The 111012-nt window shown below is 69.6% G+C and carries 112 protein-coding genes, 1 tRNA gene, 2 pseudogenes and 1 riboswitch (2 of these 116 cut by a window edge); of the genes and pseudogenes, 74 read left to right on the top strand and 41 right to left on the bottom strand.

Annotated elements, in window-relative coordinates; all coding sequences use genetic code 11:
- Window positions 1-1900: the 5' portion of a transketolase gene (gene tkt, locus ACZ5J1_RS07660; protein WP_464564740.1), read on the bottom strand. The gene continues 161 nt to the left of window position 1, outside the view; 1900 of the gene's 2061 nt are visible here — the first part of the coding sequence; its start codon is at window positions 1898-1900; its stop codon lies beyond the left edge, outside the window.
- A 169-nt stretch (window positions 1901-2069) separates the two neighbouring features.
- Here tkt and ACZ5J1_RS07655 point away from each other — a divergent pair, with 169 nt between their 5' ends.
- On the top strand, window positions 2070-3029 hold the full coding sequence (locus ACZ5J1_RS07655) for a heme o synthase (RefSeq protein ID WP_464564025.1): 960 nt from the start codon (window positions 2070-2072) through the stop codon (window positions 3027-3029).
- Window positions 3030-3154: 125 nt separating this feature from the next.
- Here the strand turns inward: ACZ5J1_RS07655 and ACZ5J1_RS07650 are convergent, their stop codons facing one another.
- Genes ACZ5J1_RS07650 through ACZ5J1_RS07640 form a run of 3 tightly spaced genes read right to left on the bottom strand, consistent with a single transcriptional unit; the run spans window position 3155 to window position 5644 of the window.
- The gene (locus ACZ5J1_RS07650; RefSeq protein WP_464564023.1) at window positions 3155-4015 is read right to left on the bottom strand and encodes a COX15/CtaA family protein; all 861 of its coding nucleotides are present in this window, start codon (window positions 4013-4015) and stop codon (window positions 3155-3157) included.
- Window positions 4012-4779: an ABC transporter permease gene (locus tag ACZ5J1_RS07645; protein WP_464564021.1), complete on the bottom strand. Its 768-nt coding sequence runs from the start codon at window positions 4777-4779 to the stop codon at window positions 4012-4014. The genes ACZ5J1_RS07650 and ACZ5J1_RS07645 overlap by 4 nt, the downstream gene beginning before the upstream one ends.
- Before the next feature lie 10 nt (window positions 4780-4789).
- A complete protein-coding gene (locus ACZ5J1_RS07640; protein ID WP_464564019.1) occupies window positions 4790-5644 on the bottom strand; it encodes an ABC transporter ATP-binding protein in 855 nt (284 codons plus the stop codon).
- 121 nt (window positions 5645-5765) lie between these two features.
- Between ACZ5J1_RS07640 and ACZ5J1_RS07635 the strand changes: the two genes are divergently transcribed.
- The 10 genes and pseudogenes from ACZ5J1_RS07635 (at window position 5766) to ACZ5J1_RS07590 (ending at window position 14916) form a co-directional block, all read left to right on the top strand.
- Window positions 5766-6386, top strand: coding sequence for a helix-turn-helix transcriptional regulator (locus ACZ5J1_RS07635; protein WP_464564018.1), 621 nt, complete (start codon window positions 5766-5768; stop codon window positions 6384-6386).
- A 35-nt stretch (window positions 6387-6421) separates the two neighbouring features.
- Window positions 6422-7801: a Fe-S cluster assembly protein SufB gene (sufB, locus tag ACZ5J1_RS07630; RefSeq protein ID WP_464564738.1), complete on the top strand. Its 1380-nt coding sequence runs from the start codon at window positions 6422-6424 to the stop codon at window positions 7799-7801.
- Between the two features lies 1 nt (window position 7802).
- Window positions 7803-8996: a Fe-S cluster assembly protein SufD gene (gene sufD / locus ACZ5J1_RS07625; RefSeq protein WP_464564016.1), complete on the top strand. Its 1194-nt coding sequence runs from the start codon at window positions 7803-7805 to the stop codon at window positions 8994-8996.
- A complete protein-coding gene (gene sufC / locus ACZ5J1_RS07620; protein ID WP_464564014.1) occupies window positions 8993-9760 on the top strand; it encodes a Fe-S cluster assembly ATPase SufC in 768 nt (255 codons plus the stop codon). Before sufD ends, sufC begins: the two co-directional genes overlap by 4 nt.
- A 2-nt stretch (window positions 9761-9762) precedes the next feature.
- Complete coding sequence (locus ACZ5J1_RS07615) at window positions 9763-11052, top strand: cysteine desulfurase (RefSeq protein WP_464564012.1); 1290 nt, start codon at window positions 9763-9765, stop codon at window positions 11050-11052.
- Window positions 11053-11075: 23 nt separating this feature from the next.
- Window positions 11076-11534, top strand: a complete 459-nt coding sequence (gene sufU, locus ACZ5J1_RS07610; protein ID WP_464564737.1) for a Fe-S cluster assembly sulfur transfer protein SufU — start codon at window positions 11076-11078, stop codon at window positions 11532-11534.
- Window positions 11531-11839, top strand: a complete 309-nt coding sequence (locus ACZ5J1_RS07605; protein ID WP_464564010.1) for a metal-sulfur cluster assembly factor — start codon at window positions 11531-11533, stop codon at window positions 11837-11839. The genes sufU and ACZ5J1_RS07605 overlap by 4 nt, the downstream gene beginning before the upstream one ends.
- A 43-nt stretch (window positions 11840-11882) precedes the next feature.
- On the top strand, window positions 11883-12584 hold the full coding sequence (locus tag ACZ5J1_RS07600) for an RDD family protein (protein WP_464564008.1): 702 nt from the start codon (window positions 11883-11885) through the stop codon (window positions 12582-12584).
- A 16-nt stretch (window positions 12585-12600) separates the two neighbouring features.
- Window positions 12601-13260 (top strand): annotated as a pseudogene (locus ACZ5J1_RS07595) (ABC transporter ATP-binding protein); the annotation flags it as partial.
- Window positions 13261-13344: 84 nt separating this feature from the next.
- Window positions 13345-14916: an ABC transporter permease gene (locus tag ACZ5J1_RS07590; RefSeq protein ID WP_464564006.1), complete on the top strand. Its 1572-nt coding sequence runs from the start codon at window positions 13345-13347 to the stop codon at window positions 14914-14916.
- A gap of 7 nt (window positions 14917-14923) precedes the next feature.
- Here the strand turns inward: ACZ5J1_RS07590 and ACZ5J1_RS07585 are convergent, their stop codons facing one another.
- A complete protein-coding gene (locus ACZ5J1_RS07585; RefSeq protein ID WP_464564004.1) occupies window positions 14924-16084 on the bottom strand; it encodes a glycoside hydrolase family 6 protein in 1161 nt (386 codons plus the stop codon).
- 79 nt (window positions 16085-16163) lie between these two features.
- On the opposite strand from ACZ5J1_RS07585, the gene ACZ5J1_RS07580 reads away from it, so the two are divergent.
- Together ACZ5J1_RS07580 and ACZ5J1_RS07575 are read left to right on the top strand one after the other, a co-directional pair.
- A complete protein-coding gene (locus tag ACZ5J1_RS07580) occupies window positions 16164-17069 on the top strand; it encodes a phosphotransferase (RefSeq protein WP_464564002.1) in 906 nt (301 codons plus the stop codon).
- 51 nt (window positions 17070-17120) lie between these two features.
- The gene (locus ACZ5J1_RS07575) at window positions 17121-18719 is read left to right on the top strand and encodes an ABC-F family ATP-binding cassette domain-containing protein (RefSeq protein WP_464564000.1); all 1599 of its coding nucleotides are present in this window, start codon (window positions 17121-17123) and stop codon (window positions 18717-18719) included.
- A 9-nt stretch (window positions 18720-18728) separates the two neighbouring features.
- On the opposite strand, the gene ACZ5J1_RS07570 is transcribed toward ACZ5J1_RS07575, so the two are convergent.
- Genes ACZ5J1_RS07570 through ACZ5J1_RS07560 form a run of 3 tightly spaced genes read right to left on the bottom strand, consistent with a single transcriptional unit; the run spans window position 18729 to window position 20150 of the window.
- Window positions 18729-19628: an SURF1 family cytochrome oxidase biogenesis protein gene (locus ACZ5J1_RS07570; protein ID WP_464563999.1), complete on the bottom strand. Its 900-nt coding sequence runs from the start codon at window positions 19626-19628 to the stop codon at window positions 18729-18731.
- On the bottom strand, window positions 19621-19827 hold the full coding sequence (locus tag ACZ5J1_RS07565; RefSeq protein ID WP_464563997.1) for an acetone carboxylase: 207 nt from the start codon (window positions 19825-19827) through the stop codon (window positions 19621-19623). Before ACZ5J1_RS07565 ends, ACZ5J1_RS07570 begins: the two co-directional genes overlap by 8 nt.
- Entirely contained in the window at window positions 19824-20150 is a 327-nt protein-coding gene (locus ACZ5J1_RS07560; RefSeq protein ID WP_464563995.1) for a DUF3099 domain-containing protein, read from the bottom strand. Before ACZ5J1_RS07560 ends, ACZ5J1_RS07565 begins: the two co-directional genes overlap by 4 nt.
- Before the next feature lie 83 nt (window positions 20151-20233).
- On the opposite strand from ACZ5J1_RS07560, the gene fabG reads away from it, so the two are divergent.
- The 3 genes from fabG to ACZ5J1_RS07545 are packed head-to-tail and all read left to right on the top strand — an operon-like array spanning window position 20234 to window position 22243.
- The gene (gene fabG / locus ACZ5J1_RS07555; protein WP_464563993.1) at window positions 20234-20962 is read left to right on the top strand and encodes a 3-oxoacyl-ACP reductase FabG; all 729 of its coding nucleotides are present in this window, start codon (window positions 20234-20236) and stop codon (window positions 20960-20962) included.
- Between the two features lie 2 nt (window positions 20963-20964).
- Window positions 20965-21744, top strand: a complete 780-nt coding sequence (gene fabI, locus ACZ5J1_RS07550; protein ID WP_464563991.1) for an enoyl-ACP reductase FabI — start codon at window positions 20965-20967, stop codon at window positions 21742-21744.
- 10 nt (window positions 21745-21754) lie between these two features.
- Window positions 21755-22243, top strand: coding sequence for a SixA phosphatase family protein (locus ACZ5J1_RS07545; protein WP_464563990.1), 489 nt, complete (start codon window positions 21755-21757; stop codon window positions 22241-22243).
- Window positions 22244-22262: 19 nt separating this feature from the next.
- Here ACZ5J1_RS07545 and serB read toward each other — a convergent pair whose 3' ends face one another.
- The gene (gene serB, locus ACZ5J1_RS07540; protein WP_464563988.1) at window positions 22263-23471 is read right to left on the bottom strand and encodes a phosphoserine phosphatase SerB; all 1209 of its coding nucleotides are present in this window, start codon (window positions 23469-23471) and stop codon (window positions 22263-22265) included.
- Between the two features lie 12 nt (window positions 23472-23483).
- Window positions 23484-24209, bottom strand: a complete 726-nt coding sequence (locus ACZ5J1_RS07535) for a hypothetical protein (protein ID WP_464563986.1) — start codon at window positions 24207-24209, stop codon at window positions 23484-23486.
- A 38-nt stretch (window positions 24210-24247) separates the two neighbouring features.
- On the opposite strand from ACZ5J1_RS07535, the gene ACZ5J1_RS07530 reads away from it, so the two are divergent.
- From ACZ5J1_RS07530 to ACZ5J1_RS07520, 3 genes and pseudogenes are all read left to right on the top strand, one after another.
- Window positions 24248-25045 carry an ABC transporter ATP-binding protein gene (locus tag ACZ5J1_RS07530; RefSeq protein WP_464563984.1) on the top strand — a complete coding sequence of 266 codons (798 nt, stop codon included), beginning with the start codon at window positions 24248-24250 and terminating at the stop codon, window positions 25043-25045.
- A gap of 40 nt (window positions 25046-25085) precedes the next feature.
- Window positions 25086-25544 (top strand): NfeD family protein, encoded by a 459-nt coding sequence (locus ACZ5J1_RS07525; protein ID WP_464563983.1) that lies wholly within the window; start codon window positions 25086-25088, stop codon window positions 25542-25544.
- 2 nt (window positions 25545-25546) lie between these two features.
- Window positions 25547-26440, top strand: a pseudogene (locus ACZ5J1_RS07520) (SPFH domain-containing protein); the annotation flags it as partial.
- A 10-nt stretch (window positions 26441-26450) separates the two neighbouring features.
- Here ACZ5J1_RS07520 and ACZ5J1_RS07515 read toward each other — a convergent pair.
- Window positions 26451-27434, bottom strand: coding sequence for an alpha/beta hydrolase (locus tag ACZ5J1_RS07515; protein WP_464563981.1), 984 nt, complete (start codon window positions 27432-27434; stop codon window positions 26451-26453).
- Window positions 27435-27549: 115 nt separating this feature from the next.
- Between ACZ5J1_RS07515 and ACZ5J1_RS07510 the strand changes: the two genes are divergently transcribed.
- Together ACZ5J1_RS07510 and ACZ5J1_RS07505 are read left to right on the top strand one after the other, a co-directional pair.
- Entirely contained in the window at window positions 27550-28692 is a 1143-nt protein-coding gene (locus tag ACZ5J1_RS07510; RefSeq protein ID WP_464563979.1) for an LLM class flavin-dependent oxidoreductase, read from the top strand.
- Window positions 28689-29321, top strand: a complete 633-nt coding sequence (locus tag ACZ5J1_RS07505; RefSeq protein ID WP_464563977.1) for an FMN reductase — start codon at window positions 28689-28691, stop codon at window positions 29319-29321. The genes ACZ5J1_RS07510 and ACZ5J1_RS07505 overlap by 4 nt, the downstream gene beginning before the upstream one ends.
- A gap of 2 nt (window positions 29322-29323) precedes the next feature.
- Here the strand turns inward: ACZ5J1_RS07505 and ACZ5J1_RS07500 are convergent, their stop codons facing one another.
- Window positions 29324-31549: an EAL domain-containing protein gene (locus ACZ5J1_RS07500; protein ID WP_464563975.1), complete on the bottom strand. Its 2226-nt coding sequence runs from the start codon at window positions 31547-31549 to the stop codon at window positions 29324-29326.
- A 29-nt stretch (window positions 31550-31578) separates the two neighbouring features.
- The gene (locus ACZ5J1_RS07495) at window positions 31579-32106 is read right to left on the bottom strand and encodes a YbhB/YbcL family Raf kinase inhibitor-like protein (protein WP_464563973.1); all 528 of its coding nucleotides are present in this window, start codon (window positions 32104-32106) and stop codon (window positions 31579-31581) included.
- 39 nt (window positions 32107-32145) lie between these two features.
- On the opposite strand from ACZ5J1_RS07495, the gene cobA reads away from it, so the two are divergent.
- Window positions 32146-33360 carry a uroporphyrinogen-III C-methyltransferase gene (gene cobA, locus ACZ5J1_RS07490; RefSeq protein ID WP_464563971.1) on the top strand — a complete coding sequence of 405 codons (1215 nt, stop codon included), beginning with the start codon at window positions 32146-32148 and terminating at the stop codon, window positions 33358-33360.
- The gene (locus ACZ5J1_RS07485) at window positions 33360-34169 is read left to right on the top strand and encodes a TrmH family RNA methyltransferase (RefSeq protein ID WP_464563970.1); all 810 of its coding nucleotides are present in this window, start codon (window positions 33360-33362) and stop codon (window positions 34167-34169) included. Before cobA ends, ACZ5J1_RS07485 begins: the two co-directional genes overlap by 1 nt.
- Here ACZ5J1_RS07485 and def read toward each other — a convergent pair.
- Entirely contained in the window at window positions 34147-34746 is a 600-nt protein-coding gene (def, locus tag ACZ5J1_RS07480; RefSeq protein ID WP_464563968.1) for a peptide deformylase, read from the bottom strand. The two genes, ACZ5J1_RS07485 and def, sit on opposite strands and share 23 nt — an antisense overlap.
- Window positions 34747-34823: 77 nt before the next feature.
- Between def and ACZ5J1_RS07475 the strand changes: the two genes are divergently transcribed.
- Together ACZ5J1_RS07475 and ACZ5J1_RS07470 are read left to right on the top strand one after the other, a co-directional pair.
- Window positions 34824-36188 carry an acyl-CoA dehydrogenase family protein gene (locus ACZ5J1_RS07475; protein WP_464563966.1) on the top strand — a complete coding sequence of 455 codons (1365 nt, stop codon included), beginning with the start codon at window positions 34824-34826 and terminating at the stop codon, window positions 36186-36188.
- Complete coding sequence (locus tag ACZ5J1_RS07470) at window positions 36188-37402, top strand: acyl-CoA dehydrogenase family protein (RefSeq protein ID WP_464563964.1); 1215 nt, start codon at window positions 36188-36190, stop codon at window positions 37400-37402. The genes ACZ5J1_RS07475 and ACZ5J1_RS07470 overlap by 1 nt, the downstream gene beginning before the upstream one ends.
- A 1-nt stretch (window position 37403) precedes the next feature.
- On the opposite strand, the gene ACZ5J1_RS07465 is transcribed toward ACZ5J1_RS07470, so the two are convergent.
- Complete coding sequence (locus tag ACZ5J1_RS07465; protein ID WP_464563963.1) at window positions 37404-37988, bottom strand: LysR substrate-binding domain-containing protein; 585 nt, start codon at window positions 37986-37988, stop codon at window positions 37404-37406.
- A gap of 78 nt (window positions 37989-38066) precedes the next feature.
- Here ACZ5J1_RS07465 and ACZ5J1_RS07460 point away from each other — a divergent pair, with 78 nt between their 5' ends.
- The 7 genes from ACZ5J1_RS07460 (at window position 38067) to ACZ5J1_RS07430 (ending at window position 45295) form a co-directional block, all read left to right on the top strand.
- A complete protein-coding gene (locus ACZ5J1_RS07460) occupies window positions 38067-38357 on the top strand; it encodes a hypothetical protein (protein WP_464563962.1) in 291 nt (96 codons plus the stop codon).
- Window positions 38358-38450: 93 nt separating this feature from the next.
- Window positions 38451-39347: a hypothetical protein gene (locus tag ACZ5J1_RS07455; RefSeq protein ID WP_464563960.1), complete on the top strand. Its 897-nt coding sequence runs from the start codon at window positions 38451-38453 to the stop codon at window positions 39345-39347.
- Window positions 39348-39453: 106 nt separating this feature from the next.
- Complete coding sequence (locus ACZ5J1_RS07450; protein WP_464563959.1) at window positions 39454-40380, top strand: transporter substrate-binding domain-containing protein; 927 nt, start codon at window positions 39454-39456, stop codon at window positions 40378-40380.
- Window positions 40374-42035 (top strand): sensor histidine kinase, encoded by a 1662-nt coding sequence (locus ACZ5J1_RS07445; protein ID WP_464563957.1) that lies wholly within the window; start codon window positions 40374-40376, stop codon window positions 42033-42035. Before ACZ5J1_RS07450 ends, ACZ5J1_RS07445 begins: the two co-directional genes overlap by 7 nt.
- Complete coding sequence (locus ACZ5J1_RS07440; protein WP_464563955.1) at window positions 42032-43150, top strand: GGDEF domain-containing protein; 1119 nt, start codon at window positions 42032-42034, stop codon at window positions 43148-43150. The genes ACZ5J1_RS07445 and ACZ5J1_RS07440 overlap by 4 nt, the downstream gene beginning before the upstream one ends.
- 4 nt (window positions 43151-43154) lie before the next feature.
- Window positions 43155-44564 carry a glycosyltransferase family 2 protein gene (locus tag ACZ5J1_RS07435; RefSeq protein WP_464563953.1) on the top strand — a complete coding sequence of 470 codons (1410 nt, stop codon included), beginning with the start codon at window positions 43155-43157 and terminating at the stop codon, window positions 44562-44564.
- Entirely contained in the window at window positions 44564-45295 is a 732-nt protein-coding gene (locus ACZ5J1_RS07430) for a hypothetical protein (RefSeq protein ID WP_464563951.1), read from the top strand. The genes ACZ5J1_RS07435 and ACZ5J1_RS07430 overlap by 1 nt, the downstream gene beginning before the upstream one ends.
- A gap of 66 nt (window positions 45296-45361) precedes the next feature.
- Here the strand turns inward: ACZ5J1_RS07430 and ACZ5J1_RS07425 are convergent, their stop codons facing one another.
- Together ACZ5J1_RS07425 and ACZ5J1_RS07420 are read right to left on the bottom strand one after the other, a co-directional pair.
- A complete protein-coding gene (locus ACZ5J1_RS07425; protein WP_464563949.1) occupies window positions 45362-46414 on the bottom strand; it encodes a response regulator transcription factor in 1053 nt (350 codons plus the stop codon).
- Window positions 46415-46480: 66 nt separating this feature from the next.
- On the bottom strand, window positions 46481-47491 hold the full coding sequence (locus ACZ5J1_RS07420) for a glycoside hydrolase family 6 protein (protein WP_464563947.1): 1011 nt from the start codon (window positions 47489-47491) through the stop codon (window positions 46481-46483).
- A gap of 164 nt (window positions 47492-47655) precedes the next feature.
- On the opposite strand from ACZ5J1_RS07420, the gene ACZ5J1_RS07415 reads away from it, so the two are divergent.
- Window positions 47656-48921 carry a hypothetical protein gene (locus ACZ5J1_RS07415; RefSeq protein ID WP_464563946.1) on the top strand — a complete coding sequence of 422 codons (1266 nt, stop codon included), beginning with the start codon at window positions 47656-47658 and terminating at the stop codon, window positions 48919-48921.
- Between the two features lie 10 nt (window positions 48922-48931).
- Here the strand turns inward: ACZ5J1_RS07415 and ACZ5J1_RS07410 are convergent, their stop codons facing one another.
- From ACZ5J1_RS07410 to ACZ5J1_RS07400, 3 genes are all read right to left on the bottom strand, one after another.
- Entirely contained in the window at window positions 48932-49486 is a 555-nt protein-coding gene (locus ACZ5J1_RS07410; RefSeq protein WP_464563945.1) for an HAD family acid phosphatase, read from the bottom strand.
- Window positions 49487-49562: 76 nt separating this feature from the next.
- Complete coding sequence (locus tag ACZ5J1_RS07405; protein WP_464563943.1) at window positions 49563-49907, bottom strand: hypothetical protein; 345 nt, start codon at window positions 49905-49907, stop codon at window positions 49563-49565.
- A gap of 106 nt (window positions 49908-50013) precedes the next feature.
- Window positions 50014-50098 (bottom strand) — tRNA-Leu (locus ACZ5J1_RS07400).
- A 65-nt stretch (window positions 50099-50163) separates the two neighbouring features.
- On the opposite strand from ACZ5J1_RS07400, the gene ACZ5J1_RS07395 reads away from it, so the two are divergent.
- A complete protein-coding gene (locus ACZ5J1_RS07395) occupies window positions 50164-51480 on the top strand; it encodes a M20/M25/M40 family metallo-hydrolase (RefSeq protein ID WP_464563941.1) in 1317 nt (438 codons plus the stop codon).
- Window position 51481: 1 nt separating this feature from the next.
- On the opposite strand, the gene ACZ5J1_RS07390 is transcribed toward ACZ5J1_RS07395, so the two are convergent.
- Window positions 51482-51700, bottom strand: a complete 219-nt coding sequence (locus tag ACZ5J1_RS07390) for a DUF5703 family protein (protein WP_464563939.1) — start codon at window positions 51698-51700, stop codon at window positions 51482-51484.
- 4 nt (window positions 51701-51704) lie between these two features.
- Window positions 51705-52649: an aldo/keto reductase gene (locus ACZ5J1_RS07385; RefSeq protein ID WP_464563937.1), complete on the bottom strand. Its 945-nt coding sequence runs from the start codon at window positions 52647-52649 to the stop codon at window positions 51705-51707.
- 61 nt (window positions 52650-52710) lie between these two features.
- Between ACZ5J1_RS07385 and ACZ5J1_RS07380 the strand changes: the two genes are divergently transcribed.
- On the top strand, window positions 52711-53538 hold the full coding sequence (locus ACZ5J1_RS07380) for an undecaprenyl-diphosphate phosphatase (RefSeq protein WP_464563935.1): 828 nt from the start codon (window positions 52711-52713) through the stop codon (window positions 53536-53538).
- A gap of 15 nt (window positions 53539-53553) precedes the next feature.
- Here the strand turns inward: ACZ5J1_RS07380 and ACZ5J1_RS07375 are convergent, their stop codons facing one another.
- Window positions 53554-54534, bottom strand: a complete 981-nt coding sequence (locus ACZ5J1_RS07375) for a magnesium and cobalt transport protein CorA (protein WP_464563933.1) — start codon at window positions 54532-54534, stop codon at window positions 53554-53556.
- Window positions 54535-54608: 74 nt separating this feature from the next.
- Here ACZ5J1_RS07375 and ACZ5J1_RS07370 point away from each other — a divergent pair, with 74 nt between their 5' ends.
- Genes ACZ5J1_RS07370 through mshC form a run of 4 tightly spaced genes read left to right on the top strand, consistent with a single transcriptional unit; the run spans window position 54609 to window position 57918 of the window.
- Window positions 54609-55337 (top strand): MSMEG_4193 family putative phosphomutase, encoded by a 729-nt coding sequence (locus ACZ5J1_RS07370; protein WP_464563932.1) that lies wholly within the window; start codon window positions 54609-54611, stop codon window positions 55335-55337.
- Window positions 55334-55897: a DUF3090 family protein gene (locus ACZ5J1_RS07365; protein WP_464563930.1), complete on the top strand. Its 564-nt coding sequence runs from the start codon at window positions 55334-55336 to the stop codon at window positions 55895-55897. The genes ACZ5J1_RS07370 and ACZ5J1_RS07365 overlap by 4 nt, the downstream gene beginning before the upstream one ends.
- Complete coding sequence (locus ACZ5J1_RS07360; RefSeq protein WP_464563929.1) at window positions 55887-56645, top strand: SCO1664 family protein; 759 nt, start codon at window positions 55887-55889, stop codon at window positions 56643-56645. The genes ACZ5J1_RS07365 and ACZ5J1_RS07360 overlap by 11 nt, the downstream gene beginning before the upstream one ends.
- Before the next feature lie 28 nt (window positions 56646-56673).
- Complete coding sequence (gene mshC, locus ACZ5J1_RS07355) at window positions 56674-57918, top strand: cysteine--1-D-myo-inosityl 2-amino-2-deoxy-alpha-D-glucopyranoside ligase (RefSeq protein WP_464563928.1); 1245 nt, start codon at window positions 56674-56676, stop codon at window positions 57916-57918.
- 48 nt (window positions 57919-57966) lie between these two features.
- On the opposite strand, the gene ACZ5J1_RS07350 is transcribed toward mshC, so the two are convergent.
- Window positions 57967-58827, bottom strand: coding sequence for a PAC2 family protein (locus ACZ5J1_RS07350; protein WP_464563926.1), 861 nt, complete (start codon window positions 58825-58827; stop codon window positions 57967-57969).
- Window positions 58828-58903: 76 nt separating this feature from the next.
- Window positions 58904-58962, top strand: a riboswitch (S-adenosyl-L-homocysteine riboswitch).
- Between the two features lie 37 nt (window positions 58963-58999).
- Here ACZ5J1_RS07350 and metH point away from each other — a divergent pair.
- Entirely contained in the window at window positions 59000-62746 is a 3747-nt protein-coding gene (gene metH / locus ACZ5J1_RS07345; protein ID WP_464563924.1) for a methionine synthase, read from the top strand.
- A gap of 24 nt (window positions 62747-62770) precedes the next feature.
- On the opposite strand, the gene ACZ5J1_RS07340 is transcribed toward metH, so the two are convergent.
- Window positions 62771-64354, bottom strand: coding sequence for a GMC family oxidoreductase (locus ACZ5J1_RS07340; protein ID WP_464564736.1), 1584 nt, complete (start codon window positions 64352-64354; stop codon window positions 62771-62773).
- A gap of 106 nt (window positions 64355-64460) precedes the next feature.
- On the opposite strand from ACZ5J1_RS07340, the gene ACZ5J1_RS07335 reads away from it, so the two are divergent.
- The gene (locus ACZ5J1_RS07335; protein WP_464563922.1) at window positions 64461-65120 is read left to right on the top strand and encodes an HAD family hydrolase; all 660 of its coding nucleotides are present in this window, start codon (window positions 64461-64463) and stop codon (window positions 65118-65120) included.
- 74 nt (window positions 65121-65194) lie between these two features.
- Window positions 65195-67327, top strand: a complete 2133-nt coding sequence (locus ACZ5J1_RS07330) for a DEAD/DEAH box helicase (RefSeq protein ID WP_464563920.1) — start codon at window positions 65195-65197, stop codon at window positions 67325-67327.
- Here ACZ5J1_RS07330 and ACZ5J1_RS07325 read toward each other — a convergent pair.
- Window positions 67315-68166, bottom strand: coding sequence for a RecB family exonuclease (locus ACZ5J1_RS07325; RefSeq protein ID WP_464563918.1), 852 nt, complete (start codon window positions 68164-68166; stop codon window positions 67315-67317). The two genes, ACZ5J1_RS07330 and ACZ5J1_RS07325, sit on opposite strands and share 13 nt — an antisense overlap.
- 48 nt (window positions 68167-68214) lie before the next feature.
- Between ACZ5J1_RS07325 and ACZ5J1_RS07320 the strand changes: the two genes are divergently transcribed.
- The 16 genes from ACZ5J1_RS07320 (at window position 68215) to ACZ5J1_RS07245 (ending at window position 84980) form a co-directional block, all read left to right on the top strand.
- Window positions 68215-69357: a site-2 protease family protein gene (locus tag ACZ5J1_RS07320; RefSeq protein ID WP_464563916.1), complete on the top strand. Its 1143-nt coding sequence runs from the start codon at window positions 68215-68217 to the stop codon at window positions 69355-69357.
- A gap of 12 nt (window positions 69358-69369) precedes the next feature.
- Window positions 69370-70347, top strand: a complete 978-nt coding sequence (locus ACZ5J1_RS07315) for a tRNA (adenine-N1)-methyltransferase (RefSeq protein WP_464563914.1) — start codon at window positions 69370-69372, stop codon at window positions 70345-70347.
- 119 nt (window positions 70348-70466) lie between these two features.
- Window positions 70467-72158 (top strand): proteasome ATPase, encoded by a 1692-nt coding sequence (gene arc, locus ACZ5J1_RS07310; RefSeq protein ID WP_464563913.1) that lies wholly within the window; start codon window positions 70467-70469, stop codon window positions 72156-72158.
- Window positions 72159-72172: 14 nt separating this feature from the next.
- On the top strand, window positions 72173-72364 hold the full coding sequence (locus ACZ5J1_RS07305) for a hypothetical protein (RefSeq protein ID WP_464563911.1): 192 nt from the start codon (window positions 72173-72175) through the stop codon (window positions 72362-72364).
- The gene (gene dop / locus ACZ5J1_RS07300; protein WP_464563909.1) at window positions 72361-73878 is read left to right on the top strand and encodes a depupylase/deamidase Dop; all 1518 of its coding nucleotides are present in this window, start codon (window positions 72361-72363) and stop codon (window positions 73876-73878) included. Before ACZ5J1_RS07305 ends, dop begins: the two co-directional genes overlap by 4 nt.
- Window positions 73879-73887: 9 nt before the next feature.
- Window positions 73888-74085 carry a ubiquitin-like protein Pup gene (locus ACZ5J1_RS07295; RefSeq protein WP_464563907.1) on the top strand — a complete coding sequence of 66 codons (198 nt, stop codon included), beginning with the start codon at window positions 73888-73890 and terminating at the stop codon, window positions 74083-74085.
- Between the two features lie 3 nt (window positions 74086-74088).
- Window positions 74089-74928 carry a proteasome subunit beta gene (gene prcB / locus ACZ5J1_RS07290; protein ID WP_464563905.1) on the top strand — a complete coding sequence of 280 codons (840 nt, stop codon included), beginning with the start codon at window positions 74089-74091 and terminating at the stop codon, window positions 74926-74928.
- Window positions 74928-75635, top strand: a complete 708-nt coding sequence (gene prcA, locus ACZ5J1_RS07285) for a proteasome subunit alpha (RefSeq protein WP_464563903.1) — start codon at window positions 74928-74930, stop codon at window positions 75633-75635. The genes prcB and prcA overlap by 1 nt, the downstream gene beginning before the upstream one ends.
- A 9-nt stretch (window positions 75636-75644) precedes the next feature.
- Window positions 75645-77006, top strand: a complete 1362-nt coding sequence (pafA, locus tag ACZ5J1_RS07280) for a Pup--protein ligase (RefSeq protein WP_464563902.1) — start codon at window positions 75645-75647, stop codon at window positions 77004-77006.
- A gap of 54 nt (window positions 77007-77060) precedes the next feature.
- Window positions 77061-78050: an FKBP-type peptidyl-prolyl cis-trans isomerase gene (locus tag ACZ5J1_RS07275; protein ID WP_464563900.1), complete on the top strand. Its 990-nt coding sequence runs from the start codon at window positions 77061-77063 to the stop codon at window positions 78048-78050.
- Window positions 78051-78082: 32 nt separating this feature from the next.
- Window positions 78083-79054 (top strand): helix-turn-helix transcriptional regulator, encoded by a 972-nt coding sequence (locus ACZ5J1_RS07270; RefSeq protein WP_464563898.1) that lies wholly within the window; start codon window positions 78083-78085, stop codon window positions 79052-79054.
- Window positions 79051-80052 carry a helix-turn-helix transcriptional regulator gene (locus ACZ5J1_RS07265; protein ID WP_464563896.1) on the top strand — a complete coding sequence of 334 codons (1002 nt, stop codon included), beginning with the start codon at window positions 79051-79053 and terminating at the stop codon, window positions 80050-80052. The genes ACZ5J1_RS07270 and ACZ5J1_RS07265 overlap by 4 nt, the downstream gene beginning before the upstream one ends.
- A 31-nt stretch (window positions 80053-80083) precedes the next feature.
- Window positions 80084-80374 (top strand): Sec-independent protein translocase subunit TatA, encoded by a 291-nt coding sequence (gene tatA / locus ACZ5J1_RS07260; RefSeq protein WP_464563894.1) that lies wholly within the window; start codon window positions 80084-80086, stop codon window positions 80372-80374.
- A gap of 93 nt (window positions 80375-80467) precedes the next feature.
- A complete protein-coding gene (gene tatC / locus ACZ5J1_RS07255; protein WP_464563893.1) occupies window positions 80468-81235 on the top strand; it encodes a twin-arginine translocase subunit TatC in 768 nt (255 codons plus the stop codon).
- 22 nt (window positions 81236-81257) lie between these two features.
- Window positions 81258-82148 (top strand): YegS/Rv2252/BmrU family lipid kinase, encoded by an 891-nt coding sequence (locus tag ACZ5J1_RS07250; RefSeq protein WP_464563891.1) that lies wholly within the window; start codon window positions 81258-81260, stop codon window positions 82146-82148.
- A gap of 39 nt (window positions 82149-82187) precedes the next feature.
- A complete protein-coding gene (locus ACZ5J1_RS07245; RefSeq protein WP_464563889.1) occupies window positions 82188-84980 on the top strand; it encodes a DEAD/DEAH box helicase in 2793 nt (930 codons plus the stop codon).
- Window positions 84981-85010: 30 nt separating this feature from the next.
- On the opposite strand, the gene ACZ5J1_RS07240 is transcribed toward ACZ5J1_RS07245, so the two are convergent.
- Window positions 85011-85766: an SDR family NAD(P)-dependent oxidoreductase gene (locus tag ACZ5J1_RS07240; protein WP_464563887.1), complete on the bottom strand. Its 756-nt coding sequence runs from the start codon at window positions 85764-85766 to the stop codon at window positions 85011-85013.
- Window positions 85767-85878: 112 nt separating this feature from the next.
- Between ACZ5J1_RS07240 and ACZ5J1_RS07235 the strand changes: the two genes are divergently transcribed.
- Window positions 85879-86454 (top strand): TetR/AcrR family transcriptional regulator, encoded by a 576-nt coding sequence (locus ACZ5J1_RS07235; protein WP_464563885.1) that lies wholly within the window; start codon window positions 85879-85881, stop codon window positions 86452-86454.
- On the opposite strand, the gene ACZ5J1_RS07230 is transcribed toward ACZ5J1_RS07235, so the two are convergent.
- A complete protein-coding gene (locus tag ACZ5J1_RS07230; RefSeq protein WP_464564735.1) occupies window positions 86405-87334 on the bottom strand; it encodes a 5'-3' exonuclease in 930 nt (309 codons plus the stop codon). The genes ACZ5J1_RS07235 and ACZ5J1_RS07230 overlap by 50 nt on opposite strands.
- Window positions 87335-87390: 56 nt before the next feature.
- Between ACZ5J1_RS07230 and lnt the strand changes: the two genes are divergently transcribed.
- The gene (lnt, locus tag ACZ5J1_RS07225; RefSeq protein WP_464563883.1) at window positions 87391-88941 is read left to right on the top strand and encodes an apolipoprotein N-acyltransferase; all 1551 of its coding nucleotides are present in this window, start codon (window positions 87391-87393) and stop codon (window positions 88939-88941) included.
- The gene (locus ACZ5J1_RS07220; protein WP_464563881.1) at window positions 88934-89719 is read left to right on the top strand and encodes a polyprenol monophosphomannose synthase; all 786 of its coding nucleotides are present in this window, start codon (window positions 88934-88936) and stop codon (window positions 89717-89719) included. The genes lnt and ACZ5J1_RS07220 overlap by 8 nt, the downstream gene beginning before the upstream one ends.
- Window positions 89720-89745: 26 nt before the next feature.
- On the opposite strand, the gene ACZ5J1_RS07215 is transcribed toward ACZ5J1_RS07220, so the two are convergent.
- The 5 genes from ACZ5J1_RS07215 to ACZ5J1_RS07195 form a co-directional block, all read right to left on the bottom strand.
- The gene (locus ACZ5J1_RS07215) at window positions 89746-90135 is read right to left on the bottom strand and encodes an RNA polymerase-binding protein RbpA (RefSeq protein WP_464563879.1); all 390 of its coding nucleotides are present in this window, start codon (window positions 90133-90135) and stop codon (window positions 89746-89748) included.
- A gap of 105 nt (window positions 90136-90240) precedes the next feature.
- Window positions 90241-90444: a hypothetical protein gene (locus ACZ5J1_RS07210; RefSeq protein WP_464563877.1), complete on the bottom strand. Its 204-nt coding sequence runs from the start codon at window positions 90442-90444 to the stop codon at window positions 90241-90243.
- Window positions 90445-91143: 699 nt separating this feature from the next.
- Entirely contained in the window at window positions 91144-91593 is a 450-nt protein-coding gene (locus tag ACZ5J1_RS07205; protein ID WP_464563875.1) for a hypothetical protein, read from the bottom strand.
- 81 nt (window positions 91594-91674) lie between these two features.
- Window positions 91675-92205, bottom strand: a complete 531-nt coding sequence (locus ACZ5J1_RS07200) for an RNA polymerase sigma factor (protein WP_464563873.1) — start codon at window positions 92203-92205, stop codon at window positions 91675-91677.
- Window positions 92206-92227: 22 nt separating this feature from the next.
- On the bottom strand, window positions 92228-93058 hold the full coding sequence (locus ACZ5J1_RS07195; protein ID WP_464563871.1) for a hypothetical protein: 831 nt from the start codon (window positions 93056-93058) through the stop codon (window positions 92228-92230).
- Window positions 93059-93327: 269 nt separating this feature from the next.
- On the opposite strand from ACZ5J1_RS07195, the gene ACZ5J1_RS07190 reads away from it, so the two are divergent.
- Window positions 93328-93678, top strand: coding sequence for an Imm8 family immunity protein (locus tag ACZ5J1_RS07190; RefSeq protein ID WP_464563869.1), 351 nt, complete (start codon window positions 93328-93330; stop codon window positions 93676-93678).
- Between the two features lie 436 nt (window positions 93679-94114).
- On the opposite strand, the gene ACZ5J1_RS07185 is transcribed toward ACZ5J1_RS07190, so the two are convergent.
- From ACZ5J1_RS07185 to ACZ5J1_RS07175, 3 genes are read right to left on the bottom strand one after another with little or no spacing between them, the layout of a single operon-like run.
- A complete protein-coding gene (locus ACZ5J1_RS07185) occupies window positions 94115-95488 on the bottom strand; it encodes an MFS transporter (protein WP_464563867.1) in 1374 nt (457 codons plus the stop codon).
- Window positions 95485-96228 carry a glycerophosphodiester phosphodiesterase gene (locus ACZ5J1_RS07180; protein ID WP_464563865.1) on the bottom strand — a complete coding sequence of 248 codons (744 nt, stop codon included), beginning with the start codon at window positions 96226-96228 and terminating at the stop codon, window positions 95485-95487. Before ACZ5J1_RS07180 ends, ACZ5J1_RS07185 begins: the two co-directional genes overlap by 4 nt.
- 23 nt (window positions 96229-96251) lie before the next feature.
- Window positions 96252-97733 carry a helix-turn-helix domain-containing protein gene (locus ACZ5J1_RS07175; RefSeq protein WP_464564733.1) on the bottom strand — a complete coding sequence of 494 codons (1482 nt, stop codon included), beginning with the start codon at window positions 97731-97733 and terminating at the stop codon, window positions 96252-96254.
- Window positions 97734-97836: 103 nt separating this feature from the next.
- Between ACZ5J1_RS07175 and ACZ5J1_RS07170 the strand changes: the two genes are divergently transcribed.
- From ACZ5J1_RS07170 to ACZ5J1_RS07150, 5 genes are all read left to right on the top strand, one after another.
- Window positions 97837-98853 carry a zinc-dependent alcohol dehydrogenase family protein gene (locus ACZ5J1_RS07170; RefSeq protein WP_464563863.1) on the top strand — a complete coding sequence of 339 codons (1017 nt, stop codon included), beginning with the start codon at window positions 97837-97839 and terminating at the stop codon, window positions 98851-98853.
- 221 nt (window positions 98854-99074) lie between these two features.
- On the top strand, window positions 99075-99494 hold the full coding sequence (locus ACZ5J1_RS07165) for a helix-turn-helix transcriptional regulator (RefSeq protein WP_464563861.1): 420 nt from the start codon (window positions 99075-99077) through the stop codon (window positions 99492-99494).
- 10 nt (window positions 99495-99504) lie between these two features.
- On the top strand, window positions 99505-99912 hold the full coding sequence (locus ACZ5J1_RS07160; RefSeq protein WP_464563859.1) for a VOC family protein: 408 nt from the start codon (window positions 99505-99507) through the stop codon (window positions 99910-99912).
- 70 nt (window positions 99913-99982) lie between these two features.
- Window positions 99983-102295 (top strand): ATP-binding cassette domain-containing protein, encoded by a 2313-nt coding sequence (locus tag ACZ5J1_RS07155; RefSeq protein ID WP_464563857.1) that lies wholly within the window; start codon window positions 99983-99985, stop codon window positions 102293-102295.
- On the top strand, window positions 102288-102677 hold the full coding sequence (locus tag ACZ5J1_RS07150; RefSeq protein WP_464563856.1) for a hypothetical protein: 390 nt from the start codon (window positions 102288-102290) through the stop codon (window positions 102675-102677). The genes ACZ5J1_RS07155 and ACZ5J1_RS07150 overlap by 8 nt, the downstream gene beginning before the upstream one ends.
- Here ACZ5J1_RS07150 and ACZ5J1_RS07145 read toward each other — a convergent pair whose 3' ends face one another.
- Both ACZ5J1_RS07145 and ACZ5J1_RS07140 read right to left on the bottom strand, forming a co-directional pair.
- Window positions 102678-103127, bottom strand: a complete 450-nt coding sequence (locus ACZ5J1_RS07145; protein ID WP_464563854.1) for a nitroreductase family deazaflavin-dependent oxidoreductase — start codon at window positions 103125-103127, stop codon at window positions 102678-102680.
- Window positions 103128-103167: 40 nt separating this feature from the next.
- Window positions 103168-103869, bottom strand: a complete 702-nt coding sequence (locus tag ACZ5J1_RS07140; protein ID WP_464563852.1) for an SDR family oxidoreductase — start codon at window positions 103867-103869, stop codon at window positions 103168-103170.
- Window positions 103870-104013: 144 nt separating this feature from the next.
- Between ACZ5J1_RS07140 and ACZ5J1_RS07135 the strand changes: the two genes are divergently transcribed.
- The 5 genes from ACZ5J1_RS07135 (at window position 104014) to ACZ5J1_RS07115 (ending at window position 106423) form a co-directional block, all read left to right on the top strand.
- Window positions 104014-104226, top strand: a complete 213-nt coding sequence (locus tag ACZ5J1_RS07135; RefSeq protein ID WP_464563850.1) for a hypothetical protein — start codon at window positions 104014-104016, stop codon at window positions 104224-104226.
- 110 nt (window positions 104227-104336) lie between these two features.
- Complete coding sequence (locus ACZ5J1_RS07130) at window positions 104337-104966, top strand: matrixin family metalloprotease (protein ID WP_464563849.1); 630 nt, start codon at window positions 104337-104339, stop codon at window positions 104964-104966.
- A gap of 29 nt (window positions 104967-104995) precedes the next feature.
- Window positions 104996-105547, top strand: coding sequence for a hypothetical protein (locus ACZ5J1_RS07125; protein WP_464563848.1), 552 nt, complete (start codon window positions 104996-104998; stop codon window positions 105545-105547).
- 46 nt (window positions 105548-105593) lie between these two features.
- On the top strand, window positions 105594-105932 hold the full coding sequence (locus ACZ5J1_RS07120; protein ID WP_464563846.1) for an ArsR/SmtB family transcription factor: 339 nt from the start codon (window positions 105594-105596) through the stop codon (window positions 105930-105932).
- Window positions 105929-106423 (top strand): SRPBCC family protein, encoded by a 495-nt coding sequence (locus tag ACZ5J1_RS07115; protein WP_464563845.1) that lies wholly within the window; start codon window positions 105929-105931, stop codon window positions 106421-106423. Before ACZ5J1_RS07120 ends, ACZ5J1_RS07115 begins: the two co-directional genes overlap by 4 nt.
- Window position 106424: 1 nt before the next feature.
- Here ACZ5J1_RS07115 and ACZ5J1_RS07110 read toward each other — a convergent pair whose 3' ends face one another.
- On the bottom strand, window positions 106425-106997 hold the full coding sequence (locus ACZ5J1_RS07110; protein WP_464563843.1) for a DNA-3-methyladenine glycosylase I: 573 nt from the start codon (window positions 106995-106997) through the stop codon (window positions 106425-106427).
- A 61-nt stretch (window positions 106998-107058) separates the two neighbouring features.
- Here ACZ5J1_RS07110 and ACZ5J1_RS07105 point away from each other — a divergent pair, with 61 nt between their 5' ends.
- A complete protein-coding gene (locus ACZ5J1_RS07105; protein WP_464563841.1) occupies window positions 107059-109158 on the top strand; it encodes a CocE/NonD family hydrolase in 2100 nt (699 codons plus the stop codon).
- Between the two features lie 10 nt (window positions 109159-109168).
- On the opposite strand, the gene ACZ5J1_RS07100 is transcribed toward ACZ5J1_RS07105, so the two are convergent.
- Complete coding sequence (locus tag ACZ5J1_RS07100) at window positions 109169-110047, bottom strand: LLM class F420-dependent oxidoreductase (RefSeq protein WP_464563839.1); 879 nt, start codon at window positions 110045-110047, stop codon at window positions 109169-109171.
- Between the two features lie 57 nt (window positions 110048-110104).
- Here ACZ5J1_RS07100 and ACZ5J1_RS07095 point away from each other — a divergent pair, with 57 nt between their 5' ends.
- Window positions 110105-110779, top strand: coding sequence for a peptidylprolyl isomerase (locus tag ACZ5J1_RS07095; RefSeq protein WP_464563837.1), 675 nt, complete (start codon window positions 110105-110107; stop codon window positions 110777-110779).
- On the opposite strand, the gene ACZ5J1_RS07090 is transcribed toward ACZ5J1_RS07095, so the two are convergent.
- Window positions 110772-111012, bottom strand: the 3' portion of a protein-coding gene (locus tag ACZ5J1_RS07090; protein ID WP_464563835.1) for an OsmC family protein. Its footprint extends 203 nt past the window's final position; the window shows 241 of its 444 coding nt (coding positions 204-444); the start codon falls outside the window, past its right edge — the gene reads right to left on this strand; it ends in the stop codon at window positions 110772-110774. The two genes, ACZ5J1_RS07095 and ACZ5J1_RS07090, sit on opposite strands and share 8 nt — an antisense overlap.

Raw genomic sequence — 111012 nt, 5'->3', positions numbered from 1 at the left:
CGCGCCAGCCCTGCTTCACGCCGGCCTCGATCGAGACGCGGGCCTTGACCGTCGGCGGGATGACCTCGTCGCGGTAGGACTGCGGCTGCTCCTCGAACCACTCCACGCAGGGCAGCGACACCACGCGGGCGCCGACGCCCTGGGCCGCCAACGTCTCACGGGCGGTGACGGCGTACTGGACCTCTGAGCCGGTCGCGAGCAGGACGACGTCGACGGTGCCGGTGGGGGAGTCGAGCAGGACGTACCCGCCCTTGGCGACGCCCTCGGTCGTGGCCCACAGCACACCAGATGCGTCGTCCTCACCGCGCGGGAAGATCGGCAGGTTCTGGCGACTGAGGACGAGGCCGGCCGGACGGTCGGTGTTCTTGAGGACCTGCAGCCAGGCCGCAGCGGTCTCGTTGGCGTCGGCCGGGCGGACGATGTCGATACCCGGCATCGCCCGCAGCGAGGCGAGGTGCTCGATCGACTGGTGGGTCGGACCGTCCTCGCCCAGACCGATCGAGTCGTGGGTCCACACGTAGATGACCGGGATCTTGGACAGTGCGGCAACGCGTACGGCGCCGCGCATGTAGTCGCTGAACGTGAAGAACGTGCCACCGAAGACACGCGTGTGCCCGTGCACCTGGATGCCGTTCATGATCGCGCCCATGCCGTGCTCACGGATGCCGAAGTGCAGCACGCGGCCCGCCAGCGGGTCACCGTTCCACTCGTGCGTCGAGCGCTCGAACGGCACGAAGCTCCGGGCACCGGAGATGGTGGTGTTGTTCGAGCCGGCGAGGTCGGCCGAGCCACCCCACAGCTCGGGCAGCAGCGGCGCCAGGGCGTTGATCACCTTGCCGCTGGCGGCCCGGGTGGCGATCCCCTTGGCGTCGGGCTCGAAGGTCGGCAGCGCGTCCTCGACACCCTCGGGCAGGGCCAGCGTCCGGGTGCGCTGCAGCAGGACGTCGGCGTCCGGGTTGTGGGACTTCCACGCGTCGTACTGCTCGTCCCAGGCCGCGCCGTAAGCGGCCCCTCGCTCGAGGAGCTTGCGGGTGTGAGCGAGGACGTCGGCGGGGACCTCGAAGGTCTGGTCGGGGTCGAAGCCGAGCACCTTCTTGGTGAGCGCGATCTCGGCTGCGCCGAGCGCGGAACCGTGGGCTGCCTCGGTGCCCTGGGCGTTCGGCGCGGGCCAGGCGATGATCGTCTTGAGCACGATCAGGCTCGGCTTGTCGCCGACGGCGTTCGCGGCGACGATCGCGTCGTACAGCGCCGGAACGTCCTCCTCGTAGTGGGTGCCGTTGTTGGTCCAGTCGACCTCGTGGACGTCCCAGCCGTAGGCGGCGTAGCGCGCGGCGACGTCCTCGGTGAAGGCGATGTTGGTGTCGCCCTCGATCGAGATCCGGTTGCTGTCGTAGATGACGGTCAGGTTGCCGAGGTTCTGCGTTCCGGCGATCGAGGAGGCCTCACCGCTGACACCTTCCTGCAGGTCGCCGTCACCGGCGAGGCAGTAGATGTGGTGGTCGAACGGGCTCTGGCCCTGAGGCGCGGTGGCGTCGAACATGCCGCGCTGGCGGCGAGCGGCCATCGCCATGCCGACCGCGTTGGCGACGCCCTGGCCGAGCGGGCCGGTGGTGACCTCGACGCCCTTGGTGTGGCCGAGCTCGGGGTGACCGGGGGTGAGGCTGCCCCAGGTGCGGAGCGCCTTGATGTCGTCGAGCTCGAGGCCGAAGCCGCCGAGGAAGAGCTGGTTGTACAGGGTGATCGAGCTGTGACCGATCGAGAGCACGAACCGGTCGCGGTTGATCCACTGCGGGTCCGCCGGGTCATGCCGCATGACCTTCTGGAAGAGCAGGTACGCGGCGGGAGCGAGGCTCATCGCGGTGCCCGGGTGGCCGTTGCCGACCTGCTGCACTGCGTCCATCGCGAGCACGCGGACGGTGTCGACCGCCTTGTCGTCGAGCTCGGTCCACTCCAGCGGTGGGATCGTCGTCACAGGTTTCGTCTCCTCGTCGAGGCCGGGCGGGCCGATCTTTCGGCCGGGGTACGGCGGCAACTCTGAGCCTACCCACCTCCGGGTCTAGACTCACCCCGTGACCTATGTCGACGAAGGGGTGAGTGAGGGTTTGGCCGTCGCTCCAACCGCCGACGAGGTTGAATCCGCCACCTGGCGCGATGTCGTGGCGGCGTACGTCGGGCTCACGAAGCCGCGGGTGATCGAGCTCCTGCTGCTCACCACGGTGCCCGTGATGTTCTTCGCCGCCGGTGGTGTCCCGAGCCTCGGCCTGGTCGTCGCCACCGTGATCGGCGGGACCCTGTCGGCCGGCTCGGCGTCGGTGTTCAACTGCGTCTACGACCGTGACATCGACGAGCAGATGCGGCGCACTCGCCGCCGCGCGTTGCCCCGTCACATCGTCTCCCCGCGGGCCGCGCTGATCTTCGGGTTCGTGCTCGGGATCGTCTCGACCGTCATCCTCTGGTTCTTCGTGAACCCGTTGTCGGCCGTGCTGTCGGTGACCGCGAACGCGTTCTACGTCTTCATCTACACCATGCTGCTCAAGCGTCGGACCACCCAGAACATCGTCTGGGGCGGGATCGCCGGCTGCTTCCCGACCCTGATCGGGTGGACCGCCGTCACCAACGACCTCGCCTGGGCGCCGATCGTGCTGTTCGGTGTGGTCTTCTTCTGGACCCCGCCGCACACCTGGGCGCTCGCGCTCCGGTACCGCGAGGACTACGCCAACGTCGACGTCCCGATGCTGCCGGTGGTCAAGCCAGCCCGCGCCGTGGCTCGTCAGATCGTCGCGTACTCCTGGGTGATGGTGGCGACCTCGCTGCTGTTCTGGCCGGTCGCTGACACCGGTCTGTTCTACGTCGGCGCCGCCGTCGTGCTCGGTGCGGTCTTCCTGGTCGAGGCGCACAAGCTCGCCCGCCGGGCCCGGGACACCGAGGACCTGAGCCTGATCAAGCCGATGCGGCTCTTCCACAGCTCGAACCTCTACCTGTCGCTGCTGTTCGTCGCGGTCGCTCTCGACCCGCTGATCACCCGCTGATTCCGCACTGAGTCGCTGCCGGACGAGCACCGGCGTTGCTCCAACCCCACCACTGCGGGGTTGCGACACCTCAGGACGGCATCGGACCCGTTCCAACCCCGCACTGGCGGGGTTGGAACAGCCGATCAGCTCTCGCTGGCGCGGAGGGTGCGGGCTGCCAGCAGCGCCCAGGTGACCGCGGCGGTGACCAGGGCTGCACCGAGCATGTGGAACCCGACCAGGACGGCGGGCACGTCGGTGAAGTACTGGATCCAGCCGATCGCGCCCTGCGAGCACTCGACCACGAACAGCGTCAGGACCGCCGTCCGCGCGGGCGTGCGCCAGGTGATCAGCAGGAGAGCGAGGCTCAGACCGATCAGGAGGCAGACCAGGTCGGCGTGGACCTGGCTCAGCTCGAGCGTGGAGAGCCCGTTGCGGGGCGCGTCCTTGTCCCCGGCGTGCGGGCCTGCGCCCGTCACGACGGTGCCGGCGTAGAGCACCAGCCACGCGACGACGTACGTCGCCCAGCCGAGCTTGGCCACCGCGCGCTCGTTGCTGCCCGCGGGGCGGTCGTACACCCGCCACAGCAGCAGCACCGCGAGCGAGATGATCGCCATCGACACCAGCAGGTGGAACGAGACCACCCACGGGTTGAGGTCGGTGAGCACCGTGATGCCGCCAATGACCGCCTGCGCCGGGATGCCGAGCGCGATCCAGACCGTGAGCGAACGGTGGGCGGTGCGCCAGGCGGCGACGACCGTCGCGACGGCCACGGCGACCAGCACGTAGGTCAGCATCCGGTTGCCGAACTCGATCGCGGAGTGGATCGTCAGCGCCTGGTGCGGGGTGAAGGACTCCTCGGTGCACCGCGGCCAGGTCGGGCATCCCAGTCCGGAGCCGGTCAGGCGGACGACGCCACCGGTGACGACGATCAGGATGTTCGACACGAGCGTCGCCCAGGCGAGGGGACGCAGGCGTGCCTGCAGATATGCGGTGATGGTGCTCACTCCCAGCGGAAGGTCTTGGCGGTCAACGCGGTCCCGGCGACGGTCCACAGGAGGAGGACGCCGAGGTCGCGCCATGCGACGGCATTGTCGATCAGCGCGGCCCGGATCGCCGAACCGAGCGCGCCCGAGGGCAGCAGGTGGGTGAACTCGCCGAAGCTCCCGTAGACGTGCGACGGCAGGACGACGGCGCCGCCGGCGAGCAGCAGGAGGTAGATCAGGTTGGCGGCCGCGAGCGTCGCCTCGGCACGCAGGACTCCCGCGACGAAGAGCCCGAGCGAGGCGAAGGCGGCGGTGCCGAGTCCGATGGCGAGGACGAACCCGACCACGCCCGGCTTCGGCGTCCAGCCGAGCAGCTGGCCGACGCCACCGATGATGAAGAGCTGCACCACCTCGACGGCGACGAGGGCGAGGATCTTGCCCGACAGCAGGCCGAGCCGGGGCAGCGGCGAGGCACCGAGGCGCTTGATCACCCCGTAGCGGCGCTCGAAGCCGGTCGCGATCGCGAGCGAGGTGAACGAGGTGGACATGATCGCCAGCGCCAGCACGCCCGGGACGAAGGTGTCGACGAGGGGGCGGGTCTCGTTGAGGTTGAGATGCTGGCCACCCTTGACCCCGCCGATCAGGACGATCACCGGCACCACGAGGGCGAGCAGGAGCTGCTCGCCGTTGCGGAGCATCAGCCGGGCCTCCATCGAGGCCTGCGCGATCACCTGGCGAACGACGGGGGCGCTGCCAGGACGGGGCGTGAAGGTTCCGGTGCTCATCGGTTCTGCCTCACTGGTCCGCTTCGTTCAGGCCGCGACCGGTGATCTCGAGGAACACGTCCTCCAGCGTCCGGGAGCCGTGGGTCACCGACTCGATGCCGATGTCGTGCGCGGCGCCCCACCCGTCGAGACGGGTGCGGAGATCGGCCTGCGCCGCCTCGTCCAGCTCCCGGTCGACGACCAGGCGCACGGTGGCGGACGAGCCGCGGGTGAGCTCCTCCGGCGACCCCGAGGCGATCAGCCGGCCGTGGTCGATGATGTGGACCTGGTCGGCCAGCTGCTCGGCCTCGTCCAGGTAGTGCGTGGTCAGGACCACCGTGACGCCGTCGGCGCGCAGCTCTCGGAGCAGCTCCCAGGTGGTCCGGCGGGCCGCCGGGTCCATGCCGGCGGTCGGTTCGTCGACGAAGACGAGCTCGGGGCGGCCCACGATCGCCATCGCGAGACCGAGGCGCTGCTGCTGGCCCCCCGACAGCCGGCGGTACGGCGTCGACCCGCACTCGTGCAGCCCCAGCCGCTCCGACAGCATGTCGATGTCGAGCGGGTCGGCATGCAGCCGGGAGATGTGACGCAACATCTCCATCGCCTTCGCGCCCGACCAGGCGCCCTGGCCCTGGAGCATCACACCGATCCGGGGGAGCAGCTCGCGCCGCTGCGTGGTCGGATCCAGACCCAGGACACGCACGGAGCCGCGCTGAGGTTTGCGATATCCCTCACACGTCTCGAGGGTGGTGGTCTTGCCGGCCCCGTTCGGACCGAGCACCGCGGTGATCGTCCCGGTCTCCACGGTCAGGCTCAGGCCCTGCACCGCCCGCTTGTCGCCGTACGTCATCTCGAGCGCGTCGACGACGACTGCAGGGCCAGGCACGGCCACACTCTAGGGCGGCGGACCCAGCGCGAGGGAGGTTAGGTGAACCTTCGTTGAACGGGCGCCCGAATATCGTCACACTTGTGTTGTGAAAATAGACGAAGCAGGAACGGGACGCCGCGTGGCGCGTTCGCTGCTCGTCGACGGCCCCTCGACGGCAGCGGCCCTTGCTGAGCGTCTGGAGCTGACTCCGGCAGCGGTGCGCCGCCACCTCGACCAGCTGGTCGCCGACGGTGCCGCCGAAGCCCGGGAGCCGCGTGCCACCCAGCTGCGCGGACGCGGCCGTCCGGCCAAGGAGTTCGTTCTCACCGACACCGGTCGTGAGGACTTCGAGCAGACGTACGACGACCTGGCGGCCCATGCCCTGCGTTGGATCCGGCAGACCGCCGGTGAGGACGGGGTCAAGGCCTTCGCCCAGCAGCGCGTGTCGTTCATCGCGGAGCGTTTCGCCGTCATCTCCGGCGCCGCCCCGCACCTGAGCCCGGCGCAGGTGCTGGCCCAGGTCTTCACCGAGGAGGGCTACGCCGCCTCGGTTCGGGAATTACCGGTCATCGGTGAACAGTTGTGTCAACAGCACTGTCCGGTGTCTCACGTGGCGCACGAGTTCCCGCAGTTGTGTGAAGCAGAGACCGAGGCGATCAGCGCGGTTCTCGGCACCCATGTGCAGCGACTCGCCACGATCGCGCACGGCGACGGGGTGTGCACCACGTGCATCCCTCAGATGAAGGAGAAGGTCTCGTGACCACCATTGAAGAGCTCAACCCCGAGCTCCAGGGCATCGGACGCTACGAGTTCGGTTGGGCCGACAAGAACGACGTCGGCGCCAACGCCAAGCGTGGACTCAACGAGGACGTCGTCCGCAACATCTCCTCGCTGAAGTCCGAGCCGCAGTGGATGCTCGACCTGCGCCTGAAGGGCCTCTCGCTCTTCGGCCGCAAGCCCATGCCCACCTGGGGCTCGGACCTGTCGGGGATCGACTTCGACAACATCAAGTACTTCGTCCGCTCGACCGAGAAGCAGGCGGCGAGCTGGGACGACCTCCCCGAGGACATCAAGAACACCTACGACAAGCTCGGCATCCCGGAGGCGGAGAAGCAGCGCCTCGTCGCCGGTGTCGCGGCCCAGTACGAGTCCGAGGTCGTCTACCACCAGATCCGCGAGGACCTCGAGGAGCAGGGCGTCCTGTTCCTCGACACCGACACGGCGCTCAAGGAGCACCCGGAGATCTTCCAGGAGTACTTCGGCACCGTGATCCCGGTCGGCGACAACAAGTTCGCCGCGCTGAACACGGCCGTCTGGTCCGGTGGATCGTTCGTCTACGTGCCCAAGGGCGTCCATGTCGAGATCCCGCTGCAGGCCTACTTCCGGATCAACACCGAGAACATGGGCCAGTTCGAGCGGACGCTGATCATCGCCGACGAGGACTCCTACGTTCACTACGTCGAGGGTTGTACCGCGCCGATCTACTCCTCGGACTCGCTGCACTCCGCCGTGGTCGAGATCATCGTGAAGAAGAACGCCCGCGTTCGCTACACGACGATCCAGAACTGGTCGAACAACGTCTACAACCTGGTCACCAAGCGTGCCTTCTGCGAGGCCGGCGCGACCATGGAGTGGGTCGACGGCAACATCGGTTCCAAGGTCACCATGAAGTACCCGGCGGTCTACCTGATGGGTGAGCACGCCAAGGGCGAGACCCTGTCGATCGCCTTCGCCGGCGAGGGCCAGCACCAGGACGCCGGGGCCAAGATGGTCCACGCCGCGCCGAACACCTCCAGCTCGATCCTGAGCAAGTCCGTCGCGCGTGGCGGTGGCCGGACGTCGTACCGCGGTCTGATCCAGATCAACGAGGGCGCCCACGGCTCCAAGTCCAACGTGCTCTGCGACGCCCTCCTGGTCGACCAGATCTCGCGCTCGGACACCTACCCGTACGTCGACATCCGCGAGGACGACGTCTCCATGGGCCACGAGGCCAGCGTCTCGAAGGTCTCCGACGACCAGCTCTTCTACCTGATGCAGCGCGGCATGAGCCAGGACGAGGCGATGGCGATGATCGTGCGCGGCTTCGTCGAGCCGATCGCGAAGGAGCTGCCGATGGAGTACGCGCTCGAACTGAACCGCCTGATCGAACTGCAGATGGAAGGAGCGGTCGGCTGATATGACCGCCACTCAGCTGGGCCAGTCCTTGGACTCGGTCCTCTCGTCCCTTGAACTCGAGCCGGTGGAGTCGCACCTCCACCCCGAAGGTTCCTTCGACGTCGGCACGCACCCGGTCCCGACCGGCCGCGAGGAGATCTGGCGCTTCACGCCGCTCAAGCGGCTCCGGGGCCTGCACCAGGACGTCGCCTTCACGGGCGCGCTCGCTGTCGCCAGCACCGGCGGAACGGGCATCACGGTCGAGACCGTCGCCGTGGACTCCGTCCGTGGTGTCAGCGGATTCGTCCCGACCGACCGGATCGCCGCGCGCTCGCTCGCCGCGGCGGGGGAGACCACCCTGGTCACCGTTCCGGTCGAGGCCGAGATCACCGACCCGCTGATCATCACGATCACCGGCACCGGGGTCGACCCGGTCGCCGAGCACGTCGTGATCCGCGCCGGTCGACACTCCAAGGCGACGATCGTCTTCCGCTTCGTCGGGACGGCCACGCTGGCCGACAACGTGGAGATCGTGGTCGAGGACGGGGCGCAGCTCAACGTCGTCTCGATCGACGACTGGGACGACGACGCCGTTCGCGCCGGGCACCGCCATGTCGCTGTCGGCCGTGACGCCGAGTTCAAGCACATCGACGTCACCTTCGGTGGCGACGTGGTGCGCAACGACACCACGGTGCAGTACTCCGGTCCGGGAGGCTCGGCCGAGCTCCTCGGTCTGTACTTCGCCGACGCCGGTCAGCACATCGAGCACCGTCTCTTCGTCGACCACACCGCGCCGAAGACCAAGTCGCACGTCGTCTACAAGGGTGCGCTCCAGGGCGACGGCGCCCACACCGTCTGGATCGGCAACGTCCTGATCCGCAAGGTCGCCGAGGGCATCGAGACCTACGAGGAGAACCGCAACCTGGTCCTCACCGACGGTGCCCACGCCGACTCGGTGCCCAACCTGGAGATCGAGACCGGCGAGATCGCCGGTGCCGGGCACGCCTCGGCCACCGGCCGGTTCGACGACGAGCAGCTGTTCTACCTGCGCTCGCGCGGGATCTCGGAGTCCGAGGCGCGCCGCCTGGTCGTGCACGGCTTCTTCAACGACCTCATCCGCCAGATCGGTGTGCCCGAGCTCGAAGAGCAGCTCGCCGCCACCGTCGAGGCGGAGCTTTCCAAGAACGTTTCACACATCACCGGAGAAATCGCATGAGCACGCTTGAGATCAAGGACCTGCACGTCACCGTCGAGGACGAGAACGCCGAGGGCGGGATCAAGGAGATCCTCAAGGGCGTCACCCTCACGATCAAGCCCGGTGAGACGCACGCGATCATGGGCCCGAACGGCTCCGGGAAGTCGACCACGGCCTACTCGATCGCCGGCCACCCGAAGTACACGATCACCGGCGGCGAGGTCCTCCTCGACGGCGAGAACCTGCTCGACATGACCGTGGACGAGCGGGCGCGCGCCGGTCTCTTCCTGGCCATGCAGTACCCGGTCGAGGTCCCCGGCGTGAGCATGTCCAACTTCTTGCGCACCGCCAAGACCGCGCTCGACGGCGAGGCCCCGAAGCTGCGCACCTGGGTCAAGGACGTCAACGGCGCCCTGGACGAGATGAACCTTGACCCGGCCTTCAGCCAGCGCTCGGTCAACGAGGGCTTCTCCGGCGGTGAGAAGAAGCGCGCCGAGATCGCGCAGCTCAACCTGCTCGACCCCAAGGTCGCGATCCTCGACGAGATCGACTCGGGTCTCGACATCGACGCGCTCAAGGTCGTCTCCGAGGGCATCAACCGCTTCCGCGGCCAGTCCGAGAAGGGCGTTCTGCTGATCACGCACTACACCCGCATCCTGCGGTACGTGCAGCCCGACTACATCCACGTCTTCGTCGACGGCCGGATCGCCGAGACCGGCGGCTCGGAGCTCGGCGAGGAGCTCGAGGCGAACGGCTACGACCGCTTCCTCAAGGCCTCGGTCTGACGATGTCCACCACCCACGACCTGCCCGGTCTGCTCCCGGAGCTGGAGGTCGTCCGCAAGGACTTCCCCATCCTCGAGCGGACCGTGCAGGACGGCCGGGCGCTGATCTACCTCGACAGCGCCAACACGTCGCAGAAGCCGCAGATCGTGATCGACGCGATGGTCGACCACCTGGAGCGGCACAACGCGAACGTGGCCCGCGCCATGCACACGCTCGGCGCGGAGTCGACCGAGGCGTTCGAGGGAGCCCGCGACGTGGTCGCGTCCTTCCTCGGCGCGCCCTCGCGCGACGAGGTGATCTTCACCAAGAATGCCTCCGAGGCGCTCAACCTGGTCGCCAACTCCCTCGCCTGGGCGACCGGCGACCTGGCGATCGGCCCCGGTGACGTGGTCGTCACGACCGAGATGGAGCACCACTCCAACATCGTGCCGTGGCAGCTCCTCACCGAGCGGAAGGGTGCCGAGCTGCGCTGGTTCGGCCTGACCGACGACGGCGAGCTGGACCTCTCGAACATCGACGAGCTGATCACCGAGCGGACCAAGGTCGTCGCGTTCACCTGGGTCTCGAACATGCTCGGCACGATCAACCCGGTCGCCGAGCTCACCCGCCGCGCCCACGAGGTCGGCGCGATCGTCGTCGTCGACGCCTCCCAGGCCGCGCCCGTGCTGCCGATCGACCTGGCGTCGATGCCGGTCTCGGACCGCCCCGACGTCGTCGTCTTCACCGGTCACAAGGTCGTCGGACCGACGGGCATCGGCGTGCTCTGGGGCCGTCGTGGCCTGCTCGAGGCGCTGCCGCCGTTCCTCGGCGGCGGCGAGATGATCGAGACCGTGACCATGGCCCGGTCGACCTACGCCGGCATCCCGCACAAGTTCGAGGCCGGCACCCCGCCGATCGTCGAGGCCGTCGGTCTCGGCGCGGCGCTGACCTACCTCTCGCACCTCGGGATGGACGCGGTGCACGCCCACGAGCAGGCCATCACCGGCTATGCCCTCGAGCGGCTGACGTCGATCAAGGGCCTGCAGATCCTCGGACCGCGTGACGCCACGCGTCGAGGTGGGGCGATCTCGTTCCAGCTCGACGGCGTGCACCCGCACGACATCGCCCAGCTGGTCGACAGCCGGGGCGTCGCCGTGCGCGCGGGCCACCACTGCGCCAAGCCGGCGCACCAGCGGTTCGGCGTCCAGGCCTCGACCCGGATGTCGTCCTACATCTACACGGCACCGGAGGAGATCGACGCCCTCGTCGACGCCCTCGAGTACACCCGCTCCTACTTCAAGGTGGATCAGTGAGCGCGCAGGCTGACCTGGACGCGATGTACCAGGAGATCATCCTCGACCACTACAAGCACCCGCACGGCAAGGGCCTGCGCGATGACTTCGAGGCCGAGGTGCACCACGTCAACCCGACGTGTGGCGACGAGATCACGCTGCGCGTCCACCTCAGCGAGGTCGACGGCGTCCCCACGGTCAGCGACGTCTCCTACGACAGCCTCGGCTGCTCGATCTCCCAGGCGTCGGCCTCCGTGCTATACGACCTGGTCGTCGGCAAGCCGGTCGACGAGGCCTTCGCCATCCAGGAGGAGTTCCTCCACCTGATGCAGGGCAAGGGTGCCGTCGTGCCCGACGAGGACGTCCTCGAGGACGCGATCGCCTTCGCCGGCGTCGCCAAGTTCCCCGCGCGCGTCAAGTGCGCACTCCTGAGCTGGATGGCTTGGAAAGACGCCACCGCCCGCACGCTCACCACCGCTGAATCCGAGGAGAACCAGGCATGAGCCTCACCGTTGAAGACGTCACCGAGGCGATGAAGGACGTCGTCGACCCCGAGCTCGGGATCAACGTCGTCGACCTCGGCCTGATCTACGACGTGCACCTGGCCGACAACGACGTCACGATCGACATGACGCTCACCTCCGCGGCCTGCCCGCTGACGGACATGATCCAGGACCAGACCAACGCCGCCCTCGACTCGATGGCGAGCACGGTCACGATCAACTGGGTCTGGATGCCGCCGTGGGGTCCGGACAAGATCAGCCCCGACGGGCGCGAGCAGCTCCGCGCCCTCGGCTTCAACGTCTGACCCTTCCGCATCCGTGCGGCCCCCTGGCCGCTAGTTTGTGCGCGTGACTCAGGCACCTGCCGGTTGGTACGCCGACCCCGCATCTCCCGTCCGTCTCCGTTACTGGGACGGCGCCGCGTGGACCGAGCACATCAGTGCAGCCCCGCAGCCGCAGCCTGCTCGCGGGAAGTACCTCGACGGTGTCCGGCTCGCCGGCTGGTGGGCGCGTGGCCTGGCGCTGGTGATCGACAGCTTCATCGTCGGCTTCATCAGCCTCACGGTCGGGCTTCCAGGGCAGATCCAGATCCAGCGCGAGCTGGACCGGGCGATGGAGGATCTGGAGCGCTCCATCGATGCGGGTGGCACGGTCGACTTCTCGCCTCTGGTCTCGGCCTACGCCGACGCGTTCCGTGACGCGGCGCCGTGGCTGATCCTCGGCGCGGTCGCCGGCGCCGCCTACTACGTGGTGATGGTCCGCTGGCGCGGTGCCACGCTGGGCAAGATGGCGCTCGGTCTCCGGATCCGTCCCGCACGCGCCGACGGACCCGTCTCGTGGGGACGCTCGATCGCTCGTGCTGTCGCGGTGATGGTGCCCAACCTCCTGATGCTCGGTGCCTATGCATCAGGGTCGCTCGTGATCGCGATCTCCGTCGTCGTGCTGGCGGCGGCGTACGGCCCGCTGGACCTGCTCTGGGCCTCGTGGGACCGACGGAGCCAGACCCTGCACGACAAGATCGCCGGCACCATCGTCATCAGGACCCGCTGAGCTTTATCGTCGGACCGTGACCGGCCCGGTGATCGAGGCGCTCAGCCTCACCAAGACCTTCGGCAGGGTGCGTGCGCTCGACGGCTTCGACCTCGCGGTCCAGCCCGGAGAGGTGCACGGCTTCCTCGGCCCCAACGGGGCAGGGAAGTCGACGACGATCAGGATCCTGCTGGGCCTGATGCGTGCATCGTGCGGTGAGGTCCGCCTGTTCGGGGACGACCCGTGGTCGCACGCGCCCGCGCTGCACCGCAGGCTGGCCTACGTGCCGGGCGACGTCAGCCTGTGGCCCAACCTGTCGGGCGGCGAGGCGGTCGACCTGCTGCTCCGGATGCGTGGGCTGGACCCGGCGACCACGCGGCGCGACGAGATGGTGGAGCGGTTCAAGCTCGATCCGACCAAGAAGGGTCGCGCCTACTCGAAGGGGAACCGACAGAAGGTGGCCCTGGTGGCGGCCTTCGCCGCGGAGGTCGACCTGCTGATCTGCGACGAGCCCACGAGCGGGCTCGACCCGCTGATGGAGCGCACCTTCAACGAGTGCATCGGGGAGCACCGGGATCGGGGAGCGACGGTCCTGCTCTCCAGCCACATCCTGAGCGAGGTGGAGCGTCTCGCGGATCGCGTGACCATCATCCGCGAGGGTCGCACCGTCGAGACCGGTTCGCTGGACGAGCTCCGGCTGGTGCGAGCCAAGGAGCACTCCGGGGAAGCGACCGACGCCTCCCTCGAAGAGCTCTTCCTCGGTGCCTACGAGGACTGACTCGTGTCGACGTACACCGGCTTCGGAGCGCTGCTCCGTCAGGACCTGCGCCGCGACCGGCTGATCGCCCCGATCTGGATCCTCGTGATGGCCGTGACGACCTACGCCTCGGCGGCGGCGACGTCGAGTCTCTTCTCCACCCGGGAGGAGCAGGTCCGGCTGGCCGAGGAGATCAACGCGCAGGGCGCGCTGCGTGCGCTGTACGGGCCGATCCTGGATCCGTCGGCACCGGGTGAGCTGGCGATGAGCAAGATGACGGTCCTCTACGCGTTGATCTCGACCGTTCCGTTCGTGATCCTCGTGCGGCGCCACACCCGGGTCGAGGAGGAGAGCGGGCGGGCCGAGCTGATCGGGGCCACGGTGGTCGGCAGGAACGCCGCCCTCGGTGCCGCCATCGCCGAGTCGGCGGCATGGGCGCTCCTCCTCGGGGCGTCCGTCGCCGTCGCTGACATCGCCGGCGGCCTCCCGGTCGGCGGCTCCGTCTGGTTCGGGGTGACCTGGGCGGGCACGGGTCTGGTCGCCACCGCGACTGCGGCGCTCGCCTGCCAGGTCAGCACGAGTGCCCGCACCTGCGCCGCCTGGGCGGCGGTCCTCCTCGGCGGCGCATACGTCACCCGGGCGCTCGGCGACGCCGGGAACGACGACTGGGCCTGGCTGTCCTGGCTCTCACCGCTCGGGTGGAACACGCAGCTCCGGGCGTGGAGCGATCCCCGTCCCTGGGTCGGCCTGCTCTACCTGCTGTGCAGCGCCGCCCTGGTCGGCGGCGCCTTCGTGCTCCGTGCCCACCGCGACCTCGGCGGCGGACTGATCTCACCACGCCCCGGCTCGCGGGAGGGCCGAGCGTGGGTCGCGGGGCCGGTCGGCGTCCAGCTCCGACTCCACCTCACGACCCTCGCCGCCTGGACCGTCGCCGTCTCCGCTCTCGGGCTCGTCTTCGGGGCGATGGCGCCAGGACTGGACGACCTGCTGGCTTCCTCGGCCGGAGGGGAGGAGCTCGTCGATCGCCTCGGGGGCGCGATGATCTCCGCCATCCTCAGCGTCGTCGCGATGGTGATCACCGCCTTTCCGATCACCGTGGCGGCACGGGCCGCAGCCGACGAGGAGGAGGGTCGGTCGGAGCTCGTCCTCGCCACGGCCGTCCCGCGGGTGCGGTGGTGGGCGGCCGTCGCGGTCGTCGCCGCCGTGGGCTCGGGCTGGCTCCTGCTCTGCACGGGTTCCGGCCTCGCGCTCGGCTACGGGCTGGCGGGTGGCTCCGATCCGGCGACCAGCGTTGCGGCCGCGGTCGCCTGGGCCCCGGCGGTCGTGCTGGTGGGTGGGACCGCACTGCTCGCCTGGTCGTGGCGACCGGACTGGGTCTGGGTGGGGTGGGTGGCCCTCGGTGCCGGTGTCACGTTGACCCTGATCGGCGAGCTCGTCCAGCTGCCCTCCTGGGTCATCGAGCTGTCGCCGTACTCAGCCGTGCCGCAGTATCCCGCCGAACCGTGGGACTGGACGCCGCTCGTGGTCCTGAGCCTGGTTGCCGTCGGCGTCCTCGTCGCGGGGTTCGGCCTCTACCGCCGGCGCGACGTCGCCTGAGGCGGCGTCAGTACAGCGCCGCGAACGGGGTCGACGCGGCAGCCGCCCACGACTTCGCGTGGTTGTACGGCGACGCCTGGTTCACCATCCAGGGCCGGGTCAGCCACACGTACCCGTCGACGCTGGCCCGCGCGGTCCTCACCTGGGCCGCGGTGAGCTTCAGCGCGTCCACGTAACCGGGTTCTGCGACCCGCCACGTCGGCGGAACGCCGAGCGCGTTGCACGGCGAGGTCACCTTCACCGAGCAGTTCCGCGAGTTGTCGAAGGTGTCGGCGCCGAACCTCTTGCTCCACTGGGCATGCGTGTAGCCGCGGCCGCTGTCCGCCGTGTCGATCACGAAGTGCTTGCCGGTCAGGCCCTTCCGGGCGAGGGCCGTCACCACCGCGGCTCCGTGGGTGAGGTTGTCCGCCGCCTTCGTGTAGTGCGTGATGTCGAGGCTGAAGCCGCGGGTCCACTGCACCCCGGCCCGCTGGAGCAGCGTCGCCGCCTTGGCGGGGGAGAGCCAGTCCGAGGCGCCGGCGTCGAGGTAGACCGCCGCGTGGGGGTTGTGGTCGTGCAGGTACTTCGCGGCGTACCGGGCCAGACCCTGCCGGACCTTCGGGTCCTTCACGCCGTCGGACTTCGGGTTCGCGGTGATGGCCAGGTCGGGTTCGAGGGCGATCAGCACGCGCGCGCTCCCGATGCCGGCGGAGACGCGCTGGATCCACGTCCTGTAGGTGGCCTGCTCGGCCTGGGTCAACGGCACCTTCCGCTTGCCCTCACCGCGCGGCCACAGACCGAACACGGCCAGCTGCACGAGCTTGGAGGGATCGGCCGTGGGGTTCACGGTCGCGAGGTAGTCCGACACCTTGGTCGGTGCCCAGGAGTTCTTGCTGGTCAGCCAGAGCGCGGACGGCTGCAGCGCGGCACGGGCCAGGATCGGCCGGTCCGCGGCCGCAGCACCGAGGTAGTCGTTGTAGAGCCCGCGGCCCTTCTCCCAGAAGCCGTTGTTGACCGCCCAGGTCCCCCCAGCGAGCGGGTTGCCCGGGTTGGCGGGCAGCGCCGCGCCGGTGAACGCCTTCGGTGGGGGCAACGGCAGCGACGAACCGTCGGCCGCGGCTGATCGCTGAAGTCCTGCGAGGCCGAGCACGAGGAGCAGGGTGAGGCCGAGACGGGTCAGAGCAGGCACGCCGTCATTATCGGCAGCCCGCACGGTGGATGTGTGTGGTTCCACGATCCGACGCTCTCCATCGGTTAGCGTGCTGGACATGTGGCAGCCCGAGCCAGGGTGGCACCCCCTGCGCGGCGGATCCGCCACGTCCACGGTCGGGGTCTGGCGGACCGATATCGCCGGTCGCGCGGTCGTGGTCAAGCGCCTCGCCCGTCCGGTGCCGGAGGACCCGAGCGAGCTCAGCGACCCGCACCACTTCGCCTGGTGGCGTCGCGAGGCCGACGTCGCCTCGGTCGGCCTCTTCGATGCGACCCCCGGGCTGCGGGCACCGGTCGCCGCGATCGAGGAGGACGAGGACGGGATCACGCTCACCCAGGACTGGGTCGAGGACTCGGCCAACAGCGGGCTGTTCGCGGCGGTCTCCCTCGGACGATTCGCCGGCGCCGGCGTGCCACGAACACCGTGGCTCGCTCAGGACCAGCTGCGCACCCGACTGGCTCGGGTGGAGCACCGCGGTGGCTGGCAGACCCTTGGGCGGACCACGGCCAGCGACATCGCGTTCGCGCTGTGGACCCGGCGGGAGCGGCTGCTGGCCGAGCTGGACGCGATGGAGCAGGTCGTGCAGCACGGCGACCCGACCGGAGCCAACCTGCTCGGCCGGGACGGCGACGACCTGATCGCGGTGGACTGGGGGACCGCTGGCATCGCGCCGGTCGGCGCCGACCTGGGCTTCTACGCGCTCGGCGCCCGGGAGGCGTTCGACCCGTTGCTGGACGCGTACCTGCTCGGCCTGCCCGACGGCATCACCGACCCGGACGCGGTCCGGCTGGCCGCGCAGGTCACCGTGGTCTACACCGCCTTCACCCGAGCCGAGTGGGCGCTGGCCCGGGTGGCCGGCGGTGAGGGTGCCCTGGCCGGTAAGTTCCGGCACCCCTCGGTCGCACCGCACCTGCGAGCACTGCAGCGCCAGCACGAAGCGGTCGAGGCCGTGCTCGCCCTCTGAGCGTCGTCGGTTCGGAGGTCGATGGGCTGCGCCCCTAAACTTCGGACTGCCATGATCACCGCCCAGAACCTCTCCGTCCGCGTCGGTGCACGTCTCCTCATGGAGGAGGTCACCTTCCGCGTCGGACCGGGCGACAAGGTCGGGCTCGTCGGCCGCAACGGCGCCGGAAAGACCACCCTGACCAAGGTGCTCGCCGGTGACCACCCGGCCTCCGAGGGCTCGGTCAACAACTCGGGCGACATCGGCTACCTGCCCCAGGACCCCCGGGTCGGGGACCCCGAGGTCCTGGTCCGCGACCGGATCCTCTCCGCCCGCGGCCTCGACGACGCGATCCGGCGGATGCGGTCGGCCGAGGCCGACCTGGCCAGCACCGACGCGAAGGTGCAGGAGAAGGGCATGCGCCGGTTCCAACGCGCCCTGGACGAGTTCGAGGCCGGTGGCGGGTACGCCGCTGAGTCCGAGGCGCAGCAGATCGCCAACGCGCTGGGTCTGGCCGATCGGCTCTGGGAGCAGCAGCTCAAGACCCTCTCGGGTGGTCAGCGTCGCCGTGTCGAGCTGGTCCGCATCCTCTTCTCCGGCGCCGACGTGCTGATCCTCGACGAGCCGACCAACCACCTCGACGCTGACTCGATCATCTGGCTGCGCGACTGGATGAAGTCGTTCAAGGGCGGCTTCATCGTGATCAGCCACGACAACGACCTGCTCGAGCAGACCGTGAACAAGGTCTTCCACCTCGACGGCAACCGGGCCGCGATCGACGTCTACAACATGGGGTGGAAGAACTACCTCACCCAGCGCGAGACCGATGAGGCCCGCCGCAAGCGCGAGATGATGAGCGCGCAGAACAAGGCCAAGACCCTCACCGACCAGGCCAACAAGATGAAGGCCCGCGCCTCGGGCGCCTCGGCCGCGCAGTCGATGCTCAAGCGCGCGGCCAAGCTCACCGTCGGGCTCGAGGCCGTCCGTCAGGCCGACAAGGTCGCCTCGATCAAGTTCCCCTCTCCGGCTCCGTGCGGCAAGACGCCGCTGATGGCCCAGGACCTGTCGAAGTGCTACGGCGCTCTCGAGGTCTTCACGGCGGTGGACCTGGCGATCGACAAGGGCTCCCGGGTCGTCATCCTCGGCCTCAACGGCGCAGGGAAGACCACGATGCTGCGGATCCTGGCCGGGGTCGACCAGCCGGACACCGGCGAGGTCCTTCCCGGATACGGCGCCAAGGTCGGGTACTACGCCCAGGAGCACGAGACGCTCGACGTGAAGCGGTCGGTGCTGGAGAACATGCAGTCCTCGGCCCCGGACCTCACCGACGTCGAGGCCCGGACCGTGCTCGGCGCGTTCCTCTTCCAGGGCGACGACGTGCACAAGCCCGCGGGGGTGCTCTCCGGCGGGGAGAAGACTCGGTTGGCCCTGGCCTCCCTGGTGGTGAGCGCCGCCAACGTGCTCCTGCTCGACGAGCCGACGAACAACCTCGACCCCGCCTCCCGCGAAGAGGTGCTCAACGCGATCCGCGCCTACGAGGGTGCGATCATCCTGGTCACCCACGACGAGGGTGCCGTGCACGCGCTCGAGCCCGACCGGGTGCTGATCCTGCCGGACGGCGTCGAGGACCTCTGGAACGACTCCTACGCCGACCTGATCAGTCTCGCCTGACTCAGCGGTTCACTTCCGCTCGGCGCGGGCCTCCTGCTCCTTGGCGTAGGCGGCCTCGTAGGCCGCCTTCAGGGCCTTCTTCTTCTCCGCCTTCGCGTTCGACCTCTGCTTCTTCGGCGTCGTCGGCGGCAGGACCGGGTCGCCGTCCTCGTTGACCCCGATCACCTCCGGCTGCTTCCGGCCGGTCAGGGCGTACTCGTCCCACACCAGGTAGCCGAACCCGACGATGGCGAGCAGGCCGAAGAACCACCACTGGATCCCGTAGAAGAAGTGCGGGCCGTTGCCGAGATCGGGCAGCGGGTAGGTCTCCGGCGCGTCCGCCGGGGCGGGGTCCTCGCTCTTGAGCTGCATCCAGCCGCCGTACGTCGGCAGGCCGGTCGCCTCGCCCGCGGTGACCGAGGAGAGCGCGCGGGTGTTGAGCGCCTCATCCACCGACGTCGACCGGCCGGTCCCGTCGAGGCGGACGTACCCCTCGACGGTGACGGTCCCCGTCGGAGGCGCCGGAATCGTGAGATCGGTGTCGTTCCCGTTGGTCGGGATGAAGCCCCGGTCGACCATCACCGCGGTTCCGTCCGGCGTGACCAGGGGGACGACCACGTCCACCCCTGCGACGTCCTGGGCGCCGGTGCGGTACCGCCAGGTCACGGTGTGCTCGGGTGCGTAGGTTCCGGTCGCGGAGACCAGCAGCCACTCGTTCTGCTTCGTCGCGGGACGCCCCTCGGCGAGCACGTCGGTCAGGGGGACAGCCGCGTGCTGCTCGTTGGCCCGGACGATCGCGTTGTCGGCCTTGCGGTCGGCCAAGCGCCCGAACTGCCACTGGCCCAACCACCAGGTCCCGCAGGCGACCACGACGATGGCGAGGAAGAACAGCACCCACCGACGGGTGAACAGGAAGCCGAAGCTAGACATGGGCGACCGTCTCGCGCAGGAAGCCCCGCATGCTGAGGAAGGAGCTCAGCGACTCCTGGTGGTCGTCACAGGCGAGCCAGATCTTGCGCCGCTCGGGCTGGTGGATCTTGGGGTTGTTCCACCGGAGCTCCCACGTGCCGGGCGCCCGGCACCCCTTCGCCGAGCACAGGTCGAGCTCGGACTTGTCGTCCAGGGTCACGGTCGGTTGCCACCCTGGTCGGGTCGGGAGCCGAGCTCGCGACGGTCGTGCTGGATCATCCCGAACGGTGAGGCCTCGACCGACGTGGGCGTCGCACCGTTGGCCATCACCACGGCGACGTAGGGCAGGACGATCGCGGCGAGGACGAAGATCAGCGCCAACCAGAGGATGCCCATGATCCCGGTGATGCCCGCCAGGATGAAGAAGACGGTGCGGGCGAGCATCGCGATCAGGTAGCGCCTCTGTCGGGCCGAGATGTCGGCCGAGAGCGGCTCAGGTGCATCAGTGATTCGGACCGCGTCGGTCCTGCGTGCCCGTGCCATGTAGACATTCTACGAAGCCCTGGGTGATTCCTTGTCGTCGGCGTCGACGGGTTCGGGCCCCGGTGTTCCCTAGCGTCGGGGGCATGACTGATCCGGACTCCTCCACGACCCCCGAGCCGCGCTCGGTGCTCGTCACGGGCGGCAACCGTGGCATCGGCCGCGCCATCGCCGAAGCCTTCATCGCCAACGGTGACAAGGTCGCGGTGACGACCCGGAGCGGGGGAGCCCCGGCGGGTGCCCTCGAGGTGAAGTGCGACGTCACCGACACCGCCCAGATCGACGCGGCGTTCGCCGAGATCGAGGCGGCGCACGGCCCGGTCGAGGTGCTGGTGGCCAACGCCGGCATCACCAAGGACACGCTGATGCTCCGGATGTCGGAGGAGGACTGGTCGTCGGTGATCGACACCAACCTGACCTCGGCGTTCCGACTCTCCAAGCGGGCCTCGAAGGGGATGCTCCGCTCGCGGCGCGGGAGCCTGATCTTCGTGTCCAGCGTCGTCGGGCTGCTCGGAAGCGCCGGCCAGGTCAACTACGCCGCCTCGAAGTCAGGCCTGATCGGTCTGGCCCGGTCCCTGGCGCGCGAGCTCGGCCCGCGCGGGATCACCGCGAACGTGATCGCGCCGGGGTTCATCGACACCGACATGACGCAGGCGCTGACCGAGGAGCAGCGGGCGGCGATCACGGCCCAGGTGCCGCTCGGCCGCTACGGATCCACCACTGACATCGCCGAAGCGGCCCTCTGGCTGGCCGGCGCCGGATACGTCTCCGGGGCCGTGATCCCCGTCGACGGCGCACTGGGAATGGGGCACTGACCATGGGACTTCTTGACGGCAAGACGATCCTCGTCGCGGGCGTGACGATGGACAGCTCGATCGGGTTCGCCACCGCACGCGTGGCGCAGGAGCAGGGCGCCACGGTGCTGATCTCCAACTTCGGTCGCGCGCTCGGCATCACCAAGCGGATCGCCGGGCGGCTTCCCGCGCCGGCTCCGGTGCTCGAGCTCGACGTGACCGACCCGGAGCACCTCGCCGGTCTGGTCGACCAGGTGCGCAGCCACCTCGGCCCGGACGCCACCCTCGACGGTGTCGTGCACTCGATCGCCTTCGGCAACCCGGAGACCGTCCTCGGAGGCAAGTTCCTCGGCGCCCCGTGGGCCGACGTCTCGCAGGCGATCCAGATCTCCGCATACTCGCTGATGAGCCTCACCGAGGCGGTCCGGCCGATCCTCTCGCCCGGCGCGGGCGTGGTCGGCCTGACCTTCGACGCGACGGTCGCGTGGCCGGCGTACGACTGGATGGGCGTGGCCAAGGCCGGCCTCGAGTCGTGCGCCCGGTACCTGGCCCGCGATCTGGGGCCGCACGGCATCCGGGTCAACCTGGTCAGCGCCGGCCCGCTCAAGACCCTCGCAGCCAAGGCGATCCCCGGCTTCGAGGAGATCGACACCGTCTGGGCCGAGCGGGCACCGCTCGGGTGGGACAACACCGACCAGGAGCCGACCGCGCGGACCGTGTGTGCACTGCTGTCGGACTTCTTCCCCGCCACAACTGGGGAAATCGTCCACGTGGACGGCGGCTACCACGCGATGGGACTTTAAACTCCCGGGCATGTCCCGACGGCTCGTCCTCATCCGCCACGCCAAAGCTGAGACGTTCGGTCCGACCGACCATGAACGGCCCCTGGCCCCGCGTGGGCACGACGACGCGCGAGCCGTCGGGGAGTGGCTCGGTTCGGCCGGCGTCGACCCCGACGTCGTGCTGGTCTCCTCGTCGCTCCGCACCCGCGAGACGTACGCCGACATCGCCGGTGCGGCCGGCTGGACGCTGGATCCCTGGGTGGACTCGACGCTCTACGAGGCCGGCCTGGACACGGCGTACGAGCTGCTGCACGCGCAGCTGCCGGAGGTGACCACGCTGGTCGTGGTCGGGCACAACCCGACCATCGCCCAGCTCGCCTTCGACCTGGATGACGGCACCGGTGAGACGCTGGGCGACTTCGCCACGGCCGGACTCGCGGTGCTGGAGTTCGACGCCGCCTGGACACACCTGGAAGCCGGCGGGGCGACCGTGGTCGACTACACCGCTCCGCGCGGCTGAGCCTGCGCCGTCCCGCCGGTCAGATCGGGGGAGCGGGCGTGGTCAGGCCCTCGGCGGCGTCGGCGGCCTCGATCTCCTCACGCTTGATCCCGAGCAGGTACAGGATCGTGTCGAGGTAGGGCACGTTGATCGCGGTTCCGGCCTGCGACCGCACCACGGGCTTCGCGTTGTAGGCGATCCCGAGGCCCGCGGCCGACAGCATGTCCAGGTCGTTCGCGCCGTCGCCGATCGCGACGGTCGCCTCCTCCGGGATGCCGATCTCGGCCGCGATCTCTCGCAGCGCGCGGGCCTTGCCCGCCCGGTCGACGACGTCGCCGACGATGCCGCCGGTGACCAGCCCGTCGACGATCTCGAGCTCGTTGGCGCGGGAGTAGTGGATCCCCAGGTCGCTCGCGAGCCGATCGGTGATCTGGCTGAAGCCGCCGGAGACCACCGCGAACCGGTAGCCCAGCCGGCGCAGCGTGCGGACCAGCGTCCGGGCGCCGGGGTTGAGCTGGATCTGCCGGTAGACGTCCTCGATGGCGGACTCGGGCACGCCCTTGAGCAGGGCCACCCGGGCACGGAGCGACTCCTCGAAGTCGAGCTCCCCGCGCATCGCCTGTTCGGTGACGGCTGCCACCTCGGCCTCGCAGCCGGCGTGCGCGGCGAGCATCTCGATCACCTCGCCGTCGATCAGGGTCGAGTCGACGTCCATCACGATCAGGCGCATGCCGTGCCGCAGCAGGCTGGCCGGCTGGACGGCGATGTCGACGCCGCTCTCGGCGGCCTCGGTGGCCAGGTCGGTGCGCAGGCGGTCCACGTCTGCGCCGGAGAGCGCCAGCTCGAAGGCGGTCACGGGATAGCGGGCCATCCGCTCGATCCGGTCGATGTTCGCGCCCGCCTCGCGGATCCGCCCGGTGACCTGCGCCAGGGCGGCGGCCGTCAGCGGCGAACCGATCACGGTCACGTGGCAGCGACCCTCGCGCTCGCGCTGGGAGTCGCCGGTGCCGCGCTCGATCTCGATGTTCATCCCGAGCTCGGCGGCCGCAGCGGCCATCGCGCCCTGCGCGCCGGCGAAGTCGTCGGGCACCGAGGTGAGCACACCCAGGATCAGTCGACCGCGCAGCACGATCTGCTCGAGGTCGAGCACCGCGACGCCGTACGACGCCAGGGTCGTGAAGACTCGGGAACTGACGCCGGGGCGGTCACGGCCGGTCAGGGTGAACAGCAGGGTGTCTGGGCGATCCATGGCGGAGCGAGTCTAGTCGGGCCAGCCGTCGGGCGAGCCGGCAGCGACCACAGCGTGGCGGGCCGCCCGACTCAGGGGCGCCAGGGCGGCCCGACGAGCCTCGATCTCGGCCGCACTGACGGCGCCACCGTCGTCGGCCAGGGCGAGGTCGACGATCAGGGACGCCTGGTCGGCCCGAGCGAGCAGGTCGATGCACCGCGTCGGGGTGCCGTCCGGGGCGACCGGGATGTCCCGGTGGCGCAGGTTGAGCAGCTCGTCGGCGACCTCCGGGCGCCACCGGGCGACGTCGAGGGCGGCGAGGCTGTTAGCGGCGTCGGTGACGGCACGCCGGAGTCCGCGGTCGGCCTCGCCCAGGTCGGGGGTCGGCCGACGGGCGGCGTCGTACGTCCGCCAGATCACGGCGGCACCGGTCCGTTCGGGCACGAGCGCCACCCCCGAGCCGAGGGCGAGCACCGCCTCGCCGGCATCGACGGCGGCGGCATTGAGCCCGGCGGGGCCACCCAGTCCGGCCAGGTCACCGGGGACGGGGCAGGCCAGACCGAACGCCTGCGTGCCCGCCGCGCGCAGCCGGCCCAGGCCGATCGCGAGGCCGTCGGGTGCAGCGTCCCCGAGGGCGATGAGGTGCTGGGCGTCGTCGCCGCGCACCGCGTCGAGCAGGTCGTCGGCGCTGACCGAACCGCGCAACCACGCGGTTCCCCACCAGGCCAGGCGTAAACCGGGCGACTCCTCCAGATGCACCCGAGGAGTCTAGGGAGGCGGTCGATAGCATCGCTCCCATGGCTGCCGTGCTCGACTTCGTCGATGTGACTGTCCGACGAGGTCGGTCCGTCCTGCTGGACTCGCTGACCTGGCAGGTCGAGGAGGACGAGCGCTGGGTCGTGCTCGGCCCGAACGGTGCCGGCAAGACCACGTTGATGCAGCTCGCGGCGACGCAGATGCACCCGTCGTCGGGCAGGGTCTCGATCCTCGGGCACCAGCTGGGCGGCGTGGACGTCTTCGAGCTGCGTCCCCGGATCGGGCTGACCAGCGCGGCCCTGGCCGAACGGATCCCCGGCAGCGAGACGGTGCACGACGTCGTCGTCTCGGCGGCGTACGGCGTCCTCGGCCGGTGGCGGGAGCACTACGACGAGGTCGACCACAGCCGGGCGCAGGAGCTGATCCGCGAGATGGGGATCGCACCGCTGGCCGATCGCGTGTTCGGCACCCTCTCGGAGGGGGAGAAGAAGCGGGTCCAGATCGCCCGGTCGCTGATGGTCGACCCCGAGCTGCTGCTGCTCGACGAGCCGGCCGCCGGACTGGACCTCGGCGGCCGCGAGGACCTGGTCTCGACCTTGTCGATGCTCGCCTACGACCCGGACTCCCCGGCCACCGTGCTGGTCTCCCACCACGTCGAGGAGATCCCGCCCGGTTTCAGCCACGTCCTGATGCTCCGAGCGGGCCGTGCGGTCGCCGCCGGACTGATCGAGGAGAACCTCACGGAGGCGAACCTGTCGGCCACCTTCGGGCTGCCGCTCGTCGTCGAACGCGCCGACGGTCGGTACTGGGCGCGACGTCGGACGCGCGCCGCTCGCTAAAGCCCCACGAGCGCAGGGCCCACCGCGCTAGGGTCGAAGCATGGATTGGCTGGGGGACAACCTGTGGGCGATGTGGCTCGGTTTCGCCGCTCTGCTTCTGATCGGTGAGATGGCCAGCCTCGACCTGGTCATGCTGATGATGGCCGTCGGCGGCGTCGCCGCAGCCATCTCCACGATCTGGGTCGAGGCGTGGCAGTTCCAGCTCCTGATCGCGATCGTCGTCTCGGTCGCCTGCATCGGACTCGTCCGGCCGGGGATCCTGCGGCGACTCCATTCCAGTCCAGGCGTCCTGGTCGGCCCGGAACGCATGGTCGGCGTGACCCTGACGACCCCCGTGGCGTTGAACGCGCACACGACCACCCAGGTCAAGTTCGACGGCGAGTGGTGGGCCACCAGGCTTCCCGCCGGTCAGCCTGACGTCGAGCCCGGCACCCGGGTCGTCGTCACCGAGATCTCGGGAGCGACAGCGATCGTCGCCCCGAGCCCCGAGAAGGAGTAGTCATGGACAACCTGGTCGTGCTGATCATCCTGGCCGTCGTGGCGTTGCTGGCGATCACGTTCATCGCCAAGACGATCCGGATCATCCCGCAGGCCTCGGCCGGCATCGTGGAGCGGTTCGGCAAGTACCACCGCACTCTTCTTCCCGGACTGAACATCGTGGTGCCGTTCATCGACAACGTCCGGTACCACCTCGACATGCGCGAGCAGGTGGTCACCTTCCCGCCGCAGCCGGTGATCACCGAGGACAACCTGACCGTCTCGATCGACACGGTCGTCTACTTCCAGATCACCGACGCCGTCGCGGCCACCTACGAGATCGCGAACTACATCCAGGCCGTCGAGCAGCTCACCATGACGACCCTGCGCAACATCGCCGGCTCGATGGATCTCGAGGAGACCCTGACCAGCCGTGAGCGGATCAACTCCGGTCTCTCCGTCGTGCTCGACGAAGCGACCGGTCGGTGGGGGATCAAGGTCAAGCGCGTCGAGGTCAAGAGCATCGACCCGCCGGCATCCATCAAGGACGCGATGGAGAAGCAGATGCGCGCCGACCGGGACAAGCGCGCCACCATCCTGGTCGCCGAAGGTGATCGGCAGTCGGCGATCCTGACCGCTGAGGGCAACAAGCAGTCAGCGATCCTCAACGCCGAGGGTGCCAAGGAGGCCATCATCCTCGCCGCCGAGGCGGACCGGCAGGCCCAGGTCCTGCGGGCCGAGGGTGAAGGTCAGGCGATCGCCACCGTCTTCGGCGCGATCCACGAGGGCAACCCGGACCAGGCGCTGCTCGCCTACCAGTACCTGCAGATGCTTCCGACGATCGCTCGCGGTGACTCGAACAAGCTCTGGATCATCCCGTCGGAGGTGGGCGAGGCGCTCAAGGGCCTCGGTTCCGTGATCCAGAACGTCAGTCCACCCAAGCCTTCAGCCACCGAGTGATCGTCTCGTAGGCCTCGGCCCGGACGGCGGGCAGCGACAGGATCACGTCGTGCCGGGCGCCCGCGACCGCCTTGTAGGTGACGTCGGGTCCCACGGCGGTCGCCCACCGCCGGATCTGGCCCACGTCGAGCACCAGGTCCGCCGTGTGGGCAGCCTCGTTCATGTGGGCGGTCCATCGGGTCTGGTCCGAGGAGAGCACCAGCACCGGAGCGGGCACCTGCAGTCCGGCGTGGAGCCGGGCGTGGCCGTCCCGGATCGCCTTCAACCACCCGGCGTAGACCGGGAAGGAGCTGAGCGGCTTCAGGTCGAGGTCGAAGTCCCACTCGCCCTCGTGGTCGCGGTGCAGGCTGCGGGCGTAGACGCCCGAGACCTGCCGCTTGACGTGGAGCTTGGGACGCCGCGATCCGATCTGCTTGATCACCGGCGTGCCGACGACCCGCAGGAGCGGTGATCCCTGGAGGTCGAACCACGGGGAGTTCAGCACCATCGCGTGCAGCGCGGCCGGTTGCCGGTCGTGCGCCCACAAGGGCGCGATCAGGCCTCCGGTCGAGTGCGCGCTGATCGTCACCTCGGTGTGGTCGTCGCGCTCGGTGATCCGTTGCCAGGCGGCGTCGATCTCCTCGTAGTACGTCGCCAGGTCGGTGACGAAGTTCGGGGTCTGGTGGGGGAGCAGCGAGCGGCCGTACTTGCGCAGGTCGAGCGCGTAGAAGTCGTAGCCCTTCCGCGTCCACCACTCGGCGTACTCCGTCTGGAAGAAGTAGTCGGAGAAGCCGTGCACGTGCAGCACGGCGCGGGTGGTGACCTTGCCGGCTCGGGCGGGTCGCTTCACCAGGGTGGCGATCACCTCGCCCTCCTCATCGGGGGCGAGCGACAGGATCTCCGAGGTGTACGGCGCCCCCAGCCGGTCGACCGTCGGCTCGACGGCGGGGTCGGTGCGCTGGTCGGTCGACATACCGACAGTCTGCCAGTCAGGCCGAGGTGATCGCCTGGAATAGATTGAGGGCCGCAGCCCTTGTACTGGTTGCTTGATCATTCAAGTCAATCGATACCAGGAGGATGGCATGGGCATGCAGTTCGGAATCTTCACCGTCGGGGACGTCACGACGGATCCCACCACCGGAAAGACGCCGACTGAGCACGAGCGGATCAAGGCGACGGTCGCGATCGCGAAGAAGGCCGAGGAGATCGGTCTCGACGTCTTCGCCACCGGCGAGCACCACAACCCGCCGTTCATCGCCTCCAACCCGACCGCGACGCTGGCCTACATCGGCGCCCAGACCGAGAACATCATCCTGTCGACGGCGACCACGCTGATCACCACGACGGACCCGGTCCTGATCGCGGAGGACTACGCCAAGCTGCAGCACCTGACCGACGGTCGGGTCGACCTGATGATGGGCCGCGGCAACACCGGCCCCGTCTACCCCTGGTTCGGCAAGGACATCCGGCAGGGCATCAACCTCGCGATCGAGAACTACGCGCTGCTGCGTCGACTCTGGTCCGAGGACGTCGTCGACTGGGAGGGCCGCTTCCGGACGCCGCTGCAGGGCTACACCTCGACCCCGCGCCCCCTCGACGGCGTCGCGCCGTTCGTGTGGCACGGCTCGATCCGCAGCCCCGAGATCGCCGAGCAGGCCGCGTACTACGGCGACGGTTTCTTCCACAACCACATCTTCTGGCCGGCCTCGCACACCGAGCAGATGGTGCGGCTCTACCGCCAGCGGTTCGAGCACTACGGCCACGGCACCGCGGACCAGGCCATCGTCGGTCTGGGTGGTCAGTTCTTCATGCGGAAGAACAGCCAGGACGCGGTCAACGAGTTCCGGCCGTACTTCGACAAGGCGCCGGTCTACGGCAACGGCCCGTCCCTGGAGGACTTCTCCGAGGCGACCCCGCTGACCGTGGGTTCCCCGCAGCAGGTCCTCGAGCGCACCCTCAGCTTCCGCGAGTACGTCGGCGACTACCAGCGCCAGCTGTTCCTCGTCGACCACGCCGGACTGCCGCTGAAGACCGTGCTGGAGCAGCTCGACCTGCTCGGTGAGCTGCTGCCGACGATGCGGGAGGAGTTCGCCAAGGTCCGCAAGCCCGGGACCCCGGACGCTCCGACGCACGCCACCCGGGTCGCCGCAGCCGGTGGACCCCACGAGCACACCGTCACCGCGGTCGACGACGCCACGGGGACCTCCGACCGGGAAGGACTGCTCCGATGACGACCCGTCACGTGGTGGTGGTCAGCGCCGGACTGTCCAACCCGTCCTCGACCCGACTGTTGGCCGATCTGGTCGCCGACGCCTCGGAGAGTGCGCTCGGCGCGCGCGGCCTCGAGGTCGAGGTGACCCGGATCGAGCTGCGCGAGCTGGCCCACGATCTCACCGACCACCTGCTGACCGGGTTCCCGAGCACCCGGTTGGCCGAGGCCATCGCCCGGGTCACGCGCGCTGACGCTCTGATCGCGGTGACCCCGGTCTTCTCGGCGTCGTACTCGGGTCTGTTCAAGACGTTCTTCGACGTCCTGGAGCTCGGCGCGCTGGACGGGACGCCGGTGCTGATCGCCGCAACCGGTGGCAGCGCCCGGCACAGCCTGGTGCTGGACCACGCGTTGCGTCCGCTCTTCTCCTACCTGCACGCCGTCGTCCTGCCGACGGGCGTGTTCGCCGCCACCGAGGACTTCGCGGGCGGCTCCGGGCTGGCCAAGCGGGTGGACCGTGCTGCCGAGGAGCTCGCGACCGCGGCGGGCGGTCGCGCCCCCGGGACGGCAGTCCGGCCGGTGCTCGTGGACCAGTTCGCCGCACCGACCCCGTTCGAGGAGCTGCTCCGCCGCGCCAGCGCGGGGGAGTGAGCTCAGGGCGTCCGGGGCTCCTGGTGGGTGATGAAGTCCAGGAGCTGCGGGCCGGACATCGCAGGAGCGAACAGGTGACCCTGGACGGCGTCCACGCGGAGGCGGTGGATCAGGGCCAGCTGCTCGGTGGTCTCGACCCCCTCCATGACGACGCGCATCCCGAGCTCGTGCAACATCGACACGGTCCGAGCGAGCAGCACCTCCCCGCGTGATCCACCGAGGAGGAAGGAGCGGTCGAGCTTGACCGCGTGCCACTCGGTACGCAGCAGGAGCGGGAGCCGCGTCGAACCGGCGCCCAGGTCGTCGAGGGCGATCCCGATGCCCTCCTCCCCGAGGTGGCGGGCGAGATCGTCCTCGACGTCGCCCCACTCACCGAACGCGCCGCGCTCGGTGAGCTCGAGGACGAGCGTCAGCTCCTCGCGCCGCGACTCCTCGATCAGCCACTTCAGCAGCGAGCTGTCGGCGTGGAACTGCTCCAGCTCCAGGTTGATGTTGAGCACGACCGGGCGGCCCAGCTTCGCGGCGGCCTGGAGCGAGACGGCGATGGCCTGGGTGGCGACCTGGCGCGTGACCAGGTCCATCACCCCGACGCGCACGGCCGTCCCGACCAGCCGCTCGGGACTGAGGTCGCCGACGAGCGGCAGGTTGCCGCGCAGCAGCGCCTCCCACCCGATCACCGCACGCGTGTTCATGTCGACGATCGGCTGGTAGGCCACCTCGACGCCCTGGTCGAGCAGCCGCGTGAGGATGTCCTCCTCGGGGACCTCGACGACCGGCTCGGCCGGTGCGGTGCGCGCAGCCTTGAGCGCGCGCAGGTCCTGCTCGGCGCGCGCGAGGATCACGTCGGCGCTCTCGCCGCGGTTGACCGAGACCACGCGTCCGATCGACGCGGTCACGGCGATCACCTGGTCGCCGGTGTCGACGGGCTCACGGATCACCCCCGCCAGCCGACGGCAGAGCTCGTCGAGATGGGCCTCGTCGCGGATGTTGCGGGCGATGCCGACGAACTCGTCGCCGCCGAAGCGACCGAACCGCCACCTGGTCTCGGCGAGCAGACGATGGCCGACCGTGGTCAGGAGCACGTCTGCCCGGAGGTGCCCGTAGTCGCTGTTGACCTGCTTGAAGTGGTCGAGGTCGAGGAAGACCACGCCGATCTTCTCCCCGCCGGCACGGTTCTTGGACTGCTCACGGAGGTGGGAGCGCCAGTGGTCGTACTCCCACAACCCGGTGAGCTCATCGGTGACCGCTGCGGTCCACAGCTTGTTCTCCCGGGCCGACTGGGCGTGCGAGGCGCGGGCCATCGCCGCGAGCCCGGCGACCAGGCGAGCGTCGTACCGGGAGAAGCCGAAGTCTCCCGGCTCGCGCCGCACGACCAGGACCGAGCCTGGCTGGATCTGCTCGGTCAAGGTCGCCGGCCCACCCCACTCGGTGCCGACGGTGATGCTCGCGGCCCGGACATGGCTGTCGACCAGCCGGATCAGGGTGCCGTCGATCTGGTCGGCCGGCCAGGGGGTGGTCGTCGCGGCCTCCGTCAGGGCGCGGGTCATCCGCTGCAGGACGGTGATCCGGGCGTACTGGACCACGGCCAGACCCCCGAGGCCGACGAGCGCGCCGACAGCGATGGCGCGCCACGGATGGTCGTCGGCGCCGAGCAGCTGCTGCTGGACGAGGACGAGACCGGCCGCGTAGATGATCCCGACGCTGGCGAGGAACCAGGTCCGGGGCCCGAAGATCCGGCGTTCGCCGGTCCGGGCGAGCCACTCCAGGCACGCCTGGGTGAAGACGAAGGCGGTCAGTCCGACCAGGACGCGGTCGTACGGCGAGCGGTCCAGGTCGACGTACGGCGTCACGAGCGCGAGGACGCCGCCGCTCACGATCACCTGGCACGCCCGGGGGAGGCTCGCCGAGAACGGTCCGGCCAGCAGTCGGTAGGCGACGACGACGCCGGCCGCCCAGAACGGGACCACGCTGGCGACGTGGTCGGGATTGTCGATCCCGAGGATCGCCAGGGTGATGCCCGCCATCAACGGCATCGCGGAGCGCGTCGTCTCGTCACGGACGAAGGCGCCGCCCACCAGGGCGAAGCCGAAGGCTCCCGCGAGCGTGAGCGCCACCGAGGGGGAGATCTGCGGGGAGTTCTGCCGCCAGGCGAGGAGCCCCAGGACCACGACAGCGGCGGCGGCGACCATGGTCGCCGCGACGACCGTCGTGCGCCGACCCTGAGACATGGCGCTCAGGCTACTGCCGACAGCGCCCGTCAGTGGCGGTATGTGCCGACCAGGATCGCGCGCGCCGTTGTCTTGAAGGCGAGGTTGAAACCGACCACGGCCGGGGTGACCTCGGCGTCGACCCCCAGCGCCGGCTCCCCGACGGCGTGCACGACGAAGTAGTAGCGGTGGACCTGGTCCCCGGCAGGGGGAGCCGCACCACCGAAGTCGCGGGTGCCGAAGTCGTTGCGGACGTGGAAGGCACCGCCGGGCAGAGTCGCGTCGCTCTCGCCCGCTCCGGCCGGGAGGCTGAGGACGTCGGCCGGGATGTCGCACACCACCCAGTGCCAGAACCCGCTGACCACCGGTGCGTCCGGGTCGAAGCAGGTGACCGTGTAGGAGCGGGTCCCGTCAGGTCCCGGTTCCCAGGTCAGGTCCGGCGAGGTGTTCCCCGCGTCGTGGACCTGGGCGAGCCCGAGGGGTCCGCCCGGGGTGACGGCCGAGCTCGTCACGGAGAACGACGGAACCGCCGGGAGGAGGTCGTAGGGATCGGGGTGGACCGGCCGCGCGAGACTCATGTCATCGACACTAACGGGATCGGGAATGATGGGGCCATCATGGAATTTCCTCCTTATCCCTCGGGCCTGATCCTCGCCGGTCGACGTGTCGTCGTGGTCGGGGGTGGGCAGGTCGCCCAACGTCGCGTTCCCGCGCTGCTGGCAGCCGGAGCCCGCGTCGAGATCGTCTCGCCCCACCTCACGCCGGCCCTGGAGGGCATCGTCAGCGCCGGCGAGGCGACCTGGCGGGAGGGTCGGTTCTCACCTGCTGACCTCGACGACGCCTGGTACGTCGTGGCGGCCACCCAGGTCCCCGAGGTCAACGAGGCGGTCAGCTCGGCCGCGGAGGAGCGTCGGATCTTCTGCGTCCGCTCCGACGACGCGACCCGGGCCTCGGCCTGGACTCCGGCCGTCGGCCGCGAAGTGGGACTGACCGTCGCCGTCCTCGCCAACCGGGATCCCCGGCGTTCGGCCGCCGTGCGCGACGAGATCGTCGAGGGTCTGCACAGCGGCACCCTCGTGGCCCGGCACCACCGCGACCGCGTCCCCGGGGTGACGCTGGTCGGAGGCGGTCCCGGCGACCCGGACCTGATCACGGTCGCCGGCCGCAAGGCGCTGATGGAGGCCGACGTCGTGGTCGCGGATCGGCTCGCGCCGCGCGAGCTCCTCTCCGAGCTGCCCGCCGACGTCGAGCTGGTCGACGTGGCGAAGCTGCCCCGTGGTCGGGCAGCGAGCCAGGAGGCGATCAACGAGGTGATCGTCGCCCGTGCCCTGGAGGGCAAGGTCGTCGTCCGGTTCAAGGGCGGCGACAACTTCGTCTTCGGCCGTGGCTACGAGGAGATCCTGGCCTGTCAGGAGGCGGGGGTTCCGGTGCGGGTCATCCCCGGTCTGACCTCGCCCGTCTCGGTGCCGGGCCTGGCCGGCATCCCCGTCACCCACCGCGGTGTCACGCACGAGTTCACCGTGATCTCCGGGCACCTGCCGCCGGGACACCCGGAGTCGCTGACGGACTGGGACGCGGTCGCCCGGATGCGCGGCACCGTCGTCCTGATGATGGCCGTGGAGAACGCGGTCGCGATCGCCGCAGCCCTGGTGAGCGGCGGGCGCCCGGCCACGACCCCGGTCGCGGTGATCTGCGACGGATCGATGCCGACCCAGCGCACGGTCCTGGCCACGCTCGAGACCCTCGCCACGGTGATGGCCGCCGAGGAGGTGCGCCCGCCGGCGATCCTCGTCGTCGGCGACGTCGTCGAGGTCGCCCGTCCGAGGACCTGATGGCGACCTTCATCGAGGTGAGCGATCCCGGCGACCCTCGCCTGGCCGACTACCGGGACCTGCGCGACGTCCAGCTGCGTTCCCACCTCGAGGTCGAGCACGGGCTGTTCCTGGCCGAGGGGGAGAAGGTCGTCCGGCGCGCGATCGAGGCCGGGCACCGACCCCGGTCCTTCCTGATGGCCCCGAAGTGGCTCGACGGACTCGCGGACGTGCTCGGTCGGACCGACGCCCCCTGCTACGTGATGTCGGAGCGCCAGGCCGAGGAGGTCACGGGCTTCCATGTCCACCGGGGCGCGCTCGCCTCGCTCGAGCGTCAGCCGCTGCAGTCGCTCGAGGAGGTCCTGGCCGGCGCACGATCGATCGTCGTGCTGGAGGACGTCGCCGACCACACCAACATCGGCGCCATCTTCAGGTGTGCCGCCGCCCTCGGCTTCGACGCGGTGCTGCTCTCACCGCGCTGCGCCGACCCGCTCTACCGCCGCTCGATCAAGGTCGGCATGGGCGCCGTCTTCTCGCTGCCCTGGACCCGGATGACGGAGTGGTACGACGGCCTCGGGCTGCTGCACGAAGCGGGCTTCACCACGATCGCCCTCACCCTGGCCGACGATGCGCGTCCGATCGAGGACAGCGTGGCGGGGCTGGACAAGGTGGCGCTCGTGATGGGTTCCGAGGGCCACGGCCTCTCGCCGCGCTGGGAACGTTCGGCGGACCGGCGCGCGATCATCCCGATGAGTGCCGGGATCGACAGCCTCAACGTCGCTGCCGCCACGGCCGTCGCCTGCTACGTCACCGCTCGACGCGGGGGCTGACCGGCCAGTCGGCGGGGAACTCGTCGTCGACCTTCTCCTGGGCCTTGCGCAGCTTCTTCCGGGCGCGGTCGGCCAGGGCGTCGGCGAAGACACGACCCTCGAGGTGGTCCGTCTCGTGCTGGAGGCAGCGGGCCAGCAGTCCGTCACCCTCGAACGTGATCGGGGTGCCGTCCAGACCGACTCCGTCGACCCGGGCGTGGTCCGGTCGCGAGCGGTCGACGAAGGCGCCGGGGAACGAGAGACATCCCTCGTCGTCGGTGTCGATGCTGCGTCGTCCTCCCTCGGGGACGGTGACCACGGGGTTGCAGACCACGCCGGCCCAGCGTTCGCCGTCGGCGTCTGGGCAGTCGAAGACGAAGACCGCTCGATCGACGCCGATCTGGTTCGCCGCGAGGCCCACGCCGTCGGCGGCGTACATGGTGGCGACCATGTCGGCCACCAGGCTGGCGAGCTCGTCGTCGAAGACCTCGACCCGCTCGAGACGCCGGTGCATCACCGGCGTGCCCCAGCGGGTGATCGGGCGCACGGTCCCACCCGTCGGCAGGGGTCCGTACGGCTCGTGATCCGGTGCGTTCATGGCGACGAGGATAGGACGTTCATCACGGGTAGCCCGAATCTGTAGCGGCTGGTGTAACTCTGAGTTACATTTCTTCCATGTCGTTCCTCACCACCCTCAAGGGCGGCGGTCAGCACGGACTGGCCTCGACCGAGACACGCGACCCCATCGGCTACGCCGTGGCGGCGCTCAACCGCTTGGCCCAGAGCCCGGTCCTGGACCGGCTCGGCGTGCGCAAGCAGGTCGAGCAGACCGTCTACACAGCGACCCGGAGCGGCTTCAAGGCGGCCACCAGTGCCGGCCGGACGTTCGCGAAGGCCGGGTCTCGCGGGCGACCCGGCGCGCGTCCGTCCACGGCGACGCGTCGCGGTGTCTTCGACCTCACTCCGAACGAGGACGAGCAGATGCTCGTCGACGTGGTCACGGAGTTCGCTGCCGAGGTGCTCCGCCCGGCAGCGTCCGTGGCGAACGAGGAGTGCGCCGCCCCGGCGGAGGTGCTCGAGGCGTCCCTTGAGATCGGCCTGCCCCTGCTCGGCGTGCCCGAAGCCCTGGGGGGTGTGTACGAGGAGCGCTCCGCGACCTCGGGCGTGCTCGTCGCCGAGGCGTTGGCCCACGGCGACATGGGACTGGCTGTGGCGACCCTCGCACCGGGCGCGGTCTCCACCGCGCTGAGCCTGTGGGGCAACGACGAGCAGCAGCAGACCTACCTGCCGGCCTTCACCGGGTCCGACGTTCCGGCGGCCGCCCTGGCACTGACCGAGCCGAGCGTGCTCTTCGACGTCCTCGCACCCGCGACGACGGCGACCCGCGACGCCGACAGCCTCGTCCTCGATGGCGTGAAGTCCCTCGTCGTCCGGGGCGCCGAGGCCGAGCTCTTCGTGGTGGGCGCGGTCCTCGACGGGGCGCCGGTCCTGGTCCTCGTCGAGTCGGACACCCCGGGCCTGCGGGTCGAGGGCGACCCGGCGATGGGCGTGCGCGCCGCGGGGTTCGCGACGCTCACGCTCGAGGGGGCACGGGTGCCGGAGTCGAACGTGCTCGGCGCCGTCGACGGGTCGACCTACACCGAGTGCGTGCGGCTGTCCCGGTTGGCCTGGTGCGCCCTGGCCGTCGGCACGGGCCAAGCCGTGCTCGACTACGTCACTCCCTACGTGAAGACCCGCGAAGCGTTCGGCGAGCCGATCGCTCACCGGCAGGCGGTGGCGTTCTCCGTGGCCGACATGGCGATCGAGCTGCAGGGCATGCGGCTCCTGACCTGGAAGGCCGCCGCTCGGATCGACCAAGGCATCGACGCGAGCCGCGAGGTCGCCCTGGCCCGTCGGCTCTGCAGCGACAAGGGCATGCGCATCGGCCTCGACGGAGTCCAGCTCCTCGGCGGCCACGGATTCGTGAAGGAACACCCCGTCGAGCGCTGGTACCGCGACCTGCGGGCCATCGGCGTCATGGAAGGAACGGTGCTGGTCTGATGGCCATCAACTTGGAGGACCCCAAGCGACTTCGTCCGCTGCGCGACCAGGTGCACCAGGTCGCGATGAACATGCTGCGCCCGATCTCGCGGAAGTACGACCGCGCCGAGCACGCCTACCCGGCCGAGCTCGACATGCTCGCCGCGATGGCCGACGGCCTGGCCGAGTCCGGCGCCGGCGAGGGTGCGGGTGCCGCGGGCGTCCGGCGCGGCGACGAGGCTCCGGACCAGGGTGTCAAGAACGGCTCGAACATGGCCTCGGTGCTGACCATCACCGAGATGTGCTGGGGCGACACCGGCCTGCTGCTCTCGATGCCGCGCCAGGGGCTCGGGAACTCGGCGATCGCCTCGGTGGCGAACGACGAGCAGCTCGCGCGCTTCGACGGCACCTGGGCCTCGATGGCGATCACCGAGCCGTCGTTCGGCTCCGACTCGGCGCAGGTCTCGACCACCGCCACCCAGGACGGCGACCACTACGTGCTCAACGGCGAGAAGATCTTCGTCACCGCCGGTGAGCGCTCGGACTCCGTCGTGGTGTGGGCGACCCTCGACAAGAGCCTGGGCCGCGCCGCGATGAAGTCCTTCGTCGTGCCGAAGGGAACGCCTGGCCTCAAGGTCGAGCGCCTCGAGCACAAGCTGGGCATCCGCGCCTCCGACACCGCGGTGATCACCTTCACCGACTGCCGGGTGCCGGCGGAGAACCTGCTCGGTTCCCCGGAGATCAACACCGCCGAGGGCTTCGCGGGCGCGATGGCGACCTTCGACAACACCCGCCCCCTGGTGGCCGCGATGGCGGTCGGCTGTGCGCGCGCCTCGCTCGACCTCACCCGGGAGCTGCTCGAGAAGGCGGGCGTCAGCATCGACTACGACCGCCCTGCCACCGTGCAGAGCGCGGCGGCGGCGAAGTTCCTCCAGATGGAGGCCGACTGGGAGGCCGCCTACCTGTTGACCCTGCAGGCGGCCTGGATGGCGGACAACCGGCAGCCGAACTCCCTCGAGGCGTCCATGGCGAAGGCCAAGGCAGGGCGGGTCGGTTCCGACATCACGCTGTCCTGCGTGGAGCTGTGCGGCTCGGTCGGCTACGAGGAGAACGAGCTGCTGGAGAAGTGGGCTCGGGACTCCAAGATCCTCGACATCTTCGAAGGCACCCAGCAGATCCAGCAGCTGATCGTGGCTCGGCGGGTGCTCGGCCTGTCCAGCGCCGACCTGAAGTGAGTCAGCCTCGGGAGGAGTTGGCCGTCCGCCCGCGCACGATGCCGACCATCGCCTGAGTCCGGTCGTCGTCGTTCGCACGCGGCCAGACCAGGGCGACGGCGGTCGGGTCGAGCCCGGCCACCACGCGGTGGACGACGTCCTTGCGCTGCAGCAGACGGGCGACCGACATCGGCACCAGCACGACGCCGGTGCCGGCCGCCACCGTCTCGATCGCATCCTTGGTCGACATCGGCGGCCAGGAGAGCTGGTCCGCCTGGGGCGTCCACCCCGAGCGGTGCGGGGCGACCAGCTGCTCGTCGGCCAGGTCACCGAGCTCGATGGTGTCCGTGGCGTCGGTGGAGGCGATGAAGTGCTCGCGTCCCGCGACCACGACCGGGAGCTCCTCGTACAGCCGGATCGCATGCAGGTCGTCGACGTCGACGGGAAGTCGGGCGATCAGCATGTCGACCGCTCCGGAGCGGAGCGACTCAGCCTGATCGGCCTCGTCGAGCGGGATCAGCTCGAGACCTTCACGGAACCGCTCGCGCCAGGCTCGTGCCCACTTGTCCGGCGTGGATCCGGTGACGAAACCGAGGCGCATGGTCATGGCCTCACGCTATCGGTCGCCCCGCACGAGGGACTAAAGTCCCCGTAGCGCAGTGGTGCATCGGCGCGTTGGAGGGACATGAACGGCGAGACGCTCTCGAGCAACGGGGCCACCCCCACGGCGACGCTGCTCGAGCACGCTCGGATCGGCGCCGCTCAGCGGCTGGCCTGGACGATGGCGCACCAGTCGGCCGCCACCACGCTCCGTCGGACCGACCGGCGGGTCACCTCGGCGATCTCGGTCGGAGCCGCCCGCCGTGACCGGGCCCGCGCAGCGCTGCTGCGCCTCGCCCACGACCCCGCCGCGACCCACGCCGAGCGCGAGCTCGCACTGACCCGCGCTCAGCAGCTGGACGGCCAGCTCCTCTGACGCGACCGCTCAGATCCGACCAGGTCCGGCCGATGGCAGAGCGTGACCGAGGCCCCCGACGCCGTTCCTGAACCGGGTGCACCGGTCCGGGAAGTGCTTCGAGCCCACAGCTGGGTGGTGCCGACCGCGCGTCGCGAGGAGCCATTTCCCGAGGCAGCGCCCGAGAGCGAGGCGCTCGGCGGCAGCCTGACGGAGGCCGAGCCTGAGGGTGACCCGGACCAGGCCGTCAGGCTCGAGTTCGACCGCCGCGTAGACGAGCGGGTCCGGGTCGCCCGCTATCCCCACTCCCTGAGGCGGGTGACGATGTCGCCCCAGGAGAACACCGACATCCGCGAGCTCGACCAGCAAGCAGCGGTCTGGGTGCCCATCATCACCTTCACCGTGACCGCCGTCAGCGCCGTCCTCGTCGTGCTGCTCGCGACCAAGATCGCCGAGGACCCGACGCACGGCCGGGTCTCCGACGCGGTCGTCGTCCTCCTCACCCTCTGTTTCCTCGGTTCGGGCTTCGGTGCTCTGGTCCGCTCCCAGGCCCACTTCGACCACCGCCGCCCCGAGGGACGTCTGATCCGCAACGACGTCGCCGACGCCTACGAGACGGTCAGGGACGGCGCGCCCGTGCTCCTCGAGCTCGGCGTGGCGCCGACCGCGTTGAGCCGGGTCGCGGACCTGCTGCCCCAGGCCGAGCGCCTGCTCGACTTCCTCGTGCTGCACGACGAGCGCGGCGGTGCCGTGAAGGGACACCCCGCGTACGAGCAGATCATCCGGATGGGCGCCGAGGTGACGGTGCTGACCGACATGGCCGAGGAGCACCTCGGCCGACGTTCGACGCGACGTCGAGATCGACTGCCCGAAGCCGAGCGTGCCGAGCCTGCGACGGACCCCTCCACGCTGACGCCGTTCGACACGCTGGCCGACCTGGTCCAGATGATGGGAATCGACATTCCCACCCAGCGTGAGCAACACGACGCGACAACAGATCAGACAGTCTGACAATCGACCACGTCCCCGACTACTCTGAGCGCGGGGTGATCGGGCCCTCGCTTGTATTGGGTACGCAGAGGGCGTTCCCAGGGGAGGGGGCGTTCGAGTGCGACGCATGTATCCGTTGGCGGTTGTTCCACTGATCTTCGCCCTGAGCGGCTGCATGGGGATCGGTGACAACGGCGCTGCATCGTCGTCATCCTCACCGTCGGCCTCCGACGGACGCGGCCAGGTCAAGGAGCTCGACGGCCTGTCCGGCTACGCCCAGCAGCTCGCTCAGACCGGTCACATCCGGATCGGCGTAAAGTACGACTCGCCCGGACTGGGCTTCCTCGCCGCCGGCGAGTCGACGCCGTCCGGGTTCGACATCGAGGTCGGCAAGATCCTGGCCGGTGGGCTCGGCATCGAGGCCAGCGACATCCAGTGGGTCCAGACCCTGGCGTCGAACCGCGAGCAGATCCTCCAGACCAACGCCGTCGACCTGGTCGTGGCCAGCTACACGATGACCGATGCCCGCGAGGAGCAGGTCGGGATGGCAGGGCCCTACTACATCACCGGCGGCCAGCTGCTCGTCCGCTCGTCGGACCAGGCCATGTTCAGCAACCTCAACCCCGGCCCGAACGGGAACCCGCGACTGCGGGGCCTCCCGGCGACGCTGAACAACAAGGTCTGCACGAACACCGGCTCGACCACCGCCTCCGTGGTGCAGAACGAGTTCAAGGTGGCGCCCGTCCTCAAGGCCTCGGTCGCCGACTGCGTCTCGCTGCTGCAGCAGGGCGCCGTGTCGGCCGTCGCCACGGACGGCGCGATGGCGATCGGCTACGCGCACACCTCCGCGGGCGCGCTCTCGGTGGTCACCGATCCGTTCACGGAGGAGCGGTACGCCGTCGGGTACCAGAAGGGCATGGCCGGGATGTGTGACTACATCCAGAAGACCCTGCTGCGGGCCTACAAGGACGGCAGCTGGCTCGACGCATTCACCGACACGCTGGGCCAGTCCGGCGTCGACTCGCCGGAGCCCCCTGCCTTCGAGCCATGCTGACGTCGGACGATCCGAGAGTCAGGGCGTCGGTCTTCCCGATCGCCCCGCTCCAGCTCCAGTTCACCAGCGCCGTCGGGCTGGTGACCGCGATGCTGCTCGTCCTCGGCGACCTCACCGTGCAGGAGCGGATCGGGATCGTCCTGGGCGCGACGCTGGTGGCCCTCGCGGCGGTGATCGGATTCGCGTTCGCCGACGAGCGGACCTCGGCCAACCGTCTCCTCCTGGTCCCCGGCCTGGACGTGCTCGGGCTGATGCTGATGATCCGCGAGCTCCCGACCGCCGGCCTGGGGACGCTGTTGGCATTCCCGCTGATCTGGCTCGCGTCGACCTACTCCTCCCGGATCGTCTGGATCGGCTCGCTGATCGTGATGACGGCGGTCTGGATCCCGCGGATCGACCTGATCTCCGGGCACCCCATGTCGCGCGACGCGTTCCTGGTCGGCGTCGTGACCACGTGCGCCCTGGCCGTGGTCTCGGCCATGACCTGGTGGACGCGACGTCGTTCCGACGCGCAGCACGTCCTGCTGCAGCGCCAGACCGTGATGCTCGAGGGCGCCTACGACCGGACGAGCGCGGGGGAGGAGACCCTCCGCCAGGTGCTCGATGCGGTCCAGTTCGCTGTCCTCGCCTTCGACCCGAACGGTCGACTCACCATCGCCAACCGGGCGAGCAACCAGCTGGTCCGGTCCCTCAATCTCGCTCCGTCGGACGAGCTGACCGCGTTGCCGTTCTACCACGAGGACGGCTTCACCCCGGTCCGCCCCGAGGAGAGCCCGATCCTCCGGGCGATCGCTCACGACGACATCCACGACGAGCGCTACTGGCTCGGACACCCCGGCGAGGCGCGGGCGGCGCTCGCGGTGTCGACCCGCGTCCTGCGGGACCGGACCGGTCGGCTGACCCGCGTCGTGCTGGTCGCCCAGGACATCACCGCCGAGTTCGAGGCGGTCCAGGCCCGCGACGACCTCTTCGCCTCCGTCTCGCACGAGCTCCGCACGCCGTTGAGCTCGATCATCGGGTACGTCGACCTGGCGCTGGAGTCGCCCGAGCTCCCCGAGGAGGCGACCGAGCACCTGGAGGTGGTCGCCAAGAACGCCGACCGGATGCTGCTGCTGGTCAACGACCTGCTGGCGCACCGCGAGCGCGAGGCGGCCGGAACCCTCACCGTGACCAAGGTGCCGATGGACCTCGGACCGGTCGTGATGGACTCGGTCGCGGCCGTGATGCCGATGGCCAACGACCGCCTCATCTCGGTGCACGTCGACCTTCCCGGTCGACTCCCGGTGCTCGGCGACGCACTGCGCCTGCGACAGGTCATCGACAACCTGCTCTCGAACGCGATCAAGTACAACCGCGACGGCGGGGACGTCGACGTGATCGGCACCACCCGTGAGGACACCGTCCAGGGCCCCCTGGTCGAGCTCGCGGTGCGCGACACGGGCCGCGGGATGACCCACGAGGAGACTCGGCGTCTGTTCGAACGGTTCTACCGGGCTCCTTCGGTCCGGCAGAGCGCCGTCCGCGGATCCGGCCTGGGCCTCAACATCTCGCGCGAGCTCGTCGACCTGCACTTCGGCACGATCAAGGTCGTCAGCGCTCCCGATGTCGGTACGACGATGACGGTCACCCTGCCGTCCCACGTGGAGGCAGCATGACCCTCGAGCCGTTCACCCTGATCGCGACCGCCGCCGGCGCCGTCGCCGTGGTCGCGTGCGTCTTCGGCATCACGACGCTGCACCGCCACGACGACCAGCCCAACCGGCTGGTCGCGGCAGCCCTGCTCGCCCAGTTCGTCGGCCTGATGGTCGTCCCGGCGATCGGCAAGGTCGGGTTGACCTCCGCGACGACCGATCTCGCCAAGCCCGCCGTCGCCGCGCTCGTGGTCGGCACCCTCGGCGCCTCGGCCTCGGCGGCGCTGGTCTGGAACGGTCTGCAGGGACTCGCGGGCCGCGTGCCGCTGCTCGGGTTCAGTATCGGGGGGATCCTCCTGGCCGCCGGAGCGTCGGTCCTCACCGGGGCGACCGTGCCGGCCTGGCAGCTGTTGCCGGCTGCCGTCCTGGTCGCGCTCGGCTCGGCGTTCGGCGGCGTCGAGCTGCGGAACGCCTCGATGGCGACCAACCTCAACTCGATCATCCTCGAGGTCGTGCTGTGGGCCCAGGCCGTCGCCGTCGTCGTGCTCGCGGTCCTCGGCGGCTTCGGACGGATCAACCACGACGACGCCTGGGCCGGTTTCGCGGCCACGATCGCGGCAGGTTCGATCGTCACCGCCATGACGATGATGGCACTGCGCGTCGAGCGGTACGGGAACTGGTGGGCGCTCGGCGAGGCGCAGGACCGGGCCGAGCTCGGCCTGCACGAGTCCAGCGGGTTCGCGGCCGAAGCCACCGATCGGTTGGACCGGTGCCGCCTCGCCAGCCAGCCCACCCACGTGATCGTGGCGGCGCTGCCCGGTCTGGACGAGCTCAACCTCGCCTACGGCCACCTCGCAGGCGACGCCGCGCTTCGCTGGGTGGCGGAGCTGTTGCGCCGGCAGGCGCCGTCGTCGGCGATCCTCGGTCACCTGGGTGCCGGTCGGTTCGCGATCGTCACCTCACGCGATCCCGAGCTCGTCGCCACCGCGATCCAGAACGGCATGATGCGGGTGCCGCCTCCGGCAACGCTGCCGGTCCGCCTGACTCCGGTCTTCGCCTGGGCCTCGACCGACGAGGCCACCTACGACTTCCATCTGCTTCGGCAGACCGCAGAAGAGAGGCTGAGCTATGTCTCATGACCCGATGACCAGTCTTTCGACCCGGACCGACGGGGCCGGCACGAGCTACGACGCGATGCCGAACCGGCGCTCCACGGTCGGGTGCATCGTGCCGGCCTACAACGAAGCGATGTCGATCGCGGGCGTGCTCGACTCGATGTTGTCGCAGACCCGACGTCCCGATGCGATCCACGTGATCGTGAACAACACGACCGACGACACCGCGCAGATCGCCGCCTGGTACGCCGGCGCGCACGAGATGGTCGTGAACGGCGAGCGGATCATCACCGAGATCCACGTGCACGATCTGGGCACCATGGACGACAAGAAGGTCGGGGCGCTCAACTACGGCTTCCGGCTCGTTGACGGGATGGACTACCTGCTCGGCATCGACGGCGACACCTCCGCGGACCCCCGGGCGGTCGAGTACCTCCTCGCCGAGATGGAGTCCGATCGCACGATCGGCGGCATCTCGGCGATCTACAGCATCGACGACACCGCCATCGACGGCCTGATGGCCAAGTTCCTGATCTGTGGCCAGCGAGCCCAGTTCTCGGCGTTCAACATGCGGAACCTGCTCAACGACCGCCAGATGGCGGTGCTCGGCGGCCAGCTCTCGATCTTCTCGATGGAGGCGCTGCACGCCGTCGTGGAGGAGGGCCACCAGATCCAGCCGTGGCTGACGGTGAGCGAGGTCGAGGACTCGCTGCTGTCCCTGCAGGTGCAGAGCGCCGGCTACAAGACGATGATCAGCAAGGACGCCCGCGCGAACGTCGGCGGCATGCTGAAGCTCAAGTCCCTCGACGCCCAGCAGGTGAAGTGGAACTACGGCTGTATCGACCTGATGTGGCCGGGCGTCCGCGGCGGCTACCGCGGCCAACCACTGCACCCGAACCTCCGGATCCGATGGTTCGACAACTTCTCGATGCTGCTCAACGGCTTCACCCGGATCGGCTTCGCGATCCTGCTGACCACCTCGTTGATCTTCCACGCCTTCGTCTTCAGCTGGTGGTGGCTCCTGCCGCCGGTCGCCGGCTGGCTGCTGAACATGCGGATCGCCTACAACATGGGCAAGACCCACACCAGCGACTACCTCTTCGCGGCGCTCTTCTTCCCCGCCGAGTTCTACACCTGGGTCAGGTTGGGGCACTTCGTCCGCGCCTGGTCGAAGTTCTTCTTCGCCCGGGCCCAGGACAACTGGGAGCTCCAGGCCCGCGCGGAGTCCGGCCGGGGCCGGAACACGTACCTGATGCCGTTCGTGATCGCCACCGCGGCCTACGTGCTGCTCGTGGCGGGCTTCGACCAGCTGCTGAGCGTTCAGGCGAAGTCCGACGTGCTGTTCGTCGGCTGGCGCGTGCTCGGCGCGATCACGCTGCTCCAGACCTTCTCGATGTTGATCCAGCTCCTACGTCCACACAAGGGATTGAAGGCATGATGACTGCACGACGTACCATGGCCGCCGCCGCGCTGAGCCTGGTACTGCCCCTCTCCGCCTGCTCGTTCGGCGACTCGCGTCCCGACACCGGGAGCGCCGGGACCGGCGCCGGAGACGAGGTCACGACCGCGGCCGACCCGTACAAGACGCACTCCAAGATCGAAGAGGTCTACTCCGCCTTCACCCGGGACGGGACCTTCCAGTCCCACACCTCCCCGACGGGGATGGACTTCGTGCTCACGGTGTACCCGACCAAGGCCACCCCGCGCACCCACGAGTGGTACCCGCAGGGAAACAAGTACTTCACCTTCACGTTCCAGGCCTACGACCTGAACCGGGCACTGCGCGATCCGTTCAGCACCAAGCGGAAGGCCTACCTCGAGCGCGTCGAGGTGACCTCGACCTCGAACTCGGGCAGCGGCCTGTCGCCGTACACGCTGGATGCCGACCCGCTCGACATCACGCTGGACCCGACGCCGCTGCAGTCCAAGAAGTACGGCCAGATGATCCTCTCGCCCAAGGGGTCCCTCGAGGTCCGCAACCAGGCGATCGGTGACCTCCCCGACGACACCACCCAGGTGACGCTCGACTTCTCGTTCACCGTCTGGGTCGAGTCGAAGGCCGGGAGCGGTTCGTTCGCGAAGCGGGTCGTCGAGCAGCGGATGCCGATCTTCATCTACAAGAGCGACACTCCGACGCGAGTGCTCCCGATCGCGATCGACGCGAACTGACGATCAGAACGACGGAGGGGCTGAGCCAGTCGGCTCAGCCCCTCCCTTCGTTCGTGCGGCGCTCCGTCAGGGAGCCATCCGGTAGCCGACGCCGGCGACGGTCTCGATCCAGCGGCCGGGCTCGACCTCGTCGTGCAGCTTGCGTCGCACGGAGGCGACCTGCTGGTCGATGACGCGCTTGTCGTGCTCGGTGACGAAGTACGACGTCACGTAGGACTCACCGCGAGCAGCGAGCACCAGGTCGGCCTTGGAACGGACCCGACGCCCGGTCGCCATCAAGGAGCGCAACAGGTCGAACTCCTCGGGTGCCAGATCGATCCGGTTGCCCTCCGCGGTGACCTGGCGGCTCGCCGAGTCGAGGGTCAGGCCGTTGTGGCTGAACAGCCCCTCGCCCGAGGCGAGCGACTGGCCCGCAGCGGGGGAGACGGAGGGCGCGTTGGCGCTGAAGGCGTGGCCCGTGCTGTGGGCCTGACCGACGGGCGGGTGGGTCACCGCCTGGGGAACGGGCTGCTGGACGGGCTGCTGGACGGGCTCGGCGTACTGCACGGGCTGGAACTGAGCCGCCGGCGCCTCGGCGTACTGAACGGGCTGCGGGGCCTGGACGGGCTCGGGCGCGGCCGGCGGCTGGTACTGGACCGCCTGCGGTGCCGGCGCCTGGGCGACACCGGGTGCGGGGGTCGCACCCTCGGCCGGACGGCGCCAGAGACCGTCGTCGTGACCGCCTTCGTCCTCGGCGGCGATCGGGCCGCGGGGTCGACGGAGCAGGCTGGCGATCCGGGCCCGCAGCTCCCGCGGCCGGAAGGGCTTGGCGAGGTACTCGTCGGCGCCGGCGTTCAGGCCGGAGATGACGTCGATCTCCTCGTCCTGCGCGGTGATCATGATGATGTAGGTGTCGCTGAACTGACGGATGGCGGCAGCCGCAGCCACGCCGTCCATGCCCGGCATCGAGACGTCCAACGTCGTCAGCACCGGGTTGTGCATGCGCACGGCAGCGACCCCGTCCTCCCCGTTGGAAGTGAGGATCGTCTCGAATCCGCTTTGCGTCAGGACCGTGCGCAGCAGGTTCCGAACGTCCGGATCGTCCTCGACGATCACTGCCAGCTTGTGTCCCGGCTCCATGGGTTGAAGCCTAGGCCAGAAGTCCTGTGCCCCGCGCATATTCGGCACCCGATTCGGCGTTTGTGGTCAGTGCCACCCTGCGTTGCGCGCCAACTCGACCGCCCGCTCCGGCCAGAACGTTCCAGCAGGTGGACCGCCGTTGCAGGTCCCGTCACTCTCGCCCGGCGGTTTGATCCACAGATGCCCGTCGAGCGGCGTCCCGTCGGTGGTGCCGGCTGGCGGAAGACCGAGTGCCTGCCCTGGCGGGTTGCACCACTCGGTGGTCCCGCCAGCACCGTTGCGACTGGAGTCGATCACGAAGTGCGCGCCCCCGAGGAGCGCAGCGACCTGCTCGCCGTACTGCTGCTCGCCGGCATCGGGGCCGTAGGCCGAGACGTTGACCGAGAAGCCCCGCGCCCGTTCCACACCGACGGCTGCGAGCATTGCGGCCATCTTGTCGGCCGGCACCCAGTTGGCGTGCCCGGCATCGACGTAGACCGAGGCGACCGGGGCGAGCGCGTCGACGACGACGGAGAGCAGCTCCTCCCGTTCGGTCACGAGTCCGCAGTCGGGGGCCGAGGCGAGAGCGTCGGGCTCGACCACCACGATCGGGGAGCCGCTCATCCCGTCAGCGATCGCCCGGACCCAGGCCAGGTAGTCGCTGGTCGCCAGGCCTCCCGAGGAGTGCCCGCCGGTGCAGTCGCGGTTCGGGAGTCCGTAGATCACGAACACGGGCAGCGCCCCGCCCGCGGTGCTGATCACGCTGCCGACGAAGTCACCCACGGTCGCAGCCGGCTGCCCTTCGGGTGTGAGCCAGATCGCAGTCGGCGTGCCCGCGATCCGAGACACCAGGTCGGCATCGGACCCGGTCAGGGTCGGGGCGGCCTGCGCAGCCTTGGAATCGGGCCACACGTAGAGCTGCCGCGAACCCAACGGGTTGCCATGCGGCGGAGCCGCCGAGGTGGGGGATGCCGGCGTGCCGGAGGGCGAGTCCGAGCTCGCTCGATCGGGCGCTTCGCTCGAACCGCACGCGGCCGCGATCAGGAGGAGGGGGACCACGGTCAGCCCGATCATGACGAGCTGCCGAGTCCGTTCCATCGGGCCATCCTAGGGGCCCGACCCCCAGCGACCTGGTCCGAAAGTCCCGGTTCGGGCGGCGCGGCCCGTAAGGTATGGCACTGCCAAGGGAGAGCATCGCCGCACGTGATGGGGGCACCATGAGTTCTGAGTCCGATCGTCGTCTTGTCCGCACGGTTCGCCGTGTGACTGCGGCGTGCGTTCTGACCCTGCTCGCCGCCCTGCTTCCGGTGGCGCTGCCGCAGTCGGGTGTCTCGCCGGCAGGCGCCGCCGCCTCGAACTCCACTCTCTTCGGTGTGGCCGTCGGGCCCAGCAGTGCTCCCGTCTCCGTGACGGTCGAGCTGTTCTCCAGCAACTGGACCTACCTCACCCGCACCCGGTCCACCTCGGGCGGCGTGTTCCGCTTCTCCCGCCTCCCTGCGGGCACGTATCACCTCCAGGCGTCGGACAACCGGCAGCCGTGGGACATCAAGCGGCTCGCACGGACCGACGCCACCGTCTCGGTCGGCGCGGGCCAGAGCGCCCAGCGCGACATCGTGATGGGGCGCGGCGCGTTCGTGACGGGCGTCGTCACGGTCGGGAAGACGAAGAAGCGGGCGGGCCGTGCCACGGTCCGGGTCGCGAGCCAGTACGGCGCCTCCTACACGACGACCGCCGACAACAAGGGCCGGTTCGCGCTCGGCGGTCTTCCCGGCGGACAGAAGTACTCGGTCTTCGGCTGGGACCGGAAGAAGGCGTACGCGGGCAAGAGCATCTGGCTCGGCACGCTCAAGGCTGCCAAGGGCCGCAACGTCACCCTGCGCCTGCGCACCAAGTCGTCGGCGTACGCCGGCATTCTGCTGGTCAACGGAATGCCGACCACGGGGACCTTCTACGCCACCGTGGTGAGCCGAGCGACGGGCCAGTGGTGGACCGCACCCATCCGGAACGGTGACCTGTCGGGCTTCAAGGGCCTGTTCCCGGGCTCGTACGTCCTGCAGCTCCCCGAGACCGCGACGTTCCTGGCGCAGAACATCGCGATGCCGGCGGTCGCCGCCGGACGAACCAAGCTCGTCTCGCTGAGCGCGCGCCCCATCCCGCCCTGCCCGGCCCCGACCGCGACGGCCACCGTCACCAGGACGGCGACCGCCACCGCGACCGTGACCGACACGATCGTGCTGCCCAGTCGGCGGGTTCCCTGCCCCACCACGGCGACGAAGACGGTGTCCGAGACCGTGACCGCCACGGCGACCGCGACCCAGACGATCTGCCCCTCGCCGTCCACGACCGTCACCGCGACGGCGAAGGCGACGGTGACGGCGACGGCCACCACCACGGTCACGGCGACCTTGATCCCGCACGCTCAGTCAGCGGCCGCTGCGTGTCCTGCTACGGCCACCGCGACGGTGACGGCGACGACGACCGCCACGGCACGGGCGACCAAGACGGTGACCGTCACCGCGGCACCCTGACGGCGCCGGGTCAGCTCAGCCGACGCCCGTAGTCCGGGAGGTCGAACTTCCGTTCGTAGAGGCCGCCCCTGAAGTCACTGGGCAGGTTCCCGACCGACGCGATGATCGCGTACCCGCGGTCGACGATCGCCTGCCGGCACCGGGTCTTGCTGTGCACCAGACCCTCGCCGGCCCGACGCCCGCAGATCCCGTCGACGCGGTAGCCCGCTGCCCGCAGGGTCGGCCGTTGCCGCTGGGCGTCACGGGAGCGCCGGCCGGTGACGAAGAAGACCTTGACGCCGAGCTCACTGGCGCGACGGGCGAACGCCCGCGTGGGCCGCACGGGGCGCGGCCACGCGTACTCGGTGGCCAACGACGTGTTGTCGATGTCCAGGACGATCGCCAGCGGCGCTCCGCCGCGCCGGACCCGCGCCTCCAGGTAGGGGATGGCCGGCCGCATCACTGCCGCGACGTCGCGCCGCCAGGTCTGCTTGGACGGGAGTCCGGCCGCTTCGGCTCCCGTCGGTTGCAGGAGGACCAGGACGAGGCCGAGGACCGAGACTGCGAAGAACCGAGATCGCATCATGACCCCCACGGTAGGGCAACGTGGGGACTGGGCAGATGAGTCCCGGTCGCGGCGTCGCAGCCACCACGAAATGGCCCTAGGGCTCCGGGTCCAAGTCCTCCCAGTCATCTCGCCGCCTCGGATGTGAAGGCGCGGCGTTGCCGCTCGTACTGATCCGGAACGGGCCTTCTTCAGGGCGATATGTCCCCACATCGCTTCGAATGTTCCACGCAACGTGCTCAAGGGCACCCCGGCGACTGAGTTCTGGGAACGCATCCCTCACATGGTCGATCGTGGCACCGAGCGCGCCTTCGTCCATGGTGATGGGCCATGCATCGAGCAACGGTCGAGCATCAACCTTGACCACGTCGATCGTCTTGTACTTCCGGTTCACGTTGCAGAGCAGGCCCACCTGCCGCAGCTCGTCCAGGAACTCACTCATCAGAGTCTTCATGGACACCGCCGTTCGAGCACAACGGAATCTTAGGCGGGGCTGGGCGCCGGAAATGCGAAAGGCCCCGGACCGAGATCCGGGGCCTGCATTCGCGTGCGCGAGGGGGGACTTGAACCCCCACCCACTATACGTGGACTAGCACCTCAAGCTAGCGCGTCTGCCTATTCCGCCACCCGCGCGAGTGCGAGTAGAACGTTAGCAGTGCGACACCTGGGACACGAATCGGGGCCGCTACCGTGGGGCCATGGAGTCCTCCACCGTGCCGGATCCGGCCCTCGAAGTCGTTGATCTGTGCCGCGACCTGATCCGGATCGACACCAGCAACTACGGCGACGGCTCCGGTCCGGGGGAGCGTCCGGCGGCCGAGCTCGTGGCGGCCCAGCTGGCCGAGGTCGGGATCGACTGCGAGCTCTACGAGTCGGCGCCCGGGCGGACGAACGTGGTGGCGCGATGGGGCGGCGACGGATCCCGGGATGACGCCCTGCTGATCCACGGGCACCTGGACGTGGTTCCGGCTGAGGCGGCGGACTGGCGGGTCGACCCGTTCAGCGGGGAGCTGCAGGACGGCTACGTCTGGGGCCGTGGCGCCGTGGACATGAAGGACTTCGACGCGATGGTGCTCAGCGTGGTCCGCGCCCGGCAGCGTGCCGGACGGCTCCCGGCACGCCCGGTCGTGCTGGCCTTCACCGCCGACGAGGAGGCTGGGGGACACCAGGGAGCCGAGCCACTGGTGCGCGCGCACCGTGAGTACTTCGACGGCGTCACCGAAGCGATCGGGGAGGTCGGTGGATTCAGCACCACGATCCGCGGTCGGCGGCTCTACCTGATCGAAGCCGCCGAGAAGGGGATGGCCTGGATGCGACTCACGGCCCGCGGCACGGCCGGCCACGGGTCGATGATCCATCCCGACAACGCGGTCGCCCGGCTGGCTGCTGCCGTGGCGAGGATCGGGGCGCACGAGTGGCCGATCCAGCTGACCCCGGCCGTCCGGACCCTGCTGGCCGCCGTGGGAGAGATCGCTGGGGTCGAGGCGACCCCGGAGAACGCCGAGTCACTCGTGGAGGAGTTCGGACCGGCGGCACGGATGATCGGCGCCACCCTGCGCCACGTCACCAACCCGACGATGCTGAACGCCGGCTACAAGGTCAACGTCATCCCCAGCGAGGCCGTCGCCCACGTCGACGGACGCTTCCTCCCCGGTCTGGAGGACGACTTCTTCACCACGCTGCAGACCTTGGTGGGCGACGACGTCGAGCTCGAGTACGTCTCGCGGCAACGGCCCTGGGAGTCGCCGTACGCCGGCGTCCCGCTGCAGGACGCGATGGCCTCGGCGCTGCTGGCCCACGACCCCGACGCTGCCGTGGCGCCCTACCTGCTCTCGGCCGGCACCGATGCGAAGCACTTCGGCACCCTCGGCATCCGCACGTACGGGTTCGCCCCGCTCCGGTTGCCGGCCGACCTCGACTTCACCGGCCTCTTCCACGGCGTGGACGAGCGCGTGCCGGTCGACGGCCTGGAGTTCGGCGCGCGGGTGCTCGACGACTTCCTGGACCGCTGCTGAGTCAGGCCGTGCGGACGGCGCGGATGATCTTGCGCCGCAGGATCACGCTGCGGCGCCCGTCGGGAGCGACGCGGGAGCGGTCGAGGACCCAGCCACCGAGCTCGGCCCGCTCGACCAGCAGCCGCGTCACGACGTGGCGACTGATCTCTCTGCCGAAGCTGACCGCATCGAATTCCCACTCGACCCCGGGCTGGGGCGGGCGCCTGTCGACTGCGGCCATCGGATCACTCTCCTGATACGTCGTCGAGAGCTGCTGCGAGCTCCGGGGGGAGTGCCAGACCCTCGACGCTGAGGGCCGGAACGAGCTGGGCGGCCGTGCGGGCACCGAGGATCGGTGCGCACACGCCGGGACGATCACGCAGCCAGGTCAGCGCGACCTGCAACGAGCTCCACCCGAGACCGTCGGCGGCTCGGGAGACCGCTTCGACGATGCCGCGGCCCCGATCGTCCAGGTAGGAGTCGATCCGGGGCCCGAGCTCGCGGTCCGCGCCGCGCGAGTCCGACGGCGTCCCCGTCCGGTACTTCCCGGTCAGGACGCCGCCGGCCAGGGGCGACCAGGCGAGCAGCCCCATGCCGTTGGCGGTGGCGGCCGGAAGGATGTCGTACTCAGCCTCGCGGGCGAGCAGGGAGTACTGGACCTGGGTGGAGATCAGCGGCGTAGCACCGGTGGCGCGCTGCCAGGTCGCGGCCTGGGCCGTCTGCCAGCCGGTGAAGTTCGAGATCCCCACGTACGTCGCGCGACCGGTGGCCACCGCGTGGTCGAGCGCACCGAGCGTCTCCTCCAACGGAGTGTCGTCGGACCACATGTGCACCTGCCACAGGTCCACGTGGTCGGTGCCCAGCCGCTTCAGCGATGCGTCGAGCGAGGCGAGCAGGGACCGGCGAGAGCTGTCGACGACACGGCGCCCGTTCCTGCGAGCGATCCCTGCCTTGGAGGCGAGCACGATCTCGTCGCGCTGGACGACGTCGCCGATGAACGATCCGAGGAGCTCCTCGGCACGGCCGTCGTTGTACCCGGCCGCGGTGTCGACGAGGGTGCCGCCGGCCTCGGTGAAGGCGAGGAACTGGTCGCGCGCCTCGTGCTCGTCCGTGGGTCCGCCCCACGTCGCCGTACCGAGCCCCAGCCGGGAAACGTTCAATCCACTGTTTCCGAGCCTGCGCTGCTGCATGTGGCGAGGGTAATAGGAGGCGTTCCGGAAATGATCACGCCACGCCCGTAGGCTTCGGCGCGTGAACTACCTCGAAGCCGTGATCCTGGGAGTCGTCGAGGGTCTGACGGAGTTCCTCCCGATCTCCAGCACCGGCCACATCACGATCGCAGCCAAGGCGATGGGCCTGCCCATCGACGACGACGGAGTCACCGCCTTCACCGCCGTGATCCAGATGGGCGCGATCGCCGCGGTGATCGTGTACTTCGCGCGCGACATCCGCAACATCATCGTCGGCTGGTTCTCCGGCCTGGTGCACGCGGAGAAGCGCGGCACGATCGACCACCGGATGGGCTGGTACGTCATCGTCGGCTCGATCCCGATCGGGATCATCGGCTTCGCCGCCAAGGACCTCATCTCCGGACCGCTCCGCTCGATGTGGTGGGTCGCCGCAGGACTGATCGTCTGGAGCGGCGTGATGGTGCTGGCCGAGCGCGTCGGTCGGCAGGACCGCAGCCTGAAGAAGATGACGATGCGCGACGCCATCATCATCGGCCTCGCCCAGTGCATCGCGCTGATCCCCGGCGTCTCGCGCTCCGGTGCGACCATCTCCACCGGCCTGCTGCTCAACCTGGACCGGGTCACGGCGACCCGGCTGAGCTTCTTCCTCTCGATCCCGGCCCTCGTGGCGGCCGGCCTGTACGAGCTCAAGGACATCCCCGGCTCGGGGATCAGCCTCGGCGTCACCCTGACGGGGACGGTCACGGCGTTCGTGGTCGCCTACGCCACCATCGCCTGGCTGCTCAAGTTCGTCAGCGGGCACTCGATCGTCGCCTTCGTGCCGTACCGGTTGGCGCTCGGCGGCGTGATCATCGTGCTGCTGCTGACCAACACCATCACCGCCACCTGACCCAGGTGCGGCCGGTCAGAACCAACCGGCCCGGCGGAAGAACCACCACAGCCCGGCGACCGACATGCCCATCATGGCCAGCGACAGCCAGAAGCCGATCCGCCAGTCCAGGAACGGCATGGACGCGAAGTTCATCCCGAACACTCCGGCGATGAACGTCGGCACGACGATCAGTGCGGCACCGGCGGAGATCCGACGCATGTCGTCGTTCTGCTGGAGCGAGATCTGGGCCAGGTGCGCCTCGAAGGCCGAGGAGAGCATCGACTCCAGCTGGTCGGCGAGGTCGCCCGCCTGTACCAGGTGGTCGAGGACGTCGCGGAAGAACGGCTGGATGTCCGGGTCGACGTGCGAGACCTCACCGACGACGAAGCGTCGGATCGGGTCGCGCAGCGGGTGGATGGCGCGGCGCACCTCGGCCAGCTCGCGCTTGAGGGTGTAGATCCGGGCCGAGTCGCTGGTCCGAGCGTCGGAGAAGACCGAGGTCTCGACCTCCTCGACATCGGTCTGGAGCTCGTTCAGCACCGCGAGGTAGGTGTCGACCACGACGTCGGACACCGCCCAGAGGCCGGCCGACGGGCCCTGGGAGAGCCGCTCCGGGTCCGCCTCCAGGGCCCGACGTGCCTGGTCGAGTCGCACGCCGCGACCGTGCCGCACGGTGATCAGGAAGTCGTGTCCCGCGAAGATGTTGATCTCGCCGGTCTCGACCTGGTCGTCGGCGTCGACGTACCAGAGGGTCTTCAGCACCAGGAAGAGGCTCTCGTCGTACCGCTCCAGCTTCGGCCGTTGGTGGGCCACGACCGCGTCCTCGACCGCGAGCGGATGCAGGTCGAACGCCTCGGCGACGCCGGCGAGCTCGGTGTGACTGGGGGCGTAGAGCCCGAGCCAGACGAAGTCACCGGGTTCGGTCGCCAGGGCTCGGATCGCCTCGTAGTCGTGGGCCGCGCAGTTCGTCTCGACGCGGCGGCCACCGCGGTACAGGGCGATGTCGACGATCACGTGCTCACGCTACCGACGCCGGGCGCCGGACCGGTGCAGGCGCGACCCGGACACGCCTGGCTAGGCTGGCTGCCATGGCCATCGTCATCCTCGTGCGACACGGTCGGACGAGCGCCAACGCTTCCGGCCTGCTCGCCGGTCGCCTTCCCGGAGTCGATCTCGACGAGGTCGGCGTCGGCCAAGCGGGACGCACCGCCGAACGGATCGCCGCGGTTCCGGTCGTCCAGGTCGTCTCCAGCCCGATGGACCGGTGCAAGCAGACGGCCGACAGCATCCGTCGGGCAGCTCGTGCCGCCCGGGGGAGCGCCCCGCGCCTGCGGATCGAGAAGGGCCTGAGCGAGTGTGACTACGGTGACTGGCAGGGACGGCCCCTCGCCGAGCTCGCGCGGGAGCCGATCTGGAAGGTCGTGCAGCGCCAGCCCTCGGCGGCGACCTTCCCCGGCGGCGAGTCCATGATCGCCATGCAGTCGCGCGCTGTCGCCGCGATCCGGAGCCACGACGCCGCGGTCGCCGCCGAGCACGGCTCCGACGCGATCTGGGTCGCGGTCAGTCACGGCGACGTGATCAAGGCGGTCCTCGCCGATGCCCTCGGCATGCACCTCGACCTGTTCCAACGGTTGCACGTCGACCCGGCCTCCGTCTCCGTCATCCGCTACGGCGAGGCACGACCGACCGTCCTGGCCACGAACACCCACGAGGGCGACCTCACCTGGTTGGCTGCACCTCGGACTCGTCCGCACGGTGAGGACGCCGCGGTCGGCGGCGGCGCTGGTCCCGAGCAGGCTGCCGAGGCGATCGCATGACCCTGGTGCACGGCTTCGACCCGCCGGAGCGATTCGTCTCCGGGACCGTCGGCGAGCCCGGCGCCCGCACCTTCTTCCTGCAGGCACGCGAAGGGCGGCGCCTGGTCACCGTCTCCCTCGAGAAGCAGCAGGTGGCCCTCCTGGCCGAACGCGTCGACGCGCTCCTGGACGAGGTCGCGGGCAGCGCCACCACCGATGCGGCGATGACGGCTCTCGGCTTGGTCGACAACGCGCCCCTCGAGCAACCGATCGTCGAGGAGTTCAGGGCCGGCACCATGACGCTGTCGTGGGAACCGGAGGACGAGCGGATCGTGATCGAGATCTACCCGTTCGACGACTCGGTGACCGACGGCGACGACGCCACCGCGGGCGAGGAAGCCGGGACCCCGGAGGAGCTGCTCGTCGTCCGCCTGCCGGCCGCCCAGGCACGGGCCTTCGCGCAGCGGGCGTTGCGGGTCGTCGGCGCCGGCCGGCCGGCCTGCCCCTTCTGCGGCGGTCCGATCGACCCGCAGGGACACCTGTGTCCTCGCGCCAACGGATTCCGGCGCCGTGACCCGTAGCGAGGACCTGGTGATCCACGGCCGGGTGCGGGGTGCCTCCAACCACACCTTCTACGCCACGTTGGGCGAGGAGCAGGTCCCGGTGGTCTACAAGCCGATCCGGGGAGAGCAGCCGCTGTGGGACTTCCCGGACGGGAAGCTCGCCTACCGCGAGTACGCCGCCTTCCTGGTCTCCGAGGCGATCGGGTGGCACCTCATCCCGCCGACCTGGATCACCGACGGCCCCCACGGCGAGGGCATGGTGCAGCACTGGGTCGACTCCGACCCGAGCCAGGAAGCGGTCACGATCGTCCCGGCCGGGGAGGTTCCCCCGGGCTACCTCAGCGTCTTCGACGGCGTGGACGGGGAGGACCGGCCGGTCACGCTGGTGCACGAGGACAGCGAGGCGCTCCGCCGGATCGCGCTCCTCGACATCATCATCAACAACGCCGACCGCAAGGGCGGCCACATCCTCGAGGGACCCGGTGGCGGACGTTTCGGTATCGACCACGGGATCGCCTTCCACCACCAGCCCAAGCTCCGCACGGTGCTCTGGGGCTGGGCCGGCACGCCGCTGACCGATGAGGAGGTCCGAGACGTCCGCACCCTGCGGGCACGGCTCGACGGCGACCTCGGCGACGAGCTCGGATTCTGGCTGACGACTCCGGACCTCGAGGCCCTCATCCGTCGGGTCGACGCACTCCTCGGCGCGGGCACGTTCCCGCGTCCGGGGGAGGGCTGGCCCGCGATTCCCTGGCCTCCGTTCTAGCCGCGAGGCTCGCCCGTAGACTGCGGGCATGCAGCCGTGGAGTGCCCCTGACCTTCCCGCCCTGCCGATCGCAGCGCCCGAGGTGGCGCTGCACGACACGGCGACGGGTGGACTCGTCCCGGTGGTCCCCGCCGACGGTCGGACCGCGCGGCTCTACGTCTGCGGCATCACGCCCTACGACGCCACCCACATGGGTCACGCGGCGACGTACGTCGGCTTCGACCTGCTCCACCGCGCCTGGCGCAACGCCGGCCATGAGGTCGTCTACGCCCAGAACGTGACCGACGTCGACGACCCGCTGCTCGAGCGCGCGACGAAGGTCGGCATCGACTGGGTCGACCTCGCGCTGCGGGAGACCGAGCTCTTCCGCGAGGACATGGCCGCGCTCCGCGTGCTCCCGCCGGCGCACTACACCGGTGCCGTCGAGTCGATCCCGCTGGTGATCGCACTGATCCAGCGGCTGATGGACGCCGGCTCGATCTACCGCGTCGAGGACGACCTCTACTTCTCCGTGACGAGCGACCCGGCCTTCGGCGAGGAGTCCCACCTCTCGCGCACGGAGATGCTCGCGGTCTTCCCGGAGCGGGGCGGTGACCCGGATCGTCCCGGCAAGAAGGACCCGCTGGACTGCGTCGTGTGGCGTGGCGAGCGTCCCGGCGAACCGTCCTGGGAGTCGCCGTTCGGTCGTGGTCGACCGGGGTGGCACATCGAGTGTGCCGCGATCGCGATGGAGCACCTCGGCGGTGGTTTCGACGTGCAGGGAGGCGGCTCCGACCTGGTCTTCCCGCACCACGAGATGTGTGCCGGCCACGCCCAGGTAGCCGTCCCGGGCACCCCGTTCGCGCAGGTCTACGCCCACGCCGGGATGGTCGCCTACGACGGCGAGAAGATGTCGAAGTCGAAGGGCAACCTGGTCTTCGTCTCCTCGCTGCGCAACAGCGACATCGACCCGATGGCGATCCGTCTGGTGCTGCTGCGCCACCACTACCGCTCCGACTGGGAGTGGACGACGGCGGAGCTCAACGCGGCCTTCGACACCCTCGACGAGTGGCGCAAGGCGCTCGCCCTGGGCGCCGGTGCCCCAGCTGCTCCCGTCCTGGAGGACGTGCTCGACGTCCTGGCGACCGACCTGGACGCACCCTCCGCCCTGGAGCTGGTGCAGGAGTGGGTCGACGCCACGCTGGGCAAGGACGGGCTGGCCGAGACCAGCGACCCGAACGCCGCGGGCACGATCCGCGACCTGCTCGACGCCGCCCTGGGCCTGAAGCTCTGACCGCCGGCCGAGCCGGTCGACTCAGGCGGTCGACTCAGGCGGGTCGGCTCAGCCCTCGTCCTGGCGCCGCTTGAGGTACCGCTCGAACTCGCGGGCGATCGCCTCACCGCTCGCCTCCGGCAGCTCGGCGGTGTCGCGGGACTCCTCGAGGGAGCGCACGTACTCGGCGATGTCCTCGTCGTCCTCGGCGAGCTCGTCGACGCCGCGCTCCCACGCCCGGGCGTCATCGGGGAGCTCGCCCAGCGGGATCGGTACCTCGAGCAGCTCCTCGATCCGGTGCACCAGCGCCAGGGTCGCCTTGGGGCACGGCGGCTGGGCCACGTAGTGCGGCACCGCGGCCCAGTAGGAGACCGCGGGCAGGTCCTCGTTGACGCAGGCGTCCTGGAACACCCCGACGATCCCCGTCGGGCCCTCGTAGGAGGAGACCTCGAGGTTGAGCCGGTCGACCAGGTCCGGTTCGGTCGACGTGCCGGAGACCGGGATCGGTCGGGTGTGCGGCGAGTCGGCCAGCAGGGCGCCGAGGGTGACCACGAGCGTGCCGCCGAGGGCGTCGATCACGTCGATCAGCTCGGCGGAGAACTGACGCCAGCGCATCGACGGCTCCAGGCCGCGGATCAGGATGACGTCGCGGTCGAGCTCCGGGGGAGAGGCCACCGCGATCCGGGTGGTCGGCCAGGTGATCGTCCGCATGCCGGCGGCGTCGGTTCCGACGTGCGGCCGGTTGACCTGGAAGTCGTAGTAGTCCTCCGGATCGACCTCCCCGACGACGCGGGCGCCCCACACCTTCATCAGGTGGTCGATCACCCCGGACGAAGCGTCAGCGGCGTCGTTCCAGCCCTCGAACGCGGCAATCACCAGCGGGTTGACCAGAGCTCCCTCGGCGAGCACGGACTCCTCGATCTCGATCACTTCTTCAGCCTAGTCGGGGAGACATCCGAACCGTGGGCACTGCCGCGAGCGACGCGCACGATGCCGTAGTCTTAGCGGGCCGAGGGGCGTTGCAACGGGCACGCAGCCCGCCACGCTCGGTACGCCGCAACGGCGGAGCAAGGACGCCTTCCGCACCCTGGAAGGAACTGGCATGGCAGACGCACCGCAGACCTGGCGTCCCGATACGACCTCGGAACTGACGACCACCCTGCGGCAGCGGATCATGGTGATCGACGGCGCGATGGGAACCGCGATCCAGCGTGACCGTCCCGACGAGGCCGGATACCGCGGCGAGCGGTTCGCCGAACACGGCACGGACCTGATCGGCAACAACGACCTGCTCACGCTGACCCGACCGGACATCATCGGCGGGATCCACCGGGAGTACCTGGCCGCCGGCGCGGACATCATCGAGACCAACACGTTCAACGCCAACGCCGTCTCGCTGGCCGACTACGACCTCGCCGACCTGTCCTACGAGCTCAACTTCGCCTCCGCCCGGCTGGCGCGGACCTGCGCCGACGAGTTCGCCACCACCGATCACCCGCGGTACGTCGCCGGGGCGCTCGGGCCGACGACGCGGACCGCCTCGATCAGCCCGGACGTCAACGACCCCGCGGCTCGGAACGTCTCCTACGCCGAGCTGGTCGCCGCCTACCTGGACGCCGCCCGCGGCCTGGTCGACGGGGGCAGCGACCTCCTGATCATCGAGACGATCTTCGACACCCTCAACGCGAAGGCGGCGATCTTCGCCGTCGAGACGCTCTTCGAGGAGACCGGTCGTCGCTGGCCGGTGATCATCTCGGGCACCATCACCGATGCCTCAGGGCGGACCCTGTCGGGTCAGGTGACCGAGGCCTTCTGGGACTCCATCCGGCACATCAACCCGATCGCGGCCGGCCTCAACTGCGCGCTCGGCGCCAAGGAGATGCGTCCCTACATCGCCGAGATGGCGCGGGTGGCCGACACCTTCATCTCCTGCTACCCGAACGCGGGCCTGCCCAACGCGTTCGGCGAGTACGACGAGGTGCCGGCCGACACGGCCGCCCACCTGCACGACTTCGCGACCAGCGGCTACGTCAACATCGTGGGTGGCTGTTGCGGCACGACCCCGGCCCACATCGCCGAGATCGCCGCGACCGTCGCCGCCCTGCCCCCGCGCGAGCCCAGCACGACCGCGCCCGGCATGCGGCTCTCCGGACTCGAGCCGTTCCGGATCGATGACGACACGCTGTTCGTCAACGTCGGTGAGCGGACGAACATCACCGGCTCGGCCAAGTTCCGCAACCTGATCAAGGACGGCGACTACGACACCGCCCTCCAGGTCGCCTCCCAGCAGGTCGAGGCCGGCGCCCAGGTGATCGACGTCAACATGGACGAGGGGATGATCGACGGTGTCGCCGCGATGGACCGCTTCCTCAAGCTGATCGCCTCCGAGCCCGACATCAGCCGCGTCCCGGTGATGATCGACTCCTCCAAGTGGGAGGTGATCGAAGCCGGGCTGCGCAACGTCCAGGGCAAGCCGATCGTGAACTCGATCTCGCTCAAGGAGGGCGAGGAGAAGTTCGTCGAGCAGGCGCGGCTGTGCCGCAAGTACGGCGCCGCCGCGGTCGTGATGGCCTTCGACGAGGACGGCCAGGCCGACAACCTCGAGCGCCGCAAGCAGATCTGCGAACGCGCCTACCGGACGCTGGTCGACCGGGTCGGCTTCGATCCCGCCGACATCATCTTCGACCCGAACGTCTTCGCCGTCGCGACCGGCATCGAGGAGCACGCCACCTACGGCATCGACTTCATCGAGGCCACCCGCTGGATCAAGCAGAACCTGCCGGGGGCGAAGGTCTCCGGCGGGATCTCGAACGTCAGCTTCTCGTTCCGCGGCAACAACCCGGTCCGGGAGGCGATCCATGCGGTCTTCCTCTTCCACGCCATCGAGGCCGGCCTGGACATGGGCATCGTCAACGCCGGTGCCCTGGTTCCCTACACCGAGATCGACGCCGAGCTTCGTGAGGCGATCGAGGACGTGGTGCTCAACCGCACCCCTGACTCCGTCGCGGCGACCGAGCGCCTCCTCGTCCTGGCCGAGCAGCACCGCGGATCCGGCGAGCAGGCCGAGACCAAGGCCGACGATTGGCGGGAGCTGCCGGTCGCGGAGCGGATCACGCACGCACTCGTGAAGGGGCTCGACCAGTTCGTCGAGGCTGACACCGAGGAGCTCCGGGCGACCCTCGCCGCTGACGGACGTCGCCCGATCGAGGTCATCGAGGGCCCGTTGATGGACGGGATGAACGTCGTCGGTGACCTGTTCGGCGCGGGGAAGATGTTCCTGCCCCAGGTGGTCAAGAGCGCCCGCGTGATGAAGAAGGCGGTCGCCTACCTGATCCCGTTCATCGAGGCGGAGAAGGCAGCCAACCCGGAGCTGGCCGGCGCGAGCACCAACGGCACGATCGTGATGGCGACGGTCAAGGGCGACGTGCACGACATCGGCAAGAACATCGTCGGCGTCGTGCTGCAGTGCAACAACTACGAGGTCATCGACCTCGGCGTGATGGTGCCGGCCCAGAAGATCCTGGACGCCGCGGCGGAGCACGACGCGGACATCATCGGCCTGTCCGGGCTGATCACACCCAGCCTGGACGAGATGGTCACCTTCGCCGGCGAGCTGCAGCGGCTCGGCTCGACCACGCCGCTGCTGATCGGCGGGGCCACCACCAGCCGTGCCCACACCGCGGTGAAGATCGACCGCGCCTACGACGGCCCGGTGGTCTGGGTGAAGGACGCCTCACGGTCGGTGCCCACGGCGGCGGCCCTGCTCCACCCGACCAAGCGGGACGACCTGATGGCCGAGGTGAAGCTCGACTACGACGCCCTCCGCGCTCGTCACTCGCAGAAGTCGGATCGGCCGCAGCTGAGCTTCGAGGCGGCCAGCGCGAACCGGCCCACGGTCGACTTCAGCACCGTGCCGGTGGCGCCCGCACGGCCCGGCGCACACACGCTGCTGGACTACCCGATCAGCGAGCTGCGGGAGTACATCGACTGGCAGCCGTTCTTCAACGCGTGGGAGATGAAGGGGAAGTTCCCCGAGATCCTGCACCACCCGATCAGCGGGGAGGCTGCGAGCAAGCTGTTCGAGGACGCCCAGGCGATGCTCGACCGGATCATCGACGAGCACTGGCTCGAGGCGCGCGGTGTCTACGGGCTGTTCCCGGCCAACAGCACCGGCGAGGACATCGCCGTCTTCACCGACGACTCGCGGACCGACCGACGTGCGGTGCTGCACGCCCTGCGCCAGCAGGGGGAGCACCGCGACGGCGTACCGAACAAGTCGCTCGCCGACTTCGTCGCGCCGATCGGCGGAGCGGCCGACCACATCGGCGCCTTCGCGGTCACCGCCGGGATCGGGCTGCCGGAGAAGGTCGCCGAGTTCAAGGCGGCCCTCGACGACTACAACGCGATCCTGATCGAGGCGCTCGCCGACCGGCTCGCCGAGGCGTTCGCCGAGCGCCTGCACCAGCGCGTCCGCACCGAGTTCTGGGGGTACGCCGCCGGCGAGGGCGGCGAGGGGTGGCTCAACAACGAGGACCTGATCGCCGAGAGGTACGCCGGCATCCGGCCCGCTCCGGGCTATCCGGCGTGCCCGGACCACACCGAGAAGCGGACCATCTGGGAGCTGCTCGACGTCGAGGCCGAGACCGGGATCGAGCTCACCGAGTCGATGGCGATGTGGCCCGGAGCGTCGGTCTCCGGCGTCTACTACGGGCACCCCGACGCCCAGTACTTCGTCGTCGGTCGGCTCGGGCGTGACCAGATCGCCGACTACGCCGAGCGCAAGGGCTGGACCGTGGCCGAGGCCGAGCGCTGGCTCAGCCCCAACCTCGGCTACGACCCCGAGGACTGATCCGGGGACTGTCCCGGGGGCCGGTCAGACCGCCACCGCGTCCTCGGCGATGAAGTCGGCGCAGCGTTCGCCGATCAGAATCGCCGGGGCGTTGGTGTTTCCGCGGGTGATCTCGGGCAGGGCGCTGGTGTCGGCGACCCGGATCCCCTCGACCCCGATCACCTTGAGTCGCTCGTCGACGACCGCGCCCATCCGCGCGGTGCAGGCCGGGTGGTAGGTGTGCAGGGTCGTCTCGCGGACGTAGCGTTCGAGCTGTTCGGGGGTCCGGACGTCGGGCCCTGGGTTGATCTCGACCGACAGCATCCGGTCGTAGGGCGCGGTCCGAGCGATCTTCCGACTGATCTCGATCCCTCGCATCAACGCCTCGACGTCGGAGCGGTCGGCCAGCATGTTCATCAGGATCTCGGGCGCCTGGGTGGGATCGGCGCTGCTGATCCGGACGTAGCCCGTGCTCTTCGGTTGCCAGTACGACTGGCAGATGGTCATCGCCGGCTTGTCGTGCGTCCCGTCGCCGTTGTCCCACACGAAGGCCGGGGCGAAGACGAGCTGCATGTCAGGTGCGTCGAGTCCTTCCTCGGTCCGGACGTGGGCGATCGCCTCGGCGACGTTGCTGGCGAGCGGCCCCGTGCCCTTCGCCAGCCACTTGACCAGGTTCAAAGGATTCTTCTCGGCCCCGAAGAGACCCTTCCACGGGTCCTTGAGCTCGTAGTTCACGAAGCTGAACGGATGCTCCTTGAGGTGGGCGCCCACTTCCGGGTTGTCCACCACGGAACCGATCTGAAGACTCGCGAGATGGCTGGCGTCCCCGATGCCGGAGAGCTGGAGGATCTGGGGGGTGTTGAACGCGCCGGCGCTCAGCACGACCTCACCGGTCACGGTGATCGTGCGCTTGGCACCTCGTTCGACGACCTCGACCCCGACGGCGCGACCGCCCTCGATCACGACCCGGCTGACCAACGTCTTCGTGAGCAGGTCGAAGTTCGGCCGCTTCACCGCCACGTCCACGTACCCGCGAGCCGTGCTCCACCGTCGCCCGGCCACCGTCGTCGTCGGGGCGAGCGCGACCCCGTCGAGATCGGGACCACTCAGATCGTCGTTGCGCACGATGCCGGCGTTGGCCGCTGCTTCGACGAAGGCGACCGAGACCGCGTCGGGGGTGTCGATCCGGTTGACCCGCATCGGCCCGACCCGGCCGTGCCTGCCGTCGGAAAGGAAGTGGTTCTCCATCCGCTGGAAGACCGGCTCGACGTCCTTCCAGCCCCAGCCGTCGAGGTTCCACCCGTCGTAGTCGAGGTCGCTTCCTCGGACCCAGAGCATGGCGTTCATCGCGCTGCAGCCGCCCAGCACCTTGGCGCGCGGCAGGTAGATGCGTCGCCCGCCCGCAGCCGGCTCGGGCTCGGTGTAGTAGTCCCAGTCGCCCTTGGTGTGGAACTGAGCGCCGTACGCAGCCGGGGCGCGGGTGTCGAGCCGCCGGTCCGAGCCGCCGGCCTCGATCAGCAGGACGGTGACCGACGGGTTCTCCGACAACCGGGCCGCAACGGCAGCGCCGCCCGATCCGGCCCCGACCACGATGTAGTCGTAGGAGGTGCGCGCTGCGGATCGCTTCATCTTCACGGCGCCAAGTTATCGGCACAATTGCCGATATGAGAAGGGATTCGCCAGGTTGGCTCCACGATGCCGAGGGCCGCCCCACCCGGCCCTAGGCTCACCTGCCGTGACCAACGGACTCCCCGCCGCCGTCCTGTGGGACATGGACGGCACCCTTGTCGACACCGAGCCGGCCTGGATGGCTGCCGAGCACCAGCTGGCTCGCGAGTTCGGCACCGAGTGGACCACCGAGGACGCTCTCGCCCTCGTCGGCAACCCGCTCCTGACCTCGGGGGAGTACATCGCGAAGCGGTGGGGTCTGGACCTGTCCCCGCTCGAGGTGGTCGACCTGCTGCACAGCCGGGTCGTCGGCGAGGTGCTGAACAACGAGCTGCCGTGGATGCCCGGGGCGCTCGACCTGCTGGAGTCCCTCAACGACGCCGGCGTGCCCTGCGCGCTCGTCACGATGTCGTGGGAGGTCTTCGCGTTCCCGATCATCGACCGGCTGCCGCGGGGCACCTTCGACGCCATCATCACCGGTGACCGGGTGACCCACGGCAAGCCGCACCCGGAGCCGTACCTGGCGGGAGCCGCCGCCCTGGGCGTCGACCCCGAGCGGTGCATCGCGATCGAGGACTCCAACACCGGAGCCTCCTCGGCCGAAGCGGCGGGCTGCACCGTGATCGCGGTGGAGAACCACGTCCCGTTGGCCCTGAGCCCGCGTCGGATCCCGTTGGCGACGCTCGAAGGACTCACCCCGGCGGGGTTGGGAAACCTCCTCATCTGAGCCCCGGTGGAGCCGTGAGCGGCACGGGAGCGACAATAGGAGTGGTCCACGACCCAGATTGAGGAGTTCCCCCATTGGCTGAACGGTCCCGGGAGCGATCCCGCCGACCTCGGAGCGCCGCCGCGGAGCGCCGGAAGGACGACAACTCCGGCATCACGCCGGTCCTCGCGAAGGCGGCACGTCGGCTCCAGAACGACGCCCAGGCCGGGCGCCCCGACAGCGACCGCTTCCAGGCGGTCGCGCTGGTCGTGCGCGAGGAGCGCGCCCGACTCAACTCGGACGCCGACCTGAGCGAGGCGCTACGGGCCAATGCCCTGCGCCGACTCGACGGCGTCGCCTCGATCCTCGCGCAGACGGCCGCCCTGGCGCCGTCGCTCCTGATGCTGCTCGACCCGGCAGTCCCGGTCCCGGCCAGCGCCATGCGGCTCAAGCGGGAGATCGAGCGGGCCGGTGGGATCGAGGTCGAGGAGGAGCCCCCGGCAACGCCGGCAGTGGCACCGGAACGACTCCAGAGCCAGGTCGTGCCTCAGTCGGTGCAGCAGGCCCGGTTGGCCAATCCCTTCATGACCCCGACGTTCGTCGAGCCCGTGCCGCGGCCGGCCGAGCGACGCCTGGTCGGCTGGGACCTGATCGGGCCGATGCTGAGCTCGTTCGAGCACCCCAACCCGGGTGTGACCTCCTGCATGACGCTTCCCGACCCCCGCACCACGATGCTCCTCCCCCCGGGCATCGAGCTGATGGACCACCAGTCACGGCTGCTCAACGCCGTGGCCGGCGGCCTCCGCACGGTCCTCCTCGCCGACGAACCGGGTCTCGGGAAGACCGCCCAGGCGCTGCTTGCGGCGCAGGCAGCCAATGCCTATCCGCTGCTCGTGATCGTGCCGAACGTGGTGAAGACCAACTGGGCGCGCGAGGCCGCTCGGTGGACGCCGTCGAAGACGGTGAGCATCGTGCGTGGCAACGGCGACGACGTCGACGGCTACGCCGACATCATCATCCTCAACTACGAGATCCTCGACCGTCACCTCGGCTGGATCGGGGACCACGGGTTCCGCGGAATGGTCGTGGACGAGGCCCACTTCATCAAGAACAAGACCTCACAACGGTCCCAGTACGTCCTCGAGCTGGCCGACCGGATCCGGCAGCGGACGTCGGCCCCGCTCGTCATGGCCCTGACCGGCACCCCGCTGATCAACGACGTCGAGGACTTCCTCACCATCTGGCAGATGCTCGGCTGGATCGACGAGACCAGGCCGCGGCCGATGCTGATGGCGCGCCTCGAGGAGACGGGGCTCACTCCGGCCGACTTCGGCTTCTACGCGGCCGCGCGCCAGGCCGTGATCGAGATGGGCATCGTCCGGCGTCGCAAGGTCGACGTCGCCTCCGACATCCCGGCCCGCCGGATCGCGGACCTCCCGGTCGAGCTCGACGACGCCGCCGCCCGGTCGATCCGGTCCGCCGAGCGCGAGCTCGCGCTCCGCATGGTCAACCGCTACGACTCCGCGATCGCCGCCCGGGTGGAGCACCGGGGCCCGTCCGCGATGCCCGACGGCATCGACCACGACCTGGTCCAGCGGGTCGCCGGCTGGGAGCTCTCCGACTCCGAGGAGTCGACGGGGGAGAACGTCTTCGCGATGGTGCGTCGGATCGGTCAGGCGAAGGCGGGCCTCGCCGCCGACTACGCCGCGCAGCTCGCTCGCAGCGCCGGCAAGGTCGTCCTGTTCGCCAAGCACCTCGACGTGATGGACACGGTGGGCTCGGTCCTGGACCAACGAGGGATCACGTGGACCGAGATCCGTGGCGGCCAGTCGGCGACCGCGCGCCAGAAGGCGATCGACTCGTTCACCAACGACGAGAACGTGCAGGTGATCGTCTGCTCGCTCTCGGCCGCGGGGGTCGGGGTCAACCTGCAGGTCGCGTCCGACGTCGTCCTCGCCGAGCTCTCCTGGACCGACGCCGAGCAGACCCAGGCGATCGACCGGGTGCACCGGATCGGGCAGACCGCTCCCGTGACCGCCTGGCGGATCATCGCGGCCCAGACCCTCGACGCCAGGATCGCCGGCCTGATCGACTCCAAGGCCGGCCTCGCCGCCCGGGCGCTCGACGGTGCCGCCGAGGACGCGACCGACACCACCGACATCCGCCTGGAGGCGCTCGCAGCGCTGCTGCTGGACCGCCTCGAGGAGCGCGAGGCTCAGTCGGCCTGACCGGGGAGCGGCGGCGGCGTGCCGCCGTACTCGGGGCAGAGCGCCTGGAAGTTGCACCAGCTGCACAGCCGCGACTTCCGCGGGAGCCACTGACCGGACGTCTCGGCGGCCCGGATCGCCGCCCAGATCGCGTCGACCTTGCGCTCGGTGGCGAGCAGCTCGTCCTCGCTCGGGTCGTAGTGCAGCACGTCGCCGCTGCCGAGGTAGACCAGCTGCAACCGCCGCGGCACCACGCCGCGGGTCCGCCACAGTGCCAGCGCGTAGATCCGCAGCTGGAAGAAGGCCTTGGCCTCGAAACCCTCACCGGGACTGCGGCCGGTCTTGTAGTCCACGACGCGGATCTCGCCGGTCGGGGCGATGTCGAGCCGGTCGACGAACCCGCGCAGCAGCAGCTTGGAGTCCAGCACCGTCTCGACGTAGAGCTCCCGCTCGACCGGCTCCAGCCGGCGGGGGTCCTCGAGCTGGAAGTAGGTCGTGAGCGCACGTCGGCTCTCCCCGAGCCACCGGGTGAAGGCTTCGGGATCCTCCTCGTCGTCGAAGAGGTCCTCCAGAGCGGGATCGGCCGCGATCAGCTCGGCCCAGGCCGGGCCCAGCATCAGCTCGGCGCGTTCGGGGCGGCGATCCTCGGCCGGCAGGTCGAAGAGCTGCTCCAGCACCCGGTGCACCAGGGTGCCCCGCACGGCGGCCGGCGACGTTGGCTCAGGAAGTCGGTCGATGCTGCGGAAGCGGTACAGCAACGGGCAGGCCAGGAAGTCCCCGGCGCGGCTGGGGGAGAGCGAGCCGAGCACGTTCACCCCGTCCACCGGCGTCGCGAGTGCTTCCGCCGGGGAGGTGACCATGGCTCCACCCTAGACGGCCGGTCTGACACATCCGGGTAGGCTCGAAGCGTGCCCGCGCCGTCCCAGAACCAGCGTCCTCAACCGCCGGGGACGATCCGGCTGGGGAGCTTGGCCGGCGCCGATGTGCTGGTCTCCAGCTCCTGGTTCCTGGTCGCGGGGATGATCGCCGTCCTGATGGCACCGCGGGTCGAGCAGGTCACCCCCGGCCTCGGCCCCTGGAAGTACGTCGCCGGGCTGGCGTTCGCCGTCATCCTCTACGGCTCGGTGCTGCTGCACGAGGCCGCCCACGCGGCGATGGCCCGGCACTACGGCTACCCGGTCAGCTCCATCACGTTGCACTTCCTCGGTGGCTTCACCGAGATCGAGGGGGAGGCGCGCCGCCCGCGCGAGGAGTTCTGGATCGCGGTGGTGGGTCCGGTCACCTCGCTCGGGATCGGCGCGGTCGGACTCGCGCTCCACCAGCTCGGTCCGACGGGTCTGATCCTGATGGCCGTGGAGGGGATCGCCGGCGCCAACCTGCTCGTCGGCGTGCTCAACCTGATCCCGGGCCTGCCCCTGGACGGGGGACGGGTGCTCAAGGCGGGCATCTGGGGCCTGACCCGCGACGTCCACCGGGGATCGATCATCGCCGGCTGGGTCGGCCGCGGTGTCGCCGGGCTCGCGCTGCTCTGGCCGGCGTTCGCCCAGTACGTGCTGGTCTGGGACGTGACCGTCGTCGACTACGTCGTCGCCGTCATCCTCGCGGTGTTCCTCTGGGGTGGAGCGAGTGCGGCGATCAACGTGGCCCAGGTCCGGGCCCGGCTCCCCGCCCTGGCCGGTCGGTCCCTCGCCCGCCGCACGGTCCAGGTCCCGGACGACCTTCCCCTGGCCGAGGCCATCCGACGCGCGCAGGAGGCCGGGGCCGGGAGCATCGTGACCCTCAGCCGCGACGGACGCCCCGACGGGGTGGTCAACGAGAGCGCTCTGGTCGCCACCCCGGTCGACCGCCGACCCTGGGTGCCGACCTCGTCCGTAGCGCGGACGATCGTCCCCGGCCTCGCCCTGCCCGCCGACATCGCTGGCGAGGAGCTGATCGGCGCCTTGACCCGAATGCCGGCCGCGGAGTACCTCCTGATCGACACCGACGGGTCGGTGTACGGCGTGCTGACCACCGCCGACGTCGATGCCGCCTTCCGCGGGGTCCGTGGATAGGCTCCTCGGGCTATGGCTGACCTCACTGACGACGCATCCGGCGCCACCACCGACGTCCCCTCCGACGCATGGTCGGGAGTCCACCGAGGTCCCCTGCGCGAGGGCGAGTGGGTCCGCCTCACCGACGCCAAGGGTCGCCGGCACAACTTCGCTCTGGTCGCGGGCAAGAAGTTCTTCTCCAACAAGGGCTCGATCGACCACGACGACCTGATCGGCCGCGAGGAGGGCTTCACGCTCGCCTCGACGTCGGGCGGTGAGTACCTGGTCTTCCGGCCGCTGCTCAGCGAGTTCGTCGTCTCGATGCCGCGCGGCGCCGCCGTCATCTACCCCAAGGACTCCGCGCAGATCATCGCGATGGCCGACATCTTCCCCGGAGCCGACGTGGTCGAGGCCGGCGTCGGCTCGGGCGCACTCACCTGTTCGCTGCTGCGGGCGATCGGCCCCTACGGCACGTTGCGCTCGTTCGAGCGGCGCGAGGAGTTCGCCGACGTCGCCCGCAAGAACGTCACCCAGTTCTTCGGCGCCGAGCCGCCGACCTGGTCGCTCACGCTCGGTGACCTCGCCGAGGAGCTCCCCGCCTCCAGCGCGCGGGCCGACCGCGTCATCCTCGACATGCTCGCGCCGTGGGAGTGCGTCGACGCGGCCGCGGACGCGCTGCGGCCGGGCGGCATCCTCTGCGCCTACGTCGCCACCACCACCCAGCTGTCCCGTTTCGTCGAGACCGTCCGGGTGCACGGCGGGTTCACCGAACCCGGCGCCTGGGAGTCCCTGGTCCGTGACTGGCACGTCGAGGGCCTCGCCGTCCGTCCCGGTCACAAGATGATCGGGCACACCGCCTTCCTGGTGACCGCACGGCGCCTGGCGCCCGGCGCCAGCGCACTGCGCAAGACCCGCCGGCCGGCGCCGGGAGCCTACGGCCCCGACTACACCGGCCCCCGCCCCGCCGACATCCCGGCGTTCGAGGTGCCTGAGTCCGACGACGCGGAGTGACCGCCTTCACCTCCGCCGTGTCCACATCGTGACAAAACGCAGCTGAACCCTCCTTCCCTTCAACCTCCAGGCGGGTAGGGTCAAAGCGCAGTGGACGCGGCGCACAGGAGGTGGTCGAGATGTCGGCAACAGACGGACCGGGCGGTCCCCGAGACTTCAGCGGGCCTGAGGGGCCCGGGCGTGAACGCGGTCTCGAGCTGCGTCTCGCCGATGCGCAACGCTCCCTGGCGACGGTCACCTCGCAGAACGAACGGCTGGCCGGCACGCTGCGCGAGGCCCGCGACCAGATCATCAAGCTCAAGGAAGAGGTCGACCGGCTCGCCCAGCCGCCGTCCGGCTTCGGCACGGTCCTGGAGCTCAACGACGACGGCACCATCGACATCGTCAGCGGTGGCCGCAAGCTGCGCGTGACGGTCTCACCGAGCGTGGACCTCGACACCTTGGAGAAGGGCCAGGAGGTCCTGCTCAACGAAGCGATGAACGCCGTCACGGCCCTGGCCTTCGAACGGGTCGGCGAGGTGGTGATGCTCAAGGAGCTCCTCGCCGACGGCGAACGGGCCCTGGTCATCGCGAACGCCGATGAGGAGCGGGTGGTCCGACTCTCCGACCCGCTGCTCGCCGAGACCCTGCGGGCCGGCGACTCGGTGCTGATCGACTCGCGCACGGGCTACGCCTACGAGAAGGTGCCGAAGTCGGAGGTCGAGGAGCTCGTCCTCGAGGAGGTCCCCGACATCGACTACGCCTCGATCGGCGGTCTGGGCAACCAGATCGAGATGATCCAGGACGCGGTCGAGCTGCCCTACCTGCACCCGGATCTCTTCACCGAGCACGAGCTGCGGCCGCCGAAGGGGATCCTGCTCTACGGTCCTCCCGGGTGCGGGAAGACGCTGATCGCGAAGGCGGTGGCGAACTCGCTGGCCAAGAAGGTCGCCGCCCGCACGGGCGCCGAGGGGAAGTCCTACTTCCTCAACATCAAGGGCCCCGAGCTGCTCAACAAGTACGTCGGCGAGACCGAGCGCCACATCCGGCTGGTCTTCCAGCGGGCGCGGGAGAAGGCCTCGTCCGGGACGCCCGTGATCGTCTTCTTCGACGAGATGGAGTCGCTCTTCCGCACCCGTGGCACCGGCGTCTCCTCAGACGTGGAGAACACGATCGTGCCGCAGCTCCTCGCCGAGATCGACGGGGTCGAGCTGCTGGAGAACGTGCTCGTGATCGGTGCCTCCAACCGTGAGGACATGATCGACCCGGCGATCCTGCGGCCCGGCCGTCTCGACGTGAAGATCAAGATCGAGCGCCCCGACGCCGAGGGTGCCCGCGACATCTTCAGCAAGTACCTCACGGCCTCGCTGCCCCTCCACGTCGACGACCTCGCCGAGTTCGGCGGGGACCGGCAGGCCTGTGTCGCCGGGATGATCCGGGCGACGGTCGAGCGGATGTACACCGAGACCGACGAGAACCGGTTCCTCGAGGTGACCTACGCCAACGGGGACAAGGAGATCCTGTACTTCAAGGACTTCAACTCCGGCGCGATGATCCAGAACATCGTCGACCGCGCGAAGAAGATGGCGATCAAGGACTTCCTCGAGCTCCAGCAGAAGGGCCTGCGGGTCTCGCACCTGCTGCAGGCCTGCGTCGACGAGTTCAAGGAGAACGAGGACCTGCCCAACACGACCAACCCCGACGACTGGGCGCGGATCTCGGGCAAGAAGGGTGAGCGGATCGTCTTCATCCGGACCCTCATCACCGGCAAGCAGGGCACCGAGCCCGGCCGCTCGATCGAGACCGCGTCGTCGACCGGTCAGTACCTCTGAGAGAAGGAGACACCATGTTCTGGGGAACCATCGGAGTCGTCATCGCTGGAGTGCTGTTCTACGCCTGGCGTCGTGACCGCCGCGGCAGCGGTCGGACCCACGTCGACCGGACCGCGAGCGCCGAGGCGGAGACGTCCCAGGCCGAGGGCTACAACCAGGCGCAGCTCAACCGTGGGGCGCCCGGCCGCACGATCTGGGGCCCATGAGCGTCTCGCGGGTGATGGGCACCGAGGTCGAGTACGGGATCTCGGTCGTCGGTCAGCCGCAGGCCAACCCGATGGTCGCCTCCTCGCAGGTGGTCAACTCCTACGCGGCGACGGCGATGCACGCCCGTCGCGCCCGGTGGGACTTCGAGGAGGAGTCACCGCTGCGCGACGCGCGCGGGTTCGACATGTCGCGCCAGGTCGCCGACGCCAGCCAGCTCACCGACGAGGACCTCGGCCTGGCGAACGTGATCCTGACCAACGGTGCCCGGCTCTACGTCGACCACGCCCACCCGGAGTACTCCACGCCCGAGGTGACCAACCCGCTCGACATCGTGAAGTTCGACCGGGCGGGGGAGCGGGTGATGCTGCGCGCGGCCGAGCTCGCCCGCCAGCTGCCCGGCGCTCCTCAGATCACGCTGTACAAGAACAACACCGACAACAAGGGTGCCTCCTACGGCGCCCACGAGAACTACCTGATGAGCCGCTCGACCCCGTTCGGCAACATCGTGAAGCACCTGACCCCGTTCTTCGTCAGCCGCCAGGTCGTCACCGGCGCCGGGCGGGTCGGGATCGGTCAGGACGGCCGCGGCCACGGATTCCAGATCAGCCAGCGCGCTGACTTCTTCGAGGTCGAGGTCGGCCTGGAGACCACGCTCAAGCGGCCGATCATCAACACCCGCGACGAGCCGCACGCCGACCCGGAGCGGTGGCGCAGGCTGCACGTGATCATCGGCGACGCCAACCTGGCCGAGGTGTCGACGTACCTGAAGGTCGGGACGACGTCGCTGGTGCTGGCCATGATCGAGGCCGACGCACTGACCCGGGAGCTGAGCGTCGACATGCCGGTGGCCGCCCTCCGTGCGGTCTCCCACGACCCGTCGCTGACCCATCTGCTCCAGCTCTCCGACGGGCGGCGGCTCACGGCCGTCCAGCTGCAGCTGGAGTACCTGGAGCTGGCGAAGAAGTTCGTCGAGGACCGGTTCGGGGTGGACGCCGACGCCCAGACCGTCGACGTGCTGGCCCGCTGGGAGTCGGTGCTCACCCGGCTCGAGCACGATCCGATGTCGTGCGCCGGGGAGCTGGACTGGCTGGCGAAGTACAAGCTGCTGCAGTCCTACCGCGACCGTGACGGCCTCGACTGGGACGACGCCAAGCTGCACCTGGTCGATCTCCAGTACCACGACATCCGACCGGAGAAGGGCCTCTACCACCGGCTCGCCGCCGCCGGTCGGATCGAACGGCTGCTGGCCGAGGACGAGATCGTGCACGCGATCGCGCACCCGCCCGAGGACACCCGTGCCTACTTCCGCGGCGAGTGCCTGAGCCGCTTCCCCGACCAGGTCGCCGCGGCGTCGTGGGACTCCGTCATCTTCGACCTGCCGGAGCGGGACTCGCTCCAGCGCGTCCCGACCACCGACCCGTTGCGCGGCACCAAGAACCACGTCGGCACCCTGATGGAACAGGTCACCTCCGCCAGTGAATTGTTCGCTGCACTGACTGGATCGACCGGCTAGGTTGGGCTCATGGCCCAGGAGCAGAAGCAGACCGGCAAGTCCACTGCGGACGACCAGGAGATCCAGGACGTCCCCGAGAGCGACGTCAGCGAGCACAAGGAATCCCTGGACGCGGATGTCGACGACATCCTCGACGAGATCGACGACGTCCTGGAGACCAACGCCGAGGACTTCGTGAAGTCCTTCATCCAGAAGGGCGGGCAGTGAGCCTTGAGCGACCCTCGGATTCCGGCGAGCTACATGGCGCCGGGCACCTCGTCCTTCACCGACTTCCTGACCCAGCACTCACCTGACCTCCTGCCGGCCCGGCGCGACCTGCCCACCACCGGTCTCGGTGACCTCGCGCCGCACGGCACCACGATCGTCGCGGTCACCTTCCCGGGGGGTGTCATCCTCGCCGGTGACCGCCGGGCGACGATGGGCAACGTCATCGCGCAGCGTGACATCCAGAAGGTCTTCCCTGCCGACGAGTTCTCCGCGGTCGGGATCGCCGGTGCCGCCGGGCTCGCCGTGGAGATGGTCAAGCTCTTCCAGGTCGAGCTCGAGCACTACGAGAAGATCGAGGGCAGCGTGCTCTCCCTCGACGGCAAGGCCAACCGGCTCGCGGCCCTGATCCGGGGCAACCTGCCGATGGCGATGCAGGGACTGGCCGTCGTGCCGCTCTTCGCCGGGATCGACCCGCTCACCGGGGCGGGGCGGATCTTCTCCTACGACGTCACCGGCGGTCGCTACGAGGAGACCAGCTTCCACTCGGTCGGCTCGGGCTCGGTCTTCGCCCGGGGCGCGTTGAAGAAGCTCTACCGGCCCGACCTCGAGCTCGACGGTGCCCTCGAGGCGGTCGTCCAGGCCCTGTACGACGCCGCGGACGACGACTCGGCCACCGGTGGTCCCGACCTGACCCGCCGGATCTTCCCGGTGATCCACGTGATCACCACCGAGGGTGGGCGCCGCCTCGACGACGTCACGGTCGGCCAGATCGCCGACCGGGTGATCGGCGGCCGGATGACCTCGCCCGACGGACCGCACGCCGCGCTGGGAGGTGAGCTCTGATGGGTACCCCGTTCTACGTCAGCCCCGAACAGCTGATGAAGGACCGCGCCGACTTCGCCCGCAAGGGGATCTCGCGCGGACGCTCCGTGGTCGCGGTGCAGTACGCCGACGGCATCGTCTTCGCCACCGAGAATCCCTCCGCGGCGCTGCACAAGGTCTCCGAGCTGTACGACCGGATCGCGTTCGCTGCCGTCGGTCGCTACAACGAGTTCGAGAACCTGCGCATCGCCGGCGTCCGTCTCGCCGACATGCGGGGCTACTCCTACGACCGACGCGACGTCACCGGCCGCGGGCTGGCCAACGCCTACGCCCAGACGCTGGGCACGATCTTCTCCTCGGGCTCGGAGAAGCCCTACGAGGTCGAGCTCTTCGTCGGCGAGATCGGCGACACCGCGGCCGAGGACCAGCTCTACCGGCTCACCTACGACGGTCAGGTCGCCGACGAGCACCGGTTCGCCGTGATGGGCGGGGCGGCCGACGTGGTCGGGGAGTACCTCACGGAGCGTTACGCCGAGAGCCTCGACCTGGGCGCGGCACTCAAGCTCGCCGTCGCCGCGCTCGGGCACACCGAGACCGAGGACCGCGTCATCTCGTTCGGCGACCTCGAGGTCGCCGTGCTGGATCGCACCCGCGTCCAGCCTCGCAAGTTCGTCAGGCTCACTCCAGCCCGGCTGGAAGGCCTTCTGGCGCCCTCGGGTCAGCAGTAGGGTCGAGTCATGGACCGCCGGATCTTCGGAATCGAGAACGAGTACGGCGTCACGTGCACGTTCCGCGGTCAACGCCGGCTCAGCCCCGACGAGGTGGCCCGGTACCTGTTCCGCAAGGTGGTCTCGTGGGGACGTTCGAGCAACGTCTTCCTGCGCAACGGTGCCCGGCTCTACCTCGACGTCGGTTCGCACCCGGAGTACGCGACCCCCGAGTGTGACGACGTCGTCGAGCTGGTCACGCACGACAAGGCGGGGGAGCGGACCCTCGAGGGTCTGCTGATCGACGCCGAGCAACGGCTGCACGACGAGGGCATCGCCGGCGACATCTACCTGTTCAAGAACAACACCGACTCGGCCGGCAACTCCTACGGCTGCCACGAGAACTACCTGGTCAGCCGCAACGGCGAGTTCAGCCGGTTGGCCGACATCCTGATCCCGTTCCTGGTCACCCGGCAGATGCTGGTCGGGGCGGGGAAGATCACCCAGACCCCGCGCGGCGCCACGTTCGCCGTCTCCCAGCGTGCCGAGCACATCTGGGAAGGGGTCTCGAGCGCGACCACCCGGTCGCGGCCGATCATCAACACCCGCGACGAGCCGCACGCCGACGCCGAGAAGTACCGGCGCCTGCACGTGATCGTCGGCGACTCCAACATGTCCGAGACCACCACCATGCTCAAGGTGGCCTCGGCCGACCTGGTGCTGCGGATGATCGAGGAGGGCGTGCCGATGCGCGACCTCACCATGGAGAACCCGATCCGGGCGATCCGGGAGATCGCCCACGACATGACGGGGCGGCGCAAGGTCCGGCTCGCCAACGGACGGGAGGCGAGCGCGCTCGACATCCAGTCCGAGTACCTGACCAAGGCCCGTGACTTCGTCGACCGCCGCCAGATCTCGACGCCGACCATCGAGGCCGCCCTGGATCTGTGGGAGCGCGGCCTCAAGGCGATCGAGTCCGACGACCTGAGCCTGGTCGAGCGCGAGATCGACTGGGTGATCAAGTGGAAGCTGATCGAGCGCTACCGCGCCCACCACGGGTTGGCGCTGTCGCACCCGCGGGTGGCGCAGCTGGATCTGGCCTACCACGACATCCACCGCGGTCGCGGTCTCTACTACCTGCTGGAGAAGAAGGGCGCGGTCGCCCGGGTGACCAACGACCTCGCCATCTTCCAGGCCAAGACCTTGCCGCCCCAGCACACCCGGGCACGGCTGCGCGGCGAGTTCATCAAGAAGGCCCAGGAGCGCCGCCGCGACTTCACCGTCGACTGGGTGCACCTGAAGCTGAACGACCAGGCCCAACGCACCGTGCTCTGCAAGGACCCGTTCCGCGCCTACGACGAGCGGGTGCAGCGGTTGATCGACTCGATGTGAGCCACGCACGCCCCGTGAAGGCAATCCTCAGGATCGCCCGTTAGGGTGACCCGCGTGTTTCGTGCCAAGCGTCTAGCCGCTCTCCTCGCGCCCGTCCTGGTCCTCTCGCTCGCCGCCTGCGGCAGCGACGACTCCTCCACCGAAGGCCTCGGCGGCAAGACCGTCGCCGGATGGGACGCGGTCACCATCACCGGTGACGTCGGCAGCGCGCCCGAGGTGAAGTGGAACGGCCAGATGGAGACCATCAAGGCCGGCACCACCGACGAGACCAAGACCCTGGTCGCGGGCAAGGGCGAGAAGATCGAGAAGGGCGACCACGTGTACGCCTACGTCTGGATCGGCGACGGCTACACCCAGAAGGAGGCCTACAACGACTACACGGGTGGTGGCGCCGAGGAGCTCGCCGCCGACCCCAAGTCGCTCAGCCCCGTCTTCGAGAAGATGCTGGTCGGCGCCACGATCGGCTCCCGCGTCGCCGCGCTGGCCAACGCCACCGACATCGTCGGCGCGCAGGGCAACTCCCAGCTCGGCATCGCCAACGACGACCCGCTGGTGGTCATCCTCGACATCACCGCTCCGGCGGTCACCACGCCGACCGACGTCAGCCCCGACAAGCTTCCGGGCGTCATCTCCAAGAAGGCCGAGCCCGTCGCGCTCGACTTCAAGGGCCTGACCAAGCCCGACCCGACCACCGGTCCGTTCCTCCGCACCACCCTCAAGCAGGGCACCGGCGCCACCGTCGCAGCTGAGGACACGATCAAGGTGAACTACCTCGGCCAGGTCTTCGGCGCCAAGAAGCCGTTCGACGAGTCCTACTCCAAGCAGCCGGCCGAGTTCGCCCTCACCGGTGTGGTCAAGGGCTGGACGTACGGCCTCACCGGGGTCAAGGTCGGCAGCCGTGTCGTGCTGGAGATCCCGCCGGTCCTCGGCTACGGCGGCCAGGCCCAGTCCGCGATCCCGGCCAACAGCACGCTGTACTTCGTCGTCGACGTGATCAGCGCGACCAAGCCGTCGGCCTCGCCGTCGGCGACGCCGTCGCAGTGACCCGCTGACCTAGCGAGAGAGCCGTCCTGCCGATGTCCGCCGTGAAGTCCGAGCGCCTGATGAACCTGCTCATCATGCTGCTCGTCCAACGGCGGTACATCGGCAAGGACGGCATCCGCGCCGCGCTCTACCCCGACACCTCCGACGAGGCGTTTGAGAAGATGTTCGAGCGGGACAAGGAGGAGCTTCGCTCCCTCGGTGTCCCGATCGAGGTCGTGCACGGCGATCCGCTCTTCGAGGACGACCTGGGCTACCGGGTCAGTGCCGACGAGTTCCAACTGCCCGAGATCGAGCTCGACGCCGCCGAGGCCGCGGTCGTCGGGGTCGCTGCACGGGTCTGGGAGCACGCCGGCATGTCTCGCGCCGCCGGGGCGGCCGGCCGCAAGCTCGCCGCCGACCAGATCGGACCCGGCGACCCGCTCAGCTCGGTCGACCTGAACGCTCTGGACCTGGTCCTGCCCCGCCTCGGCGCCGAGGAGCCGTCGTACGAAGGGTTCACCGAGGCTGCCTGGACCCGGACCCCGGTGACCTTCACCTACCAGCGCACCGGCGCCGAGCCGACGCAGCGGCGTCTCGAGCCGTGGGGGGTCGTGCGCTACTCCGGCCGCTGGTACGTCGTCGGGCGGGACCAGGACCGGGACGAGGAACGCGTCTTCCGGCTCTCCCGCGTCGTCGGGACCCCCGCCCCTCACGACGGTCCGGGCAGCTTCACCCGGCCCGCGGACATCGATGCCTCCGACATCGTCCGCCGGCTCGCGCCACCCCCGCGCAGCGTGGAGGCGACCGTGCTCGTCCGGACCGGATCCGGGCACCTGCTCCGCCGCTACGCCACCTCGACGACGCCCGCGGAGGACGGCTGGGACCGGCTGACGCTCACGTACACGGGCAACGACCTCGTCGGCGACCTGCTGGCCCACGGGTCCGACGCCGTCGTCGAAGAGCCGGCGGCGCTGCGCACCGAGCTGGTCACCCGGCTCACCGCCGTCGCCGGGGAGGTCCGATGAACGCTCCGGCCACCGGGTACGGCTCCAAGGACCAGATCGCCCGACTCCTCGCACTGGTGCCGTACCTGCACGTGCGCGGGGAGGTCCGTCTCGCCGACGCCGCCGCGATGCTCGACGTCAGCGAACGCCAGCTCACCAAGGACCTCAAGGTGCTGTGGATGTGCGGGCTTCCGGGCGGCCTGCCCGACGACCTGATCGACGTCGACATGGACGCCCTCGAGGAGCCCGGCGGCGACCGGATCATCCGGGTCGACAACGCCGACTACCTCGCCCGCGCCGTTCGGCTGAGCCCGACCGAGGCCACCGCCCTGATCGTCGCGCTGCGAGCGCTGCGCGAATCGGCGGGGGAGGAGACCCGCGACGTCATCGACCGCGCGTTGGGCAAGCTCGAGCGCGGCTCGGCCGACGCGGCCCCGCTGGTCCACGTCGCCCCCGGCACCGAACCCGAGCTGGCCGACCGTGAGGCGAGCCTGACCCGTGCGATCGACGCGGGCCAGCAGGTCCGCCTGGAGTACTACGTCCCGAGCCGCGACGAGGAGTCGACCCGGCTGGTCGATCCGCACCGGCTCACCCGGGCGCACGGCGCCGTCTACCTCGACGCCTGGTGCCACGAGGCGCAGGCACCCCGCTGGTTCCGGCTCGACCGGATCCGAAGCCTCGAGGTGCTCGACACGCCGGTCGTCACCCCCGCCCCCGAGGACCGTGAGGACGTGCCCCTGGCGCTGAAGGAGGCGGCCACGGTGGCGACCCTCGACCTCGCGCCCGAGGCCCACTGGATCACCGAGTACTACCCGATGGAGGACGTCCGACCCGCTCAGGACGGCCACCTCGAGGCCGATCTGGTGGTCGCCGATCCACGGTGGCTGGTTCGCCTGGTGATGCGGGTGAGCCCGGCTGCGCGGATCGTCGCTCCAGCGGAGTTCGCCGAGCTCCACCGCACGACCGTGGCGCGCACCCTGGCTCAGTACGACGGGCCTGCGGGTTCGGCAGTACGATGAAGATGTACGTCCACTCACTTCGGAGACTGACATGACCCCACTGGCCATCGCCGGGCTTGGCACCCAGGAACTCGTTCTCATCCTGCTGGTGGTCATCCTGCTGTTCGGCGCCAGCAAGCTGCCCGATTTGGCTCGGGGATCGGGTCGTGCGCTGCGGATCTTCAAGGCCGAGACCAAGGGGCTGCTCGACGATGACGACGAGGACGCCCCGACCGTGACGCCCGCCGCCCCGTCGGCGATCGACGCCAAGCAGGCCGAGCTCGACGCGCGCCAGGCCGAGCTGGACGCCGAGCGCGCGAAGCTGAACGACTCCTCGAACTGACCGAGGTCCACCTTGTCGCTCGGTAGCGCTTTCCGTGGCGTTGCTGACCTCCTCCGAGGCCGTCCTCACCACCCCATCGGCCCCGACGGACGGATGGCTCTGTCGGACCACGTCCGCGAGTTCCGCGCCCGCCTGATCCGATCCTTCCTGGTCTGGCTGATCGTCTTCATCGTCGCCCTCTTCTTCTACGACTTCCTGCTCGAGCTGATCGTCGATCCGTACAAGCAGGCGGTCGAGCAGCTCGGCGGCCAGGTGGACGCCAAGATCGTGATGTCGGGCGTCGGCGCCCCGCTGATGTCGCAGTTCAAGCTGTGCGGCGTGGCCGCGGTCGCCATCTCCAGTCCCTACTGGTTGATGCAGATCTGGGGCTTCGTCGTGCCCGGGCTGCACCAGAAGGAGAAGCACTGGACCCGGGTGTTCGCCGCGGTCGCCGGACCACTCTTCATCCTCGGCGTGCTGGTCGGCTACTACGTCCTGCCCAAGGGCATCGAGGTGCTGCTCGCCTTCACCCCGGACGGCGTGGAGAACCTTCAGGACTTCGACGAGTTCCTGACCTTCATCACCCGCATGCTGCTGGTGTTCGGCATCGCCTTCGAGATCCCGCTGTTCGTCGTGCTGCTCAACCTCGCCGGCGTGCTGCCCGGACGGATGCTGGCCAAGTACCGCCCCTGGATCATCCTCGGCACGTTCATCTTCGCGGCCGTCGCGACCCCGTCCACCGATCCGGTCTCGATGCTGTTCCTCGCCATCCCGATGATGGTGCTCTTCTTCTTCGCCGAGCTGATCTCCCGACTCGTGGATCGCCGCCGCGCCCGCGACACCGCGGAGCAGTGGGACGACGACGAGCTGTCGCCGCTGTGAACGCAGTGAACGGTCCAGGGCTGTGAAGGGCCGCGCACTCGTCCTGCCCGGCCCTGACTCCGGACGCGGACTCGCTCCGGCGGACCTCGCCGCGGTGACCACCCGTCTGCGCGGCGCCGGGGTGGACGTCACCGTGGTCCTCGGCGACGACGCCGACGAGACCCGGGCCCGACTGCGCGACGAGCTCGGCACGGGCACCGTCGGCGCCGTCGTCGTCGTCGGGGGAGACGGGATGGTCAACCTGGCCGTCCAGGAGCTCGCCGGCACCGACGTCCCGCTGGGGATCGTGCCCCTCGGCACCGGCAACGACACCGCCCGAGCCCTGGGCCTCCGGGTCAAGGGCAAGGACCGGATCGCCGCGGCGGTCGACGTGGTCCTGGCGGGCAGGACGCGTCGAATCGACCTGGCCGTGTCCGAGGGCCGCCACTTCGTCACCGTCATGGCCGCCGGCTTCGACGCCGCCGTGAACGAGCGGGCCAACTCGATGACGTGGCCGAAGGGTCAGGCGAAGTACAGCCTGGCGATCCTCGCCGTCCTGGCCCGGTTCCGCCCCATCCCGTACACGCTCACGCTGGACGGTGCGACCACCACCGTCGAGGCGATGCTGGTCTCGGTCGGCAACACCGACTCGATGGGCGGCGGACTGCGGGTCACCCACGGCGCCCAGCTCGACGACGGGCTGCTCGACGTCGTGCTCTTCCACGCCGTCCCGCGCCGGGAGCTGATCCGGAACTATCCGAAGCTGTTCACGGGCGGCCACACCAGCCACCCGGCGTACGAGCTCCACCGGGTCCGGACCGTGCGGATCGAGGCCCCGGACGTGGTCGCCTACGCCGACGGTGAACGGTTCGGTCCGCTGCCGCGCACCGTCGAGGTCGTCCCCGCCGCGCTCAGCGTGTTCGTCCCGGGGTAGGTCCACGACCGGATTCGGTCCAGGGCGTAGGTTTGACCCATGGCGACCGATGCGGCCGACGAGCTTTCCCCCGCCCAGCGATACGCCAAGTTCCGTGGCTCGCAGGCGCACCCGATCCTGGCCGATTTCGTCGCGCTGCACCGGTTCGGACTCGATGACTTCCAGCTCCGGGCCTGCCGGGAGATCGAGGAGGGGCGGGGCGTCCTGGTCGCCGCGCCGACCGGGTCGGGCAAGACGATCGTCGGCGAGTTCGCGATCCACCTCGCCCTGGCCACGGGTCGCAAGGCGTTCTACACCACCCCGATCAAGGCCCTGTCGAACCAGAAGTACCACGACCTCGTCGACCGCTACGGGCCCGACCAGGTCGGCCTGCTGACCGGTGACAACACGGTCAACGGCGAGGCACCCATCGTCGTGATGACGACCGAGGTGCTGCGCAACATGCTCTACGCCGGCTCCTCGACCCTGCTCGGGCTCGGTTTCGTGGTGATGGACGAGGTGCACTACCTCGCCGACCGCTCCCGTGGGGCGGTGTGGGAAGAGGTGATCATCCACCTGCCCGAGTCGGTGAGCGTGGTCTCGCTGTCGGCGACGGTCTCGAACGCCGAGGAGTTCGGCGAGTGGTTGGAGACCGTCCGCGGCGCGACCACGACGATCCTCGAGGAGAAGCGGCCGGTCCCGCTGTACCAGCACGTCATGGTCGGCAAGCGACTGATGGATCTCTTCGCGTCCTCCGACGTCGACGCCGCGGCCGGGTTCGTCAAGGAGGGCGCTCCGGTCAACGGCGAGCTGATGAAGGTCGCCCGCGACGACTGGGCCTCGTCCCGGATCAAGGACCGGCGCTCGCCGCGGGATCGACGTGGCTCCGGGCCGCGGCAGGTCGGGAACGGCCGGCGGGTCTGGATCCCCAGCCGGGTCGACATGATCGACTCGCTGGAGCGCGCCCGGCTGCTGCCGGCGATCGTGTTCATCTTCTCCCGGGTCGGCTGCGACGCGGCCGTCCAGCAGTGCTTGGCCGGGAACGTGAAGCTGACCACCCCGGAGGAACGGGACGCCGTCTTCGAGTTCGTCGAGGAGGCCTGCGCCGACCTGCCCTCCGAGGACCGTCACATCCTCGGGTACCACGACTGGCTGGACGCGCTGACCCGTGGCGTGGCCGCCCACCACGCCGGCATGCTGCCCGCCTTCAAGGAGGTCGTGGAGGCGCTCTACATCCGCGGACTGATCAAGGTCGTCTTCGCCACCGAGACCCTCGCGCTCGGCATCAACATGCCCGCCCGCACGGTGGTGATCGAGAAGCTGGTGAAGTGGAACGGCGAGACCCATGCCGACCTCACGCCGGGGGAGTACACCCAGCTCGTCGGGCGTGCCGGGCGCCGTGGCCTCGATACCGAGGGCCACGGGGTCGTGCTGTGGCAGCCCGGGATGAACCCCGGGGAGGTCGCCGGGCTGGCCTCCACCCGCACCTACCCGCTGCGGAGCAGCTTCAAGCCGTCGTACAACATGGCGGTCAACCTGGTGCACCAGTTCGGACGGCACCGCTCCCGCGAGCTGCTCGAGCAGAGCTTCGCCCAGTTCCAGGCCGACAAGGCCGTGGTCGGCCTGGCCCGGCAGCTGAAGAAGGCCGAGGACGCCCTCGACGGCTACCGCGAGGCTGCGACCTGCGACCAGGGCGACTTCATCGAGTACGCCGACCTGCGGCGACGGATCTCCGAGGCCGAGAAGAACGCCTCCCGATCCCGTCGGATGGACCGGCGCGAGGAGATCATCGCCTCCTTGGGGATGTTGAAGCCCGGTGACGTCATCTTCGTCCCGAACGGGAAGTTCTCCGGCTACGCCGTGGTGATCGATCCCGGGTTCGACGCCGACAATCCGCGGCCCTACGTGCTCACCCTCGACCGGCAAGCGCGCCGGCTCGCGATGATCGACTTCGGGACGCCGGTCAGCGCGCTCACCCGACTCCGGGTGCCGAAGCAGTTCAACGGCCGCAGCCCGCAGGCACGGCGAGACCTCGCCGCCCACCTGGCCGAGCGCAGTCGCGACCTGCCCCGGCACGCGGGCGCTGAGCGACCGGGCCGCGGTCCGTCGATGCCGGCTGGCGTCGAGGCCGAGATCGCCGCGCTGCGCAGCGAGATGAAGGCCCACCCCTGCCACAGCTGTCCGGACCGGGAGGACCACGCCCGCTGGGCCGAGCGTTGGTTCAAGCTGCAGCGCGACGCCACGACGCTCGAGCGGCGGGTGGAGTCGCGCACCAACACGGTGGCCCGACAGTTCGACCGGGTCTGCGACGTCCTGACCGCCCTGGGCTATCTCGACGACGAGGGCGTCGCCGAGACCGGTCGGCCGCTGATGCGGCTCTACTCCGAGCTGGACCTGGTCGCCGCGGAGTCGCTCCGCGCCGGCCTGTTCGACGGTCTCCGTCCGTCCGAGCTCGCGGCGGTGCTGTCCACGCTCGTCTTCGAGGCCCGCCGCAGCGACGACGCCTCAGCGCCGCGGCTGCCCGGCGGTCGGGCCCAGGACGCGATCGCGGGGTTGGTCCGGCTCTGGGGCGAGCTCGACGCCCTCGAACGGGACCACCGGCTCGACTTCCTGCGGCCACCGGACCTCGGTTTCGCCTATGCGGCGTTCCGTTGGGCCGAGGGTGACGACCTCGACGCCGTGCTCCGCGAGATCGACCTCGCGGCTGGCGACTTCGTCCGCTGGATGAAGCAGCTGATCGACCTGTGCGGTCAGGTCGCCAACGCGACCATCGACTCCCAGGTGCGCCACACCGCGCGTGCGGCGATCGACCAGCTCAAGCGCGGCGTGGTCGCCTACAGCGGCCTCGACTGAGGTCCGGCTCAGGCGACCACGCCGGCCGGATCAGTGGGCGGCGTAACCGCCGTCGACCAAGTGGTAGCTGCCCGTGATGAAGCCGGCGGCGTCCGAGCTGAGGAAGGCCACCAGCGCGGCGACCTCCTCGGGCGTCCCGAGGCGACCGAGCGCGTGCTGGCTGGCGAGGAAGGCCTTGGCCTCCTCATCGAGGTTCGCCTCGAGCAGGGGAGTGGCGATGAAGCCGGGCCCGACCGCGTTGACCCGGACCCCCTGCGCGCCGTACTCCAGTGCGGCGTTCTTGGTCAGGCCGATCAGACCGTGCTTGGCGGTGACGTAGGCGACCGACCCGGCGATCCCGACCGAACCGAGGACCGAGGCCATGTTGACGATGCTGCCGCCACCGTGGGCCGCCATCGCGGTGACCTGGGCACGCACGCCGTAGAAGACGCCGTCGAGGTTGACCTCGATGACCTTCTTCCAGCTGTCGACCGGGTAGTCACCGGTCGGTGCGTTGGCCCCGCCGATGCCGGCGTTGTTGACCGCGATCCCGAGCGGTGCCAACTCTTCGGCGGCCGCGACCAGCGCGTCGTTGACCTCGGGCTTCGCGACGTCACCGACCAGGGCGCGAGCCGTGCCGCCGGCCTGCTCGATCTCGGCGACGACGGCCTCAGCAGCCGCCTGGTCGAGGTCGGACACGATCACGGCGGCACCGCTGGCCGCCAGTGTGAGGGCGACCGAGCGCCCGATTCCCTTGCCCGCACCGGTCACGATGGCCGAGCGGCCAGCTACGTCGTAGGTAGCCATGCAACTCATCTCCTTCAGCGGCACCTCGCCGCTACGATCAATCCGACATCTGTCGGCTTCACTTAAGATAACCGACAGCTGTCGGATTCAATTCCCGAGAGAAGGCGGCCCGGTGGACGTTCGACAGCAGCGCACACGCGACCGACTGCACGCGACGGTGCTGGAGCTCGCGGAAGCCCGACCCATCTCCGAGATCACCATGACCGAGCTGACCACCGCAGCGAAGGTCCATCGGTCCACGCTCTACGAGCACGCCACGTCGCCGTTCGCGCTCCTCGAGGACGCCCTCACCGGGGAGCTCGACCGGCTCCGTTCCGGACTCTCCGACGGCACGGCCGTCGACGCTGCGGTGACCGAGGTGACCCGCGGCGTGCTGGACCACGTCCTGGCCCACCGCGACATCTACCGGCGCGGACTGGGGGAGGCCAGCGGCGCGGCGAGCCTGCACCCCATGCTGGCGCGCCACTTCCGCACCAGCGGCGCGCTGCTCTTCGCCGACCACGACTGGGGGGCCCTGGTCGCGGACGGGGTCACGACGTCAGCGCTGACCGACGCGGCGACCCGGTTCCTCGCTGACGGCACGGTCGGACAGATCGCCGGCTGGATCGAGGAGTCGGACCCCGACGTCGACCAGTTCCTCAGGGTGTACCTGGCGCTCGTTCCCCCGTGGTGGCCAGGGCAGCGCTGAGCCGGGCCACCGAGCCCGCCAGGTTCCACCGCTCGGCCAGGTCGGCGAGCGCGTCCGGGTCCCGGGGTGCGCGCGGCGCCGCCAGGCCGGTGGTGTCGAGGTCGATGTCGCGCGCGACGGCGACGACCTTCGGGGCCACGTCGAGGTAGGCGCTGGCCGCGGCGATCTTGGAGCGCGGCCCCGGCGCGAGGTTCGACGCCGGGTCGAGCACGGCGGCTCGGATCCCGTCGATCGAGTCGAACCGCTGCAGCAGCGTGGCCGCGGTCTTCTCGCCGACACCAGCGACACCGGGCAGGCCGTCGGAGGCGTCCCCCCGCAGGGTCGCGAAGTCGGCGTACTGGTCCGGGCGGACGTCGTACTTGGTCTGCACCCAGGCGGCGTCGACGCGTTCGTGCTTGCTGACACCGCGAGCGATGTAGAGCACGCGGACCCCGGCAGCATCGTCGACGAGCTGGAAGAGGTCACGGTCGCCGGTCACCACGTCGACGGGGCGGTCGGCCCCGGTGGCCAGGGTGCCGATGATGTCGTCGGCCTCGTAGCCGGCAGCGCCACGGACGGCGATCCCGAAGGCGCCCAGCACCTCGAGGATGATCGGCACCTGCACCTGGAGCGGGTCGGGCACCTCCTCGACGTCGGGGCCGACCTCGTGCTCCTCGACCACCCGATGAGCCTTGTAGGTCGGGATCAGGTCGACCCGCCAGGCGGGACGCCAGTCGTCGTCCCAGCAGCAGACCAGCTCGTCGGGGGAGTACTCACCGACCAGGCGCGCCATGAAGTCGAGCAGACCGCGGACGGCGTTGACGGGGGTGCCGTCCGGCGCCAGCACCTCGGGGACTCCGTAGAAGGCCCGGAAGTAGAGACTCGCAGTGTCCAGCAGCATCCGACTCACGCGTGCATCCAACCACGTCGGGCGTTCCCGGGGCGTAGCCTCTCCCCGTGCTCCGCCGCCCACCGCCGTCTGCGCGGCCCACCGTGCTGCGTCACCTCGGGGGAGTGCTCAGCGGGGTCGCGCTGGCGGCCGCCTTCGAACCGGTCGACCAGCCGTGGCTCGCACCGCTCGCGCTGGTGGCGCTGTTCGGGGTGATCCGCGGGCAGCGGCTGCGGGCCGGAGCGACGATCGGAGCCTGTTTCGGCCTCGGGTTCCTCGGCCTGCACCTGTTCTGGCTGCGGCTGGTCAGCTGGGCGGCGTGGGGCGCCCTGGTGGCCGCGGAGACGGTCTTCTTCGCCCTGCTGGGCGTCCTGGTCGCGTGGGCCTGGCGGCGCCGCGCCCCTGCCCTGTGGCTGGCCGCTGTCTGGCTCGCCGTGGAGGGGCTTCGCAGCACCGCGCCGTTCGGCGGGATGCCGTGGGGGCAGCTCGGGTTCACGGTGGTCGACACCCCGTGGGTGCGGGACCTGCCGTACCTCGGGGTACCACTGACCGGGTTCGTGCTGGCGCTGATCGCCGGGCTGGTCGCTGCGCGTCGCCTTCTTCCGTTGCTCCTCGTGGTGGCCGTGGCCTCGGCGCCACTGGTGCTCGCGTGGACCACGCCGACCCACGGATCCTTCCGCGTGGTGGCCATGCAGCCGGGGCTCGATGCCGATCGGATCGCCCCGTTCCACTACCAAGTGACGGAGGGGCTGGCCGAGCAGACGCTCGAGCTGTCCCGCCAGGTCGCCGGCGGGGTCGTCCCTCAGCCCGACCTGGTGGTGTGGCCGGAGAACTCCACGGCCGTCGACCCGTTCCTCGACGCACGCGACCACGGGGCCATCACGCTGGCCAGCCAGCAGCTCGGTGCTCCGATCCTCGTCGGCGCGATGGTCGAGGCGAAGAACGGCCGCGACGTGGCCAACGTCGGGATCCTCTGGGAGCCCGACGGCACCACCGAACAGGGCTATGTGAAGCAGCATCCGGTGCCGTGGGGTGAGTACCTCCCGTTCCGCGACCAGCTCGGCTGGCTGCACTTCGGCGACGTCCTGCCCAGCCGGGACATGCTGCACGGTTCCCGCACCACGCCGCTCGACGTCGACGGGGTGAAGGTGGCGGACGCGATCTGCTTCGACGTCGCCCACGCGGCCGTGCTCCGCGACCAGATCCACGCCGGCGCCGAGCTGGTGACCGTGCAGACCTCGAACGTGACGTACGGCGGCAGCGCCCAGCTGCGGCAGCAGTTCGACATCACCCGCGCCCGGGCGGCCGAGTCGGGACGCGTCGTCGTGGTCTCCTCGATCAACGGGATCAGCGGAGTGATCGGTCCGGACGGCAGCGTCCGGGCCGAGGCACCGGTGGTCGAGGGCGCCGTCCTCCAGGCGGACGTCGCCCTGCACGGCGGCCTGACCCCGGCGATCTGGCTGGGCGCGTGGCCGTGGCGGTTGATCACCCTGATCGTGACTGGTTCGATACTCGCCACCCTGCGGTCGCCCCGCGGTCAGCGTAACGTTGAGCCGGTCGGAGACGCTGTCACGGTTCCCGACAACGATGCACCTGGGGAGGGGCACCTGCATGAGTGAGCACGACGACGCCACAACGAGCCGATGGTTCGGAACCGCCGTGATGGTGGTGCCGACGTACAACGAGGCCGAGAACCTGGCCTGGATCATCGGTCGGCTCCGTGCTGCCCAACCTGCGGTCGACGTCCTCATCGTCGACGACGGTTCCCCTGACGGGACCGGACGGATCGCCGACGACCTCGCCACCGCGGACCCGGCCGTCCACGTCCTGCACCGGACCGAGAAGGCCGGCCTCGGCGCCGCCTACCTGCACGGCTTCAGATGGGCGCTGAGCGCGGGCTACGACGTGATCGGCGAGATGGACGCCGACGGCTCCCACCAGCCCGAGGAGCTGTACCTGCTTCTCGACGCGCTGGAGCACGCCGATCTCGTGATCGGGTCACGCTGGATCGCCGGCGGCTCGGTGGTGAACTGGCCGCTGCGCCGCGAGGCGCTTTCGCGCGGGGGCAACGCCTACGTGCGGCTGCTGCTCGGGATCAAGGTGCGCGACGCGACGGCCGGGTTCCGGGTCTTCCGCCGTTCGGCGCTGGAGAAGATCGACCTGGCCAGCGTGGAGTCGACGGGCTACGTCTTCCAGACCGATCTGGTCACCCGCACCCTGCACGCCGGGCTGAAGGTCAGTGAGGTCCCGATCCAGTTCGTGGAACGAGTGCGGGGGAACTCGAAGATGAGCGGGGCCGTGGCCGCGGAGTCGATGAAGCGCGTCACCGTGTGGGGCCTTCAGGAGCGCCGGACGCAGCTGCGGCGTGCGTGGCATCGAGCCCGCACGCCGCAGTGATGTTGCCTCTGAGTTGAGGTCGAGCCTCAGGCGTTCGCCTTCGACTTGCCCTTCTTGCTCGGCCGGTGCAGGTGCGCCGGGCCGATCTCGCCGTCGCGAAGCAGCTCCAGCCGCTCCTTGAGGATCTCTTCGAGCTCCTTCTCCGACCGACGCTCGAGCAGCATGTCCCAGTGCGTGCGGACCGGCTTCTCGTTCTTCTCCTCGACCGGTGCGCCTGCGGTGTTCAGGGCCTCCTGCCCGCACCGCGGGCATTCCCAGACCGCGGGAACGTCAGCCTCGTCGGACATGGTGACCTCGAAGTCGTGGCCCTGCGGACAGCGGTAACCCACCTGCTGCCGCCCCGCGAACTCGATGCCACGCTCGTCCTCGAAGCTCTGTCCGCCCAGTCGGGCACCTCGTAGTGTGCGCTCTGCCATGACACACCCCCTTCGGAAGTCTTCAACGGTACCGATCGGCGCATGATTCCGAAAGTGACCCAGATCCCAGGGACTTCTCAGGAACGGGCGGTGGGGGCGGTGGGGTCAGTGCCGCTTCTGGATGAGGGCGACGTAGGCGAGGGCGACGCCCAGCCCTGCGATCATCGGGCCGAACGACTGCGCGGCACCATCGGCGGTGAAGGTCCAGATCCCGCCGAGGGCGATCATGGCCAGCGCGATCAGCGAGGCCATCACCTTCACAGCGATGTTCGGCCCGCCGTAGCGGTTGTCCAGATCTGACTTGCTCACCCGAGGAATCTAGCCCAGCAGCCGGCCAGAGCCCCGAATGGCAGGGTGGCCCCAGGAGTTGGGTCTCGCGAAGGGAGTGGCGATGAACCGTGGCCGGTTCCGTGGCGAGATCCTGGGGGTCGGCAGCGACCTCGGCGTCCGGGTCGTCGTCGGACGTTGGACCTCCTCACCGCTCGGGACCTTCACCGACGCGATGGTGGAGACGGCCGAGGGACATCGCGTCCTGCTGGCGCCGAGCCCGGCGGTGGCGGAGTTCGTCGAGGCGACGTACTCCTTCGACGCCGTGCGTCTCGAGGACATCAGCGTCGCCGAGTCGCTCGACGGCCGGTGGTCCGTCCGATCCGCATCGCTCCTGCTCGAGGTGGAGCTCGGGGACCGGACGACCTGGGGGGCGGCTCCTCAGGCTGGTCCCTCGTCCCGTCGCGGAGAGCCCCGCGTGGTGCATCGTGACCGACACCGTGGCGCGGGTCGCCCTCCGCGACGTACGCACGCGCGGCAGTGCCGGCGGGGGTCGACGGGAGTGGTACGGCGCCACCGACCACCATGCCGTCACCGCGTTGTCCGGATCCTTCGACGGCGCCGACCTGGGTGGGCTCCGCCCGGTGCTTCCGGCGCCACACTTCGGCTTCTCCTCGACGCCCGCCGCCCCTCGGTCACGCGGGTGGTCACCACCGTGGCGTGGTGACCACGGTCAGAGGGTCAGCCGGCGGCCTTGGTGACGAGGGTGCGGATCAGGTCTTCTTCGACCTTGCCGATCTCGACGACGGCGTACGACGTCACCCACATCGCCCCGTCGTCGAGCTGGGCGGCCTCCTCGAAGCCGAGGCTCGCGTAGCGGGACTTGAACTTCGAGGCGGGCTTGAAGAAGACCACGACCTTGCCGTCGCGGGCGTAGGACGGGAACCCGTACCAGGTCTTCGGGTCGAGGCCGGGAGCGGCGTCGAGCACGATCCGGTGGATCGCTTCGGCGAGGCGCCGGTCGGGCTGGGGGAGTGCGGTGATCGCGGCGACGCACGCCTCCGCCTCGTCGGCCTTCTTCGCGCCGCCCTTCTTCTCCGCGCGCAGCTCGGCCGCGCGCTGCTTCATCGCGGCCAGCTCGTCCTCGGAGAAGCCGGAATCGGATGTCTTGGTCGTGGTCTTGGTAGCCATGGATCGACCCTAGAAGCGACGACTCGGCGGAGACTTCTCGATTCCTGACCGCTTCCCGTGAGGGCCCGTTCGCTGAGGCTCTCATCCGAACCTGAGACCTTCGGGCGGTTCGGCGAACTGGCGGGATCTGACGAGGGCGTCCAGTTCTGGATCGAGGGCGAGGGATCTCCGTGCTCGATGGAGTCGCACCCGGGCGGTGCCCGGGCGAATGCCGAACGCCACCGCGACCTCGGCAGGGGTGAGGTGCTCCCACTCGACGAGACGGATGAGCTCACGATCCTCGGCACTGAGTCGACCGAGCGCCGCGGCCACGACACCTTCCACGTGGTCGTCGGTGCGCAGCTCACTGCCTCGACCCAGCCGCTCGGCCTCATCGAGAGCCCTGGCCTCCTCGCTTCGGTTGCGGCGTTGCGCGGAGGCAAGCCGCCGTACGGTCCCGAACATCCATGCTCGTCTGAAGATCGGAGCCGGTACCTCTGCGCGTCGACGCCAGGCGATCGCGTACGCCTCGGCGACCAGATCCTCCGGATCGGTCACGGCCCTCCGTCGGAGGTAGCCGAAGAGCTCCGGCGCGGTGGCGCGATAGAGCTCTTCGAACTCGGCGATTGTCATCGGCTGAGGCATGGCGGTGCCGTCAGCCCTGGGGCTTCGCTTGAGGAAAGTCCGACATCGCGATTCCGTAGGCTTCGCACGCGCCCCACTTGGCGAGCACGCCACCCATGCCGGTGAGATCATCGGCCGCAGCGGCGGTGCGGAGAAGCGGGAAGTAGCCGGCCTCGGTGTTGTCCTCGAACAGCTGGGTCGTCGTCGTTCCGGTCGACGGATCAGTCACTTCCATGGGGGTGTACCGGATCGTCTGACGGGGATCCAGGTCCGTGACGGCCCTCCAGCGATGTGCTTCCTCGAGCATTCGCCCTGCTGCCGACTTGCCCACGGTGTCTCCGGCGCTCGTCGCCGCAGCCCATTGGTTCGCCCAGGCGCACACTGCCGCCCGTGCGGCCCAGAAGCGAACGGCCCCGGTCGCCACCGAGGTCTCGCCGGGAACGGCGCCCCTCTGGTCGCTACGCACCTCGGCCGACAGAAAACTGTCCCGATCACGTGCCGTCGGGAACGGTACGTCGCGCGTGGCCAGGTCGATGACCGCGCGATAGTCAGGTGCAGCTGGGTCGAGGTGCTCGCCCGGGCCTCCCAGGCGCAGATCCTCGGCGTCCTTCGCATATCTGCCGGTGTGGGCCGAGTACACCGTGGCCACGGCCACGCCACCGGCGCCGAGGACACCGGCGGCCACCCCCATGATGAGGAAGGCGCGCATCCGCCGTCGCCGGGGCCGAGCTTCGGCTGCAGAGATTTCCTCGTGGATCAGGTGCCAGGTCACGTCCATCTCGCGCTGGCTGACAGGCTCCTCGATGCCCGCGGCATCAGAGATCGCTCGGGAGTGTTCGTCGCTCCACTTCGACGCCTTCATGGTCCCTCCGATCGTTGGCATCCAGGCGGGTCAGCGCCTGCCAGCGGAGGAACCAGATGCTCGTCGGAACAGCGTGACGTTGGCAGGCTTCGGGTCCCTCCACGATGGTTGTGTCGAGGCGTTACACCGAATGTGAGGACGCTACGTGAGACGCGTCGGGCCAACGGTCAGTTCGACCTCCGCGTCGATCGCGGCGCCATGGCGCGGCGTTGTCGGCTACCTGCTCAGCGGCATGGTCGGGCTTCGCCCGATCAGGCACGATTCATTCCGTGCGAGCAGAGTTGAAGAGCCTGATGCTTGAACCTGATCCGAAGACACTGCCTGAGGATCCAGCGGCCTTCGCGCTGCGCGCTCGCATGATCATCGGACCTGAAGATGGTCCTGGCGAGGAGTCCTTCGACCTGACCCTGTGCACACCCGAATGGCTGGCAAGGGAAGTCAAAGGTGGGTTCTACGACCCACGTCATCACCTGGTCGTTGACGTCGAGGCATTCGACGTGAGCGCACTCCGCACGTGGCTGGCCAAAAGAGTGCAATCCGTTCAGGCCGATACGTGGGGTGAGATGGGGGAGCGCCTCGGAAGGCTGGGCTACTGGGAGTTCGAGGACTACCGACCCTGACCGCTCGTCGGCAGGAGTGGGTGTTCGATCGCGGCGGTTTGGGCGCACTTCGATGAGGCGCAGTGGTCACGGCGGAGTCCCGCCGATCTCGTTGTGGCGTAGGAGATGACCGGACCCGTCAGAGTGGGTCGGACGACGGCGCCACGTTGGGTTCGTCACCCGCGCCCGGGTCGGTCGGATTGACAGGGACTGGGGTGACTCCGGGGCTGACGGTGGGGTCCTCGATCGGCTGTTCGTTCGGATTCGTAGTCATGGTTGGTCGGTACCCCGCGAGTTCAGGATGACACCTTCTTCGCCTGATTGCCCGGGGACCAGGCGGCTGTACGACGCGCGCCCAAGCAGAGAGCGCTTGAACGAAAGGTCACACCATGCGCCGTTGCGGCGGTCCAGACCGGCCATCTCGGCGGTCCAGACCGGCCATCTCGGCGAACTCTGGTCAGAGGGTGGCGGGGACGCGGTTGCCGGCCTCGGCGATCCCGCGGCGCGGGTCGAGGCGGAGCAGGAAGAAGAGCCCGAGCGCGAAGAAGATGATCAGCGAGATGATCGAGGGGCGGTAGGAGCCGGTCAGCTGGAACATCAGGCCGAAGAGCAGCGTGCCGAACCAGGACGTGCCTCGTTCAGCGGCGTTGTACAACGCGAAGTACTCACCTTCGCGGCCGTGGGGGATGAGGAAGCTGAAGAAGGACCGGGACAGCGCCTGGGTGCCGCCCATGACGAGGCCGATCAGCACCCCGAGGATCAGGAAGAAGACGACCTCCTTGCGGGGCAGGAAGAACGCCGCGACCACGATGCCCATCCACGCGACGACGCCCCAGACCAGGCACTTGTAGGCGCCGTAGCGAGCCGCCACGCGACCGAAGAGGAGTGCTCCGCCGAAGGCGACGAACTGGATCAGCACGATGGCCCCGATCAGCACGCTGTCGCCGAAGCCGAGCTGCTTGGAGCCGTAGATCGCAGCGCTGGTGATGACGGTCTGGATCCCGTCGTTGTAGAACAGGTAGGCGATCAGGAAGGTCAACGTCATCGGGTAGTTGCGCAGGTCTCGCACCGTGACGATGAGCTGGCCGAAGCTGCGGCGGACCAGCCCGCCCCCGATCGGGGTCACCATCCGCGCGGGGCGATTGCGCAGCCGCACCACCGGGATGATGGTGAACGAGGCCCACCACACGGCGGCGCTGAGGAGGCAGACCCGGACCGCCATCTCCTTGCCCAACCCGAAGCTGTCGTGGCCGAGCACGAGGACCAGGTTGATCACGAGCAGCAGTCCGCCGCCGAGATAGCCGAACGCCCACCCGCGCGCCGAGACCGCGTCCCGCTCATCCTCAGTCGAGATGTCGACCAGGATCGCGTAGTAGCTGACCAGCGAGCAGCCGCACAGCAGGCTGGAGACCACCACCGCGACCGCACCGAGCTGCCAGTGGTCGCCGTGCAGGAAGAAGAGCAGGGACGCCACGGCAGCCCCGGACCAGGCGAACGTCGCCATGTGCCACTTCTTGCGGCCGCTGCGATCCACGAGCGTGCCGATCACCGGCAGCAGGAACGCGCTCGCGATCGTGGCGAAGGAGGTCAGGTACGACGGCAGCGAGCCGGCCGCCATCGGGATCCCGAGGATGTGCACCGCTTTGCTGCACGTGTCGTCGGCGCTGTTGCCGCAGCCGGCGGCCCGGCCAGCGACCGTGATCATCAGCGGACCGAAGAGCACCGTGAGGACCGTGGTGAAGTAGGCCGAGTTCGCCCAGTCGTACCAGTTCCACGCCCGCTGTTCGCGACGTCGTTCCAGTGGCGTCTCAGCTACGTCGATCACACTCACGGTGCCTCCCAAAGCCCCCGTACCGTCAGGACACTCTTCAGAATGTCGGTTCGGTCGGTCATCAGTCCATCGACACCCCGGTCCAGCAGGAGCTCCATCTCGGCGGGGTCGTCGATGGTCCACACGTGAACCTCGAGCCCGTTCGCGTGAGCACGCCGGATCACACCGCGCGAGGCGATGGTGAGGTGATGGCGGCGATGGGGGATCTGGAGGGCCATCGGCTTGAGCCGGCGCAGGGGCCGCGCCCACGGGCAGAGCACGTAGGCAGCGACCTCGTGCGGAGCCGCACTCGTCCTCACCCGCCCGCCGGTGATCCGCCGGAAACGCTTCATCTCCGCGTACGAGAAGGAGCCGACGACGACCCGGTCCTCCATCCCGCGCTCGGCGAGGAAGTCGGCGAGGGCCTGAGCAGTCCCCGGTGCCTTGAGGTCGATGTTGTAGCGGACGTCGTCGGGCAGGGTGTCCACGACCTCGGCCAGCGTCGAGATCCGCTCACCATCACCGAGACGACGGACGGCGATCTCGGCGTAGGTCAGCTCGGCGATCGCACCCGTCCCGTCACTGACCCGGTCCAGCACGGTGTCATGGGCGGCGACCAGTACGCCGTCCAGGGTGAGGTGGACGTCGGTCTCGATGTCGCGATAGCCGAGCGCCACCGCGTGCTTGAAGGCACGCAACGTGTTCTCGTGGTGGATCACCTCGGGGTGGAGGGCTCCACCGCGATGGGCGAACGCGCGCACAGGGCGGACCTGGTGCACGGTGCTCAGTTGCTGATGTCGCGGAACGGTTCGATCGTCGCGCCGAGCTCGTTGAGACGCTCAGCGAGATCCTCGTAACCGCGGGCGATCACGTAGGTCGACCGGAGCACGCTGGTGCCCTTGGCCGCCAGCATGGCGAGCAGGATCACCACTGCCGGACGCAATGCGGGCGGGCAGACGATCTCGGCGCCGGAGAAGTGCGAGGGCCCCTCGATCATCACCCGGTGCGGGTCGAGCAGCTTGACCTGTCCACCGAGCTTGTTGAGCTCGGTCAGGTAGATCGCCCGGTTCTCGTAGACCCAGTCGTGCAGCAGCGTCTGACCGCTCGCCACCGCGGCGATCACGGCGAAGAACGGCAGATTGTCGATGTTGAGCCCCGGGAACGGCATCGGGTGGATCTTGTCCAGGGGTGCGCGCAGCGTCGAGTGCCGCGTGGTCAGGTCGACCAGACGGGTCTGGCCGTTGGCGGCGACGTACTCCTCGGAACGCTCGTAGTGGAAGCCCATCTCCTCGAGGGTGGCGAGCTCGATCTCGAGGAACTCGATCGGCACCCGGCGGATCGTGATCTCGGAGTCGGTGACGATCGCGGCAGCGAGCAGGCTCATCGCCTCGATCGGGTCCTCGGCCGGCGCGTAGTCGACGTCGACGTTGATCTCGCTGACGCCGGTGACGGTCAGCGTCGTGGTGCCGATGCCCTCGACCGTGACGCCCAGGCGCTGGAGGTAGAAGCAGAGGTCCTGGACCATGTAGTTGGAGCTGGCGTTGCGGATCACCGTGGTGCCGGGGTGCAGGGCGGCGGCCATCAGGGTGTTCTCGGTGACGGTGTCACCACGCTCGGTCAGCACGATCGGGCGACCGGGGACGATCGCCCGGTCGACGCGGGCGTGGTAGGCGCCCTCGTTGGCCTTGACCTCGAGACCGAACGCCCGCAGGGCCGACATGTGCGGCTCGACGGTGCGCTCGCCGAGGTTGCACCCGCCGGCGTACGGCAGGTCGAAGGTGTCGGCACGGTGCAGCAGCGGACCGAGGAACATGATCACCGAGCGGGTACGACGCGCGGCTTCCTCGTCGACGCTGCCGAGCTGCAGGGTGCGCGGCGGGATGATCTCCAGGTCGTTGTCCTCGTTGAGCCACTTGGTCTGGACGCCGAGGCTGTTGAGCACCTCGATCAGCCGGTTGACCTCTTCGATCCGGGCGACCTTGCGCAGTGTGGTGCGGCCCTTGTTCAGCAGGCTGGCGCACAGCAGCGCGACACCGGCGTTCTTGGACGTCTTGACGTCGATCGTGCCTGACAGCGTGGTGGGTCCGGTCACCCGCAGGTGGACCGGGCCGGCACCCAACGACACGATCTCGGACTCCACGGCGGCACCGATCCGAGCGATCATCTCCAGCGTCAAGTTCTGCTGTCCCTTCTCGATGCGGTTGATCGCGCTCTGCGAGGTGCCCAAGCGCTCGGCGAGCTGCGCCTGGGTGAGTCCACGCAACATCCGGGCGTCCCGGATGAGGTTGCCGATGCGGTCTTTGTAGCCGTCAGACTGGATCGAAGTCGTCACCAGTCCACGGTAACTCACATGTGAGATACTGCCTAACATGCTCGCGACGACCCTCGAGGACATCCGCACCATCGACTTCCGGGAGATGCCCGACCCGGTGATCAAGGCTCCGACCGACGCCATCGTCAAGGTCATCGCCTCCTGCATCTGCGGTTCCGACCTGTGGCCGTTCCGCGGTGAGAACGGCCCGATCACGAAGCCGCAGACGATCGGGCACGAGTGTCTGGGGGAGATCGTCGCGGTCGGCTCCGAGGTCTCGAACTTCCGGGTCGGGGACCGCGTCGTGGTGCCGTTCGACCACTGCGACAACACCTGTGCGCACTGCCTCGCCGGCTCGCAGCAGTCCTGCGTGAACTTCGGGGTGACCACCAGTGGCCAGGCCGAGCTCGCCCGGGTGACCCAGGCCGACGGCTCGTTGGTGCGCCTGCCCGACCACGACGTCTCCCAGCTCCCGGACCTGCTCACCCTCTCCGACGTCTTCCCGACCGGGTACCACGCTGCGTTGAGCGCCGGCGTGACGAAGGGATCGACCGCCGTCGTCGTCGGCGACGGCGCGGTCGGCCTGCTCGGCGTGCTGTCGGCCCGGATCCTCGGCGCGGAGCGGATCATCGCGATGTCCCGCCACGAGCCGCGGCAGGCCCTGGCCCGCACCTTCGGCGCCACCGACATCGTCGCTGCTCGCGGCGCGGAGGGCGAGGCCGAGGTGATGGAGCTGACCGACGGGATCGGCGCGGACGCCGTCCTGGAGTGCGTCGGCACCGGTGCGTCGATGGACACCGCCTTCAACATCATCCGCCCGGGCGCCACCGTCGGGTTCGTCGGCGCGCCCCACGGCGTGACCCTGCCGGTGCGGACGATGTTCGTGAAGAACGCCCGTCTGGCCGGGGGGATGGCACCGGTCCGGCGTTACCTGCCCGAGCTGCTGCCGATAGTGCTCGAGGGCACGGTCAACCCCGGCCTGGTCTTCGACTCGACCCTGCCGATGTCCCAGGCCGCTGAGGGCTACCGGCAGATGGACGAGCGCGAAGCGATCAAGGTCTTCCTTCAGCCCTGAGGCTGCGCCTCGATTCAGCCCCGACGGGGCGCCGGGATCGCGTTCTCGGTGGCGGCACAGGCGCACTGCCCGTAGTCGCACGACAAGTACCGGTGCTCCTCATGGTCACAGCGAGAGCAGGCCGGCATCCGGGAGATGTGGATCCCAGCCTCCGTCGCTTCACAGTTGTCCCACATGCTTCTCAGATCGGCCTCGAGGGCCGGATGGCTAGTGTTTCTGCCATGTCGCTGGAGGAACTGGCCCGGATGCGCCGGATCCGTGACCGGATCGATCGGGAGTTCGCGCAGCCGCTCGACCTCGAGACGCTCGCGCACGACGAGTTCATCTCGTCGGGCCACCTGTCACGCCAGTTCAAGGCGGCGTACGGCGAGTCGCCGTACTCGTACCTGATGACCCGGCGGGTGGAACGGGCGATGGCGCTGCTGCGCCGGGGTGATCTGAGCATCACCGACATCTGCTTCACCGTCGGCTTCTCCTCGCTCGGCACCTTCAGCACCCGGTTCAGCGAGCTCGTCGGACGGTCGCCGAGCGCCTACCGTGATGCGGTCGAGGCCGGCGAGATGGACCTGCCGTCGTGCGTGGTGAAGGCAGTCTCACGACCGATCAGGAATCGAGAAGCGATGGGGCGCGGAGGCCAATAGCGTGGCTGACATGAATCTCACCATCCACACCACGTTCCTGCCGCAGACCGACCCGGACGCGGCGATCGGCTTCTACCGCGACGTCCTCGGCTTCGAGGTCCGCAACGACGTCGGGTACGGCGACCTGCACTGGATCACCGTCGGACCGGCCGACCAGCCCGACATCAACGTCGTCCTCGAGCCGCCGGCGATGGACCCCGGACTCAACGACGACGAGAAGCAGACGATCAACGAGCTGATCGCCAAGGGCACCTACGCGCGTCTCATCCTCGGAACCCCTGACCTCGACGGGACGTTCGAGAAGGTGCAGGCCAGCGGCGCCGAAGTGATCCAGGAACCCACCGACCAGCCGTACGGCGTGCGCGACTGCGCCTTCCGTGACCCGGCGGGCAACCACATCCGCATCAACCAGCTCTGAACCCCCGCACCAGGAGGCGCCCGTGAACCCCGCTGACTCCCATGAAGTGATCCGTGTGCGCGGAGCGCGCGTGAACAACCTCAAGGAGGTCTCGGTCGACATCCCCAAGCGTCGGCTCAGCGTCTTCACCGGCGTCTCCGGCTCGGGCAAGAGCTCGCTGGTCTTCGGCACGGTCGCTGCCGAGTCGCAGCGGCTGCTCAACGAGACCTACTCGACGTTCGTGCAGGGCTTCATGCCGTCGATGTCACGGCCCGACGTGGACCAGCTCGAGGGGATCACGACCGCGATCCTGGTGGACCAGGAGCGGATGGGCGCCAACCCGCGCGCCACGGTGGGCACAGCGACCGACGCGCACGCGATGCTGCGGATGCTGTTCAGCCGGATCGGGGAGCCCTACGTCGGTCCGCCGACCGCGTTCTCGTTCAACGTGCCCACCCGCAAGGCCAGCGGCGTGATGCAACGCGAGCGCGCCGACGGGCGCGTGGAGAAGAACGTGGTCAAGTCGGTCACCTACCTCGGCGGGATGTGCGCCACCTGCGAAGGCCGGGGGAGCGTCTCCGACCTGGACATGACGCAGATCTACGACGAGTCGAAGTCGCTGCGCGAGGGCGCGATCCTGGTGCCGGGCTACACCGCCGACGGCTGGATGGTCGCCTCGTTCATCGAGTCGGGGTTCATGGATCCCGACAAGGCGATCCGCGACTACACCAAGAAGGAGCTCGACGACCTGCTCTACAAGGAGCCGGTCAAGATCAAGGCCAAGGGCATCAACATCACCTACGAGGGGTTGATCCCGAAGATCCGGAAGTCGATGTTCAGCAAGGACATCGACTCCGTCCAGCCGCACATCCGGGCGTTCGTCGAGCGGGCCGCGGTCTTCGGCCGCTGCCCGTCCTGCGAGGGCACCCGGTTGAGTGAGGGCGCCCGCAGCTCGAAGATCAACGGTGCCTCCATCGCCGACGTGGCGCAGATGCAGATCACCGACCTGGCCGAGTGGCTGCGCGGGGTGGACGAGCCCGGCGTCGCACCGCTGATCGCCGGACTGCAGAGCCTGGTCGACTCCTTCGTCGAGATCGGCCTGGGCTACCTCTCGCTCGACCGCCCGACGGGGACGCTCTCGGGCGGGGAGTCCCAGCGCACCCGGATGATCCGGCACCTCGGCTCGGCCCTGACCGACGTCACCTACGTCTTCGACGAGCCGACCGTTGGCCTGCACCCGCACGACATCCACCGGATGAACCAGCTCCTGCTCGACCTGCGCGACAAGGGCAACACCGTGCTCGTGGTCGAGCACAAGCCGGAGACGATCGTGATCGCCGACCACGTCGTCGACCTCGGCCCCGGCGCAGGCAGCGGGGGAGGGGAGATCTGCTTCGAGGGCACGGTCGCGGAGCTGCGCGCCAGTGACTCGCTCACCGGGCGCCACCTCGACGACCGGGCACAGGTCAAGGACGTCGTACGGCGGGGGAGCGGGGTGATCGAGGTGCGCGGCGCCTCGACGAACAACCTGCGTGACGTCGACGTCGACATCCCGCTCGGGGTGCTGTGCGTGGTGACCGGTGTGGCCGGGTCGGGGAAGAGCTCGCTGATCCACGGTTCGGTCGCCCAGCGTGACGACGTCGTGTCGATCGACCAGAGCGCGATCAAGGGGTCGCGGCGCTCCAACCCGGCGACGTACACGGGGTTGCTCGACCCGATCCGGAAAGCGTTCGCCAAGGCGAACGGGGTCAAGCCGGCGCTGTTCAGCGCCAACTCCGAAGGCGCGTGCGAGACCTGCAACGGCGCCGGCATGATCTACACCGAGCTCGGCTTCATGGACACCGTCGAGACCCTGTGCGAGGAGTGCGGCGGTCGCCGGTTCCAGGCCGCGGTCCTGGAGTACACCCTCGGCGGGCTGTCGATCGCCGACGTCCTGGACCTCCCGGTCACCGCCGCTTTGGAGATGTTCTCCGCCGGTGAGGCGAAGACCCCGGCGGCGGCCAAGATCCTCGGGCGCCTCGACGACGTCGGCCTGAGCTACCTCCGGCTGGGCCAGCCGCTCACCACGCTGTCCGGGGGAGAGCGGCAACGTCTCAAGCTCGCGATGGCGCTGGCCGAGGAGGGCGACATCTACGTCCTGGACGAGCCGACCACCGGCCTTCACCTGGCCGACGTGGAAACGATGCTCGGCCTGCTCGACCGTCTCGTCGACGCCGGCAAGTCGGTCATCGTGATCGAGCACCACCAGGCCGTGATGGCGCACGCCGACTGGATCATCGACATCGGGCCGGGTGCCGGACGCGACGGGGGACAGGTCGTCTTCGAAGGAACGCCGGCCGACCTGATCAGCGCGAAGAAGCCCACCGTGACCGGCGAGCACCTCAAGGAGTACGTGGGTGACTGACGATCAACCCTTCTTGGTCCTCGGCATCCCACCCGGGAACGACACCGCGATCGTCGCAGCGGTCGCCGGGTCGCTCAAAGCGGCCAAGCGTCTCGTGCGCGCGCATGAGGGTGGCTTTCCAGGGTGGGCCTTCCAATGTGAGAGCTTCAACTACCGTCAGATCGACGGAAGCCCCGTAGCAATGCGAGCCATGGCGGCTGGCGAACAGTCCCCGATCCACGTCATGTGGGACGACGACGACTGCTTCGCGGTGTTCGACGAACGGGAGTCGATCGAGGCGGAGCAGGTTCAATGGCTCGCAGGCGGATCCACGGGAATCGAGATCGTCGCCGGAAGGACGAACGCCTGGCTCCTTGTTCCGGAGCCGGGCGTCGTCAACTGATCAGGCCGGCGTGCAGATGACGACCGGGATGTTCCGGTCCGTCTTCTCCTGGTAGCCGGCGTAGCCCTGGTAGGCATCGACGATCTGGGGCCAGAGGACGGTCTTCTCATCATCGGTCGCCTTGCGGGCGGTCCACGAGGACTCGACCCCGTCGAGCGTGATCGACACGGCCGGGTCGGCGAGCAGGTTGAGGTACCAGGCGGGGTGCCGGTCGTCGCCGCCCTTGGAGGCGACCAGGACCAGCCGGTCCGGTTCGGCGATCGGCGCGGTCAGCATGACCGTGCGTCGCTCCCCGGTCTTGCGCCCGACGGTGTGCAGCTCCAGGCTCGGCATCCCGCCGATCGAACCGAGCACCCGGCCGCCGCTGACCTTCATCACGACCTTGTGGGCCCGGTTCATGTTCTTGAGGAAGATGTCGAACGTCCGCTGACGCCGCGTGGGAGCACTCATGGGGCGCAGCCTAGGACAGGTCCGCCCCGGTGAGGTCGGCTCAGGCGACGCCTCGACCGCCGTCGAGGTCGATCACGGCGCCGGTCATGAACCCGTTCTCCATGCAGGCGAGGATCTGATGGGCGATCTCCTCGGGCTGGCCAAGCTGGCCCGTCGGGTTGAGCGCTGCGAGGTGCTCCACGCCGTCCGGGAATCCCGAGCGGAGCAACGGCGTGTCGGTGACGCCGGGGGAGACGCAGTTGACCCGGACGGGGGAGAGCTCGAGGGCCAGTCCCCTGGTCATCGACTCCAACGCAGCACACGCCGCGCCGACGACGACCCGCTGCGGTCGCGGACGGCGCCCCGCGAGTCCGGAAACAAAGGTGATCGAACCGCCGGGGGTGACGTCGGCCAGTCGTGCCACCCGGTACGAGCCCCAGAACTTGGAGCTGAAGATCTCCAACGCGTCGTCCATCGCGAGATCGCGCAGCGGCCCACCAGCTGGCTTGGCTGCCGTGACGACGACGTGGTCGTAGGGCGCCTCGTCGAGGAAGAACGCCTCGACCGAAGCATCGTCCGTGATGTCGATCTGTCGACCACTGCAGTCAGCACCGACGGCTTGGGTCGCCTCATCCAGCCGAGCTTCGTCGCGTCCAGCGATCACCACCGACGCACCCCGCGCCGCGGCCGCTCGAGCCACGGCGAGCCCGATGCCCGAGCTGCCTCCCACGACGAGAACACGCGAACCAACCAACGACGTCATCATGACGACACCTTTCGACCAGGACCTACTGAACGTTCGCTCAGGCTAACGAACCGGCCAACAAGTGGCACCAAAACTGGCGCTCCAGCGCTTGGCGGCCCGATTTTGGGGCCACTTGGCAGTCCGAAGGCCTAGCGTGCGGGCATGGCCGAGCAACCGAACCGCAGATCGCGGCGCTCAGGATGGACCTACTTCGCCATCTCGTTCGTGCCGATGATCACCTGGGTTCTCGTGACCCGGGACTGGGACACGCAACCGATGCTGATCGCCGGTGTCGCGTGCGCCATCGTCGTTGGCGCGGGCACCTGGGCGTACGGCACGTATGAGGAACGCCGAGCGAATTCAGTTCGCCGATAAGCGACATTATGTCAACTAACGTGCGGAACACCCTCCCCGCACCTGCCTGACATTGGGTAGCCGATCGACACGATCGCTCCCCACGAACGCCGGGAACGTACGACGGGCACGTGAGGCCCGGGAATCTCGGTTCGGGTACGCCGCGACGCGTCGGCGGCGTCGTGATGCTGATCGCCGTCGTCAGCACGACGGCCATGCTGAGCCTGACGACCCTGCGGCCGGCGGCGGCCTCACAGCGCGTCGATTCCTGGACCTGCCTCCAGGAAGGCTGTCCACGCTGGAGCGGCGACGAGGTGCTGCGCTGGAGCGTCGACCTCTCCGGTGCACCGGAGCCGCGGCGGGCCGTGCGCCAGATCAAGAAGGCGCTGGCGATCATCCACCGCTACAGCGGTCTCACCTTCACGCGTGTCTCGAGGAACGGCGATCCCGACCTGACGATCCGCTGGGGTACGGCGCCGAGGTACTCGTTGGCCGCGACCCGGGTCAGCAGCCTGGGCGGCGCCCGGGCCGTCACCGCCCAGATCGTCCGCGCGGCGATCACGTTGCAGCGACGCAACGACGGGACCCGCCGTGGCGTCCGTACGGCCGTCCTGATGCACGAGCTGATGCACGCCGTCGGGATCGGGCACAGCCATGACCGTCGGTCGCTGATGTACCCCGTGATGCGGGACTGGCGGCTCTCCCCCGGCGACCGCGCGGCACTGCGCTGGGCGGGTTCATCTGACAACTCGCACCCGTAACCGACCGCAGACCGCTACGTTAGGCCGCCGTGGACACCAAGCGGCTGGTCGGTATCGGAACAGGTCTTGCGGTCGTGGGCGGCGGGATCCTGCTCAAGACCCTGCTCGTCATCGGAGGATCCGAGGTCGCCGGAAGCGTCGCCGACCACGCCAACGACGCGAAGCGGGACGACACGGGCGCCGTCGTCAAGGCCGGTCGGCTCGATGCGATCTCCCTGCGGGCCGGAGACTGCTGGCAGGACGGCGCACTGGCGTCGACCTCCGACGCGATGTCCGACGTCGGCGAGGTCGCCGTGGTGCCGTGCAGCACGACACACAACGCCCAGGTGGTGGCCGTCCCGACCCATGACGGCACGTACCCCTCCTCCGACACCACCACGCAGTGGTGCTCGGACGCCCTGACGACCTGGTTCAGCGAGCACAAGCCCGCAGCGAAGAAGTTCCTGGACACCGAGCCCGACGCCGGCATCGCCTTCGTCATCCCCAGCGAGTCCGACTGGGAGGCCGACGGCCAGAATGCCGTGGTCTGCAGTGTCGAGGCGGCTGACGAGGCACTCGACTACCTCTTCCTGCTCTCCTGACCACTCCCCTTGCGCCGTTCGATCAACCGTCGTAACGTACAACTCGATGGTTGTAGATCAGCACGATGTCACGGACCGGATCTTCGGCGCCCTCGCCGATGCGACCCGGCGTGACATCCTCACGCGCACGACCCAGGGACCTGAATCGGTCTCAGGGCTGGCGCAGCACTACGCGATGAGCTTCGCTGCGGTCCAGAAGCACGTAGCGGTCCTGGAGCGCGCCACCTTGGTGACCAAGGAGCGGCACGGTCGCGAGCAGCTGGTGCGGGCGAACCTGCCCACCCTGCGCGCCGCGGCCACCCTGCTGGAGAACTACCAGCAGCTCTGGGAGCACCGTCTCGACGCCATCGCGGACATCCTCGACGAGGAAGGAACTGCGACATGACCGTCGTCAGCTCTCACCGTGACCCCGATGCACTCACCTTCTCCATCACGTCCGAATTCCCTGCCACTCCCGAGCGGATCTGGCAGATCTGGGCCGACTCGGCGCAGCTCGCCCGCTGGTGGGGTCCGCCGACCTGGCCGGCGACGTTCAGCCGGCACGACTTCGTCGTCGGCGGGACCAGCCACTACTTCATGACCGGGCCCGACGGGGACCAGGCGCACGGCGGCTGGGAGATCACCGCCCTCGAACCGCCGCACCGGCTGCAGTTCGTCGACGCCTTCGCCGACGCCGACGGCACCTTCCTCGACGACCCCGCGCCGATGCGCATCGACGTCGCGATCGACGAGGGCGGCCCGGGCACCCGCATGACGATCACGAGCACCTTCTCCAGCCTGGAGCACTTGGAGCAGGTCGCCGAGATGGGCATGGAGGAAGGCATGACCCAGGCGCTCGGCCAGGTCGACGAGCTCCTCGCACTCGGCGTCGGCTGACTCAGTCCAGCTGCGCCACGCGGTCGCGGATGATGCAGCCCTCTTCGTGGTCGTTGACCAGGCCCATCGCCTGCATGAACGCGTACGACGTCGTGGGGCCGACGAACCGCCAGCCGCGCTTGCGCAGGTCCTTCGACATCCGCTCCGACTCGGGTGAGGTCGCCCGCCAGATCGGGGGCGCCGGCTCGGGCCGGTAGGACCAGACGTACGCCGACAGCGACCCCTCCGCCTCGATCAGCTCCAACGCACGTCCGGCGTTGTTGATCGTCGCCTCGATCTTGCCGCGGTGCCGAATGATGCCGGCGTCGCCCAGGAGCCGCTCCACGTCGCCCTGGTCGAAGTCGGCGACCGTGGCGAGGTCGAAACCGGCGAAGGCCGCTCGGAAGTTCTCCCGCTTGCGCAGGATCGTCAGCCACGACAGCCCCGACTGGAACCCCTCCAGGCAGAGCTTCTCGAACAGCCGGGTGTCGTCGTGGACCGGGAAACCCCACTCGGTGTCGTGGTACGGCACGTAGTCCTCGGTCGACACGCCCCATCCGCATCGCAGCTCGCCATCAGGCCCCGGTCCCAGCATGCGGCGAGTCTAGGCAGTCCGCGCCGACATAACCCGAGGTTCTCCACAGCGTTGAACCGATGTGAAACGCGTTCTCGCCTTCGTCCTGGGTCTCGTGCTCGCCGGCTCCGTCGCCCTCCTGGCCGAGCCGGACCCGGCGGCCCGAGCGGCGACCGCGTCGGCGACCCCGGGTGGTTGGAGCGCTCGGGGCGAGCAGTACCCGAGCACGAAGCTGACCTCGGACCTCCCCGTGACGATGTCGGACGGCACGGTGCTGCGCGGTGACCTGATGGTGCCGGCCAGGGCCGACGGCACCGCCGTTCCCGGCCGCTGGCCGGTGATCGTCACGATCACGGCGTACAACAAGCTGGCCACGACCGGGAGCAGCTACCTGGTGAAGCGCGGCTACGCGACCCTCGTCGTCGACGCCCGGGGCACCGGTTCCTCCGAGGGCACCTGGTGCGCCTTCTGCGACCGGGAGAACAAGGACGGCGGCGAGATCCTCACCTGGGCCGCGCAGCAGCCCTGGAGCAACGGCTCGACCGGCATGTCCGGGGCGTCCTACCTCGGCATCGCGCAGATCTTCGCCGCCGCAGCGCAGCCGAAGGGTCTCAAGGCGATCTTCCCGATCATCCCCGCCGGCGACGTCTACCGCGACGTGGTCGCCAGCGGCGGGGCGGTCGACACCGGCTTCATGCCGCTGTGGCTCGGGATCGTGACCGCGACCGGGATCATCCCGCCGCAGGTCACCGCAACCGACCCCCGCTCGGGTCTCACCGCCCTGGCACAGCACCTGAGCGCGATCGGCACCTTCACCGGTCCCGTCCTGGCCCAGGCGCTGGCCGGTGCCGAGACGGCGTACGACGGCGACTTCTACCGCCAGCGCTCCCCCATCAACGTGATCGACCGGGTGAAGGTGCCCACGTTCCTCGTCACCGGTGAGTACGACCTGTTCCAGCGCGGCACCCCGATGCTCTTCGAGCGTCTGCAGAAGCGCGGCGTACCGGTGCACCTGGTCGACGGCCCGTGGACCCACATCGAGGCCGCCGGTGCCGCCGGCATCGAGAAGGCGGGGCTGGGCACCATCGACGAGCTCCAGCTGCGCTGGTTCGACCGGTACGTCAAGGGCATCGCCGACGCCGGCCTGGACCGCTCCGCGCCGATCTCCTACTACGAGCAGGGCACCGGCGCCTGGCGGACCGCGCAACGCTGGGTCGACCCCACCGACACCCGCGCCACCTCCCTGCCCCTCGCTGGCAGTGCCGGACCCGGTACGGCGGGCACGCTCGGCGTCGCGCCCCGGAGTGCCCAGACGAGCACCGTGCTGCCGATCCCGGTCGCCGGGCTGTGCTCGCGTTCCACCAGCCAGTGGACCGCCGGCCTGGCCGGTGCCACCCAGGTCTTCAACAGCACCTGCTTCGACTCGAACCAGGCGAACTCCCAGACCGGGGTCACCTTCGACACCGCTCCCCTGACCAAGGGGATGCCGATCTTCGGGCCGATCAACGCCCACCTCAACGTCTCCTCCAGCACCGGCGAGGGTCTGCTCTCCCTCGCGCTGGTCGACGTCGGACCGGACGGCTCGGAGTCGCGCCTCACCGGCGGGTGGCAGGTGATCTCGCACCGGGCGCTCGACCGGCCGAGGACGCGCTTCCTCGACGGCCAGGTCCTGCAGCCGTACCACCCGTTCACCCAGGCCGCCCAGGTGAGCGCGGCGCCCGGCGAGGTGGTGCCGGTCGAGGTGGAGATCTTCCCGACCGGTGCGAACATCCGCCCCGGCCACCGCTTGCGGCTGACGGTGCAGGCCGCCGACGTGCCGCACCTGACCCCGACGTTGCCCGAGATCGCCGCCGTCGCGTCGGTGCTGACGATCCACTCCTCACCGACCGCGCCGTCGTTCCTCACCCTGCCGACCCGCGACCGGCCGCGTGCCGGCACCCGGGTCCGACTGAGCCGGACGGCACGTCAGCTCGCCGTCGTCGTCGCCGGCGCCCACCAGGGCACGGTGCGGATCAGGCTCGACGGCCGAACGGTCGGACACCGGACGCTCACCGACGGCCGGGCACGGTTCCGGCTGCCGAAGGCACGCCCCGGTCGTCACGTGATCCAGGTGGACTACCTGGGTGGCGCGACCACCCAGCCGTCGACGGCGCGAGCGGTCTGGCGGCGGTCCGCTCCCTGAGTCCCGCGGCTCAGATCTGCTTGAGCCGCGGCAGCACGTTCTCGACGAACGACTCGGTCCAGGCCAGCGGGTCGCCGTTCTTCTGCGGCGAGACCGTCACCAGGCTGACGCCGAGCTTGGCGTACTCCTCCATCGAGGCCAGGAACTGATCGGGCTGCTCGACCGGGTCGAACGAGCCCCCGCCACCGACGGTCTTCCGGATCTCGTCGTAGTCGCGGCCGACGGCATCGCAGTGACCGCGGAGCACCTCGAGCTTGTGCGCGATCTCGTCGATCCCCTCGCGGGTGAAGAGGTGGCAGGCGTCGGCGTACTGCGCGACCAGGCGCAGGGTCTTCCGCTCTCCCCCGCCCCCGATCATGATCGGCATCCGGCCGCGCGGCGGCTGCGGGAGGTTGATCGTCTCGGTGAGCTGGAAGTGCCGACCCGCGTACGCGCCGTCGTCGTCGGACCACATCTGGTTGACGATCTGGAGCGCCTCCTCGAGCCGCTCGAACCGCTCGGCCAGGGGCGGGAAGGGGACGCCGAGGCCCGCGTGCTCCCGGTCGTACCAGGCAGCCCCGATACCCAGCCAGGCTCGGCCCCGGGAGAGCACGTCGACCGTGGTCGCGATCTTGGCGAGCAGACCCGGGTGCCGATACGTGACGCCGGTGACGAGCAGGCCGAGGTCGACGTTCGTGGTGATACCGGCGAGGTAGCCGAGCGTCGCGTACCCCTCGAGCATCGGCTCGAACGGACCACCGACCGGCTCCATCTGGAAGTAGTGGTCCATCACCGTCAGCAGCGAGACCCCGCCCTCGTCGGCGGCACGGGCGGTGTCCGTGAGCCGATCCGTCAGGTTCGTCTCCCAATCGGGATGGGTGAACGTGAAGTAGTGGATTCCTGCGTCCATACCGCCACCCTAGAACCGGACAGCAACTCCGGATAGCCCCTCCCCTAGGCTCATCTCGTGATCTCGCGCCTGTGCACCGTGACCGCCCTCCTCCTCGCGCTCGGCGGGCTCAGCGCCTGCGGCAGCGACGACTCGACAGCTGCCGACGCCAGCCCCAGCGCACCGTCGGGCACCTGCAGCTACCCGGCCGACGGATCAGAGGCGTCGGTCAAGGCGCCGCCCGCCGAGCCGACCAAGACCGGTGAGGTGCCGGCCACCCTCGCGATGACGAGCGGCGACGTCGCGATGACGCTGCACGCCGACGTCGCGCCGTGCACGGTGAACTCGTTCGTCTCCCTGGCGGAGCAGGGGTACTTCGACAACACGGCGTGCCACCGGCTGACCACCGGCGGCATCTTCGTGCTCCAGTGCGGCGACCCGACCGGCACCGGAAGCGGCGGGCCGGGCTACGCCTTCGACGACGAGCTCGACGGTGCCACCGCGACGAACGGCACCTACCCGGCCGGCACCGTGGCCATGGCCAACGCCGGACCCGGCACCAACGGCTCGCAGTTCTTCCTCGTCTACGAGGACAGCCCGCTCCCGCCGGCGTACGCCGTCTTCGGCACGATGTCGGCCGAGGGCCTCGCTGTCGTCAAGAAGATCGCGGCCGAGGGTTCAGACAACGCCAACGGCGACGGTGACGGCCACCCCAACGCCGAGGCGACCATCACCGGCGTCACGATCAGCTGAGGTCGCCCTCCTCGTAGATCACCGGGGTCTCCAGGGCAACGGTGCGACCGACGGTGCACAGCCGGTCCTGACTCATCTGGATCGCCGAGGCGAGCACGGCGCGGGCGGCATCGCCCGCCTCACCGGCCGGGAACGTGACGTCGAAGGTCACCCGGACCTGGTCGAGGTGGTTGCCGGACTCGTCGCGCAGCTTCGTGCCCTCGGCGGTGGCGGCGAACGTCTCGAACGGCGCC

The sequence above is a fragment of the Nocardioides sp. JCM 18999 genome (genome assembly GCF_055391175.1).
This window is presented reverse-complemented; position numbering and strand designations above follow the sequence as displayed.

What these genes read in the sequence shown, in the direction of transcription:
- ACZ5J1_RS07645 (WP_464564021.1), bottom strand. Translation starts at nt 4,779, where the DNA reads ATGAGCACCGGAACCTTCACGCCCCGTCCTGGCAGCGCCCCCGTCGTT.
- sufD (WP_464564016.1), top strand. Translation starts at nt 7,803, where the DNA reads ATGACCGCCACTCAGCTGGGCCAGTCCTTGGACTCGGTCCTCTCGTCC.
- sufC (WP_464564014.1), top strand. Translation starts at nt 8,993, where the DNA reads ATGAGCACGCTTGAGATCAAGGACCTGCACGTCACCGTCGAGGACGAG.
- ACZ5J1_RS07615 (WP_464564012.1), top strand. Translation starts at nt 9,763, where the DNA reads ATGTCCACCACCCACGACCTGCCCGGTCTGCTCCCGGAGCTGGAGGTC.
- sufU (WP_464564737.1), top strand. Translation starts at nt 11,076, where the DNA reads ATGTACCAGGAGATCATCCTCGACCACTACAAGCACCCGCACGGCAAG.
- ACZ5J1_RS07605 (WP_464564010.1), top strand. Translation starts at nt 11,531, where the DNA reads ATGAGCCTCACCGTTGAAGACGTCACCGAGGCGATGAAGGACGTCGTC.
- ACZ5J1_RS07580 (WP_464564002.1), top strand. Translation starts at nt 16,164, where the DNA reads ATGTGGCAGCCCGAGCCAGGGTGGCACCCCCTGCGCGGCGGATCCGCC.
- ACZ5J1_RS07575 (WP_464564000.1), top strand. Translation starts at nt 17,121, where the DNA reads ATGATCACCGCCCAGAACCTCTCCGTCCGCGTCGGTGCACGTCTCCTC.
- ACZ5J1_RS07570 (WP_464563999.1), bottom strand. Translation starts at nt 19,628, where the DNA reads ATGTCTAGCTTCGGCTTCCTGTTCACCCGTCGGTGGGTGCTGTTCTTC.
- ACZ5J1_RS07560 (WP_464563995.1), bottom strand. Translation starts at nt 20,150, where the DNA reads ATGGCACGGGCACGCAGGACCGACGCGGTCCGAATCACTGATGCACCT.
- fabG (WP_464563993.1), top strand. Translation starts at nt 20,234, where the DNA reads ATGACTGATCCGGACTCCTCCACGACCCCCGAGCCGCGCTCGGTGCTC.
- fabI (WP_464563991.1), top strand. Translation starts at nt 20,965, where the DNA reads ATGGGACTTCTTGACGGCAAGACGATCCTCGTCGCGGGCGTGACGATG.
- ACZ5J1_RS07545 (WP_464563990.1), top strand. Translation starts at nt 21,755, where the DNA reads ATGTCCCGACGGCTCGTCCTCATCCGCCACGCCAAAGCTGAGACGTTC.
- serB (WP_464563988.1), bottom strand. Translation starts at nt 23,471, where the DNA reads ATGGATCGCCCAGACACCCTGCTGTTCACCCTGACCGGCCGTGACCGC.
- ACZ5J1_RS07530 (WP_464563984.1), top strand. Translation starts at nt 24,248, where the DNA reads ATGGCTGCCGTGCTCGACTTCGTCGATGTGACTGTCCGACGAGGTCGG.
- ACZ5J1_RS07525 (WP_464563983.1), top strand. Translation starts at nt 25,086, where the DNA reads ATGGATTGGCTGGGGGACAACCTGTGGGCGATGTGGCTCGGTTTCGCC.
- ACZ5J1_RS07515 (WP_464563981.1), bottom strand. Translation starts at nt 27,434, where the DNA reads ATGTCGACCGACCAGCGCACCGACCCCGCCGTCGAGCCGACGGTCGAC.
- ACZ5J1_RS07510 (WP_464563979.1), top strand. Translation starts at nt 27,550, where the DNA reads ATGCAGTTCGGAATCTTCACCGTCGGGGACGTCACGACGGATCCCACC.
- ACZ5J1_RS07505 (WP_464563977.1), top strand. Translation starts at nt 28,689, where the DNA reads ATGACGACCCGTCACGTGGTGGTGGTCAGCGCCGGACTGTCCAACCCG.
- ACZ5J1_RS07500 (WP_464563975.1), bottom strand. Translation starts at nt 31,549, where the DNA reads ATGTCTCAGGGTCGGCGCACGACGGTCGTCGCGGCGACCATGGTCGCC.
- ACZ5J1_RS07495 (WP_464563973.1), bottom strand. Translation starts at nt 32,106, where the DNA reads ATGAGTCTCGCGCGGCCGGTCCACCCCGATCCCTACGACCTCCTCCCG.
- cobA (WP_464563971.1), top strand. Translation starts at nt 32,146, where the DNA reads ATGGAATTTCCTCCTTATCCCTCGGGCCTGATCCTCGCCGGTCGACGT.
- ACZ5J1_RS07485 (WP_464563970.1), top strand. Translation starts at nt 33,360, where the DNA reads ATGGCGACCTTCATCGAGGTGAGCGATCCCGGCGACCCTCGCCTGGCC.
- def (WP_464563968.1), bottom strand. Translation starts at nt 34,746, where the DNA reads ATGAACGCACCGGATCACGAGCCGTACGGACCCCTGCCGACGGGTGGG.
- ACZ5J1_RS07475 (WP_464563966.1), top strand. Translation starts at nt 34,824, where the DNA reads ATGTCGTTCCTCACCACCCTCAAGGGCGGCGGTCAGCACGGACTGGCC.
- ACZ5J1_RS07470 (WP_464563964.1), top strand. Translation starts at nt 36,188, where the DNA reads ATGGCCATCAACTTGGAGGACCCCAAGCGACTTCGTCCGCTGCGCGAC.
- ACZ5J1_RS07465 (WP_464563963.1), bottom strand. Translation starts at nt 37,988, where the DNA reads ATGACCATGCGCCTCGGTTTCGTCACCGGATCCACGCCGGACAAGTGG.
- ACZ5J1_RS07460 (WP_464563962.1), top strand. Translation starts at nt 38,067, where the DNA reads ATGAACGGCGAGACGCTCTCGAGCAACGGGGCCACCCCCACGGCGACG.
- ACZ5J1_RS07450 (WP_464563959.1), top strand. Translation starts at nt 39,454, where the DNA reads ATGTATCCGTTGGCGGTTGTTCCACTGATCTTCGCCCTGAGCGGCTGC.
- ACZ5J1_RS07445 (WP_464563957.1), top strand. Translation starts at nt 40,374, where the DNA reads ATGCTGACGTCGGACGATCCGAGAGTCAGGGCGTCGGTCTTCCCGATC.
- ACZ5J1_RS07440 (WP_464563955.1), top strand. Translation starts at nt 42,032, where the DNA reads ATGACCCTCGAGCCGTTCACCCTGATCGCGACCGCCGCCGGCGCCGTC.
- ACZ5J1_RS07435 (WP_464563953.1), top strand. Translation starts at nt 43,155, where the DNA reads ATGACCAGTCTTTCGACCCGGACCGACGGGGCCGGCACGAGCTACGAC.
- ACZ5J1_RS07430 (WP_464563951.1), top strand. Translation starts at nt 44,564, where the DNA reads ATGACTGCACGACGTACCATGGCCGCCGCCGCGCTGAGCCTGGTACTG.
- ACZ5J1_RS07425 (WP_464563949.1), bottom strand. Translation starts at nt 46,414, where the DNA reads ATGGAGCCGGGACACAAGCTGGCAGTGATCGTCGAGGACGATCCGGAC.
- ACZ5J1_RS07420 (WP_464563947.1), bottom strand. Translation starts at nt 47,491, where the DNA reads ATGGAACGGACTCGGCAGCTCGTCATGATCGGGCTGACCGTGGTCCCC.
- ACZ5J1_RS07410 (WP_464563945.1), bottom strand. Translation starts at nt 49,486, where the DNA reads ATGATGCGATCTCGGTTCTTCGCAGTCTCGGTCCTCGGCCTCGTCCTG.
- ACZ5J1_RS07405 (WP_464563943.1), bottom strand. Translation starts at nt 49,907, where the DNA reads ATGAGTGAGTTCCTGGACGAGCTGCGGCAGGTGGGCCTGCTCTGCAAC.
- ACZ5J1_RS07395 (WP_464563941.1), top strand. Translation starts at nt 50,164, where the DNA reads ATGGAGTCCTCCACCGTGCCGGATCCGGCCCTCGAAGTCGTTGATCTG.
- ACZ5J1_RS07390 (WP_464563939.1), bottom strand. Translation starts at nt 51,700, where the DNA reads ATGGCCGCAGTCGACAGGCGCCCGCCCCAGCCCGGGGTCGAGTGGGAA.
- ACZ5J1_RS07385 (WP_464563937.1), bottom strand. Translation starts at nt 52,649, where the DNA reads ATGCAGCAGCGCAGGCTCGGAAACAGTGGATTGAACGTTTCCCGGCTG.
- ACZ5J1_RS07370 (WP_464563932.1), top strand. Translation starts at nt 54,609, where the DNA reads ATGGCCATCGTCATCCTCGTGCGACACGGTCGGACGAGCGCCAACGCT.
- ACZ5J1_RS07365 (WP_464563930.1), top strand. Translation starts at nt 55,334, where the DNA reads ATGACCCTGGTGCACGGCTTCGACCCGCCGGAGCGATTCGTCTCCGGG.
- mshC (WP_464563928.1), top strand. Translation starts at nt 56,674, where the DNA reads ATGCAGCCGTGGAGTGCCCCTGACCTTCCCGCCCTGCCGATCGCAGCG.
- metH (WP_464563924.1), top strand. Translation starts at nt 59,000, where the DNA reads ATGGCAGACGCACCGCAGACCTGGCGTCCCGATACGACCTCGGAACTG.
- ACZ5J1_RS07340 (WP_464564736.1), bottom strand. Translation starts at nt 64,354, where the DNA reads ATGAAGCGATCCGCAGCGCGCACCTCCTACGACTACATCGTGGTCGGG.
- ACZ5J1_RS07325 (WP_464563918.1), bottom strand. Translation starts at nt 68,166, where the DNA reads ATGGTCACCTCCCCGGCGGAAGCACTCGCGACGCCGGTGGACGGGGTG.
- ACZ5J1_RS07315 (WP_464563914.1), top strand. Translation starts at nt 69,370, where the DNA reads ATGGCTGACCTCACTGACGACGCATCCGGCGCCACCACCGACGTCCCC.
- arc (WP_464563913.1), top strand. Translation starts at nt 70,467, where the DNA reads ATGTCGGCAACAGACGGACCGGGCGGTCCCCGAGACTTCAGCGGGCCT.
- ACZ5J1_RS07305 (WP_464563911.1), top strand. Translation starts at nt 72,173, where the DNA reads ATGTTCTGGGGAACCATCGGAGTCGTCATCGCTGGAGTGCTGTTCTAC.
- dop (WP_464563909.1), top strand. Translation starts at nt 72,361, where the DNA reads ATGAGCGTCTCGCGGGTGATGGGCACCGAGGTCGAGTACGGGATCTCG.
- ACZ5J1_RS07295 (WP_464563907.1), top strand. Translation starts at nt 73,888, where the DNA reads ATGGCCCAGGAGCAGAAGCAGACCGGCAAGTCCACTGCGGACGACCAG.
- prcA (WP_464563903.1), top strand. Translation starts at nt 74,928, where the DNA reads ATGGGTACCCCGTTCTACGTCAGCCCCGAACAGCTGATGAAGGACCGC.
- pafA (WP_464563902.1), top strand. Translation starts at nt 75,645, where the DNA reads ATGGACCGCCGGATCTTCGGAATCGAGAACGAGTACGGCGTCACGTGC.
- ACZ5J1_RS07270 (WP_464563898.1), top strand. Translation starts at nt 78,083, where the DNA reads ATGTCCGCCGTGAAGTCCGAGCGCCTGATGAACCTGCTCATCATGCTG.
- ACZ5J1_RS07265 (WP_464563896.1), top strand. Translation starts at nt 79,051, where the DNA reads ATGAACGCTCCGGCCACCGGGTACGGCTCCAAGGACCAGATCGCCCGA.
- tatA (WP_464563894.1), top strand. Translation starts at nt 80,084, where the DNA reads ATGACCCCACTGGCCATCGCCGGGCTTGGCACCCAGGAACTCGTTCTC.
- tatC (WP_464563893.1), top strand. Translation starts at nt 80,468, where the DNA reads ATGGCTCTGTCGGACCACGTCCGCGAGTTCCGCGCCCGCCTGATCCGA.
- ACZ5J1_RS07245 (WP_464563889.1), top strand. Translation starts at nt 82,188, where the DNA reads ATGGCGACCGATGCGGCCGACGAGCTTTCCCCCGCCCAGCGATACGCC.
- ACZ5J1_RS07240 (WP_464563887.1), bottom strand. Translation starts at nt 85,766, where the DNA reads ATGGCTACCTACGACGTAGCTGGCCGCTCGGCCATCGTGACCGGTGCG.
- ACZ5J1_RS07230 (WP_464564735.1), bottom strand. Translation starts at nt 87,334, where the DNA reads ATGCTGCTGGACACTGCGAGTCTCTACTTCCGGGCCTTCTACGGAGTC.
- ACZ5J1_RS07220 (WP_464563881.1), top strand. Translation starts at nt 88,934, where the DNA reads ATGAGTGAGCACGACGACGCCACAACGAGCCGATGGTTCGGAACCGCC.
- ACZ5J1_RS07215 (WP_464563879.1), bottom strand. Translation starts at nt 90,135, where the DNA reads ATGGCAGAGCGCACACTACGAGGTGCCCGACTGGGCGGACAGAGCTTC.
- ACZ5J1_RS07205 (WP_464563875.1), bottom strand. Translation starts at nt 91,593, where the DNA reads ATGGCTACCAAGACCACGACCAAGACATCCGATTCCGGCTTCTCCGAG.
- ACZ5J1_RS07200 (WP_464563873.1), bottom strand. Translation starts at nt 92,205, where the DNA reads ATGACAATCGCCGAGTTCGAAGAGCTCTATCGCGCCACCGCGCCGGAG.
- ACZ5J1_RS07195 (WP_464563871.1), bottom strand. Translation starts at nt 93,058, where the DNA reads ATGAAGGCGTCGAAGTGGAGCGACGAACACTCCCGAGCGATCTCTGAT.
- ACZ5J1_RS07175 (WP_464564733.1), bottom strand. Translation starts at nt 97,733, where the DNA reads ATGTTGCGTGGACTCACCCAGGCGCAGCTCGCCGAGCGCTTGGGCACC.
- ACZ5J1_RS07170 (WP_464563863.1), top strand. Translation starts at nt 97,837, where the DNA reads ATGCTCGCGACGACCCTCGAGGACATCCGCACCATCGACTTCCGGGAG.
- ACZ5J1_RS07165 (WP_464563861.1), top strand. Translation starts at nt 99,075, where the DNA reads ATGTCGCTGGAGGAACTGGCCCGGATGCGCCGGATCCGTGACCGGATC.
- ACZ5J1_RS07160 (WP_464563859.1), top strand. Translation starts at nt 99,505, where the DNA reads ATGAATCTCACCATCCACACCACGTTCCTGCCGCAGACCGACCCGGAC.
- ACZ5J1_RS07145 (WP_464563854.1), bottom strand. Translation starts at nt 103,127, where the DNA reads ATGAGTGCTCCCACGCGGCGTCAGCGGACGTTCGACATCTTCCTCAAG.
- ACZ5J1_RS07140 (WP_464563852.1), bottom strand. Translation starts at nt 103,869, where the DNA reads ATGACGTCGTTGGTTGGTTCGCGTGTTCTCGTCGTGGGAGGCAGCTCG.
- ACZ5J1_RS07135 (WP_464563850.1), top strand. Translation starts at nt 104,014, where the DNA reads ATGGCCGAGCAACCGAACCGCAGATCGCGGCGCTCAGGATGGACCTAC.
- ACZ5J1_RS07120 (WP_464563846.1), top strand. Translation starts at nt 105,594, where the DNA reads ATGGTTGTAGATCAGCACGATGTCACGGACCGGATCTTCGGCGCCCTC.
- ACZ5J1_RS07115 (WP_464563845.1), top strand. Translation starts at nt 105,929, where the DNA reads ATGACCGTCGTCAGCTCTCACCGTGACCCCGATGCACTCACCTTCTCC.
- ACZ5J1_RS07110 (WP_464563843.1), bottom strand. Translation starts at nt 106,997, where the DNA reads ATGCTGGGACCGGGGCCTGATGGCGAGCTGCGATGCGGATGGGGCGTG.
- ACZ5J1_RS07100 (WP_464563839.1), bottom strand. Translation starts at nt 110,047, where the DNA reads ATGGACGCAGGAATCCACTACTTCACGTTCACCCATCCCGATTGGGAG.